Source organism: Flavobacterium aquicola (assembly GCF_003385115.1).
Classification (GTDB): Bacteria; Bacteroidota; Bacteroidia; order Flavobacteriales; family Flavobacteriaceae; genus Flavobacterium; species Flavobacterium aquicola.
Window position 1 is genome coordinate 1 of sequence record NZ_QUNI01000012.1, and the last position, 115343, is coordinate 115343.

Annotated in this window: 78 protein-coding genes (1 of these 78 running past the window's edge); 57 read left to right on the forward strand and 21 right to left on the reverse strand. The window is 35.4% G+C overall.

Features of this window, described 5'->3' with window-relative positions:
- The first annotated feature begins 334 nt into the window (after positions 1 to 334).
- The 6 genes from C8P67_RS17190 (at position 335) to C8P67_RS17215 (ending at position 6823) form a co-directional block, all read left to right on the forward strand.
- The gene (locus tag C8P67_RS17190; RefSeq protein ID WP_115814423.1) at positions 335 to 1111 is read left to right on the forward strand and encodes a tetratricopeptide repeat protein; all 777 of its coding nucleotides are present in this window, start codon (positions 335 to 337) and stop codon (positions 1109 to 1111) included.
- 69 nt (positions 1112 to 1180) lie between these two features.
- On the forward strand, positions 1181 to 1753 hold the full coding sequence (gene ribH, locus C8P67_RS17195) for a 6,7-dimethyl-8-ribityllumazine synthase (RefSeq protein WP_115814424.1): 573 nt from the start codon (positions 1181 to 1183) through the stop codon (positions 1751 to 1753).
- A gap of 355 nt (positions 1754 to 2108) precedes the next feature.
- A complete protein-coding gene (gene mutL, locus C8P67_RS17200; RefSeq protein WP_115814425.1) occupies positions 2109 to 4013 on the forward strand; it encodes a DNA mismatch repair endonuclease MutL in 1905 nt (634 codons plus the stop codon).
- Positions 4010 to 4768, forward strand: a complete 759-nt coding sequence (locus C8P67_RS17205) for a rhomboid family intramembrane serine protease (protein WP_115814426.1) — start codon at positions 4010 to 4012, stop codon at positions 4766 to 4768. Before mutL ends, C8P67_RS17205 begins: the two co-directional genes overlap by 4 nt.
- A 78-nt stretch (positions 4769 to 4846) precedes the next feature.
- A complete protein-coding gene (locus C8P67_RS17210; protein WP_115814427.1) occupies positions 4847 to 5704 on the forward strand; it encodes a rhomboid family intramembrane serine protease in 858 nt (285 codons plus the stop codon).
- 72 nt (positions 5705 to 5776) lie between these two features.
- On the forward strand, positions 5777 to 6823 hold the full coding sequence (locus tag C8P67_RS17215; protein ID WP_115814428.1) for an endonuclease/exonuclease/phosphatase family protein: 1047 nt from the start codon (positions 5777 to 5779) through the stop codon (positions 6821 to 6823).
- Positions 6824 to 6937: 114 nt separating this feature from the next.
- Here C8P67_RS17215 and C8P67_RS17220 read toward each other — a convergent pair whose 3' ends face one another.
- The 12 genes from C8P67_RS17220 to dnaA all read right to left on the reverse strand — a co-directional run bounded on the left by C8P67_RS17220 (position 6938) and on the right by dnaA (position 18258).
- On the reverse strand, positions 6938 to 7564 hold the full coding sequence (locus tag C8P67_RS17220; protein WP_115814429.1) for a WbqC family protein: 627 nt from the start codon (positions 7562 to 7564) through the stop codon (positions 6938 to 6940).
- 65 nt (positions 7565 to 7629) lie between these two features.
- Positions 7630 to 9183, reverse strand: coding sequence for a signal peptidase I (gene lepB, locus C8P67_RS17225; RefSeq protein ID WP_115814430.1), 1554 nt, complete (start codon positions 9181 to 9183; stop codon positions 7630 to 7632).
- Between the two features lie 75 nt (positions 9184 to 9258).
- Entirely contained in the window at positions 9259 to 9966 is a 708-nt protein-coding gene (dapB, locus tag C8P67_RS17230) for a 4-hydroxy-tetrahydrodipicolinate reductase (RefSeq protein WP_115814431.1), read from the reverse strand.
- Between the two features lie 49 nt (positions 9967 to 10015).
- The gene (locus C8P67_RS17235; RefSeq protein WP_115814432.1) at positions 10016 to 10576 is read right to left on the reverse strand and encodes a DUF5683 domain-containing protein; all 561 of its coding nucleotides are present in this window, start codon (positions 10574 to 10576) and stop codon (positions 10016 to 10018) included.
- Positions 10576 to 11475: a ParB/RepB/Spo0J family partition protein gene (locus C8P67_RS17240; RefSeq protein WP_115814433.1), complete on the reverse strand. Its 900-nt coding sequence runs from the start codon at positions 11473 to 11475 to the stop codon at positions 10576 to 10578. Before C8P67_RS17240 ends, C8P67_RS17235 begins: the two co-directional genes overlap by 1 nt.
- Before the next feature lie 4 nt (positions 11476 to 11479).
- The gene (locus C8P67_RS17245; protein WP_115814434.1) at positions 11480 to 12247 is read right to left on the reverse strand and encodes a ParA family protein; all 768 of its coding nucleotides are present in this window, start codon (positions 12245 to 12247) and stop codon (positions 11480 to 11482) included.
- Positions 12248 to 12483: 236 nt separating this feature from the next.
- A complete protein-coding gene (locus C8P67_RS17250) occupies positions 12484 to 13365 on the reverse strand; it encodes an SDR family oxidoreductase (protein WP_170141481.1) in 882 nt (293 codons plus the stop codon).
- Between the two features lie 116 nt (positions 13366 to 13481).
- Positions 13482 to 14606: a methionine aminotransferase gene (locus tag C8P67_RS17255; RefSeq protein WP_115814435.1), complete on the reverse strand. Its 1125-nt coding sequence runs from the start codon at positions 14604 to 14606 to the stop codon at positions 13482 to 13484.
- A gap of 44 nt (positions 14607 to 14650) precedes the next feature.
- A complete protein-coding gene (locus tag C8P67_RS17260) occupies positions 14651 to 15496 on the reverse strand; it encodes a tetratricopeptide repeat protein (RefSeq protein ID WP_115814436.1) in 846 nt (281 codons plus the stop codon).
- Positions 15497 to 15535: 39 nt separating this feature from the next.
- Positions 15536 to 16258 carry an SAM-dependent methyltransferase gene (locus C8P67_RS17265; RefSeq protein WP_115814437.1) on the reverse strand — a complete coding sequence of 241 codons (723 nt, stop codon included), beginning with the start codon at positions 16256 to 16258 and terminating at the stop codon, positions 15536 to 15538.
- Positions 16259 to 16356: 98 nt separating this feature from the next.
- Positions 16357 to 16827 (reverse strand): low molecular weight protein-tyrosine-phosphatase, encoded by a 471-nt coding sequence (locus tag C8P67_RS17270; RefSeq protein WP_115814438.1) that lies wholly within the window; start codon positions 16825 to 16827, stop codon positions 16357 to 16359.
- A gap of 3 nt (positions 16828 to 16830) precedes the next feature.
- Positions 16831 to 18258 (reverse strand): chromosomal replication initiator protein DnaA, encoded by a 1428-nt coding sequence (dnaA, locus tag C8P67_RS17275; protein ID WP_115814439.1) that lies wholly within the window; start codon positions 18256 to 18258, stop codon positions 16831 to 16833.
- A 184-nt stretch (positions 18259 to 18442) separates the two neighbouring features.
- Between dnaA and C8P67_RS17280 the strand changes: the two genes are divergently transcribed.
- Positions 18443 to 18847 (forward strand): acyl-CoA thioesterase, encoded by a 405-nt coding sequence (locus C8P67_RS17280; protein WP_115814440.1) that lies wholly within the window; start codon positions 18443 to 18445, stop codon positions 18845 to 18847.
- Between the two features lie 30 nt (positions 18848 to 18877).
- Here C8P67_RS17280 and C8P67_RS17285 read toward each other — a convergent pair whose 3' ends face one another.
- The 3 genes from C8P67_RS17285 to ribD form a co-directional block, all read right to left on the reverse strand.
- Complete coding sequence (locus tag C8P67_RS17285) at positions 18878 to 19507, reverse strand: IMPACT family protein (RefSeq protein WP_115814441.1); 630 nt, start codon at positions 19505 to 19507, stop codon at positions 18878 to 18880.
- Positions 19508 to 19667: 160 nt separating this feature from the next.
- Positions 19668 to 20270, reverse strand: coding sequence for an HAD family hydrolase (locus tag C8P67_RS17290; protein WP_115814442.1), 603 nt, complete (start codon positions 20268 to 20270; stop codon positions 19668 to 19670).
- Entirely contained in the window at positions 20263 to 21306 is a 1044-nt protein-coding gene (gene ribD, locus C8P67_RS17295) for a bifunctional diaminohydroxyphosphoribosylaminopyrimidine deaminase/5-amino-6-(5-phosphoribosylamino)uracil reductase RibD (protein WP_115814443.1), read from the reverse strand. Before ribD ends, C8P67_RS17290 begins: the two co-directional genes overlap by 8 nt.
- Positions 21307 to 21412: 106 nt before the next feature.
- On the opposite strand from ribD, the gene C8P67_RS17300 reads away from it, so the two are divergent.
- Together C8P67_RS17300 and prmC are read left to right on the forward strand one after the other, a co-directional pair.
- Positions 21413 to 21898: a GNAT family N-acetyltransferase gene (locus C8P67_RS17300; RefSeq protein WP_115814444.1), complete on the forward strand. Its 486-nt coding sequence runs from the start codon at positions 21413 to 21415 to the stop codon at positions 21896 to 21898.
- A 147-nt stretch (positions 21899 to 22045) separates the two neighbouring features.
- Positions 22046 to 22900: a peptide chain release factor N(5)-glutamine methyltransferase gene (prmC, locus tag C8P67_RS17305; protein WP_115814445.1), complete on the forward strand. Its 855-nt coding sequence runs from the start codon at positions 22046 to 22048 to the stop codon at positions 22898 to 22900.
- A gap of 79 nt (positions 22901 to 22979) precedes the next feature.
- On the opposite strand, the gene C8P67_RS17310 is transcribed toward prmC, so the two are convergent.
- Positions 22980 to 24224: an ABC transporter permease gene (locus tag C8P67_RS17310; RefSeq protein ID WP_115814446.1), complete on the reverse strand. Its 1245-nt coding sequence runs from the start codon at positions 24222 to 24224 to the stop codon at positions 22980 to 22982.
- Positions 24225 to 24547: 323 nt separating this feature from the next.
- On the opposite strand from C8P67_RS17310, the gene hisS reads away from it, so the two are divergent.
- A complete protein-coding gene (hisS, locus tag C8P67_RS17315) occupies positions 24548 to 25918 on the forward strand; it encodes a histidine--tRNA ligase (protein WP_115814447.1) in 1371 nt (456 codons plus the stop codon).
- Positions 25919 to 26028: 110 nt separating this feature from the next.
- On the opposite strand, the gene C8P67_RS17320 is transcribed toward hisS, so the two are convergent.
- Positions 26029 to 26379, reverse strand: a complete 351-nt coding sequence (locus tag C8P67_RS17320) for a hypothetical protein (RefSeq protein ID WP_115814448.1) — start codon at positions 26377 to 26379, stop codon at positions 26029 to 26031.
- Between the two features lie 584 nt (positions 26380 to 26963).
- Here C8P67_RS17320 and C8P67_RS17325 point away from each other — a divergent pair.
- The 3 genes from C8P67_RS17325 (at position 26964) to C8P67_RS17335 (ending at position 28449) form a co-directional block, all read left to right on the forward strand.
- Entirely contained in the window at positions 26964 to 27632 is a 669-nt protein-coding gene (locus C8P67_RS17325; RefSeq protein WP_115814515.1) for a suppressor of fused domain protein, read from the forward strand.
- A 229-nt stretch (positions 27633 to 27861) separates the two neighbouring features.
- Positions 27862 to 28161, forward strand: coding sequence for a type II toxin-antitoxin system RelE/ParE family toxin (locus C8P67_RS17330; protein WP_115814449.1), 300 nt, complete (start codon positions 27862 to 27864; stop codon positions 28159 to 28161).
- 3 nt (positions 28162 to 28164) lie between these two features.
- Positions 28165 to 28449: an addiction module antidote protein gene (locus C8P67_RS17335; protein WP_115814450.1), complete on the forward strand. Its 285-nt coding sequence runs from the start codon at positions 28165 to 28167 to the stop codon at positions 28447 to 28449.
- Between the two features lie 60 nt (positions 28450 to 28509).
- Here C8P67_RS17335 and C8P67_RS17340 read toward each other — a convergent pair whose 3' ends face one another.
- Positions 28510 to 29202, reverse strand: coding sequence for a carboxylesterase family protein (locus C8P67_RS17340; protein ID WP_115814451.1), 693 nt, complete (start codon positions 29200 to 29202; stop codon positions 28510 to 28512).
- A gap of 238 nt (positions 29203 to 29440) precedes the next feature.
- On the opposite strand from C8P67_RS17340, the gene C8P67_RS17345 reads away from it, so the two are divergent.
- From C8P67_RS17345 to dnaE, 4 genes are all read left to right on the forward strand, one after another.
- The gene (locus tag C8P67_RS17345; protein ID WP_115814452.1) at positions 29441 to 30556 is read left to right on the forward strand and encodes a PQQ-dependent sugar dehydrogenase; all 1116 of its coding nucleotides are present in this window, start codon (positions 29441 to 29443) and stop codon (positions 30554 to 30556) included.
- 28 nt (positions 30557 to 30584) lie between these two features.
- A complete protein-coding gene (locus tag C8P67_RS17350; protein WP_245980487.1) occupies positions 30585 to 31070 on the forward strand; it encodes a c-type cytochrome in 486 nt (161 codons plus the stop codon).
- A 437-nt stretch (positions 31071 to 31507) separates the two neighbouring features.
- Positions 31508 to 32716: a DNA polymerase IV gene (gene dinB / locus C8P67_RS17355; RefSeq protein ID WP_115814453.1), complete on the forward strand. Its 1209-nt coding sequence runs from the start codon at positions 31508 to 31510 to the stop codon at positions 32714 to 32716.
- Positions 32716 to 35772, forward strand: a complete 3057-nt coding sequence (dnaE, locus tag C8P67_RS17360; RefSeq protein ID WP_115814454.1) for a DNA polymerase III subunit alpha — start codon at positions 32716 to 32718, stop codon at positions 35770 to 35772. The genes dinB and dnaE overlap by 1 nt, the downstream gene beginning before the upstream one ends.
- Positions 35773 to 35890: 118 nt before the next feature.
- On the opposite strand, the gene C8P67_RS17365 is transcribed toward dnaE, so the two are convergent.
- The gene (locus tag C8P67_RS17365) at positions 35891 to 38125 is read right to left on the reverse strand and encodes a DUF6055 domain-containing protein (RefSeq protein ID WP_115814455.1); all 2235 of its coding nucleotides are present in this window, start codon (positions 38123 to 38125) and stop codon (positions 35891 to 35893) included.
- A 672-nt stretch (positions 38126 to 38797) separates the two neighbouring features.
- On the opposite strand from C8P67_RS17365, the gene C8P67_RS17370 reads away from it, so the two are divergent.
- The gene (locus C8P67_RS17370) at positions 38798 to 39055 is read left to right on the forward strand and encodes a hypothetical protein (protein WP_115814456.1); all 258 of its coding nucleotides are present in this window, start codon (positions 38798 to 38800) and stop codon (positions 39053 to 39055) included.
- A 166-nt stretch (positions 39056 to 39221) separates the two neighbouring features.
- Positions 39222 to 39398, forward strand: a complete 177-nt coding sequence (locus C8P67_RS17375; protein ID WP_100844370.1) for a histone H1 — start codon at positions 39222 to 39224, stop codon at positions 39396 to 39398.
- A gap of 95 nt (positions 39399 to 39493) precedes the next feature.
- On the opposite strand, the gene C8P67_RS17380 is transcribed toward C8P67_RS17375, so the two are convergent.
- Positions 39494 to 43441: a hybrid sensor histidine kinase/response regulator transcription factor gene (locus tag C8P67_RS17380; RefSeq protein WP_115814457.1), complete on the reverse strand. Its 3948-nt coding sequence runs from the start codon at positions 43439 to 43441 to the stop codon at positions 39494 to 39496.
- A 433-nt stretch (positions 43442 to 43874) separates the two neighbouring features.
- Here C8P67_RS17380 and C8P67_RS17385 point away from each other — a divergent pair, with 433 nt between their 5' ends.
- The 33 genes from C8P67_RS17385 to C8P67_RS17545 all read left to right on the forward strand — a co-directional run bounded on the left by C8P67_RS17385 (position 43875) and on the right by C8P67_RS17545 (position 106412).
- The gene (locus C8P67_RS17385) at positions 43875 to 46832 is read left to right on the forward strand and encodes a SusC/RagA family TonB-linked outer membrane protein (RefSeq protein ID WP_115814517.1); all 2958 of its coding nucleotides are present in this window, start codon (positions 43875 to 43877) and stop codon (positions 46830 to 46832) included.
- Between the two features lie 18 nt (positions 46833 to 46850).
- On the forward strand, positions 46851 to 48548 hold the full coding sequence (locus tag C8P67_RS17390; protein WP_115814458.1) for a RagB/SusD family nutrient uptake outer membrane protein: 1698 nt from the start codon (positions 46851 to 46853) through the stop codon (positions 48546 to 48548).
- 42 nt (positions 48549 to 48590) lie between these two features.
- Positions 48591 to 49037, forward strand: a complete 447-nt coding sequence (locus C8P67_RS17395) for a SusF/SusE family outer membrane protein (protein ID WP_170141482.1) — start codon at positions 48591 to 48593, stop codon at positions 49035 to 49037.
- Positions 49038 to 49313: 276 nt separating this feature from the next.
- A complete protein-coding gene (locus tag C8P67_RS17400) occupies positions 49314 to 51854 on the forward strand; it encodes a glycoside hydrolase family 31 protein (protein WP_115814460.1) in 2541 nt (846 codons plus the stop codon).
- 99 nt (positions 51855 to 51953) lie between these two features.
- Entirely contained in the window at positions 51954 to 53120 is a 1167-nt protein-coding gene (locus tag C8P67_RS17405) for a cellulase family glycosylhydrolase (RefSeq protein WP_115814461.1), read from the forward strand.
- A 268-nt stretch (positions 53121 to 53388) separates the two neighbouring features.
- On the forward strand, positions 53389 to 54438 hold the full coding sequence (locus C8P67_RS17410; protein WP_211319929.1) for a glycoside hydrolase family 43 protein: 1050 nt from the start codon (positions 53389 to 53391) through the stop codon (positions 54436 to 54438).
- Positions 54439 to 54461: 23 nt separating this feature from the next.
- Positions 54462 to 55646 carry an aldose epimerase family protein gene (locus C8P67_RS17415; RefSeq protein ID WP_115814462.1) on the forward strand — a complete coding sequence of 395 codons (1185 nt, stop codon included), beginning with the start codon at positions 54462 to 54464 and terminating at the stop codon, positions 55644 to 55646.
- Between the two features lie 152 nt (positions 55647 to 55798).
- The gene (locus C8P67_RS17420) at positions 55799 to 57964 is read left to right on the forward strand and encodes a TIM-barrel domain-containing protein (protein WP_115814463.1); all 2166 of its coding nucleotides are present in this window, start codon (positions 55799 to 55801) and stop codon (positions 57962 to 57964) included.
- A gap of 582 nt (positions 57965 to 58546) precedes the next feature.
- Entirely contained in the window at positions 58547 to 61678 is a 3132-nt protein-coding gene (locus C8P67_RS17425; RefSeq protein WP_115814464.1) for a SusC/RagA family TonB-linked outer membrane protein, read from the forward strand.
- Positions 61679 to 61689: 11 nt separating this feature from the next.
- The gene (locus C8P67_RS17430; protein WP_115814465.1) at positions 61690 to 63309 is read left to right on the forward strand and encodes a RagB/SusD family nutrient uptake outer membrane protein; all 1620 of its coding nucleotides are present in this window, start codon (positions 61690 to 61692) and stop codon (positions 63307 to 63309) included.
- A 34-nt stretch (positions 63310 to 63343) separates the two neighbouring features.
- Positions 63344 to 64471, forward strand: coding sequence for a SusE domain-containing protein (locus C8P67_RS17435; RefSeq protein ID WP_115814466.1), 1128 nt, complete (start codon positions 63344 to 63346; stop codon positions 64469 to 64471).
- Positions 64472 to 64532: 61 nt separating this feature from the next.
- The gene (locus tag C8P67_RS17440) at positions 64533 to 65711 is read left to right on the forward strand and encodes a glycoside hydrolase family 76 protein (protein ID WP_115814467.1); all 1179 of its coding nucleotides are present in this window, start codon (positions 64533 to 64535) and stop codon (positions 65709 to 65711) included.
- Positions 65712 to 65804: 93 nt separating this feature from the next.
- Complete coding sequence (locus C8P67_RS17445) at positions 65805 to 66500, forward strand: SGNH/GDSL hydrolase family protein (protein WP_115814468.1); 696 nt, start codon at positions 65805 to 65807, stop codon at positions 66498 to 66500.
- 9 nt (positions 66501 to 66509) lie between these two features.
- On the forward strand, positions 66510 to 68318 hold the full coding sequence (locus tag C8P67_RS17450; RefSeq protein WP_115814469.1) for a glycoside hydrolase family 2 protein: 1809 nt from the start codon (positions 66510 to 66512) through the stop codon (positions 68316 to 68318).
- A 3-nt stretch (positions 68319 to 68321) separates the two neighbouring features.
- Entirely contained in the window at positions 68322 to 70619 is a 2298-nt protein-coding gene (locus tag C8P67_RS17455; protein ID WP_115814470.1) for a GH92 family glycosyl hydrolase, read from the forward strand.
- A gap of 37 nt (positions 70620 to 70656) precedes the next feature.
- On the forward strand, positions 70657 to 72087 hold the full coding sequence (locus C8P67_RS17460; protein ID WP_115814471.1) for a glycoside hydrolase family 125 protein: 1431 nt from the start codon (positions 70657 to 70659) through the stop codon (positions 72085 to 72087).
- Between the two features lie 27 nt (positions 72088 to 72114).
- Positions 72115 to 74298 carry a GH92 family glycosyl hydrolase gene (locus C8P67_RS17465; protein ID WP_115814472.1) on the forward strand — a complete coding sequence of 728 codons (2184 nt, stop codon included), beginning with the start codon at positions 72115 to 72117 and terminating at the stop codon, positions 74296 to 74298.
- 296 nt (positions 74299 to 74594) lie between these two features.
- Positions 74595 to 75521: an ROK family protein gene (locus tag C8P67_RS17470; RefSeq protein ID WP_115814473.1), complete on the forward strand. Its 927-nt coding sequence runs from the start codon at positions 74595 to 74597 to the stop codon at positions 75519 to 75521.
- An 18-nt stretch (positions 75522 to 75539) separates the two neighbouring features.
- The gene (locus C8P67_RS17475) at positions 75540 to 76049 is read left to right on the forward strand and encodes a cupin domain-containing protein (protein WP_115814474.1); all 510 of its coding nucleotides are present in this window, start codon (positions 75540 to 75542) and stop codon (positions 76047 to 76049) included.
- A 167-nt stretch (positions 76050 to 76216) separates the two neighbouring features.
- The gene (locus C8P67_RS17480) at positions 76217 to 77254 is read left to right on the forward strand and encodes a LacI family DNA-binding transcriptional regulator (RefSeq protein ID WP_115814475.1); all 1038 of its coding nucleotides are present in this window, start codon (positions 76217 to 76219) and stop codon (positions 77252 to 77254) included.
- A 338-nt stretch (positions 77255 to 77592) separates the two neighbouring features.
- Positions 77593 to 79542 (forward strand): glycoside hydrolase family 97 protein, encoded by a 1950-nt coding sequence (locus C8P67_RS17485; protein ID WP_115814476.1) that lies wholly within the window; start codon positions 77593 to 77595, stop codon positions 79540 to 79542.
- Between the two features lie 56 nt (positions 79543 to 79598).
- Positions 79599 to 80924: a sugar porter family MFS transporter gene (locus tag C8P67_RS17490; RefSeq protein WP_115814477.1), complete on the forward strand. Its 1326-nt coding sequence runs from the start codon at positions 79599 to 79601 to the stop codon at positions 80922 to 80924.
- A 334-nt stretch (positions 80925 to 81258) separates the two neighbouring features.
- The gene (locus C8P67_RS17495; protein WP_115814478.1) at positions 81259 to 82308 is read left to right on the forward strand and encodes a LacI family DNA-binding transcriptional regulator; all 1050 of its coding nucleotides are present in this window, start codon (positions 81259 to 81261) and stop codon (positions 82306 to 82308) included.
- A 191-nt stretch (positions 82309 to 82499) separates the two neighbouring features.
- The gene (locus tag C8P67_RS17500) at positions 82500 to 83483 is read left to right on the forward strand and encodes a glycoside hydrolase family 43 protein (protein WP_115814479.1); all 984 of its coding nucleotides are present in this window, start codon (positions 82500 to 82502) and stop codon (positions 83481 to 83483) included.
- A 764-nt stretch (positions 83484 to 84247) separates the two neighbouring features.
- A complete protein-coding gene (locus tag C8P67_RS17505) occupies positions 84248 to 87406 on the forward strand; it encodes a SusC/RagA family TonB-linked outer membrane protein (protein WP_245980489.1) in 3159 nt (1052 codons plus the stop codon).
- A gap of 16 nt (positions 87407 to 87422) precedes the next feature.
- Positions 87423 to 89315: a RagB/SusD family nutrient uptake outer membrane protein gene (locus C8P67_RS17510; RefSeq protein WP_211319930.1), complete on the forward strand. Its 1893-nt coding sequence runs from the start codon at positions 87423 to 87425 to the stop codon at positions 89313 to 89315.
- A gap of 18 nt (positions 89316 to 89333) precedes the next feature.
- The gene (locus C8P67_RS17515) at positions 89334 to 90509 is read left to right on the forward strand and encodes a SusE domain-containing protein (RefSeq protein ID WP_115814482.1); all 1176 of its coding nucleotides are present in this window, start codon (positions 89334 to 89336) and stop codon (positions 90507 to 90509) included.
- A 336-nt stretch (positions 90510 to 90845) separates the two neighbouring features.
- Complete coding sequence (locus C8P67_RS17520) at positions 90846 to 91571, forward strand: basic secretory protein-like protein (protein WP_115814483.1); 726 nt, start codon at positions 90846 to 90848, stop codon at positions 91569 to 91571.
- A 36-nt stretch (positions 91572 to 91607) separates the two neighbouring features.
- Complete coding sequence (locus tag C8P67_RS17525; RefSeq protein ID WP_170141483.1) at positions 91608 to 93968, forward strand: glycoside hydrolase family 76 protein; 2361 nt, start codon at positions 91608 to 91610, stop codon at positions 93966 to 93968.
- A gap of 65 nt (positions 93969 to 94033) precedes the next feature.
- A complete protein-coding gene (locus tag C8P67_RS17530; RefSeq protein ID WP_147298252.1) occupies positions 94034 to 98167 on the forward strand; it encodes a TIM-barrel domain-containing protein in 4134 nt (1377 codons plus the stop codon).
- A gap of 96 nt (positions 98168 to 98263) precedes the next feature.
- Complete coding sequence (locus C8P67_RS17535; protein WP_115814486.1) at positions 98264 to 100396, forward strand: RICIN domain-containing protein; 2133 nt, start codon at positions 98264 to 98266, stop codon at positions 100394 to 100396.
- 128 nt (positions 100397 to 100524) lie between these two features.
- Positions 100525 to 103074, forward strand: coding sequence for an RICIN domain-containing protein (locus C8P67_RS17540; protein ID WP_115814487.1), 2550 nt, complete (start codon positions 100525 to 100527; stop codon positions 103072 to 103074).
- Positions 103075 to 103163: 89 nt separating this feature from the next.
- Complete coding sequence (locus C8P67_RS17545) at positions 103164 to 106412, forward strand: TIM-barrel domain-containing protein (RefSeq protein ID WP_115814488.1); 3249 nt, start codon at positions 103164 to 103166, stop codon at positions 106410 to 106412.
- Positions 106413 to 106579: 167 nt separating this feature from the next.
- Here the strand turns inward: C8P67_RS17545 and C8P67_RS17550 are convergent, their stop codons facing one another.
- Positions 106580 to 107470 (reverse strand): AraC family transcriptional regulator, encoded by an 891-nt coding sequence (locus C8P67_RS17550; RefSeq protein ID WP_115814489.1) that lies wholly within the window; start codon positions 107468 to 107470, stop codon positions 106580 to 106582.
- Between the two features lie 195 nt (positions 107471 to 107665).
- On the opposite strand from C8P67_RS17550, the gene C8P67_RS17555 reads away from it, so the two are divergent.
- The 5 genes from C8P67_RS17555 to C8P67_RS17575 form a co-directional block, all read left to right on the forward strand.
- Positions 107666 to 109408 (forward strand): class I mannose-6-phosphate isomerase, encoded by a 1743-nt coding sequence (locus tag C8P67_RS17555; protein ID WP_115814490.1) that lies wholly within the window; start codon positions 107666 to 107668, stop codon positions 109406 to 109408.
- Between the two features lie 76 nt (positions 109409 to 109484).
- Entirely contained in the window at positions 109485 to 110381 is an 897-nt protein-coding gene (locus C8P67_RS17560; protein WP_115814491.1) for an ROK family protein, read from the forward strand.
- Between the two features lie 275 nt (positions 110382 to 110656).
- Positions 110657 to 113722, forward strand: coding sequence for a SusC/RagA family TonB-linked outer membrane protein (locus C8P67_RS17565; RefSeq protein ID WP_115814492.1), 3066 nt, complete (start codon positions 110657 to 110659; stop codon positions 113720 to 113722).
- Between the two features lie 13 nt (positions 113723 to 113735).
- Positions 113736 to 115325 (forward strand): RagB/SusD family nutrient uptake outer membrane protein, encoded by a 1590-nt coding sequence (locus tag C8P67_RS17570; protein WP_211319931.1) that lies wholly within the window; start codon positions 113736 to 113738, stop codon positions 115323 to 115325.
- Between the two features lie 12 nt (positions 115326 to 115337).
- Positions 115338 to 115343, forward strand: partial view of a SusE domain-containing protein gene (locus C8P67_RS17575; protein ID WP_115814493.1) — the beginning only. 1182 nt of this gene lie beyond the right edge of the window; only the first 6 of its 1188 coding nucleotides appear in the window; it begins with the start codon at positions 115338 to 115340; the stop codon falls past the right edge of the window.

Genomic DNA, 115343 nt, shown 5'->3' on the forward strand with positions numbered 1-115343 from the left:
ATGATAATTCAAATTTCATTCTCGAATGAAAAAATGAGGGACTTTCAGTCCCTCGTAAAACAAACCTCTGCACTTTCAGTGCAGAGTGGTTTAGTTAGCACTACAAAATTTGCAATCTGTACCCTGTATTCTAAAATCTGCAGCCTGAAACCTGCAATCTGAAGTTTGAAATCGCTGGCAACACTCCCTGATTATTTGGATAATAAGCCGTGGTTTTGCAGTAATAATAAGGGATTAAAAATTTTTTTGCAATTTTTAATATAAAATCCATTTTTTTTACGTGCATTAGAATAAAAATTTTATTTTTGCCGTTCACATAAATTAAATTTTTATAATGGCTACTTACAATAAAAGAGGATATAAAGCACCAAAAGAAAAGGAAGTTAAAGACGATGCAGTTGAAAATGTAACGATTGACGAAAAAGACAGCGCTACGGCTGAGGTTTTTTCTAAATTAGATGAAACGGCTTCTAGAACAGAGGACTGGGTTGCTAAGAATCAAAAAATTATAATTGGAGTTGTTGGTGCTATTACATTAGTAACTGTTGGTTATTTTGCTTACCAAAAATTTATTGCTAACCCGAAAGAGGATGATGCGGCTAACGAAATGTTTGTAGCACAGTCTAATTTTGATAAAGCGACTAACGGTGTAGCGAGTGACTCTTTATATAAGTTATCATTGAATGGTTCTGAAGGGAAATTTGGATTTGTGAAAATCGCTGACGAATATTCTGGAACTGCTGCAGGGAATCTGGCTAACTACTATGCTGGTATTGCTTACCTGAACACTGGAAAATATGATGAAGCAATTACTTATTTAGGTAAATTCAGTTCAGAGGATATTATTTTAAGCGCTTTGGCAAAAGGAGCTATCGGGGATGCTTATTCTCAAAAAAATCAGCCAAAAGAAGCTTTGGAAAACTATGTAAAAGCATTTGAGTCAAGCAAAAATGATTTCACTACGCCTCGTTTCCTTATGAAAGCTGGTAAAGTGGCTTTGGCTCTTGGAAACAAAGAAGATGCGTTGAAATATTTTACAGATATTAAAGAAAATTATGAAAATTCTCCTGAAGCTGGTCAAGTGGAAGGTTTGATTGGTCTAGCACAGTAATATAGGAGACAGTTTTCAGAGAGCAGTACTTGCTGCAATCTAAATAGTGTAATCTGCAATCTAAAAAATATGGCTACCGAAAATAAAAATTTATCTGATTACGATAAAAACTCAATCCCAAACGCGAAAGATTTTCGCTTTGGGATTGTTGTTTCAGAATGGAATGATACCATAACCGAAGGGCTTTATAATGGCGCTGTTACGGCTTTGCTGGAGAATGAAGTGCCTCCTCATCACATTATCCGCTGGAATGTTCCAGGGAGTTTTGAGCTGATATATGGTTCTAAAAAAATGCTGCAGACTCAGAATGTTGATGCTGTAATTGCTATTGGATGTGTGATCCAAGGACAGACCAAACATTTTGATTTTGTATGCGAAGGGGTTACGCAGGGAATCAAAGATTTGAACGTTCAAACTGATATCCCAGTTATATTCTGCGTTTTGACAGATAATATAATGCAGCAGTCTATTGACAGAAGCGGTGGGATTCACGGAAATAAAGGAACTGAAGCTGCTATTGCAGCTATAAAAATGGCTTATATCCGTCAGCAGGCTTCTTTGTCACACCAAATTGATAACCAGCATTTATTGTCTTCAGGGGCTTTGCGAATTGGTAATGAACCTTTGCAGATAGAAGAATAAATAATCAATTACGAATAATCAATTAGGGATTAAGATTGGTTATCGTCAATAAAAATCACCTATACTTTTCACTGGATAGTATAGGTTTTTTTATGCTTATACGCCTGAAAGAAGAGTGGATATATTTACCCATAAATGATACTGATCCTTGGTATGAAAAATATGTTTTTTTATCAGCTTTGTATTTTATCGGGAATAATCTACTGAATCCGTGTAATCTGTGCGGTCATTTTTTATGGTTTTTTTATGGTTTTTAAACTGTCAAAACACAGTAGAAATTCCTTAAATTTGTCCTTCTTTGGTTTGGTTTTAAATCAGAAATCTAATTCGTTAATCTACAATTTAAAATTTTTCAATGTCGAGTATAATTCAATTGCTTCCTGATCATGTTGCCAACCAGATTGCTGCCGGCGAAGTAGTGCAAAGGCCTGCTTCGGTAGTGAAAGAGCTATTGGAAAACGCAGTTGATGCCAAAGCAACCGACATCAAATTGATTATTAAAGATGCGGGAAAGTCCTTGGTACAAGTCATTGATAATGGATCAGGAATGAATGTGACTGATGCCCGTTTGTGTTTTGAGCGTCACGCCACTTCCAAAATCAGGCAGGCCGAAGATTTATTTTCTCTGAATACCAAAGGGTTTCGAGGAGAAGCATTGGCCTCTATTGCGGCGATTGCGCATATGGAGATGAAGACCAAACTAGAGCAGGAAGAGCTGGGAACCCACATTGTTATTGAAGGAAGTAAGTTCATGTCGCAGGATGTGGCGGTTTTGCCAAAAGGAACTTCATTTGCTGTAAAAAATTTGTTTTTTAATATTCCGGCGCGTCGTAATTTCCTCAAATCGGATACGGTGGAATACCGTCATATTATTGATGAGTTTCAAAGAGTGGCTTTGGCTCATCCCAAAATTCATTTTACGTTTTATCATAATGGCAGCGATATGTATAATCTGCCGCCATCGAGTTTAAGACAGCGCATTGTTAATTTTTTTGGAGGGAAAACTAATGAAAAATTAGTTCCTGTTGTCGAAGATACCGAGATGATGAATATTCAGGGTTTTGTAAGCAAGCCTGAATTTGCCAAAAAGAGCAGGGGAGAGCAGTTTTTCTTTGTCAATGACCGTTTTATAAAAAGTCCGTACCTGCATCATGCGGTTATGGCTGCTTATGAAGGGATTCTGAAAGATGGTTCGCAGCCAAGTTATTATTTATATTTAACGGTGCCGCCAAATACTATTGATATCAACATACATCCTACTAAAACCGAAATCAAGTTCGATAACGAAAGTGCGATGTATGCTATTTTAAGAGCTTCTATTAAACACAGTCTGGGACAGTTTAATGTGGCTCCTGTTTTGGATTTTGAAAGGGATGCCAATCTGGATACGCCTTATCATTATAAAAATTTGGAAGGTGAAGTGCCAACGATTCAGATTGATACTAATTTTAATCCTTTTGCAGAAGAGAAACCTAGTAAGAGTTATTCTTCTTCCTCATCTTATAAAAGAGTTGAGCCAGCTGCAACTTGGGAAAGTCTGTATGTAGATGTGAAACATGATACAAGTGCTGTTTTTGGTAGAAATGAATTTGCTTCGAGTAACAACAATGATTTTTCGTTTGAAAATAATGAATTTGCTTTTGAAAATGAAGAAGTTACATCGTCTCTGTTTAATGACGAAGAGGTAGAACAGACTGTTCAGAGAACATATCAGATTCATAAAAAATATATAGTGTCGCCTATAAAGTCTGGGATGGTAATTATTGACCAAAACAGAGCACATCAGCGGGTTTTATATGAGCAGTTTTTGGTAAATATGACAGTGCAGCACGCTTCGAGCCAGCAGTTACTGTTTCCTATAAACTTGTTTTATTCGACAAGCGAAATGGAACTTATTGCCGAATTACAGCAGTCTCTAGTCAATACAGGATTTGTTTTTGAGGATTCGAACCCCGATCATATTGTGATTTCGGGTATACCGGTCAATATTACTGAGAGCGAAGTAGCTGTGGTTTTGGATCAGCTGCTGGGCGATCTGCATAACGGAATTCCAGAGAACAGTTTTAGTCAGAATGATACGATTGCCAAATCGATGGCAAAAAGTCTGGCTGTCAAAACCGGCGCTTATTTAACCGAAAAAGAACAGGAAAATTTAGTCAACGGTCTTTTTGCCTGTAAAGATCCAAATGTTTCCCCATTTCAAAAACCTACCTTCATCACCATGCGTGTGGAAGATTTAGATAAAAAATTTGCCTTATGATGAATATTACCCCTACAGTTAAGCAATTGTTAATAATAAATGTGTTGTTTTATATTGGTTCAATAATTGTTGGTGAACCAGCTTATAAAATGCTTTCTATGTATTTTTATGAAAATCCGGATTTTCATTTCTGGCAAATTTTCACACATATGTTCATGCATGCCCCACTGCCCAATATTATGCACATTGCTTTCAATATGTTTGCCCTTTATTCTTTTGGATCGGCGTTGGAGCATTATTGGGGAGGTAAAAGATTTATTTTCTTTTATATTTCTTGTGGTTTAGGTGCTGCATTATTACATACACTCGTCAATTATTATTTTTTTGAAAGTGCTATAAATACTTTGGTTGCAAATGGCTATTCAAAGTTGGAGATATTAAAAACGTTGAGCGAAGGAAAATTTGATACTAAATGGCAACAGCTATTGTCTCCTTCTAGTTTTGATGCTTTTACTGGAGCTTATTTTGGTAATGTGGTCGGTGCTTCGGGAGCTATTTATGGTTTGTTAGTGGCCTTCGCTTTTATGTTTCCTAATGCTGAACTGGCTCTGATGTTTATTCCAGTTCCAGTAAAAGCTAAATATTTTGTTCCTGGATTATTGTTGGTTGATTTATATTTGGGTGTTTCTGGGGGTTCTATTTTTGGAGGATCAAGCGGAATTGCTCATTTTGCCCATATCGGAGGTGCAATTGTAGGCTTTGCCATGATGTGGTATTGGAGAAATAATAAATTTAATCATAAACGATGGAACTAGTTAAAAAGACTATGTTCTATTAATTGAAATTAAATTACAAATTGTAAATTTCAGATAAATAATCGAAAAGAAAAACGTATGAATATTTTAGACGATTTGAAAATGCAATATAGATTAGGCGGTATCGCCATGAAAATGATCTTTTGGAATATAGGCTGTTTCTTGGTTTCCCTTTTTTTCTATCAGTTTAGCACAGGAGTTTTTGATTTTCCCAATTGGATTGCTTTGTCATCAGAACCATCGGTTTTTGTGTTAAGACCTTGGACTTTTTTATCATATGCTTTTTTTCATGATGGCTTTTTGCATTTGTTTTTTAATATGATAGTGCTGAATTTTTCCAGCTATTTATTTTTGACTTTTTTCTCTGCTAAACAGTATTTAGGAGTTTATATTTTAAGTGCCGTTTTTGCAGGAATAATTTTTACTTTGGGATTTAATCTTTTGCATTTAAGCGGTGCCATAGTTGGAGCTTCGGCAGCAATAATGGCCATTTTGGTGGCAGCAACGACATATAATCCTTTAATGGATGTAAGATTGTTATTGGTTGGGAATGTCAAATTATGGCACGTTACTGCAGTAATTATTGTTTTGGATTTAATGCAGTTTCGTTTAGGAAACTCAGGAGGACATATTTCGCATTTAGCGGGAGCTTTTTTTGGTTTTATGTATGTAAAGCTGCTGCAAAATGGAATCGATTTGAGTAGAATAGTAACTGCAGTTTTGGATTTTTTAACTAATTTGTTCAAAAAGCCTTCTACACCATTCAAAAAAGTACACAAAAACTACAAGAAACCAGTTGAAAAAACGGCTTCTAAAATAGTGGTTAAAGATAAAAAACAGCAGCAGATAGATGAGATTTTGGATAAAATCAGTCAGTCTGGATATGATAGTTTGAATCAAGAAGAAAAAGAATTTTTGTTTCAAGCAGGAAAATAGCTTATTTTTATATCACTATTGAAGTGTAAATCGAGAGCTTTTAACTTTTTAAAGCTCAAAATACATTAAAAAATGAAGAACCTTTCATGGTTTAATAAAGGAATGTTTCTTTTGAATTTAGCAGTTATAGTGCTAACATTCATTGCTTATCTGCTCCCTTTTTTGGCGCCAAAAATCTTTCCGTTTGCATCGGTTTTGACTTTGTTTATGCCCTTGTTTTTTTTAGCCAATGGATTATTCTTTCTCTATTGGGGCATGCAGTTCAAAAAGCGTATGATTTTGTCGGGCTTGGTTCTTTTGGTTGGAATTACTTTTTTTAATAAATTTTATAAATTCTCAGCAAAAGAATTTCAGGCAGGTGACAAGGATTTTACCATTATGAGTTATAACGTACGATTGTTCAATGTCTTTAAATGGCTGGATCGTGACGATATTCCGGATACAATCTTAGAATTTATCAATAACCAAAATCCTGATATTTTGTGTATTCAGGAATTTTCTAATTCTGCGGATATTGATTTAAAAGTGTACCCTTATAAATATGTTTTAATGGAAGGTGACCAGATTAAAACGGGTCAGGCAATATTTTCTAAATTTCCAATTATTGATCAGGGGCATATTGTATTTCCTCATTCAAATAATAACGTTGTTTATGCGGATATAAAAAAGGGCAAGGATATTATTAGGGTATATAACATGCATCTGCAGTCTATAAAAATATCACCGGAAGTAGGTGAGATTTCCGAAAACATTGATGTGATCAATCAGAAAAAATCGAAATACCTTTTTAATCGCATTAGTAAAGCTTTCAAGCAGCAACAAGAACAAGCTGCTATTTTTAAAGAACACGAGAAAGATTGCAGATACCCTATTATCATTTGCGGGGATATGAATAACAGTGCTTTTTCGTATGTGTATCGTAATATAAAAGGAAAATTAAAAGATAGTTTTGAAGAAGCAGGTAAAGGTTTTGGGGCTACCTATAAGTTTAAATATTATCCAGCAAGAATTGATTATATTTTTGCAGATGCAGCCATGGAGGTAAAGCAGTTCGACAGCTTTTCTGATTTTCAGAATTCAGACCATTTTCCTATTATGGCAAAACTATCTATGGAGTAGCTGTATTAGCAATTTAAAAGAAAAATCACCGCAGATTCGCTTTAGATAATTTTGATTGGCGAATGAATTTGCGGTGATTTTATAAGTGTCAATTTTGATGAGTACTCTGCGTGTCTATTGAATAAGTATTTGATTCTTCAAATACTCCATTGCAAATTTCCCTTCGTTAAATAATAAATCAAGTACGCTTAAATTATTCAAAAATCCATGCTTGTCATCAAAGACTTGGGTGTAAGGCTCGAAAACAGAATGGTCTTTTTTTCCATTTACTAAATAGCGGAAATCTATTTGTTTTGAATTATCTATTTCGTGGAAATATTCAGTAGTGTGATCAAATTCTAATTTCATTCGCAGACATTTACATACAATATCGAAAGCTTCCAAATTTAGATCCATCAGGAAATTGTGTTTCTTTTGAAAAATGGGCAGTAAATCATCCTCAAAGTATTCAAAAAAAGGAGAGCTTCTATAAGCAGCTTCAAGCGATTTGAAATGCTGTTTTTGCCAATCAAATTCCTGTTCTATCTTTATCTCTTTTGTCTTCTGATGATTATAACCATTAGAATGTTTTATGGGGATATTTAGTAATTGAATGCCATTTGGGCTGTAAATATAAGTACGGTTGCGATTGGTTTGTTTTTGAAAATTATCCTCCATTTCAAATGTAATGCCTTCAGATTGTGCTATAGCAGCAAAATGACTAATGGATGGAAAATAAGAAGGATGTATGAGAATATTCATTTTTTTTAAGGTAAGAGTTTAGAAGGTTTAGTTCTGCGAGTAAACCTTCTAAACAATGTAAACTTTTAAGCTTTTTTTGCTTTTCTTTTGTTCCAAAAATACTCGCCGGCAAAAAATAAGGCAAGAGTAATCAAGAAAAATTTAAAGTAAGATTGTGGCTGTCCTTCACCGCTAACAGTAGTGAATACCCTGTCCCAGCGAATTTTGTTTAAGCCTTTTCCATTAGTATCCCAGCTTAACCAAATAAAAATTGGTTTTCCTACTATATGATTTTCTGGAACATAACCCCAATAGCGGCTGTCTTCCGAGTTGTGGCGGTTATCACCCATCATCCAATAATAATTTTGGCTGAAAGTATAGGTGCTGGCAGCTTTTCCATTAATTATAATCTCATTTCCATTCACTTTCAGGTCATTTTTCTCGTAGTCAGTGATAATGGTTTTATAAAATGGCAATGATTCTAGAGTCAATGCAACCGTTTTTCCTTTTTGTGGAATATAAATTGGTCCAAAATTATCTTGGCTCCATGGTTTAGTATGAGGAAAAATACCGCTGTCAGCATTATTATAAATGATTCGGTTTACGGCTGTTATTCCAGGCACATTTTTTAGTCTCTCAGCCCCAGCAACAGTCAATGCACTTACAACCAATGTATCTCTGGTTTGCTGATTTAAAAAATAACCTCCGTCTGTGATATCCATGTCTCTGAACAGGTATTCAAAATCGATAGGGGTTTTACCATCCAAAATTACTTTATAAGAAAATTGTGGTTTTGCACGTTCTGGCAAAATCAATTCTTTCCCATTAATGTATACTAAGCCGTTTTTTATCGATAAGCTGTCTCCGGGAACACCAACGCAGCGTTTTACATAATTTGATTTTTTGTCTATAGGCTTGTCAACTCTAAGTCCTGATCGATCTCTAAATTTATATACAGTATCAGCTGGCCAGTTGAAAACGACAATGTCAGTTCGGCCAATAGTTTGTAAACCAGGAAGCCTAAAATAAGGCAATTGTGGCCAATTCAAATAAGATTTTTGTTTAGTTAACGGAATAGTATCGTGTACCATTGGCATTGCTACAGTAGTCATTGGGACTCTGGCACCGTAATTCATTTTGCTTACAAACAAGAAGTCTCCAACTAATAATGATTTCTCTAAAGAAGAAGTAGGAATGGTGTATGGTTGGATAAAGTAAGTGTGTACAATTGTTGCCACAATAATTGCAAAAAGCAAGGAACTAATCGTATCGGCAGCTTTATGTTCGGAATTTGCATTTCGATCAGCTATGTATGTTAAAGTTTGCGTGTAATTAAGATAAAAAATATAAAAACCTAGGGTTACAATTACAAGAAAAGTATCTAGACTTGATTTTTTACCAAAGCTTCGAAGCGTTTCTACCCAAATAACGGGAAACATAATTAAATTAATAATTGGAATAAAAAGTAAAATTGTCCACCATGTTGGGCGTCCAATTATTTTCATTAAAACAATAGCATTGTAAACTGGAATAGCAGCTTCCCGTCTTTTTCGCCCAGCACTTTCATATAGTTTCCATGTTCCTAAGAAATGAATTACCTGAACAGCTAAGAAAAATACAAACCAAAGATATAGTGTCATAATTTGAAAATTTGAGGTTAAAAATTAGAAGTTTAGATCGGGATCCAAATTCTATTTTAAATTGTATTCGAAATGTTATTTGGAATTTAAATTCAATACATCTTTCATAGTAAATACACCATGTTTTCCGGCTAACCATTCGGCAGCGATTACAGCTCCCAGCGCAAAGCCTTCACGATTGTGTGCGGTATGTTTTATTTCAATTGAATCTACTTCGGAGTTGTAAGTTACTGTGTGTGTTCCGGGAACATTTCCTGTTCGTACTGCTTCAATATGAATTTCGTTTTCTTTAGCTGTATCTAATGTCCAATTAGAGTAATTGCTATTTTTTATAACTCCTTTTGCTAAGGAAATAGCTGTTCCGCTTGGTGCATCTAGCTTTTGATCGTGGTGAATCTCTTCCATGTCAACTTTGTAATGATCAAAAGGCGCCATGATTTTGGCTAAATATTCGTTGAATTCAAAGAATAAATTAACACCTAGGCTAAAATTTGAACTGGATATAAAACCTCCGTTTTTTGCTGCGCAAAGCGCAATCATTTCATCATAATGCTCTAGCCAGCCCGTTGTACCCGAAACTACAGGGACATTAGCGTTAAAACAACTGGAAATATTACTGACCGCTGCAGTTGGAACACTAAAATCGATAGCAACATCGGCAGTCGAAAGTCCATCATAAGTACTGAATTCATCTTTCTTTAAAACAATTTCATGTCCTCTTTCTAAAGCAATTCTTTCGATTACCTGCCCCATCTTTCCGTATCCTAAAAGCGCAATTTTCATTATGTATTATTTTTTGATTTGTAAAAAAAGAGACGAATAATTTTCGAATCTAAAAACGATAATTAAGTGTTAGTCCTAGATTTGCTTTTAATGTTACAGCATCTGGAGTAATTTCGGGTCTTACTGATAGACTTTGATTAACGTTGAATTGTCTTAATGCAGCATGTACGTTGGCATCTATAATGTTAAGGACATAAAAGCCAAGTACAAAAAAACCTGATAACGAAGCATTTCTTTGGTAAAACTCTTGTGCCGAAATTAACTGAGTGTCTGTTAAATAGGCATAATTAGGATCGGGATTACCAGATAAACGGCTTTTATAAGCGTCCCGATACTCATTGTATTTTTTTTTGCTGTCAGCATAAAGGTATAAACTGGTTCCAATAGCACCATAAACTATTGGAATTTTCCAATAGGCTTTATTATATGCTTGGCCAAGTCCAGGTAATATTGCTGAATAAAAAGCTGCTTTTGCAGGCGTCAAAGGATCTATTTCTACTAATTTTAAAGTGTCTTTTGATTGTAAAACAGCATCTTTTTTTGCTTGTGCAAAAATTGCTGCGTTTCCAAAAAGAAAAAGCAATAGACCTATGAATATGATTTTATTCACTATCCTTCTATTAATTTTATAATTCTATTGAAATCTTCTTCAGAATGGAAAGGTATAGTAATTTTTCCTTTGCCATTTCCAGCCACTTTTACATCTATTTTTGTTCCAAAATATTTATTAAAAGTACTTACATCTTCATCGTTAATTTCAAAAGAAGCAGTTTTTGCAGGGATAGCAGGTTTTGGTTTTAAACTTTCGTGGTAGTTTTTTACCAAAGTTTCAGTTTCCCTAACCGAAAGATTTTGGCTTACTATTTTCTGATAAATATCAGTCTGCACATCATGATCATCAATATTGATAATTGCGCGGCCATGCCCCATACTGATAAAACCGTCACGGATACCAGTTTGAATAATCGGATCAAGTTTTAATAAACGTAAATAATTGGCAATTGTAGAGCGTTTTTTACCCACTCTTTCGCTCATTTGTTCCTGAGTTAATTGAATTTCATCAATCAAACGCTGGTAAGATAAGGCAATCTCTATTGGATCTAAGTCATGACGCTGGATGTTTTCAACCAAAGCCATTACTAGTGATTCATTATCGTTTGCGATTCGAATATAAGCAGGAACAGTTGTAAGTCCAATCAATTTAGAAGCGCGTAAACGGCGTTCTCCAGAAATTAACTGGTATTTATTAAAGTCTAATTTACGTACAGTAATAGGCTGAATCACACCTAATTCCTTTATAGAAGTGGCTAATTCGCGTAAAGATTCTTCATTAAAATTACTTCGGGGCTGAAATGGATTTATTTCTATAGCATCAATTTCAAGCTCAATAATATTCCCTACCACTTTATCTGCATTTTTATCTTCTACCGACTGAATATCGTTTTCAGGATCTTTTAATAATGCAGATAAACCTCTACCTAAGGCTTGTTTTTTTATTGCTTTTGACATACAGCTATTTACTATTTTTCTTTATAATTTCTTGTGCTAAATGAATGTAATTAACGGCTCCTTTGCTGGTCGCATCATAGTTAATAATGCTTTCGCCAAAACTTGGAGCTTCACTCAATTTTACATTTCTTTGAATCACAGTTTCAAAAACCATATCGTTAAAGTGTTTTTGAACCTCTTCAACCACTTGGTTTGATAAACGCAATCTTGAATCAAACATTGTCAGCAGTAATCCTTCAATATCTAAATCTGGGTTGTGAATTTTTTGAATACTTTTTATAGTATTCAATAATTTACCCAAACCTTCTAATGCAAAGTACTCACATTGAATTGGGATAACTACAGAATCTGCAGCTGTTAAGGCGTTCAAAGTCAAAAGACCAAGAGAAGGAGCGCAGTCAATTAATATATAATCGTATTGATCTTTCACGCTTTCCAATGCTTTTTTAAGCATGTATTCTCTGTTTTCTTTGTCGACCAATTCTATTTCAATCGCAACAAGATCGATATGTGCAGGAATTACATCAACATTTGGTGAAGAACATTTAATGACAGCTTCCAAAGGAGTATGACTGTGTTCCAGAATTTGATAGGTTCCTATTTCAACAGTTTCAACATCAATTCCTAAACCTGATGTTGCATTTGCTTGAGGATCAGCATCTATAAGTAATACTTTTTTTTCTAATACACCAAGTGAAGCAGCTAGGTTTATTGAAGTTGTAGTTTTTCCAACTCCGCCTTTCTGATTCGCAATCGCTATAATTTTACCCATTTATTTTCTAAATTTTGAACGGTAAAAATACAATTATTTATGGGTTTTGAAAATCTATTTTGTTAACAAAAACAAATAGTTTTTAGACTTCCCGATTTATCCCAACAATATTGTGTGTATTTTTCTTGATTACTCATAATAGTGCAAAAAAAGAGAACTGCATAATTAGTTCTCTTTTTGATTTATTATTGAATACTTTCAATTATCTGAATCTGAATTCTGAATTCTGAAAACAGCTAGCTCTTTTTCTTTGCTTTAATCATCATTTCCAATTGATCCCAAAGTTCTTCTGGAATAGCTTCCAATAAATTGAACTGCCCGGCACCTTTCAGCCATTCACCTCCATCAATAACTACTACTTCGCCGTTTACGTAAGCAGAAAAGTCGGAGACTAAATATGCTGCCAAATTCGCTAATTCCTGATGGTCGCCAACCCTTTTTAGTGGAACTTTTTTGGCCATATCGAACTTTTCGGAAAGATCTCCCGGCAATAATCGGTCCCAAGCGCCTTTGGTAGGAAATGGTCCTGGAGCTATTGCATTGGTACGGATACCATATTTTGCCCATTCTACAGCTAGACTTCTAGTCATGGCTAAAACTCCAGCTTTGGCAGTTGCGCTGGGAACCACGTAGGCAGAACCTGTCCAAGCGTAAGTTGTAACGATATTCAAAACAGTTGCCGAAGTTTGTTTAGTGTCAATCCAGTGTTTTCCAAAAGCAAGTGTGCAGTTTTTGGTTCCCTTCAAAACAATGTCGATTACAGTATCAAAAGCATTGGCTGATAAACGTTCTGTTGGAGAGATAAAATTACCTGCTGCATTGTTTAGCAACACGTCAACTTTGCCAAAAGCTTTCAGTACCTCTTGAAGCATATTTTCTACTTCGTCATAATGACGTACGTCACATTGAAGCGGTAAACATGTTCCATTGGTTTCTGATTCTAATTCCTGAGCTGTGTTTTTTAATTTTTCTAAATCTCTAGAAGTGATGGCAACCTTTGCACCTAATTCTAAAAAATACCTAGTCATTGCTTTTCCTAAGCCGCTTCCGCCTCCAGTAACTACTATTACTTTGCCCTGTAAAGCATCGTCTCTTAACATTTTATCAGTATAACTCATAATGTTTTATATTTTGAATTGTAAATGTAATAAAATTAAATAGTATGCACGCATAATAAAAAAAATTAAATATTTAGATGTATAGATGCTAAAATTAAAATGTCAGCAGCTGTAATTTAGACTGCGCACAATCTTTTTGCAGCTTCTTCCAATGTGAAATCATCTTTGGCAAAGCAAAAACGAATTAATTTTAAATCTTTTCCATCGGCATAAAAAGTAGATATTGGAATGGCTGCAACACCATGATCTTTGATTAATTGCTTGCAAAAATCTACATCACTTTTATCGGAAATATTGCTATATGATGCTACTTGAAAATAAGTTCCTTCACAAGGCATCAGTTCAAATCGGCTGTTTTTTAATAATGCTCTGAAATAATCTCTTTTTTGCTGATAAAACGGACTAATTTCTTCTACCGCAACCAAATCTAAATATTCGGAAACTGCCACTTGACAAATGCTGTTTACACTGAAAACCAGAAACTGATGTACCTTTTTTATTTCTTTCATCAAATGTTCGGGAGCCACTAGATAACCGATTTTCCATCCTGTAACATGAAATGATTTTCCAAATGAGGAAATTGTGATACAGCGGTCAAACAGTTTTTTCCGAGTATGTGTTGAAATGTGTTTTTGTTCGAAAGTGATATATTCATAAACTTCATCAGAAAGCAACAGCACATTTGGATGTTTTTCCAAAAGAGCTTCCAGATTTTCAAAATCGGATTTGTTTAAAATTTTCCCCGTTGGATTGTGCGGATTATTGATGATAATCATTTTTGTTTTATCCGAAAATGCATTTGCAATAGTATTCCAGTTGGGAGTATAGTCGTCGTTAAGTGATACTCGTACTGGTTTTGCATTACTCAATAAAATAGGAGCTTCATAACAATCATAGCTTGGATCCAGAATTATTACTTCATCATTGGGTTGTAATAAAGCCAGTAAAGTTGTAAATATTGCCTGAGTTGCTCCAGCAGTAACAAGTATTTCGGTTTCAAGTGTTTCGCGCTGGTAAGATGATTTTACTAATCCTGTAATTTTGGTTATTAAAGGAGGATAGCCTGACATTGGAGTATATTGATGGACATTTTCTGTGGCTAGACGAGAAATTATTTGAGTTAATCTTTCGTCAACTGGGAAGTTTGGAAATCCCTGCGAAAGATTAATTGCGTTGTATTCAGCAGCCATTTTGGACATTACCGTAAAAATGCTCGTTGTTACATTTGGGAGTTTACTCATTATAATAGAATAATTTATTCAGTATAAAATTAGTTCTTGAAAAATTAATTCATCTTTTCCAATTCGTTTTTAAATTTTTCAACATACGGCCCAAAACGTTCGTCTTTGTCAATTTGAGTAAAGATTATCCATTCGTTGAACTTTTTTAAATTATTCTGACTGTAGAAAGCGCATAAGATATTGAACGCGTTTTCAGATTCATAAGTCTTGTCAGTTATATCCTTTGCTGTTTTATAATAGGTTTTTAATGCATCAGGTAGCTGATTGTTATGTACTTGTGAATAAAGTAATTGTTTGTAAGCATAAGCGTCGTCCGGTGATTCTTTAATTGCTTCTTTTAGGATGGTAATCGCATTTTGAGGCTGATTTAAACAATTATATGAAAAAGCAATTTCAGTTTTAAGCCCTTTGTAATTTGGGTCAATGTTTTTTACTTTTTCTAAAAACGTCAATCCTTTAGCGCATTCGCTCCATGCATTATAAGTAGAACCCCATTTGAATAACCTATTGGCTTCGTTTTCGTCTTTTTGATATGCTTCGAGCCAATCGGGAGTTTTTGAAATACCAAATTCGGCAAAAAAAGATTCAGGGATAATTGCTACTAATGACTTGTTTGGCTGTAATCTAAACTTCATAGAACTTCCCTTTTCTTTTTTGCTTATAAGGAATTTTTCATTGCTGTTTATTTTGAGTGAACCGCCAAAATCGAAAAGTAAACCTTCTTTATCGTCCATGTATACAAAGCCATAGCTGTAGGAGCCTTGTGAGTCAGATGGGAATACGACCCATTTATTTTCGCAGTCAATAGGTTTTAAATTGAAATTCAATTTATCTTGAGCTGTACAGCAAATGCTTATAAAAAAACTTAGAATTAAGATGAAGATTTTCATAATATAAAAAAGTTATGGTGGTACGCTCAAAATGTTTTTTTACATTTTATGGATAATAAAAATAGTGGGACGTTTGTGTAAGTCGATCGTTTCTTTTTTCCATGCCGAAATTTTCTTTGTTTTGATGTATTCTGTCGGTAAGGTGATATCGGCAGCTATGCACAAATGAGTTTCGGGATTCAGAGTTTGGATTAAATCTTCCAGTAATTTATTGTTGCGGTACGGTGTTTCTATAAAAATCTGAGATTGATTTTTTTCGAAAGAGATACGCTCTAAACTTTTGAAACTCGCTCTTTTTTCGTCTTTTTCGATGGGCAAATAACCGTGAAAAGTAAAGCTTTGTCCGTTCATTCCTGATGCCATCATAGCCAATAAAATAGAAGAAGGGCCAACAAGTGGAATCACTTGAATTCCTTTTTCGTGCGCTAATTTTACGATTACTGCACCCGGATCGGCTACTCCGGGACAGCCGGCTTCGCTCATGAGTCCCATGTTTTTTCCTTCCAAAAGCGGTTTTATAAACTCTTGGTGTTCTTTGGTCTCAGTATGTTTGTTAAGGATAAAAAGTTTTAATTCGGATTGTTTTTTTTCCGGATTGGTGAGCTTGATAGATTTACGGGCAGTTTTATCATTTTCAACTACATAATAATCGATTAAATCGACACATCTTTTTATGGTTTGCGGTAATACATCCATAGGGTCGCAGTCGCCCATTGTAGTAGGAATTAAATACAGTTTTCCAAAAAGAGGTGCTGCTTTCATAAGGTGATTTTTTTAGGAATGAGAAGTTTTAGCCTTATAAGAATGATTTTTTGCTAGTGTACTTCGCTGGCAAAGTTATGAAAATAACAGATTTGATTTTATTCAGAATGTTTAGCAATCAGTCTTTCGGCAATTACTTCGCAGGCTTCGTCAAGCATTTTATATACTTGGTCAAAGCCATTCGCCATTCCGTAATAAGGATCAGGTACATCTACATTTTCATCAGGAAATATAGCATCCAGAATCAGCTGAACTTTCGCTTTTTGAGTTTCGTTTTGTGCCAAATGAATTACATCATTGTAATTACTGCTGTCCATTACAAAAATATAATCAAAAGTATCAAAATCAGCTCTTGAGAATTGTCTTCCTTTTTGATTGCAAATGTCTAAACCATTTTTTTTTGCGGTGGATATGGAACGTTTATCTGGTGCATGGCCAACATGCCAAGAACCTGTTCCTGCTGAGTCAACAAGGAATTTTTCAGTAGGAAGTTTGGAGGCTAATATACCTTCTGCCAAAGGAGATCGGCAGATATTGCCCAAACAAACCATTAAAATTTTAACAGGCATTGCTTATAGCGTTAATTTTGAATTGATATCTTCGACATACTTTTTGAATTGTTTGTCGGTAGCAACTAAGTTATCTACAGTTTTGCAGGCGTGCAACACAGTAGCGTGATCGCGGTCTCCTATTTGAGAGCCGATATTGGCTAATGAAGCTTTAGTGAATTTTTTAGCAAAAAACATTGCTAATTGTCTCGCTTGCACTACGTGTCTTTTTCTTGTTTTGGATTGTAAAGTTTCTAAATCCAATTGGAAATAATCGGAGACAATTTTTTGAATATAATCGATCGAAATTTCTCTCTTTACATTTTTTACAAATTTCTCTACGACGCTTTTTGCCAATTCAATAGTTACTTCTTTTTTGTTGAAAGAAGATTGTGCAATCAATGATATAATAGCGCCTTCCAGTTCACGAACATTTGATTTGATGTTTCTCGCAACATATTCTATGATTTCATCAGGCATTTCAACACCATCACGGTATAAAATATTTTTTAAGATGGAAATTCTGGTTTCGTAATCTGGCTGGTGTAACTCGGCAGATAATCCCCATTTGAAACGGGATAGTAAGCGCTGTTCAATATCCTGCATGTCCACAGGGGCCTTGTCCGAAGTTAGGATAACCTGTTTTCCGTTTTGGTGCAGATAGTTGAAAATATGAAAAAATACATCTTGTGTTCCTGATTTTCCAGAAAGAAACTGAACATCGTCAATGATTAAAACATCGATTAATTGATAAAAATGAATGAAATCATTTCTATTATTTTTCTTTACCGAATCAATATATTGCTGTGTGAAAATTTCGGCAGAAATATATAAAACGGTTTTCTCAGGAAATTTATCTTTAATTTCTACTCCAATGGCATGCGCCAAATGCGTTTTTCCTAATCCAACACCGCCAAAAATCAATAACGGGTTAAATGAAGTTCCTCCAGGTTTATTGGCAACTGCCATACCAGCAGAACGCGCTAGTCTGTTAGAGTCTCCTTCTAAGAAATTATCAAAACTATAATTCGCATTTAACTGTGACTCAATTTTTAAATTTCTTATTCCAGGGATTACAAACGGATTTTTTAATTCTGGGCTAAGGTTTTTAAAAGGTGCATCTACTTCCTGTGCTTTTACCGGCCCTCTGTTGGCACTTGGTAATTGTTCCGTAAACGGCTGTTTGTTACCATAAGTGTTTTCCATTTTAATTTTATAAAGTAACTTTGCGTTTTTTCCAAGTTCTTTGGTCAAGGCTACTTTTAATAATTTTACATAGTGTTCTTCTAACCATTCGTAGAAAAATTTACTTGGTACTTGAATATATAATGCATTATCGGTAAGTTCAACTGATTTAATTGGCTCAAACCAAGTTTTATAGGCTTGATCTTGAATGTTGTCCTTTATAAAGGACAGACAGTTTTCCCATACTGATTGTGCAGTCTTGTTCATATATCTAGTTAAATTATTATATTCTGGGTATTTATTATCTTACAAAAAGAATGCAAAAAAAATTCTTTTTTCGGGATAACAAATATGTGAACAATTATCTGTAAAAAAAAATATTTTAGGTTATAATTTTTGGAAAAATTGTTGTAAGAAGCTTTTTAAAATTTAAATTTTTAATGCAAAATTAATGAAAGATCATCAAATTCAAGTTCGTGTCCGTTACTCTGAAACGGATCAAATGGGAGTAGTTTATCACGGAAATTATATTCCTTATTTTGAGATAGGAAGGGTGGAATGGCTTAGAAATAAAGGGGTTTCATATAAAGTCATGGAAGAAAGCGGTATTGGTCTTCCTATTGTTAATATGAATATCAGTTATAAAAAATCGGCTAAATATGATGAGCTGCTTACGGTGCACACGGTTTTCAAAAGTCAGACGTCTGTGAAGATTGAATTTGATTGCGCCATTTACAATGAAGCCAGAGAGTTATTAACAACGGCTCAATTTTTATTGGTTTTTGTCTCTCTAAAAACAGGCAGACCTACTGCTCCGCCGGATTACATTTTAGAACTACTAAAAACTTTTGAATAATCATCAGTGTGGATTCATTTTGATGCGGAATTATAGTTTTTTTATATCAATTTCAAACAATGAATTAAAAGTGTCGAATACCATTTCGGCATTTTTTTTTCTGGTTTTTATTACAAATCTGCCTATCGGTAAATTAGTTTCCTCATCAATTTCCATTTCTTGATTCACAATATCCAGTTTTTTTTCTTTGATTACCCGCATCACTTTATTCATATTTTTATAATCGAATGAAATCTGAAAATGAATATCGATAGTTTTTTCGATAATTTCACAAGATTCTAATGTGATTTGTGCTGAAGTTTTATAAGCAGAAATTAATCCGCCGACTCCTAATTTTATGCCACCATAAATACGGACTACAACTACAAGAACGTTAGTAAGTCCAAAAGATTGTATCTGGCCGTAAATTGGTGTACCGGCAGTATTGCTGGGTTCTCCATCATCATTCGCTCTATACTGAATAGTTTCTGTACCTATTTGATAGGCGTAGCAATAGTGAACCGCATGCGGATGTTTCTTTTTTAAGATTTCAATGATGGGTTTAACTTCGTCTTCGGATTCTATAGGAAATGCATATCCAAAGAATTTACTGCTTTTTTCCTTAAATAAAGATTCTTCGGAGGAAAATGCAATAGTATTATAGGTGTCTTTCATGTTCAATGGCAAAAATCAATTGCAATATCAAATTTCAATATTAATTTTTAATCTATAAAAGTTTAATTTTCCGAGTTAGTTTAGGAATTTTTATTTTTTCATTGCCATTGCCATTGCCATTGCCATTGTCATTGTCATTGTCATTGCCATTGAATTTTGATATTTGCTAAAGTATTTGTTTATCAAACAAATGAACGACGTCTTCTTCTCCTACTTGTAAATTCCAAATTTGAAGACCAAGTGCTGATGCAGCATCAGTATTTTCTTTTTTGTCATCTATAAATAAGGTATGTTTGGCCTGCAGTCCGTGCTGGTCAAGTACAAAGCTGTATACATCTGGATTGGGTTTTCTCATTCCGATTTCAAAAGAAAAGTATACTTTCTCAAAACATTGATAAAAATCGCTGTAAAATGAAGCTCCGGTTTTTTGTTCGAAAGTGTCAATGTGAATCGCATCGGTATTGCTTAATAAAAATAAGCGGTACTTTTTAGATAGCATTTGAAGAAATTCTAATCTATATAAAGGGAAATCGGCTAGTATAGAATTCCATGCTGCACGAATATCTTCGATAGAGGCATCGTTGGTATGTTTTTGAATTCCAGATAAAAAATCGTCACCCGAAATTGCGCCCACTTCATATTGTAAGTTCAATTGGTTTAAATCTTCGTTCCAATGGGGTATGCCAAGATTTTTCAAACCGTCCAGTGTAGCCTGTTTATCTAAATTGATAAACACGTCTCCAAAATCAAAAATTATAGCATTAATCATGGTTTCTTAGTATTGTAAGTTCGTCCCTTTCAATTAGGTGTTTTTCTGAATTTGTTTTTGGCAGTAAAGGAGCTTGAATTCCTTTGCCTAAATTTATATTTCCTCTAAAAACTCGTGCTTCATCCCAAAGATCAGCATCGATAAAGGTCTGTAACGTTCGGAGTCCTCCTTCTATAATAACGGATTGTATGTTGTTTTTATAAAGTGAATCAGCGATTTGAGAGGCGATATTTTGTTTAAAATCTATTCTCTCAAAGGTAGTGTTTTCTTCGGGAATAGTATTTTGGGAATTAGTAAAAACTATTGTTCTTGCTTGATTATCAAAAACAGCATTTCCTTTTGGAATACGGCTGTTCTGGTCTAATACCAGCCGAACAGGATTGTTTCCGTACCAATCTCTGGCGTTCAGCTTTGGATTGTCGTCAAGAACAGTTTGTGTTCCTACTAAAATAGCCTGCTCTTCAGTACGCCATTTATGAACTAATTGTCTGGAATACGTATTGGTAATCCAAACTGGTTTTTTTTCAAGTTTTTCAAGTGGAGCAATAAAATCATCCTGACTTTGTGCCCACTTTAATATAATGTATGGTCTTTTCTTTTGATGAAAAGTAAAAAACCGTTTGTTGAGTTCATTACATTCTTCTTCTAGAATTCCAACTGTAACATGAATCCCTGCTTCGATTAATTTCTTAATACCGTTTCCAGAGACTTCACTAAAAGGATCTACGGTGCCAACGACCACATTTGGAATTTTATTTTTTATAATTAAATCACAGCAGGGAGGCGTTTTTCCAAAATGACTGCAAGGCTCCAGACTCACGTAAATAGTCGCTTTTGAAAGCAGTGATTTATCCTGCACCGAATTTACGGCATTAACCTCGGCATGAGGTTCTCCGGCTTTTTTGTGCCAGCCTTCGCCAATGATTTTGCCATCATAAACAATAACGCTTCCAACCATAGGATTGGAGTAGGTAGTTCCCAGTCCGTTTTTGGCCAAAGCTATACAACGGCTCATGTATTTTTCATGTATTTTCACTTTACAAAAGTACTAATTTTGGATTTAGGAATTTGCTTCGAAACTTAGGATGTTTACCGTTTACAATGGCTATTTTTGTGGACAGAATTAACAAAAGAGCACTTTTATGGATAATTGGATTATCAGAAAAATACAAAAAGAAGACAATGAAGCAGTTGCTCAATTAATAAGAGATGTTTTTGACGAATTGAATATTCCGAAAACTGGAACAGCTTACGAAGATCCGTATCTCGATTTGATGTTTGAAGAATACAATAAGTCAAGATCTGTTTATTATGTTGTGGAAAATGATGGGCGTATTGTCGGCTGTGCTGGTGTGGCTCCATTAGCAAATGAAGCAGAAATTTATTGCGAACTGCAAAAAATGTATTTTCTCCCAGAAACCCGCGGAAAGGGAATTGGAAGTAAAATGATGGAGCAATGTCTGCAGAGTGCCCGTGAATTTGGTTTCGAAAAATGTTATCTAGAAACAATGCCCTTTATGCATGATGCTCAAAAACTGTATAAAAAATCAGATTTTGAATATATTTGTTCACCGATGGGAAGCACAGGACATACGAGCTGTCCCGTTTGGATGCTTAAAGATTTATGAATTCAATTTTTTAAGTTAGAAAGAACAAGATACATTATAAATTAACCGCTATGACCGCAAAGAATTACGCAAAGCTTTGCGAACTTTGCGATTCCTTTGTAAACTTTGCGGTTTAAATTTTTCTCAGTCAATACATTTTTATAGTAAATGAAAATAAAAGAATACAGAAACCAATTTATTCAAGTACTTGCTCCTATTTATGATGAAGGTGAAGCGGAGAGTTTTTTCTATTTAATTTTGGAAGAAAAACAGCAGCTGAAAAGAATCGATTTGGCTCTACAGCCTGATTTGGAACTTTCACAGGAAGAAATTGCCGTTTGGAATTCGATTTTGGAACAATTAAAATTGGAGATTCCGATTCAGTACTTGTTAGGGAAAACAAGTTTTTACGGATTGGATTTTGAAGTAAATGAAAATGTTTTGATTCCAAGACCTGAGACAGAGGAATTGGTGGATTGGATTTTAGAAAGTCAAAAGTCAAAAGTCAAAAGTCAAAAGCTGAAAATTCTAGACATAGGAACAGGAAGCGGATGCATTGCTGTTTCGCTCGCTAAGAATCTTCCAAATGCTCAAGTTTTTGCTATTGATGTTTCTGAAAAAGCTTTGGCAACAGCCAGAAAAAATGCCGAAATCAATGCTGTCGAAGTAACTTTTATATCTCAAAATATTCTTGAAACTCAGGATTTAGAAAAAGAGTTTGATATTATCGTTTCGAATCCGCCGTATGTAAGGAATCTCGAGAAAGAAGAAATCAAGAAAAATGTTCTGGACAATGAACCGCATTTGGCACTTTTTGTAGAAGATAACGACGCACTGATTTTCTACAGAAAAATAGCCGAACTGGCTCAAAAAAATCTAACTATTTCAGGACAATTGTATTTTGAAATTAATCAATATTTAGGAAAAGAAATGATTGAATTATTAGAAGGAATGAATTTCAAAAATGTCCAACTTCGTAAGGATATTTACGAAAATGATAGAATGACTCGAGGTACGAAGTAAGATATTTGATATACAATATTTGATTATATTAAGTTTACAGAAATCGTATATGCAAAATCAAATATCGTATATATAAAACCTACTCATATCGCAGCGCCTCAATCGGATCCAGATTTGCAGATTTAATCGATGGATACAATCCAGATACAACGGCAACAATAAAACTGGTTACAAAAGCAGCTATGATTGCTCCCCATGGCACTACAAAAGAAAAATTCATTAAGGTCGAGATTCCAAAACCAATTAAGATTCCAAAAACAATCCCAACAAAACCGCCTATTTGACCAATCAGTAATGTTTCAATAAAAAACTGAAAGGCAATGGTCGTTTTTTTGGCTCCTAAAGCTTTTCGGACACCAATTTCTCTAGTACGCTCCGTTACCGATACGATCATGATGTTCATCAAAGCAATCGAAGATCCCAAGATGGTAATAATCCCGATAAGCCACGCTGCCATATTTAGATAGCCCGAGATACTCATTATTCTGTTAATCAAATCATCGCTGCGTACTATTCCAAAATTATTTTCTTTTACTGGACTTAATTTTCGGATTCTGCGCATTGAACTAATAGCATAATCGGTTGCTTGATTTAATAATTCCTCTTTGCCAACCATAACACTTACAGAATAATTAATGTTAGGCGCTGTAAATAAAGACCGGGCCACTTGTATAGGAATCAAAACTCTCAAATCCTGGCTGTTTCCAAATGTTGAACCCTTTTCCTTCAGCATGCCGATCACTTTAAATTTGGCTCCTCGTATAGAAATTGTTTTGCCAATAGGATTGACATCTTTCAAAATTCCTTTCGCAAAATCAGAACCTAAAACACAGACATAAGCATTGTTTGAAATATCAAAATTGGTGAAATTTCTTCCTGAACCGGTTTCTAGCCCCGAATTGCCCAGAAAATGATCGTCGACACCCAGAACACTTATTTCGGGATCAGTCTTTAGACTTTCATATCTTACTTCGGCAGTCGATGTGGCGGTAAAGGATAATGACGTTTCGGTCATTGGATAGTTGTATTTATTCCTGAAAGCCACAGCTTCGGGATAGGAAATAATAGGATTTATAATTTCGCGTTCCCCGCCGCCCCTGCTTCGGGTCGTGTTTTCGTATTGATTAATATTAAAGGTATTGGCTCCCATCGAAGCAAAGCTGGAGGATAAAGTGTTCCCGAGTGCCGCCACAATGGTCAGGATCGCAACCAGAGCCGTTATACCAATGGCAATAATAAGTACCGTGAGAGTGGTTCGTAGCAATTGAGTTCGGATGGAACCAAATGCAATTCGGATATTTTCTTTAAATAATTTTGGCATCATGGTAGTTTGACACGAAAATACAATTTTTGTTACAAAAGGGTTTGGGCAAATTTCGAAATATGACAGAGTATTTTTTTAGGAGCAGTCTCCAGCTGTCCACTATATCTGTCGTCCCGAACCCCGGGACAACAGGATGCCGTTCCCATCTGGGCTAGGGCATTCCGTCATTGAAGAAGTTCACATTAAAAGTTTAAATTTTTCAAACAGAATTATTTTAAAAGTAGGATATTTGCAGAATTATTTCAAAAAGAGGTTTACGATTTAGTTTTGTCTGAATCTGAAACCAATAATCTGAAAATCCAAAAATCTAACAATCTAAATAAATGGCTTCAAAACCAAGCATTCCAAAAGGAACCAGAGATTTTTCACCTGCTGAGGTGGCAAAAAGACAATATATTATTCAAATTATCAAAAGCAATTTCGAGAAATTTGGATTTCAGCCTATAGAAACCCCTTCATTCGAAAACTCCGAAACCTTAATGGGCAAATACGGCGAAGAAGGCGACCGATTGATTTTTAAAATATTGAATTCGGGAGATTTTTTGGCAAAAGCCAATGAAGCACATTTGGAAGCTAAAGACAGTACGAAATTAACTTCAAGTATTTCCGAAAAAGCCTTACGTTACGATTTGACCGTTCCATTTGCGCGCTATGTAGTACAGCATCAAAATGAAATCGAATTCCCTTTCAAAAGATACCAAATTCAGCCTGTCTGGCGTGCCGACCGCCCGCAGAAAGGACGTTTTAGAGAATTTTTTCAATGTGATGCCGATGTCGTGGGGTCAAAATCCTTGTGGCAGGAAGTAGAATTGGTACAATTGTATGATTCGGTTTTTACGGCATTAGGATTAGCAGGAGTAACCATAAAAATCAATAACCGAAAAATACTTTCCGGAATTGCCGAAGTCATTGGAGCATCTGATAAATTGATTGATTTTACCGTAGCTTTAGACAAACTTGACAAAATAGGCGAGGACGGCGTAAAGAAAGAAATGATCGAAAAAGGAATTTCCGAGGAAGCAATCGTCAAAGTCCAGCCTTTATTTAATTTCACAGGAACCATCTCTGAGAAAATCGAAAAGCTTTCGGTTTTATTATCTTCTTCGGCCGAAGGAATGAAAGGGGTAGAAGAACTGCGTTTCATTTGTGACAACGTTTCAAATTTAGGATTATCTACTGCCGGTTTAGACTTGGATGTCACTTTAGCAAGAGGATTAAACTATTATACAGGAGCCATTTTTGAAGTAGCCGCTCCAAAAACCGTTGCGATGGGATCCATTGGCGGCGGCGGACGTTACGATGATCTGACGGGTATTTTTGGATTAAAAAATATGAGCGGCGTGGGGATTTCTTTTGGACTCGACCGAATTTATCTGGTTATCGAAGAACTAGGCCTGTTCCCAGAAGCAGTAACTTCTACATCCAAAGCATTGTTTATTAACTACGGTGAAAAAGAAGCTTTCTATTCGATGAAAGCCATCAAAGAACTGCGCGCTTCAGGAATTAAGGTAGAATTGTATCCTGACAATACCAAAGTTGCTAAACAATTCCAGCATGCTGATAAACGATTTATTCCTTATGCCGTAATTGTAGGCGAGGAAGAAATAAATAACAATCAATTTAGCTTGAAAGACTTGGTTTCTGGAGAACAGAAAAAAGTCAGTTTAGAGGAGCTGACAGCGATTTTAAAATAACAAAAAATAAAAACCATAAAAAAGTGATTGTCGAATAGGTCATTCTATTCTTCAATCGCTTTTTTGCTGAGGTGTCTGCAGCAGTTAATTTTCTGTTGTAGTCTGAGAAATTATTTTAGCAGATCCTTGTATATTTTATTCTCCAGTTTTAGTGCATTTACTTCTTCCTGCAGTGCTTTCAATTCTGTTTCGAGAGCAGTTTCTCTGGGAGTTGTATAAGCAATTGGTAAGTGCGAAGCCAGATCGGCAAGGAGATTGCGGTTTACAGCCACCGAGATTTTCCACAGAATACCAAATTGAAGCGATTCCTGCGCCATGTATTTAGTAGCGGTACTATCTGCAATGTTCAATTGTCGGGCTACTTCGGCTCTGTTGACACCTTTGGCAGCAAAATACTTTCTTAAAAACTGACCAATGTGCGGATAAGGAACTGCCCCTTGGGTTTGATATTTTTGTGCCATTGTTTATATAATGTTTTGTGATGGTTTCAAATGTAGCAATAAAAATAATGATTCATAAGATTTTACTTGTTTTTTAATAAGTAAGCCAAGCCAGACTTCTACTACAGCAAAAATAAAAGCAGGGAATAACAGCTTTATAATAAGCCAGCGTAGCTTTATACTAAGTGAACTTAGTCTAATGATAAGAAAACGTAGTCTAATACTAAGTCGACGTAGCTTTATGCTAAGTTATCGTAGTCTTGTGCTAAGTAAACGTAGCTTAATACTAAGTAAACGTAGTCTTTCGCTAAGTTAACTTAGCTTAATGGTAAGAAGACGTAGCCTTATGATAAGCAGACTTAGTATAAGTGAAAGCATGGCTTTCCAGGATAGCAAATGGTGTAACTTTCATTTTTATATGCACGATTATTTTTAGAAGTAGTTCGAAAAAAATGTAAGAGAATAAAAAAAGGTTTGTAAGTTTGGTGGTAATAGAAAAAACAAAATAAACTTTCGCATATTTGATTAATGTTGTGGCTGTGTCATTAATAGCGGATATTTGAGAGTTGGCAGAAATAAAACCAAAAATAACTAAAAAGAGAAATATGAGTTTTTTTAAAAAATTATTCGGTGGAAGAAATAAAGAAGTTGAATTGTCGACAAGAGAATTTACCGAAGAGGAATATAATATCGATTACGAATTAAAAGAACAAGGACTAGAAAGTGTATTAGGTAAAATGCACGGAATCGTTGGACACGCAATAATACCATTTTCAATTGGAGGAGCTGTTGATATGTATTATTTCAAAAATCATATTAAAGGAACTGGATTTGCAACAATGGAGTTGTTAAATCCTGATGGATTTGGACCAAAACCTAACAGAATTGGAACTTATGAATTAGTTGGTTTTACAAAATTAGCTTATAACGATAGCGAAGAAAACGAAACTGAATTTAATACAATCGAAAGACGCTTTTGTGGAATATTTACGACTATTGGAAATTATGCTTCACAAGCAATTTTAAATCCGAATGAAACAATTGAAGTTCCAAATGGAACCGATGAAAATAATTGTCTGATTTTAGACAACTACAGACCTGACAACAAAGAATTCAAAATCGGGGAAAGAAACCATCATTTATTGTTATGTTTAGAGGTTTTCAGAAGCGAAATGGAATTTGCTAGAAAAAATGGAAGTGGAAAATTAATCAATTTACTAAAAGAAAAAGGATTTTATCCCTATAGTGATTTAGATAGAAACTCCGTTGTCTAATTGGCATCACATAACAGTTACTACAACGGATTTGGGCAATTGGCTTAATGTAAATATGGTTTTGTATTTGAAAGATTTGACAAATCCGAAGAATGGAATTAATTTAGTTCCAAACCCGCTGAATTACTAGAATGTTGTGCGTCATTTTGCCCAAACAGAACGTTTAACTGAATTTGCAGTATTAAATTATTTTATATAATTTTGTATCCAAACGAATACACTTTAAAGAATGTACTTTATTGAAAAAACGACGGAATTTGATAGGTGGTTCAAGAAACTGAATGATTTTAGAGCAAAAGCAAAAATTTTGTTCCGACTTCAAAAACTAGAAAAGGACGAACACTTTGGAGATTGCGAACCTGTTGGAGATGGGATTAGAGAACTGAAAATCAACTACGCAAAAGGTTATAGAGTTTATTTCAAAGAAATTGATGGGAAAGTTATTATTCTACTTATTGGAGGAGATAAATCTACTCAACAAAAAGACATCGAAAAAGCAAAAGAAATTTGGAAAAAATTAAAAAAATAGAAAATGGAAACATCAAAATTTGATATTGCAGATTATTTAGACTCCAACGAAATGATTGCTGAATATCTAAATACAGTTTTGGAAGAAGGTAATGATGCAGAAATTGTTACTGCAATCGGACATATTGCAAAAGCAATTGGTATGACCAAAATTGCAGAAGAAACTGGAATGAGCAGACCAAGTTTGTACAAAGCATTGTCTGAAGGAGCCAAACCACAATTTTCAACAATAATGAAAGTTTTGAAAGCAGTTGGAGGACAGATACATATAAACCCAATAACTACATAAAAACGAACGCACAACCGCTACAACGGATTTGGCCAATTGGCTTAATAGAAAGTTGTTTTCTTATGGAAGAAATTTACAATGATCCAGCATCCAGGTATAGATTTTATCTTCTCTGAAATATCTTTCGACACTGCCATGATTGCCGCCTTTCACGACTGTAAAAGTAAGGTTGGCATCGGGATTGCAGGTTTGAATGGCTTTGACCATCTTTTTGGATTGAGAAATCGGGACAATGTAATCCCTGTTTCCGTGAATAACCCACAGCGGAATTTTGCTTAAGTTGTAAGCATCTTTTGGATTTCCGCCTCCGCAGATGGCTACTGCGGCGGTTATTTTATCGGGATATTTGCCCGCAAAATCAAAGGTTCCGTAGCCTCCCAGACTCATCCCGCAAACATAAACCCTTGACAAATCGGTATTGTAATTGTTTTGAACATATTCCAGTAGCTGCAGCAGCTTGTCCGGATCCCAAGCACCGTGGGCTATCTGCGGAGCAATGACAATGGCAGGGATTTCTTTTCCTTTTTCGATCGCCCGTATAACACCGTATCGTTTCACCCGATTCAAATCAGTTCCTGAAAGGCTTTTTCCGTGCAAAAATAAGATGATTGGAGCTTTGTTATCCAGAACTTCCTGTTTGGGTAAATTAATCCAGAATGGATAATCGGTTTGGTCAGTTATGGCTTTTAATTGTGCTTTGGCTGTAGTAATAGTGCAAAGAATAATCAGGTAAAATAGTATAGGGGAACGCATTGTTGTTTTGTAATTATTTTGAAATGGGACCGCAAATTAACTTTTTAAAATTAAGTACGACCATTTTTTTAGATTTTAATGAATAAAAAAGATCTGTAATTCTAAATGTTTTGCAGCCGGATGATTATTTTTTGTAAAAATTAAGAGCTCTTTTTATTATATTATTCGGGTGTTAAGGCGAATTAATTTTGAAAAACTATCCATTAAAAACTATTTTATTATTTTTAATAAAAAAAAGATGGATAGAATCACACTTTTGATCTGTGCGTTTATTTGTATGAACAGTCACGGACAGCAGGTAAAGCCGAATGATATTCCTCTTCAGGAAGAAGTAAAAAAATATACTTTTGAAACTGTCGCTGATGGTATTAATAATCCTTGGGGAATGGCTTTTTTACCAGATGGCACAATGCTGGTTACAGAAAAAAGCGGTGTTGTATATCATATTAAAAACGGTGTAAAAACCGAAGTCAAAAATGTTCCTGCAGTTTACAGCCGAGGACAAGGAGGACTGCTCGACATCGTACTGCATCCTGATTATGCGAATAACGGCTGGATTTATATCACGTATTCTAATAAAGAAGGCGAGGGAAGCAATACTAAACTTATTCGTGCAAAACTCGAAAACGAGAGCCTGACGCAGATAGAATCGCTATATAAATGTGGACCAAATACCGCCAAAAGTCATCACTTTGGTTCGAGAATCGTTTTTGATAACGAGGGTTATTTATATTTTTCGGCTGGTGAAAGGGGAGAACATTTTGTAAATCCGCAGGATATTACCCGTGATAATGGAAAAATTTACCGACTGAATGATGATGGCAGTATTCCAAATGACAATCCTTTTGTGGGACAGCCCAAAGCTAAGGAAGCGATTTACTCCTATGGTCACCGCAATCCACAGGGATTGGTAAAACATCCCGTGACTGGTGTTATCTGGGAGCACGAACATGGTCCGCAGGGCGGTGATGAAATTAATGTCATCAAGAAAGGGGCAAATTATGGCTGGCCCGTTGTGACTTACGGTATCGATTATGATAATTCGATTATCAGTAAGGAAAAACAAAAAGAAGGCATCGAAGACCCGATATATTATTGGCTTCCATCCATTGCACCCAGCGGAATGACTTTTGTTACCGGCGATAAATACCCTGACTGGAAGGGAGCACTTCTTGTAGGATCGTTGAAATTTCAGTATTTAGAAATACTTAAATTAGATGGATACAAAGTTATCAGCAGACAAAAAGCGGCGGTCAATATTGGCAGAATACGGAATGTGGCGCAAGGTCCAGACGGTTACATTTACATAGGAGCAGAGGGAAAAGGAATCTTAAAAATTATACCAAATCCGTAAGACATAAAGTTTAAAACTTGTGTTTTGAATGATAAAACGAATTAAAATAGATGCAGTGATGAATAAAATAGATAATAGTAAAACAGCTCTTTTGGTACTGGCTGGGCTGTGTTTTTTAAATATGGCAGCTTTCGTTCCCAGTATAGATGCCAAATATATTTCTATAACAGGACAGCAGACATCTTTGCAGGAAAGCATGGCTAGAGGAAAAGAGATTTATGCTGAATTTTGTATCCAATGCCATTTGTCTTCAGGAAAAGGTAATGGCAGTAGTGTACCGCCGCTTGATGATTCTGATTGGCTGAAAAAGAAGAAAACCGAGAGTATTCATGCAGTGAAGTACGGGCAGACAGGAGAGATCACCGTTAATTTAAAAAAGTACAACGGTACCATGCCCCCGATGGGTTTGAGTAATGAAGAAGTCGCCGATGTGATGAATTATATACAGAATTCGTGGAGCAACAAACAAAGCAAAAGAATTACCCCAGAAGAAGCAGCATTAGTAAAACCTTAATTGAAGTAAGCAGATTATCCTCGGCATATTCTGAATGTGTTATTTCGTAATTTATTCCAATAAAAATGCCCTTAAACTATTGATGTTTAAGGGTGTTTTTTTTAAGCTGAAGATGACAAGATTCCTGTGTTTTTTACGGATGATTTAGATTTTTCTCCATTATCCTATTTGATTTTTGGAATACTCCAAAGACACAAAAATCGAAGAAATTGTTCTATTTGATAAAAAAACAAGAACGTCTCTGATGTATTAAATAGATAATTATTTCATTAAATCTTTTGCAGAAAATATATCCAGCGCATATTTCTAGACGTGCAATATTGTCGGAATTCTGCGGCATACGTTAAAGGGATTATAAGTCACCAAAAACAAAATTAAAACAGTGATTAATCGTCCTAATTTTGTAAAATATATTTCAATGTAAATTTCAAAATACTATGACACGTGCCATTGTACATATGGATTTGGATACTTTTTTTGTCTCCTGTGCCAGACTGCAAAACCCTCAATTGAATGGTATTCCTTTAATTGTTGGCGGTGGCGAAAGAGGCGTTGTCGCTTCGTGTTCTTATGAAGCAAGATATTTTGGAGTGCGTTCTGCGATGCCTATACGAATGGCATTGCAGCTTTGTCCACAGGCAAAAATCATCAAAGGGGATATGGAATTATTTTCTAATAAATCCTATGAAGTTACCCAGATTATTGAAGAGAATACTCCTATTGTGGAGAAAGCAAGTATTGATGAGTTTTATCTGGATATTTCAGGAATGGATAAATTCTATGGCTGTTACAAATGGACCAATGAACTCTCGCAGACCATTACAAAGGAAACAGGATTGCCTATAAGTTTTGCTTTATCGGTCAATAAAACAGTTTCTAAAATTGCAACAGGCGAAGGGAAGCCAAAAGGAAATCTGGAGATTCCTCAAAATAAGGTGCAGTCTTTTCTAAATCCTCTTTCTATCCGTAAAATTCCAATGGTTGGTGAAGTGACATTCAATCTGCTGTCAAGACTGGGCATCCGAAACATAGAAAAATTATCAGAAACCCCTGCAGAAGTATTACAAAGCCTGATAGGCAAAAATGGGCTGGAACTTTGGAAAAAAGCCAATGGCATTGATAATTCCCCCGTTGAACCTTATACCGAAAGAAAATCACTTTCAACGGAACATACTTATCTTCAGGATACGATCGACATACAAAAAGTGAGAGAACTGATTTTGGGAATGATCGAAAAATTGGCCTATCAGGCACGGTGTGAAGAGTGGCTTGTTTCCACTATATCAGTCAAAATACGATATGCCAATTTTGATACAGAAAATCTGCAGCGAAAGATAACATATACTTCCTGCGATCATGTTTTAGGAAAGATGGCATTGGAATTATTTGGTAAACTTTACAACCGCAGAATGCGTATTCGATTGGTAGGCATAACCTTTAGCGGATTAGTCCGAGGAACTTATCAGATAGATATGTTTGAGGATACTGAGGAAATGCTGGCATTATATCAAGCGATGGATAAAATAAAGAACCGTTTTGGTTATGATGCAGTGACACGCGGCGGAAGCAGAAACCTTAAATCAAAAACAGCCAATATAATTTCAAATCCGAGAGCACAAATAATTACTCCTAAAGATCCTGAATAATGTACCTTAATTGCCATTCCTTTCATTCGCTGCGTTACGGAACTATTCCATTACATGAACTGGTGAAGCAGGCGGGTTCCTATAATGTTACAGCCATGGCTTTGACTGATATTAATACAGTAACCGGAATTTATGATTTTATAAAAGAGTGTAATGCTTCCCAGATAAAACCTTTGATAGGAATCGATTTTCGCAATAACTGCAGACAATTATATGTGGGTTTGGCAAAAAACAGCGATGGAATAGGGGAGATGAACAGGCTGTTAACCAAACATAATTTCGAAAACAGTCAGCTTCCGGATTGTGCACCCCGTTTTCAAAATGTCTTTGTCATTTATCCATTAGATAACGTTCCCGATGAATTGCAGGAGAATGAATTTATTGGTATTACTGCCGATCAGCTTCCCAAGCTATACAGTCCTGCATGGAAAAGCAGGATGGATAAAATGGTGGTACTGCAAAGTGTTACGTATAGAACAAAATGCGAATTTAATCTGCATAAAATTTTAAGGGCAATCGATCTCAATATTATTGGAAGCAAATTAACAAAAGCGGATTACTGTAAAATTTCTGATGTAATGATACCTCTAGAAGACTTAACGGCTAAATTCGACAGCTATCCAATTATTATTAAAAACACAATAAAAATCATATCAGAATGTAATTTTCAATACGATTTCAATATCAAAAGAAATAAAAAGCATTACAAAGCAAACAAACAGGAGGATATTGAACTGTTAACTACACTAGCTTACAAAGGTATGATCCGCAGGTACGGTAATAGCAACGAGGAAGCATTAAAAAGAGTCGAAAAAGAATTAAAGGTAATTGATGAACTGGAATTCAGCGGTTATTTTCTCATCACCTGGGATATTGTGCAACACAGCATCAGTCAGGGATTTATGCATATCGGACGAGGAAGTGGCGCTAACAGCATCATTGCGTATTGTCTTGACATTACGGACATTTGTCCGTTAGAACTTGATTTGTATTTTGAACGTTTTTTAAACCTCAACCGAAAAACACCGCCCGATTTTGACATTGACTGGTCCTGGCGTGAACGTGACACCATTTTGGATTACATTTTTAAGAAATATGGACGTGATCACGTTGCTTTTTGCGGGACCAATGTAGAATTCAAATACCGTTCTATTTTTCGTGAAGTTGGAAAAGTCTTTGGTTTACCAAAGGAAGAATTGGATCAGTTAGCCAAAAAACCAATAGAGCAGCATCATAAAAATGAGGTGGTTAGAATGGTACAGAAATTTGGCAAAATGCTCGAAAAATATCCCAATCAGCGCAGTATGCATTCCTGTGGCATTATTATTTCTGAAGACCCCATAACTAATTTTACAGCTTTAGAAATGCCTCCAAAGGGTTTTCCAATTGTCCAGTTTGATATGCATACAGCCGAAGACATTGGTTTTGATAAATTCGATATTTTAAGCCAGCGTGGCATTGGTCATATCGATGATGCCGTAAAACTGATTAAAAAAAACCAGAATATAGATGTCAATATTCGGGATACTTCCATTTCTAAAGATGAAATAAAATGCAATGAATTTTTAAGAAAAGGAAATACCATTGGATGTTTTTATATTGAAAGTCCTGCTATGCGCGGTTTGTTAAGAAGACTTAATTGTGATAATTACAAAGTGCTCGTGGCTGCTTCCTCGATCATACGTCCAGGAGTGGCACAATCTGGAATGATGAAAGAATATATTTTCCGGCACAATCATCCCGACCGTTTCGAATATTTTCATGATGTATTCAAGGAACAATTAGGTGAAACTTACGGTATCATGGTGTATCAGGAGGATGTCATAAAAATTGCCTTGCACTATGGCGGACTTCCTGCTGCTGATGGTGATATCCTTCGCCGGGCCATGAGCGGTAAAGGACGTTCCAAAGAAGCTCTGCAAAAAGTAAAAGACAACTTTTTTAGCTCCTGTGCCCAAAAAGGACATTCATTGCCGTTGAGTCAGGAAATTTACCGTCAGATTGAATCCTTTGCAGGCTATTCGTTCTGCAAAGCACATTCGGCATCTTATGCTGTAGAAAGTTACCAGAGTCTGTATCTGAAAACTTATTTTCCTATTGAATTTATGACAGCTGTGATCAATAATTTTGGAGGCTTTTACCGTACAGAAGTTTACATACATGAGGCAAGAATGTCCGGAGCGAAAATACATAATCCATGTGTTAATAAAAGTGATGAGCAGACCAATGTATTTGGCAGGAATATTTATCTGGGGTTGCAGCATTTAAAAAGTCTGGAATCAAAAACAGCTGCATTTATAATAAGCGAAAGAAATGAGAATGGTCCTTATCAGTCGCTGGAGGATTTTATCAACCGTATCACTATTGGAATTGAAGGAATACAAATACTGATTTTTATAGGAGCCTTTCGTTTTACAGGAAAAACAAAAAATCAATTATTGATACTTGCACGATTAATTTTAATCAATTTCAAGCCAGAGAACCGTAATCTCATGCTGCTCAGCGAACCGGTCAAGGAATATGAATTGCCCGTACTGGATCGCTCGCCTTTTGAAGACGCTTTTGATGAGATTGAACTGCTTGATTTTCCAGTTTCGGTTACGCCGTTTAATTTATTGCAGACTACTTTTCGTGGCGATGTAATGGCAAAGGATTTGACCCAGCATCACAAAAAAACAGTTCGCATGCTTGCCTATTTAATTTCAAGGAAGCATGTTCCCACAAAACGTGGCGACATGTATTTTGGTACTTGGATAGATGCAGAAGGTCAGTTTTTTGATACGGCACATTTTGCCGACAGCCTGAGTAAATACCCTTTTCTGGGTGGTGGCTGTTATCTTTTGCTTGGTCAAGTTGAGGTAGATTATCATTTTCCCACAGTTACCATATCCAAAATGGCTAAAATGCCTTTTATTCCAGACCCCCGTTACGCAGCTACTGATGAAAAAAGATTCCATACACAACAGCAGATCCGTGAAGATGTGAGTATGACTCATAGAGATCCTTATCCGCAGGAACATGAATACAATATGCCCCGGCATAAAATGTCTCCCTGAGAAGCTTTTCAATTTAATAGAAGCACAGTATATTGATTTTCTTCAACTGAATAAAAAAGCCTGATTCTGAAAAAAATCAGGCTTACTAGGACGCATTAAATCTGAGCTAAAAATCTCTTTATTCCTTAATAAAAGATTTAGTTACTAAATCATTTTCTGTTTGAATACGTAAAAAATATACGCCTGGAGCCAAATGACTGCAATTATATGCAACATTAACTCTTCCGCTTTCATAAGTGTCATCTGTAATGTCATTTAATTTATGTCCATTTAAATCAAACAATGAAATATTGACTTTTCCCTGTTCTGTCTGCATAAATGAAACTGTCAAACTTCCGCCTGTTGGATTTGGAAAAATATTTAAACTGACATCTGAAGATTCAACACTTACTTTATTTACAGCAAGTTTTGAAGTGTCACAAGTTGGCGTTACACTAAAAGCCATCGCTGCAGCCGAAAAATTTGTAAAAGAGGGATTAATATCAACATTAGAAACATCGCTGGCACCTTTCCCGTCACAATCACTTCTGCCATTTGTCCAGTATGGGAATTGAAGATATACACCCGGTGTAGAACAGCTTCCAATTTCTGCATCACCGCCTACAACAACTGAGCTTCCAAAATTTCCAGCAAACAGCATAGCATTTCCTTTAATATTGGCCGTATTTGCCACTGAGCCGCCTTCCATCCAGGCATTTCCTTCTACTATAGCACTGTTTGATATAGCGGCGTTATATACACATGCATTACCTCGTATAATAGCGCTTCCGTTAATAGTTCCCCCGTCTACCATTGCATATCCGTCTATTCGGGCATTTCCTGAAATATTTCCAGCTCGTACAATTGCGTACGGCCCCACATATACTGTTGATGCTACAGTTGCAGTATTGGATACCCAGCCACCTCCGTTTGTATGCAGGTGTCCGTTAATTTTAAGAAATTTTCTAAAATCAGCTGCAGCCTGAAACCCTTCAGGATTCGCATTTGCAATTTTTATTTCATAAGGATATCTTCTTTGTTTAGGATATCCTATGTCTGTATTATAATTTACATGCACTTTTGGAGCTGAAAATACCACCAGAAATATATTTGCTTCTGTTGCAGTATTCAAAATAAATGATGCTTCTCCATCCGTTTTATACATTGGACTATAACGGGAAATAGTGCCATCTGTTTTTGTAGTAACAAAACCATATCTCCATCCGGCTTGAGTTGGATTGACTTCCGCATGTCCTTTAAATTTAATGGTTACTTTCTTTTGAGTACCTGAACAAGTTGGGTATAACGGAATAACATTCATCCCGTAGTCCTGCGGCGCCCAATCAGTATTAGTATAATATTGATCTGTAGTTCCTGTAACTTTTGTAAGAAGTGTATATTGTCTGCTTGTATATCGTGGCATATAATCCTGAATTGATTTATATACTTCTCTGATTTTTTTTCCAAAATTGCTGGTGGTATTTATTTGAGAGTTCCATTGAATTGGGTAATCAAACGCGGGCTGTCTCTGCGCATAACCCCACAAATAATCATTCAATTGATCTTGTGTAAAACCTTTGAGTCTTTTGATTGTTTCAAGCGGATGTTCCTGATTTTTCGATTCGGCCCACATTCTTCGTGTAAAATCAAATCCATCTTTTTCCTGTACATAATACATCAAATGAAAATTAGTATAATGATGACGGCTTGATGACCACATAAAGTTTCGGGTCTGTATCCATCGGGTCAAAGTACCATCAATTTCAGCCCATTGTGGATAAGCCTGAGAGCGCATAAAATTAGCGTGCCCTTCAAAGAAAGGACTTGCCCACTCATAACCTGAAAAAGCATTTCCGGCTCCAGGATTTTCCTGAATATGCATCATCATCTGCAATGTATGAGCAAACTCATGAGATAGCGCACCGCCATCTCTTGTTGCTTCAGGATGTACAAACATTGCACCAATAGTATTACTAAATGAGCTGGCTTGGGCAAATGCCTGCAAACGTTCATCTGTAGAGTTCCAAGTATTCATCATCATGATAATGATTTTGTACTTTCCTAAATTTTTTGTCGATGCATTACTAACAAATTTTAAATCAGTTATGTAACGTTTAAAACTGGTCTCAAGAGTGTCAGCAACTGATTTTGGAGTAAAACGCAATGTTGGGTCTGAGTATGTTGCTGGATTGGTACCAACCTTATCTCCCCAATACAGCACAAAATTGGTAGATTCATATCTTCTGGAGCTCGATGTTTTATTATAGAACTCATTATTGGGGTCGCTCCATTCTGTAGGAGTAAAAAGGGTTTTCTGCCCTATTGCAGTATAACTGCAAAGAAAAAGGACAGCTTGAAGTAAAAGTGTTTTCATATAATCAATATTAATCAAGGTTAGAAATCGATTTTAGATATATATTACTGGTGTTTTTTCAAAAAGACATACAAACAAAACTTTACTGCACAGCATCTCGAATGCATTGGACTTTGAATTATCAATTAAAAAGGTCTTTTGTTTACTAAGATAAATATGTATGTGTTTATTATTCAGATAATTAATAATTATGCTTTTTAAGTTTTTTATTTACATTTGTAAATTTAAAAGCATTTACCAAATGAATAGAAGTGTATTTTATCCTAACCAAATACTATATTATCATATTTTAAGTATTTTATTACTATTTAAATAAAAAATGGAAATAAAATATTAAAAACTTGAATATAAATTACACTATATAATGTATGTATTGGTAATATCGTTTTTTAGATTTGCGTGAACCCAGAATTCGACCGTCATGTACGCTGGTGGGAGAAAACAAGTGATCACGCCCCTGTATGGATTGGAATTGATTTCGATACTTTATAATTGCAGTATTTTTTTTTGATAATGCTGTCTAAAAATTTCTAAGCCCTCCCTTGGTAAGAAGATATAAAGCTATGGATACAGATAGTTTTTATTTTATTTCTGAAGAGTAAAAAAATATAAAATACTAATGATAACTGCTGTTAAATTAGCATTTTTGCAGAATAATTAATTTAGAGCAATATGGATATAGTCAAATTTAAAATCACATCAAAAACGATAAAAATAGAAGTACGCAATTCTAATAACTACGTTTTTAATTTTAATACTGCCTTAGATATTGAAAAAGAGGATAAAGATGTTTTATTAAGACTATACAATGCATTAGATATTCTTTTTAAAAAGGAAAATACAAGCGAAATTAAAAACTATATTTCGCCTAATCAGACAAATATACTCGATCAGATTTCTGCCATCGATAATTTAGAAAAGGAGAAATAAACAAATTCTGTGCTGTAGTTTTAAAAATCAAATAGGGATTACATTAGAAACTATCGGTGCTGATTGTGCGTAAATTATAATGAACAGGATGAGTTTTAGTAATAAGTTATTTGCTTATGTGTATTATTCTTCTATTTTTGTATCTAAGAATTTAAATAAAATCATCATGAAAGACTTAGTTGCAAAAATTAATGCAGAAATTGAAACGTTTAAAACTGAATCAGAATCACTTGTAGAAAAAGGTGTGAAAGCAGCAGGAGCAAGAGCCCGAAAATCAAGTTTAGAAATAGAGAAACTTTTAAAAGAATTTAGAAAAGTTTCAGTAGAAGAATCTAAAAAATAATTTATTTCAAAAAAGCCCTTATGATTTTCATAAGGGCTTTTTTTATAGAGGGAATAGTTTTTCATTAAAACTTCTATTGTAAATGACGGTTGCTGCTAATTCCCATTATTAATAAACTCTGAAGGCGACATTGCAAAACTTTTCTGGAAATTCCTGCTGAAACTTGACTGTGATTTATAACCCACAATTTCCGAAATTTCATAAACTTTATATTTGCCTGAAAGCAGTAATTCGGCAGCTTTTTTCAAACGTGCATTATTAATTAGTTCATTCGGACTAAGATTAGAAATATCTTTTATTTTACGATATAAAGTAGAACGGCTCATGTGTAAAATATCTGCCAGTGATTCGACACTTAGATTTGTATCGGTCATATTTTGATCTATTATTTCATCTAGTTTTTTAATGAAATCTTCATCGGTTTTATTATATGCAATAGTTTTTAAATGTGATAAAGGTGAACTGGCATAATACTCCATTACATGGCGTCTATTGGATAATAAATTATCTATTTGAGCCAAAATAAAGTCCATCGAAAAGGGCTTGGAAATATAAGCATCAGCACCAGATTCCAATCCTTGAATTCGGGATTGTATAGCGCTCAGGGCTGTTAGTAAAATTACCGGAATATGACTCGATTCAATATTGGATTTTATACGGTCACACAATTCGATACCGTCCATGATTGGCATTGTAATATCACTAATAACAATATGTATACTTTGGTTGTGAATTACTTTTAAGGCCTCTTCACCATTGGCGGCTTTAAAAACTTTGTACTCTCTGCCAAGTTCCTTGCTCATAAAATTTAGCAACTCCAAATTATCCTCAACAACAAGGATTTGAGTTTTAATTTCTTTAGTTGTAATCTCATTTTCAAATTCTTCGATGCTGTCTTTTACCTCGGTTTCCGCAGTATCTTTATATAGATGGAATTCACTTTGCTGACGTAGAGGTAATTGTAAAACAAAAGTATTCATATTGTCGTCCAGGAACCGCAATTTTAAAGTTCCATTATGCAATTCTGTCAAGGAATGAGCGAGTGATAAACCAATTCCCGTACCTGTTTGATTTTCGGCACCTAATACTCTAAAGAAAGGTTCGAAAATTTTGCTTTTAAGACCTTTTGGAATTAAATTCCCGTCATTTTTTACTATGAATTCCAATGAGCTTTCGTCTCTAAACAAAGTAATAATCACTTCTTTTTTGGCATATTTTAAAGCGTTACTGATTAAATTGGTTAGAATTTTTCTGATGGCCTCTTCATCAACAAAAGCATAAATATCTTTTTCACCTAATTCTAGTTCCAAGTGAATATTTTTTTCGTTGATTAAAGGAGTAAATTGGGATTGTAACTGTCTTACCAGCACGGATATATTTGTTTCCACAAAAGTAAGCTTCAAACCTTCCATTTCGGCTTTTCTAAAATCGAGCAGTTCATTAACCAAATTCAATAAACGAGAGGTGTTTTTCTCCATTATTGATAAATTCTGCGGAATTTCAGGAGATTCATAAGTTCGTTTTAGCAAACTTTCCAAAGGACTTTTTATTAACGTCAGCGGAGTCCGGATTTCATGTGCCACATTTGTAAAAAATTCAATTTTTGCGTTATAAATTTCCTTCTCTTTTTCGTTATTTAGATTTGCTATTTTTTGGTTGTTTTCCTTAAGATTCATGTTATGATACCTGCGTAAAAGTAAATAAAGACATCCTGCAATTATTAAAAAATAGCAGAAAAACGCATAACTGCTTGCCCAAAAAGGAGGCCAGACTACAATTTCAATAACCGCTTCTTTGCTCCAGATTCCGTTAGTACTTAACGATTTTACTCTAAATTTATAGTCACCGGATGGGAGCTCTGTAAAAAACACTTTGTTATTCTTATTCAAGTAAACCCAATCGTCGTTAATACCATCCAATTTATACCAGTATTCTGTAAGCTCTGGAGCTGTGTAGCTTAATGAAGCAAAATCAATATTAAAATTAGACTGATTATTTTTTAAAGTAATTTTTTTGATGTACGAAATAGATTCGTCCAGCGGAGAATCTTCTGCATTTACTATTACATCTTGATTATTTATCTGAAGACCTGTAATAAATATTGGAGCATTGTATTTATTTGTATTGAAATTTTTAGGATTAAAACTAATCATACCGTTAAGATTACCAAAATACATATCTCCATTGGAATCCTTAAATGCTGAATTATAATTAAACTGGTCACTCAGCAGTCCGTTTGCGGTGGTAAAAGTTTTTACTGACTTTGTTTTATGATTAAATTTGACTAATCCTTTTGAAGTAGTAATAAATAAATCCTGTTTTGGATCCTGCAGAATAGAATAAATTACATTGCTTGGAAATCCATCCTTAGTAGTGTATTTTTTAAATTCTTTTTTTTGTGTATCAAATAGGTTCAAACCATTTTCGGTCGCTATCCACAGATTATTCTGCTGATCTTGAAAAATAGAATTTATAAAGTCATTACTAATACTTTTATCATTTTTAAAATCATGCCTGTAAACTATTTTTTCTTTAGTTTTTGGGTTGTAGTAAAATAATCCGTCGCGATATGATCCTGCCCACAAATTTCCATCCCTATCTTTAAACATGCAGGTATAATGGGTAATTTGTGAAAAATCGTCACAAATTTTAAAATCATCGTTTTTTTCATCATACAGATAGATTCCAAGTGAGGTTACAACGTATAGTTCTTTTGCAGGAGTTTCATAAAAAGTAACAATAAAATCACTTCTTAAGTCACTTGTGGCCTGGTTATAGTGTTTTACAACTTTTCCGGAATTAGCATCCAAAATGTCCAATCCATGCTCAAAAGTTCCTATCCATACTTTATTTCCTCTTGGAAGAACGGCGTGAATATTATAAAAAGAAAGTCCTGATTTCGTTCCATTGGGCTGAAAATTTGTAAATTTCTTTGTCTGCAGATTGAATTTATTAATTCCGGCATCTTCGGTGCCGATCCAAAGATTTCCTTGACTGTCTTTGTGAATTTCACGTACAGCACTTCCAACGATTGCATTTTCGCTTTTTCGGGGAAAGTATTTTTTAAACTGATCGTATTGTTTTTGATGGTAATTTACGCCGCCAAAATAAGTACCGATCCAGACACCGTTTTCTTTATCAATAGTAATACAATAAGCGGCATTATCTGAGATTGCATAAGGATCACTCGGACTTTTGCGTAAATTTTTAATTGTTTTATCTTTTAAATTATATATGTAGACACCAGACTCGCTGGCAATCCATAAGTCATTTCTATTCTTCTTAAATTGTCGGACAAAAATTGGTCTATCGGCACCATTAATAAAAGGAGCTGTTTTTTTACTGGAAATATCATACTTGTAAACACCATGGTCTCGGGTGCCTATTAAAATTGAATTCGTATCTAATGCGTAAATGGCTGAAATTGAAAATGTACTATTAGGCAGCTGCACATTAATTTTATCAAAGCTTTGTGTTGCTTCAGAATAACGATACAGATCATCATAGGATGACACCCAGATTACACCATTTTTATCACAGGCAATAGAAGTGGCATAAAAGGAATCTCTGTCAAACATCGTTGTTTCTTTTGTTTCAACATTATATTTAACCATTGTTCCTATAGAAATAAACCATAGATTGCCTTTCAGATCATTATCGATATCATTGATACGATTATTAATCGCCTCGTTTAAAAAAGTAAATTTTTCCAGCTTTTTGTCATAGGAATACAGCCCCTTATCTGTTCCTACCCAGATATAATTTTTGTATTCGTGCAGTGATTGAATGTAGCTTATTCCTAAAGATGTTTTAGGATCTGATCCGCTGCGAAATGTTTTGAAATGATATCCATCAAAACGATTCAAGCCGTCTTTGGTGCCAAACCATAAAAAACCATCTTTGTCTTGAATTGATGCCAAAACAGAATTGTTTGACATCCCATTTTCTACCTTATAATGTTTAAAATAATATTCCTGACTATAAGTAGCAGCGGATAAAAACAAAAGACAAACGAATGTTCCTATTTTTAAAATATTTTGCATTTTAATGTTTTTATTAATTTTTTATAAAAATACTTCTCTAATCGTGTCATAGGCATTCATTTTGGTTCATATCACATTTCTGCAGGGTTTTTACAGGTGATTTGAATCATTTAAACACAATTGTGAAACAAAATGGGATTAAAATTACGTTGTCAATATCCTATTTTGGTCAAAAATTAAATTGATATTTTTTGGGCATATAAATTATAGTATTAATAAAAAATAGCCAAAATATTTCAATAGGCTTTAAAATAAACGTCTAAAGGCCGATTGCAATATTACTTATATTTTGACGAATACAAAATGAAATCCCTAAAGTTATTTTTTTATGATAAATGCTATCAATAGTAATTATTTCGGGATAAAATATAGAGTAATTAAAATTGACACAATACACCATAATTATTACACTTTAACCAAAAAAAAATTATTTATGAAAATCACTTTAACCAAAGGCGGAGTTTTTGAAACGGTATGTCTTTTTTTAATTTTACTGCTGTCGAGTGCAAATCTGGCAGCACAGCAAATTAAAACATACACAGGTATTGTAACAGATTCAAAACTGGTTCCTGTACCAGGTGCTAATCTAGTTATAAAGGGAACTAGTAATAATGCGATTACAGATTTCGATGGAAAATTCAGTATTAAGGCTAATGTGGGAGAGACGCTGAGCTGTAATTTTATTGGTTTCGGAAACAAAGAAATTAAATTATCAAGCAATACATCACTGACTATAGTGCTGCAGGAAGATATTTCTACATTAAATGAAGTTGTGGTAATAGGTTACGGAACCTTAGATAAAAGAGAGGTAACTAGTGCAGTTACTCACATTTCTGGTGAAGATTTAATAGAAAATGGCCCGACAAATGCAATAGAATCACTTACGGGCAAAGTCGCTGGTTTATCGATTACTAATACAGGAGGAACAGATCCTAATGCAGGCCCTTCAATTCAGCTTCGAGGTGTAACTTCCCGAGCAGCTGGAACAGGACCTCTAATTGTCGTTGATGGTGTTATTGGCGGAAATCTTTATAATATCAATAGAAATGATATCAAATCATTTGACGTACTAAAAGATGGTTCTGCATCGGCAATGTATGGGACACAGGGAAGCAATGGCGTAATAATAATCACCACAAAAACTGGTAAAAAAGGAGTTGCCCAAGCAAATTATAATGCGTACACGTCTTTCAGTGTACCAACAAATCAGTTAAAATCGCTGTCAGCTGAACAATTTATCGAAAATGGAAGAGGTATTGATTATGGAGCAAAAACCGATTGGCAGAAAGAAGTATTGAGAGATGTTGGTATTGTTAAAAATCATTCTCTGTCTCTAAGCGGGGGAAGTGATTTTATGACTTATAGAGCTTCATTAGACTTTAGAGATGCTGAAGGTTTAGATATTAGATCTGCTAGAAAGGAGTATGGCGGAAGAATTGCTCTGACTCATACTGGAAAAAATGATAAGTATTCTGTGACTGTAAATTTTGCGCCTCGTTTTATAAAACGTGATAACGCTGATACTAATGCTATTACTAAAGCACTGCTTCTAAATCCAACTTATCCCGTTTATGACGCAAGTACTCCAGGAGGTTATACAGATATACCGCCAGGAAGCGAAGGGAACTTTAACCCTGTAGAGTTATTGAAATTAGACCTTAGCGGATCTGAAGAAAAGTACTTGGAGATGAATAGTACATTCAAACTTAATTTATCTGATAAATTGAGTACACAAGTAACAATAGCACAAAATACTACAGATGATTTTAGTTATTATTTCCGTCCCTCTATATCAAATTTAGCAATACGAAGTGGTTATAAAGGAGAAGCTAACAGAGCTTATAATGTCAATACACAGCAAAATGCTGACTGGCTGGTAAATTATAATAATAAGTTTGGCAGACATTCTGTCAAAGTAGTAGGAGGATATACGTATCAATACAACGTTAAGTCTGGATTGTCTGCAGATAACAAAGATTTTACTTCGGATGCATTAACTTATAACAATCTTGGGGATGGAACTTTTCAGTCGGAGGAAGAAGGCAGAACAGGTTTTGGTTCAAATAAGCAGGACTCAAGATTAATTGCTTTTTTCGGAAGAGCAAATTATTCTTTTGACGACAAATACCTTTTATCTGCAAGTTTGCGTCATGAAGGGTCTTCAAAATTTGGAGAAAATAATAAATGGGGAAATTTTCCAGGTTTATCTGTTGGATGGCGTTTAAATAAAGAATCGTTTCTTAAAGATGTTTCATGGATAGACGATTTAAAATTAAGAGCAGATTATGGTGAAACAGGTAATCAGGCTTTTGATAATTACAAATCGCTGGCTATATATGGCGGTTTTGGACAATATTTGTATGATGGTAAATACTACACAGTATGGGGACCAGGAAATAATCCAAATGCTAACTTGAAATGGGAAGTAAGTAAAAATATTAATGTTGGTCTTGATTTTGGTTTTTATGATAATCGAATAACAGGAAGTTTAAATTATTATAATAGAAAACAGGAAGATATACTTGGAGATTACAGATCACCAGTACCGCCAAATGTATTCTCAACTACGTTCGTTAACGTTGGATCGATGCGAAATGAAGGTTTTGAACTTGATTTAAGTTATGATGTAATACGTAATAATAATCTTAATTACAACGTAACATTTGTTGGTTCAAGCAATAATAATAAATTCCTGTCTTTTTCTAATGAACTTTTCGAAGGTCAGTCTTATTCTGATTTAGTGTATTTACCTTCACCAGGAACTCCAGGTCCTGCTCAAAGATTGCAGGAAGGCAGAAGAATCGGTGAATTCTATATGTGGAAATTTGCTGGTGTAGACCAATTTGGTAATATGTTAGTTCTGGATAAGGATAACAAAGTTATTCATCAAAATGAGGCTACAGAAGACGATAAACGCTTTGTAGGCAATGGAGCACCAAAATACTTTGCAAGTTTAAATCAAAAAGTAACATACAAAAACTGGGACTTAACAGTTTTCCTTAGAGGAGCTTTCGAATACGATATTTTCAACATTCACGATTTTTATTATGGTCTTGATTCTTCTCCAGAGAATGAAAATGTCCTGGCATCAGCATATGGTAAAAATAAGCTGATAAAAGGAGATAAAGTTCTAACTGATTACTTCTTAGAAAAGGGTGACTATGTAAAACTAGATGTTGTAACCATTGGTTACACGCTAAAAACTAAGTCTGGTTACTTTGATTCTTTACGACTTTTTGCTACAGGAAATAACCTGGCTACGTTTACCAGTTTTTCAGGCGGGGATCCCACAATATACCCAGTAAATGGATTAACTCCCGGGATAAACGGTTCAAAATCATACTACCCATCAGCGACAACCTATTTACTAGGTATTAACTTAAACTTTTAATTTTAAAAATCCATCACTATGAAAGTTATAAAAAAATTAAAGCTGTATGTGCCTGGTGTATTCTTATTAGGCTTTACACTCTTCAGTTGTACTAATTTGGATGAGGTGCCTTATGATAAAATTGTTTCTGAAAACTTCTACCAAACCAAAGAAGATATTATACGTTCCTTTTTGAGAACTTACGAACATGGCTATTGGAGTATTCAGAGTTCAGTTTATCAGATGCAGGAATTATCTGCAGACCAATTAATGACTCCCAATAGAGAAGGTCATTGGGCAGATGGCGGGACTTATTTAAGAATGCACAAGCATACATGGACACCAACTGAAGGGTTTTTGAATGAGGGATGGGAAGCATTATTTGTGGGTATTGGTCTAGCCAATAATTCCATAGAAGATTTTGAAACACTCGACCCGGCACGCTTTGGACTTACCGCTAGTGAATTAAACCTTTTTATTGCAGAGCTTAGAGTTATGAGGGCTTGGTATTATATCAAGGCTTTAGATTTATATGGTAATGTACCCATAGTAACTAAATTTAAAGGAGCACCAATCAATCCTCCACAGTCCAGTCCTGCAGAAGTTTTTGCTTTTATAGAAAAAGAACTTTTAGAAGCAATGCCTAATTTAGGTGTAAAAGGGAACCCTTCTATAACTGTAAATAGATGGACAAAAGCTGGAGCTGCGGCATTATTATGCCGTCTTTATCTTAATGGAGAAACATATACAGGTAATAAATATTATGATAAATGTGCTGCCATTGGTAACGATATTATTAACGGCAAATATGCATCTTATGCAATAGAAGGCAGATGGGATGCGCCATTCGATTGGAATAACGACTTAAGCAGTGAAACTTTATTTGCTTTTCCAAGCTCATTTGGAAGAACACACTGGCATTATGAAGGTGGCATGTACTGGTGGACAATGCCTTATAATGCTCCTCAATATTTAGAATTTGATGATAAAGGCACTGCAAATCCAAGATTTTCCATGCAGCCAGGGCGTGATGTAGATAATAATTTATACAACTTCCCATCTGGGTTAGGTCAGCCCTTTGTTAAGTTTCAAAATTATGCAGATGATGTACGTTTAGGTTTATATAAAAACCTTGGAGATAACAAAAGAAAAGGTATGTTCTTGTATGGATATCTTGATTATGGAGATGGCAAAAGAGTTCAGTCTGATAAAGGTAAAGATCTTTACATCCGTGATGCAGTTGGCTGGTTTGGTACATTAGGGCCAGGGCAGTATCCGGCAGATAAAGAGTCTAGTATGCTTCATGCTGACCAAAATTCTGGTGTATACTACTTGAAGTATCCTTTTTATAAAACAACTGATGATCATAAAATGGAATCTGATTATGCTGAAATACGTTTAGCAGAAATTTACTATAGTGTGGCCGAATGTAAATTTAGAGCTGGAGATATTAGCGGTGCAGAACAGCTTATTAATACTGTCAGAAAAAGATATTATCCATCAGGATCTCCTAGTCTTTATAATGGTGAATTAACTGAGAAAGAACTGCTGGATGAATGGGGAAGAGAGTTCCTTGGTGAAGGAAGAAGAAGAACAGATCTTATCAGGTTTAACAAATTTACAACTGGTGTTTGGTGGGATAAGGAAGCCGACGGATCAGACCATACCAAATTGTACCCTATTGGTTCCCAAATATTAAATGCATCGCCGCAATTGAAACAAAACCCAGGTTATTAATCAAATAATATGCACGGTTTAATTAATAGTAAAGAAAATAAGATGAAAAAATTTAAATATACAATTATAGTATTATTGATAGGGATAGTATTCTCCTCATGCCAGGAAGAGACGAAAGACATAGAGATATACAATCTTCCGGTTTACAAACATTTATACTTAGTAGGTGATGCCACGCCGGCAGGATGGGATATTAACAATCCCGTGCCTATGATTGTAAATCCGGATAACGAGTTTGAATTTACGTGGGAAGGGGCATTAACACCTGGTCAGTTTAAGATTCCTGTTAGCATTGGCAATTGGAGTGCCGACTTTTTTATGCCTGTTGCAGATGGTGAAAAAGATTTATCCAAAACCACTTGTAAATTAATAAAAGGAGGAAATCCAGATCAAAAATGGGTTATTACTGATGATACAAAAGGAAATTATAAACTAACTGTAAATATTGAAAATTTAGAGAGCCCAACAATCAAATTTGAATTAAAGTAGATCCTGTTAATCTATTTTTAAAAGTTTTGAAATTTATAAATAAAGGATTTTTAAGGGTTAAAAGCACAGTTTTTTAACCCTTAAAGATCAATACAATGCCCATAAGAAATGATAATATTGAATTTAATCTGTTTTGAGTTACTATTTTTTATGTGTGAAGAGTATGTTTTTAGAAATAATATGAAAAAAGTAAAAGGGAATTTTTAATAGAATTTTAGAAAGCAATAAAATCACCTTTGAAATATTACACATTAAATTTTATTAAATCAATTGAATATGAACACCAGAATTTTAAAAATTATATATATAATTTTTTCTGTTATTTTTTCTTCAGCAAGTTTTGCTCAGGCAGTACAGCCCAATATCGTTTATAGTGATAACAATGTACGTTTTACAGTAATCACTGATGGAGCAATACGTATGGAATACCAGCCTTCGGGTAATTTTGTAGATAATCCTTCGTTTCTTGCTTCCGAAAGAAAATATCCAGCGGTCAAATACAAACTGAAAAAAGGAAATTGGATTGAAATTGAAACTTCAAAAATGAAGTTGAAATACAAAAAAAACAGCGGTGAATTTACTGCAAAGAATATTCAGATTACGGATGTAAAAGGGACTAAACCTTTTCAATGGGTTCCAGGAACTAAACAGCAGCATAATCTTGGAGGAACGCTGCGAACCTTGGACGAGATGGATGGAGATACTCAAAGAGGAAGCGTTGCAGAAGCTAAAAGCGGTGAAAAACGTAAATTAGAAGACGGACTTCTTTCAAAGGACGGATGGTCTTTTATTGATGATTCTAATAATTTTCTTTTTGATGACAGTAATTGGGCTTGGGTGACACAAAGAAAAAATAAAGAAGGCCAAGATTGGTATTTTATGGCTTATGGAGAAGATTACAAAACGGCTCTAAAAGATTTTACAATCTTCGCAGGAAAAATGCCTTTGCCTCCCCGTTATGCCTTTGGGAATTGGTGGTCTAGATATTGGTCTTATTCTGATGGGGAATTTCGATCATTGATAGATAATTTTCACAAGTATGGAATTCCATTGGATGTTTTAGTTGTGGATATGGATTGGCATTATACTGATGAGGGAAGAGGTGGCTGGACCGGCTGGACTTGGAATAAAAATTTATTTCCTGATCCGCCCAAATTTTTAGAATACCTGCATGAAAATAATTTGAAAGTAACCCTGAACCTGCATCCTGCTGATGGAGTTTCTTCTTATGAGGAGGGTTTCAGTGGCATGAGGAAAGATTTAGAATTAAATCCTTCGACCACCAAAAATATTCCGTGGATAGGTTCAGATAAAAAATTCATGACTGCTTTTTTTGAGAATATACTCCGCCCGATGGAAAAACAAGGAGTGGATTTCTGGTGGCTGGATTGGCAGCAGCACCCATTCGATAAAAATGTAGATAAGTTAAGTAATACATGGTGGATTAATTATTTATTCTTCAGCGATAAAGAACGCAATAGTACGGCAAGACCAATGCTTTATCATCGCTGGGGCGGACTGGGAAATCACCGTTATCAGATTGGTTTTTCGGGAGATACTCACATGACTTGGAAATCTTTAGACTATCAGCCATTTTTTAACTCTCAAGCTTCAAATGTTTTATACGGATATTGGAGTCATGATATTGGCGGGCACACTGGCGGGCATTTTGAAACAGAAATGTATCTGCGCTGGCTGCAGTTTGGCGCATTAAGTCCTATTATGCGTACCCATACAGGCAAAAGTGCTGATAAGAACAAAGAGCCTTGGGTTTTTAATCAGGAAGTATTTACCATAATCAAGAATACGATTAAACAGCGCTATGAGATGGCTCCTTACATTTATACAATGGCACGTAATGCTTATGACAAAGGCATCAGCTTATGTTATCCTTTATACTACGATTATCCTCAAAGCAAAGAAGCATACGATTTCAAAAATGAATACATGTTTGGAAAAGATATTTTAGTTGCGCCTGTTACTAAACAATCTGAAAATGGTTTTGCCGAAATAGATGTGTGGCTTCCTGAGGGAGACTGGTATGACTGGCATACTGGAACCCTCTTAAAAGGAGGGAAAGTGATAAAAAGAAATTTTGCACTTGATGAATTTGGGATGTATGTTAAAGCGGGGGCAATACTTCCTCTGTACTCAGATACTGTAATGAATCTTAATGGTAATAATGAAGATTATATTGTTACAGTTTTCCCAGGAAGAGAAGGTTCATCCTCTATTTATGAAGATAACGGAAATGATAAAAGCTATGAAAAAGATTTTGCCGTAACCGAATTAAAGTCTCTTCGAAAAGGAAATGAACTTCAAATCAGCATTGATGCCAGAAAAGGAAAATACCAGGACATGCCTGATTCAAGAGGTTACAGTATAAAATTAATGTCTTCTGTAATGCCGGAATCAGTAACTCTAAATGGAAAATCATTATCCTTTAAATATCTGGAAGATGAATTTGCAGTTTTGGCACAGCTTGGAAAACTTTCCTGTAATGAAGCTAAAAATATTGTCGTAACATATCCTGCTGGGGCTGCAGACTTAACAAATGGTATTGCAGGTAAGAGCAGAAGAATAGCCAAAGCAATAGAACAATTGAAGTATAAAGATCCAGGAATTGTGCTGATTGATGAATTAGGTAAAATGGGAAGCATTAATGAAGCTATACTATATTATCCTAAGAATGTCAATGAATTGGTTAACGAGTTTAATAAAAACTATAATGAGCTTCCGGAAATTTTGAAAAAACAAAAGCTTGACAGCGAAAAAGTACAATGGTTCCTAAAAGTTATCGGTTACGAAAAATATTAATTAATAAAAGAGATAATTCAAAAAACGATCTGTATTAAATACAATAACTGCGGGAATTAGCATTGATTCCTGCGGTTTAACCCTCAAATATATTTTATAATGAAAAATAAATTAATAGCTGTTGCTTTATTTTCTATGCTGACAATTAGCTGCAACAAAAGCAAAAATGAACTGAAAACGGAGCAAACCCCAACAGAAGCTGCTACTGCCGAAAGAACAATCTGGACCAAAGAGCAGGCTAACGCATGGTATGCAGAACAGCCATGGTTAGTTGGAGCCAATTTCACACCTGGTAATGCCATTAACCAATTAGAAATGTGGCAGGCAGATACTTTTGATCCGAAAAAAATCGATCAGGAATTAGGCTGGGCAGAAAGCATAGGAATGAACGTAATGCGCGTGTACCTTCATGATTTACTGCATAAAGATGATGCCGAAGGGTTTTATAAAAGAATGGATGAATATTTGACCATTGCAGATAAACACCATATTAAAACATTATTCGTTTTATTCGATTCTTGTTGGGATCCGTTTCCTGCAGCTGGAAAACAAAGAGCTCCTCAGCCATTTGTTCACAATTCGGGCTGGGTTCAGTCACCGGGACAAAAAGCACTTTTGGACCAAACACAGACGCCGCGTTTAGAAAAATACATTAAAGAAACGGTAGCTCACTTTAAAAATGACAATAGGATTTTAGGCTGGGATGTTTGGAATGAGCCAGACAACATGAACAGTCCTGCTTATGTAAAAGTGGAAACTAAAGATAAAGAAGAACTAGTTTACAAGCTCTTAGAAAAAGCTTTCGAATGGGCTCGCTCAAGCAATCCTTCACAGCCTTTAACATCAGGAGTCTGGGCGGGTGACTGGTCTGAAAAAGGAATGAAAGCTATTTTTAGATTACAGCTGGAACAATCAGATGTTATTTCTTTTCACTGTTATGATAAGCCTGCTGATTTTACCAACCGAATAAATGAATTAAAACGTTACGGGAAACCATTATTATGCACAGAATACATGGCCAGGCCGAACGGCAGCACTTTTGAAGGGTTTTTACCAATTGCCAAAGAAAACAAAATTGCTATGATCAATTGGGGATTAGTAGACGGGAAAACTCAAACAAAATTCCCTTGGGACAGCTGGACAAAAAAATATACTTCTGCACCGCCTGTATGGTTTCATGAAGTATTTAATTCAGATGGGACTCCTTATAAAAAAGCAGAAACTGATTTTATAAAAAAAATCACATCTGAAGTAAATACTAAATAATGGCGAAATAATAATGCAATAAAAACTGATTTTTTTCATAATAACTGTGGTTAGTTATTCATGTGTTGGCCAAATTATCGGGATGTTCTGTCCCGGTAATTTGATTTTTAATTATCTGCAAAGCATTAAAAAATAAAACAAAATAATCTTTTTACTTTTTTAAAGTCAGTGCTTTAAAGGACGGATTAAGAAGAAATGACTAATTAGATTATGGAATGAATATGTCCGCAAATTGACTGCAAAAAATAAAAATAAATATTTAAATATAATGAAGAATAATTCCATACTGAAACAAACACTATTACTGATTCTATTTTGTATCGGAAGCAATACAATATCGGCACAGCAGACATTTACTAATCCTATTCTGGATTATGGTGCCGACCCTTACAGCACTTACCATAATGGATATTATTATTATACCCATACTATGCAGGACAAGCTGGTTCTCTGGAAAACTAAAAATTTGGCAGATTTAAAAAATGCTGAAAAGAAAATCATTTGGACCGCTCCAATGAATACCGATTATTCTGCTGATATCTGGGCACCCGAATTTCATTTTATAAATGGTAAATGGTATGCATACTTTGCGGCAGACAATGGATCGAATAACACACACAGAATGTATGTTTTAGAAAATAATTCTGAAAATCCAATGGAAGGCGAATGGATTTTTAAAGGGAAAATTGCCTCACAAACAGATAAATGGGCAATTGATGGTAATGTTTTTTTGTATAAAAAACAATTGTATATGATTTGGTCCGGTTGGGAAGGCGATACTAATGGACAGCAGGATATTTATATTGCCAAAATGAAAAGCCCTACTCAGATTGACGGAGACAGAGTTAGGATTTCAAAACCAACAAATCCTTGGGAACTGCATGGCGCATTGCACGATGATATAAATCCAGCGCAGGTAAATGTAAATGAAGGACCGCAATTTCTGTCGCATAAAAACAAAGCGTTTATTGTTTTTTCGGCAAGTGGCTGCTGGACGGATAATTACAGCTTAGGATTACTCACATTTATAGGAAAAGATAATTTATTGGATCCTTTGGCTTGGGTAAAATCTGATGCGCCAATTTTGCAGCAATCAGATAAAACAAAAGTGTATGCTCCTGGACATAATTCATTTTTTAAATCGCCAAACGGAAAAGAAGATTGGATTTTATACCACGCAAATTCAAATCCTGGAGATGGATGCGGAGTAAAAAGATCACCTAGAATGCAGCAGATAAAATGGGATAAAAAAGGAAACCCGGTTATTGGCGATGCAATATCCGAAGGAATTCCTGTAGCTATTCCTGCTATCAAATAATTGAAATTTTAAACATATAAAAAATGAAAAACGCACAATTAGCGGCCATTCTTTTTTTTGGATTGCTGCTTCAGACTTCCTGTCAGAAAAAAGAACAGGCTGGTACTCAAGAATCAAATAAATCGCTAAGCGAAAATATAAATAAACAAACAATAGTTCTTGATTCAAGTAATTTTGCAGAAGAAATTGAAGGAAAAAAAGTAAATCTCTATTGGATAAAGAATGCAGCTATTCAGGCTGCTTTTACCAATTACGGGGGGCGTTTGGTTAGTTTATTGGTTAAAAATAAAGACGGCGAATTTATAGATGTGGTGGTGGGTTTTAAAAGTATTAAAGACTATCAAAGCTCAACTGAACCTTATTTTGGAGCAACTATCGGGCGTGTGGGTAATCGAATTGCTAAAGGAAAATTTACTTTAAAAGGGAAAGAGTATAGTGTTCCGGTTAATAACGGAGAAAATGCTTTGCATGGGGGAACAAAAGGATATCAAGCTGTTGTTTGGGATGCTGAAAAAATAAATGATCAAACATTAGTCTTTACTTATACTTCTCCAGATGGCGAAATGGGATTTCCTGGAAACTTGAAAGTAAAAGTTACTTATAGCGTAACGGCGGATAATGAAGTAAGAATGGAATATGAAGCCACAACTGATAAAACAACAGTTGTAAATTTAACCAATCATGCTTTCTTTAATTTAAATGGAGAAGGAAATGGAAGTATCTTAAATCATATTGTACAATTCAATGCTAAGGAATATACGCCTGTTGATAAAGGTTTAATTCCAACTGGAAAAATTGAAACTGTTATTGGCACACCATTCGATTTTACATCTCCTCATACCATCGGCGAACGAATTAATTCAAATAATGTTCAATTGGAGAATGGAGGCGGATACGATCACAATTTTGTATTAAAGCACTCTAAAGGAAATAGTATGATTAATGCAGGGTCAATAACTGGTGATTTATCAGGTGTTGTAATGGAGGTTTTTACAGAAGAACCAGGTTTTCAGTTTTACAGTGGCAATTTTATGCAGGGAAAAAACACGTTTAAATCGGGTGCAAAAGACAGTTACAGAACAGCCTTTGCCCTAGAAACGCAGCATTTTCCTGATGCACCAAATCAGCCTGATTTTCCATCAATAACATTAGAGCCAAAATCAGTTTATCACACTGTTTCTATTTATAAATTTTCGAACAAGCACTGATTTTTTTCATGAGCATTTTTTTATCTAAAGGTAAATTAATGCTCATTGATTTATAAATTTTTATAGAATCAAACGGATTATATTTAATTTACTAAATCGTTTTAGTGTATTATTTACATTCGTAAAAGTTTAATAACATTTAAGTTTCCATCATGAATCTAAAAAACATATTTTCGATCTTTTTTATTTCAGTATGTATTACTGGATCTGCAGCTCAGGAAATTCCATTGCTCAAAACGTCATTGGTGGGCAATAGAATAGTAGAATTTGTACCTAAAGGGTTTGATAAAAATAAAACCCCATCATTAATACTAGTCTCTCCCCCAAACTCTAAAGGTAAGATACCATCTGATTGGACTTTGACTCCCAAGTTTACATTAAAAAACAATAATGCAGGTGCTGTTTTAAATTTGGAAGGAAATATAAGCTTATATGGAGGAGGAGAAGTTACAGGTCCTCTTTTACGTAACGGTAAGTCTATAAAATTATGGAATACAGATACTGGTGCATACAGTGTAGAAGGCGGAAAAAGACTGTACCAGACACATCCATGGGTTATGGGTGTTCGTCCCGATGGTTCTGCTTTTGGAATTATCTTCGACAGTACTTGGAAGGCTGAATTGATTACAAACTCTAACCAGATTATTTATAATTCTGAAGGCAGTCTGTTCAAAGTTTATATCATTGATAGAAAATCGCCTCAGGAAGTAATAAAAGGTCTTTCAGAATTAACAGGCACTATCAAGCTGCCTCCCCGCTGGGCATTAGGATATCACCAATGCCGATTTTCTTATGACAGTGAAAAACGAGTTATGGAAATCGCTGATACTTTTAGAGAAAAGAAAATTCCTTGTGACGTTATCTGGATGGATATCGACTATATGCAGGGATACCGAGTATTTACATTTGACAGTATCCGATTTAAAAATCCTAAAGTCTTAAACGACAATTTGCATAAAAAAGGATTTAAGGCTGTTTATATGATTGATCCAGGTGTAAAAGTAGATAAACAATATTCGGTTTATAACACAGGAACAAAAAATGATGTTTGGGTTAAGAAAAACAATGGAGAAGAGTATCACGGCAAAGTATGGCCGGGTGATTGCGCTTTTCCAGACTTTACCAATCCTTCAGCAAGAAAGTGGTGGGGCGGACTGTATAAAGATTTTTTAAGTACAGGAATAGATGGTGTGTGGAATGACATGAATGAGCCTGCCGTTAATGATAATGATTTTCCAGAAGATAAACGCCTTGGTACAATGCCATACGATACACCTCATAAAGGAGGCGGTAATTTGCCACAAGGTTCTCACTTATTATATCATAATGCATATGGCAGATTGATGGTTGAAGCATCATTCGAAGGTATATTGAAAGCCAATCCTGCTAAGCGTCCGTTTCTTTTGACGCGTTCTAATTTATTGGGAGGACAGCGTTATGCGGCGACTTGGACAGGTGATAATTACGCCAGTGTGGAACATATGAAATTATCTGTGCCGATGTCTCTTACATTAGGATTGTCAGGCCAGCCTTTTAATGGACCTGATATTGGAGGTTTTCTTGGAGATACAAATGGCGATTTATGGGCAAACTGGCTTGGTTTTGGAGCATTTATGCCTTTTGCACGCGGACATGCATGTGCTGGGACAAATAATAAAGAGCCATGGGCTTATGGAGAAGAGATCGAAAAAACATCGCGTATTGCTTTAGAAAGACGCTATCGTTTGCTGCCTTATTTATACACCCTGTTTTATGAGTCTTCAAAAAATGGTATGCCGGTAATGAGTCCAGTATTTTTTGCGGACACTAAAGACCCGTTACTAAGAGCTGAAGATCAGGTTTTTTTGTTAGGAGAAAACCTTTTAGTAGTACCTGCATTTGCTAAAGAGCCTGCACTTCCAGCGGGTATTTGGGAAGAGCTAAACCTTATAGAAGGTGAAAAAACGGATAAGTATCAGGCAAAATTAAGTATCAAGGGCGGAAGTATTATCCCCGCTGGTAAAGTTATTCAGAATGCTGGAGAAAATTCCTTTGATCCATTGAGTCTTTTTGTTTGTCTAGATGCAGATGGTATTGCGAATGGAAAATTATATATTGATTCTGGGGATGGATTCGGATTCGAGAAAGGGGATTACGCTATGTTAACATTTAATGCTGTAAAAAATAATGATACTGTTGTAATAAAAGTTTCAAATGCAGAAGGTAAAAGAAATATCAATGAAGAAGTAAAAAAAATAAATGTGACTGTATTACTTAACGGTAAAACGTATACAGGTTCTGGTACGCTTACTGATGGAATTACGATTGCTTTAAAATAGCTTTTCATAGTTGGTTTTTGGATAGGTCTTTAAGTCAAAGATCCAAAAATAAGCTGCCCGATAACTTGAACAAGCCAGAAAGACTAACGTTCTTATGACGCTGTTAGTCTTTCTTTGGTTTTTGGTGTGTTTGAGTAATAAAAATAAGCCAGTCAAGTTACGTGATTTTTTGCTAAAAATCACAATATCATTATCATATAGTTTATTAATGCATCAGCTTCTCTAATTTCTATTTTGACCAAAAGTTTAATTTGTTTCAAAAATTAAAGATTAGAATAAGATTGCAATTTTTGATAATGACAAATATTTTATTTCTTAATAAAAAAAAAAGAAGTTTTCCTATAAGTATATCATTTTTGCCTCTTTCTCAAAAGTACTGATGATTGAATAATTACTTTCATTTTGCGTTTTTTTTATCAATTTATTATTAAATTAATGTTAAAAAAGTTTTTATGTATAAATTTCTATAAAAATTTTCAAGATATATAATTTTATTTTTTTTTACTAAAACGTTTTAGTATGTTTGTACTGTCGACTAACATAATTTCAATTAATAATAAACCAAAATGAAAAAAACCCAAAATGAAAACAAAAATTAACTTAAAAATTGTGCCTCCTCGGAGAAGTAGAATAAAATCGTTAGGCCATAATTTTAATAATACTGGGCTAATTATTTTATTGTTGCTGTTTTTTAGTATTAGCAGTAGTATTGCACAAAACAATCCCAGTTCTGCTCAAAAGACTACTATAAAAGGAAAAGTGATCGATAAAACAGGGCTTTCTGTTCCAGGAGTTACTGTTTCTGAAAAAGGGACGACTAATGCTGTTCAAACAGACTTCGACGGAAATTTTTCTTTATCTGTAGTTAGTTCTCAATCAGTAATTGTTTACTCTTTTGTTGGAATGCAAACGATTGAGAAGAGAGCCAGCGATGGTTTGAATCCAACTATTGTAATGAAAGATTTAGCCACAGACTTGAACGAGATTGTTGTTATAGGATACGGAACTCAGAAAAAAGCAAAACTTATTAGTGCTGTAGATAAAATTGGCAGCGGTGCCTTCAAGGACAGGCCTAGCGTTAATGCAACTGCGGCTCTCCAGGGAAAAGCTCCTAGTTTAACTATTCAGCAGACTAATTCTGAGCCGGGTGCTGGTGTTAATATTAACATCAGAGGGGTAAGTACTTTAGGTAATAGTAACCCGCTGATAGTTATCGATGGTATAACAGGCGGAGATATTAATGCACTTAATCCAGCTGATATTGAGAGTGTGTCTGTATTGAAAGATGCTGGTAGTGCGGCTATCTACGGTTCAAGAGCAAGTAGTGGTGTAATTCTTATTACCACCAAAAAAGGTAACAAGTCATCCCCTATGACTTTACAGTTTAGCAGTCTTATAGGATATAATACTCCTAAATTTTTCACTAAGCCAGTGCATGGCTATGAGAATGCAATGCTCAGAAACGAAGCAGCCTACAACTCAGGAGAAACTAGCGCCGTATTTACTGCTGCGCAGATTGCCGAAATGAAGGAAAAAGGCGACACAAAATGGTTCGCTAAAGAAATAGTAAAACCTGCTCTTCAGCAAAATTATAATTTATCTGCTACTGGCGGAAATGAAAATTCTACGTATCTGGTATCTTTAGGATACTTGAATAATGAGAGTGTTTTTGTTGGTCCAGAGAAAGGAATGGAGCGATTCAATTACAGAATTAATCTTACCAATGAATTTGGTAATTTCAAGCTGACTTCTATACTAGCTTATTCTAAGCAAAAAATTAGAGATCATGCAGGCAGTACAGGTACATTGATGGTTGATGCCTTCAGGGTGCCATTATATTATGAGCAAAAAGATGAAAACGGTAATTATCTTACTAATGATATTCTTCAGGAATTCAACTCTTTGGGTATCTTAGAGCAGGGTGGTTTCAGAAAATATGATAATGATGATATTTTCGGATCGTTAAATGCTGAATTGAAACTTACCAATTATTTAAAGCTAAGAGGAGTTGTTGGTGGACGTGTATGGTCTAATACCATGTACAAAAGAGTTAAAGCTGTACATTATTTCCCTAAAGGAGTTTCTGGTGCAGATGCCAATACAGAAGATGAAGATAAAAAAATTGTTGAGCTGAATTCGCAGTTAATGCTGGAGTTTAATAAATCGTTTGGCAATCATAATGTAAGTGCTATGATTGGAGGGACAGGTGAAAATTTCAAAGAAAGGGGAGTAGGTGTCTACAAAAAATTTACGGATCCAGATCTGGGAACACCAATCACCGAGACTATAATAGATCCTAAAACCTATAATTCTAACGAGAAATCGGGTGAGAACAGCCTTAACTCATTAATCGGGCGTGCTTCTTATGATTATGACAGTAAATATTTTACGGAATTTGCTTTCAGATATGATGGGTCATCAAAATTCGCCGAAGAGAATCGATGGGGTTTCTTCCCTTCAGTTGCAGTAGGTTATGCCCTTACTAAAGAAAACTTTATGGAAGGATATAGGAATTCTGTTGGAAATCTTAAATTTAAGGCATCCTATGGTATTGTTGGAAACCAGAATGTGGGTAACTATCAGTATCAAACTACATATGGTGCTTCTCCAGGTGTTTATGGATTTGATAATTCAGTTGTCAGCGGTACAGATTTCAGCTTCGCAAACCCAGATATTCAATGGGAAAATGCCGCTACTTTTAACGCAGGAATTGAAGCAGATTTCTTTAATGGTGCATTAGGATTATCGTTTGAGTTCTTTGATAAAGTAACATCAGATATTCTAATTCCGCCGCAGGTACCAGGTGTGTTTGGCGCTAGTCTTCCTGTTTTCAATGCTGGTAAAATGGAAAATAAAGGCTGGGAACTTACTGCTACTTACAGACATGCTGGAAAATTATTTAACCACAATCTTTCAGTAAATATAGGAGATTCTAAAAACAAAGTGCTTGACTACAATAATGGTCAGGAAGAACTTCTGGGAGTTGAGGAATTACAAGTACTGCGTCGTGAAGGATTACCTTATAACTCTTATGTTGGTTTCAAGACAGACGGATATTTCCAGAATTATGAAGAGATTCAAGGTGCAGCAGTGCCAGTTGGACTAACTGTTCAGCCAGGAGATAACCGCTATGTTGACCTTAATAAAGATGGGAAGATTGATAATAATGACAAATTTGTTTTTGGCAACCCTTTCCCAAGATACACTTTTGGTGTAACTTATGATATTGCATACAAAGGATTTGATGTCAATATATTTATCCAAGGGGTAGGCAAGAGAACAATGATGATAAGAGGTGAACTCGTTGAGCCTTTTCATTACAACTATGGTATGACAATGTACACACACCAATTGGATTATTGGACGCCACAAAACCCAGACGCTGCATATCCGCGTTTGGCTAATAACGGGACACAGTCAAACGCCAATAACTTTAGAAGAGGATCAGATATGTATTTATATGACGGCGCTTATGCAAGGCTTAAAAATTTACAGATTGGATACTCGCTTCCTCAAAACGCAATAAAAGAGATTGGACTTAAAAGCTTTAGAATGTTTGTTTCTGGGCAAAACCTGCTGACGTTATCTAAAGTTAAATTTGTTGATCCAGAACTTTCTGAGTTTAATAATAGCTTGGTGCCTTCAGGCGGAAATAGTGGTAGAGCCTATCCTACACCAGTTTATTATGGACTTGGTTTAGATGTCACCTTTTAAAAAAATCGATCATGAAAAATATATTTGTACAAAAATTAAAGCTAATCCCCATCTTTCTCATGCTAGTTACAGTAAGCTGTGAGAATCTGGATTTGGCTCCAGAAAACAAGTTTACCGATTCGAATTATTGGACAAGCGTAGATAAAGCACAAATTATGCTTAATAAGGCTTATTCGCAGATGCAGACCAGCAATTACTTTTTTTATAATGAAGCTTTGTCTGATAACGCATATAATGGGAGGGGAGATAATGCAGGTGCTGCATCACTAGCAGCAGGTACACATGACGCATCATTGGGCAGGCTGAAAGATGAGTGGAAAAATAGGTATACGGGAATAAAATCTTGCAATTTACTGCTTGAAAATATTGACCGTATACCAAGTGCAGATCCAAAAATCATTGCAAGAATTAAAGCAGAAGCACGTTTTATAAGAGCATTTCAGCACTTTCAGCTTACAACATGGTTTGGAGATATTCCACTTGTTTCAAAAGATCCTTCGTTAGCAGAAGCTTTAACCATAAGCCGTACTTCGCATGCCGAAGTGGTTGAATTCATTCTCAATGAGCTTAATGGTATTGTGGCTGATTTGCCTAAAACCTATCCTGCTGGAGAAAAAGGAAAAATTACCTCAGCTGCCGCTATGGCTTTAAAAGCGAGAGTGCTATTATATGAAAGCCGCTGGGCCGAAGTGGTTACAACAACTGATGCAATAATAGCAGGAACTTATGGTCCATATAGTCTATTTCCATCTTATGAAGGTGTTTTTCTTCCTGAAAATGAATATAACAGCGAAGATATCTTGAGCCTGCAGTATGTCCCTCAATTTAAAATGTGGGGTGAGTTCTTTGATATTGCTCCAATATCTGCTGGTGCCAGATTAAATGCTTTGGCTCCAACACAGGAACTGGTAGACAGCTACTTGATGCTTAACGGAAAAAAAATAAATGAAACCGGCTCTGGCTATGACGAAAGCAAACCCTATACAAATAGGGATCCAAGGCTTACGGGTACTGTAGTTTACGATCAATATTTATGGAAAAATGAAGATGGAACTACACGTACTATTTCTATTAAACCAGATCCAAACAACACCTCTGCTGATCAATATGTGTCGGGGTCTTCAGCTACGTCTACAGGTTACTATACTCGTAAATATTTTGATCCTCAGCATACAACATCATTACAGTCAGGGTTAAATCTTATTCTTTTTCGTTACGCTGATATCCTTTTGATGAACGCAGAAGCTAAAAATGAAGTAAGTAAGCTAGATGCAAATAGATGGAATACTACCATAGGCGCTTTAAGAAAGCGTGCCGGATTTGTAGATCCTGCGGCTGTAAACTATGATAGTTCATTGTCTCAGGCTGGACTTCGTGAAGTGATAAGAAATGAGCGCCGTACAGAATTAGGCATGGAAGGTTTAAGAATATTTGATATCAGAAGATGGAAAATAGCCGAAGATGTATTGAACGGATGGACTCATGGTGCAAAATTTGGTGTTTCGTCAATTGACAATGGTTATTTAAGAGTAAACTTGAGATCATTTGACCCAGAAAAGCACTATCTATGGCCAGTACCAGCAGATGAGCGTTTGATTAATCCAAATCTTTCTCAAAATCCAGGATGGTAATCGTATTAGAACATAAATTTTAAAAAACAAAAAGATGAAAAATATATATATAAAATTATTCCTGTTTATGTTTTCAGTATTGGCAGTTGGATGCCAGGATGATGACACAATGAGCCATACAAATGTAAGTGCTGTAAATGCATTATATGCTCCTGCAAATGATAAATTTTTTAACCTTGCTATTCCTGGCGGTTCTGCCGTTTTTGAATGGGAAGGAGCTAAAGCTGAAGATAACGGTGCGGTGCTTTATGACGTACTTTTTGATGTTGAAAATGGAGATTTTTCTAAACCAGTGTTTACAATCCCATCTGATGGAAAAGGTTTTCAGCCAGCTTTAAATTTAACTTTTACACAGCTTAATAAGATAGCCGAAATGGCTGGAATTGAGACAGAAGCCATTGGAAAGTTAAAATGGACAGTGTATTCTACTAAAGGATTAAATGTTGTGAAATCTGCAGTTTCTGGAGTAATTCAGGTACAAAGAGCAGGAGGTTTCCCTACGCCAGATCAATTGTTTGTTACAGGTACAGGTTCTGAAGGCGGTGATGCTGTAGCAGATGCTGTTCCTTTCAAAAAAACAGGGGCTTCTACTTATGAAATTTATACCAAGCTTAAAGCAGGTCAATACAAATTCATTACAAGAAAAAATGGCACTCCAGAAACTTATTATATTGATAATGGCAAGTTAAAAGAAGATGGGGCTACTACTTTTGCTGGAACTGATAAGGTATACAGAATAAGAATTGACTTTAGCGATGGTTCTGCTAAAATGACTGAGATCAAAAAAATTGAATTGTGGTTTCCGCCTCTTGGACAATATCTTTTTGAATACACTTATGCAGGAAAAGGAATCTGGAAAGCAGATAACAAGCTTATTGTATTCAAGCAAGAATCATGGGGTAGAGATGAACGTTACAAATTCAAATTTACTGTAGACAACGCTGGAACAGGAGCTGAAGAATGGTTTGGAAGCGTAAACGGAGACAATAGCAGACCAGACGCTAACACGTCTCCAGCATACTGGTATATGGTTCCTGTAACTAACGATTTCTGGGCAAACAGCTTTAAGTTTGATGGCGCCGTTGATAACAAGAATGTAAATGCTGTAGTTGATTTCAGTGCAACTGCTACCGCTTACACTCATAGTTTTACAGTACTTTAGATAAATACGGCTTCTCTTTAGTTAATATAAATTAAAGAGAAGCTTTAAAAACACACACAATATGAAAAGATTTATTTCGATACGCCAAAGTGTAATTATGGCAATGGTTGTTGGGCTGGGCATAACGGCTGTTTCATGTGATGATGATCCAGTTCCCTTAATAGATCCTTCGACTGGAGGGGGAACAAAATTTGAATATACATGGGCAAAAACTGCGGATTCTTTACAAACTGCTACCTATAATGGATATTTGGGTTCAAACGGAACATTTGTCCAGGATAATGCAGGCAACAGCAATTTTAATTATTGGCCAAACGCCCACATGCTTGACGTGCTGGTAGATGGTTATTTGCGAACTCATGACGATAATTATTTGTCAAAAATGAAAGCATTGCTTCAGGGTATTAAAGTGAAGAACGGAAATACGTATAACAACGTTTTTAATGACGATATGATTTGGTTAGCCAATTCTAGCCTTAGGGCGTTTGTAGCGACCAATGATCAGGAATACAAAGATGTTGCCGATTACCTTTGGGGAAGAATAAAATTAAGCTGGAGTGATGACGTTTTTGGCGGAGGTATAACTTGGAAACAGGATACTCCTAAGCAAAAGAATGCAGTGTCAAATGCTCCTGCAGCGATAGTTGCCTTACGTCTTTATGAAATCAGTCACAATGCTGATGATCTAGAGTGGGCAAAAAAAATTTATGCTTGGCAGAAAAGTAACTTAGTTGATCCTGCTACAGGGCTGGTATGGGATAATATTTCCGAAACTAGCGGTGTAGTTACAACAAACAAAGACTGGGTGTTTACTTATAATATGGGAACATGGATAGGAGCAGGATTAAGGCTGTATCAAATTACGGCAGATCAGTCTTATTTAAATGATGCTTTAAAATCAGCCAAAACTTCTCTGACAAGCCCAAAACTAGTATCTGAAGGTCTGCTGAAAGATGAAGGCCAGGGTGATGGAGGATTATTCAAAGGTATTTTTGTACGCTATTTTACAGAACTTATAGAAGAGTCTACTATAAACTCTACAGATCATGAAAGTTTTGTGAAATTTCTTGAGTTTAATGCACAGACATTTTATAATGATGGTATAAAAAGACCTGTAATGTTTTGTGGGCCTAAATGGAATGCCCTTCCTACAGGAGCTACCGATCTTACAACACAGTTAAGCGGTGTTATGCTGATAGAAGCAGCTGCAAAACTTAATAAAGAGGATTTATTAGATTAATTAGTGGTTTGATTAGTTTAATGCCTGCAGGCAGAAATGCCTGCAGGTTTTATACAATTAATTATATGCTGTCATAAATTTTAAAAAATTAGAATGAAAAATAAAGCATTGACTTTTTATTTGGTTATAACACTTTTTGTAATGAATTGTTCTAATGCTCAGGATTGGGCCAATTTAAAACGATATGAAAAAGAAAATGCTGTATTAGCCGCTCCGATGGCTTCTGAAAAAAGAATTGTTTTTATGGGCAATTCTATAACAGAAGGCTGGCTGCGGACACATCCTTCATTTTTTGCGGGAAAACCTTATATAGATCGAGGTATAAGCGGACAGACAACACCGCAAATGTTATTGCGATTTAGACAGGATGTTGTAAATTGTAAGGCATCAGTAGTTGTTATACTAGCTGGTTTAAACGACATTGCTCAAAATACTGGGCCGATGACTCTTGAAGAAACTGCTGGAAATATTTTTTCAATGGCCGAACTGGCAAAAGCCAATGGCATTGACGTAATAATTTGTTCAGTACTTCCAGCATCAGATTTTCCATGGAGACCTGGAATGGAACCAGGACGGAAAGTTGTTGCGCTTAATGCTTTACTGAAAAAATATGCTAAAGAGCACACTATTCCATTTGTAGATTATTATACACCAATGGTAAATGATTCGCTGGGACTAAAAAAAGAATTGGGTGATGACGGAGTTCATCCTAATGAAGCGGGATATAAGATTATGGAACCTATCGTTGAAAAAGCAATAGCAGACCTTTTGAAAAAATCTAAAAAATAGAACATCATAATGAAGAACAAATTTACAATCTTACTTTTTGCATTAGCTAGTTTATCAGCCGCCGCCCAATGGAAACCTCAGGGTGACAAAATAAAAACAAAATGGGCAGATCAGGTGGATCCTAATCACACTCTTCCTGAATATCCCAGACCAATAATGGAAAGGAGCCAATGGAAAAATCTAAATGGCTTATGGAATTATGCAATACTGCCGGCAGGACAAACAGCGCCAAAAGCGTATGATGGAAAAATCCTCGTACCTTTTGCTGTTGAATCAAGCCTTTCCGGAGTAATGAAATCTGTAGGTGCCGAGAAAGAACTTTGGTATGAAACTGCTTTTTCAGTTAATTCTGATTGGAAAAACAAAGATATTCTTTTGCATTTTGGTGCAGTAGATTGGAAAACAGAAGTCTGGATTAATGACATCAAAATTGGAACTCACACTGGAGGTTATGTGCCATTCAGTTTTAATATAACTCCGTTCTTAAACGGAAAATCTCAAAAACTAGTCGTAAAAGTCTGGGATCCTTCAAGCGAAGGAACGCAGCCACGCGGGAAACAGGTCAAAAATCCTGAATCAATATGGTATACGCCAGTGACTGGAATCTGGCAGACAGTATGGTTGGAACCAGTTAATAAAAAGTACATAAAAAATGTTAGAAGCACTCCCGATATTGATCACAATACAATCAGTATTTTAAGTGAAATAGAAGGTGCTTCAGCGGGTGATATTATTGAAGTTTCAGTATTTGATGGAGCAAATAGTGTAGCATCTGGAAGAGCTGCCACAGGTCAGGCATTAGATATTGTAATTAATAATCCAAAGTTATGGTCGCCAGATTCACCTTTCTTATATGATACAAAAATTAAGGTGATTAGTAATGGAAAAGTTGTCGATGAAGTGAAAAGCTATTTTGCTATGCGAAAAATTTCTTCTAAAAGGGATGCTGATGGTATAGTAAGAATGCAGCTTAATAATAAGGATGTTTTTCAATTCGGACCTCTTGATCAAGGATGGTGGCCTGACGGTTTATATACTGCGCCAACAGATGAAGCGTTGAAATATGATCTTGTAAAGACTAAAGAATTAGGTTTTAACATGATTCGCAAACATGTTAAGGTCGAACCTGCCCGCTGGTATACACATTGTGATAAAATGGGTTTCTTAGTTTGGCAGGATATGCCAAGTGGCGATGAAGGTCCGATATGGCAAATGCACAAATATTTTGATGGCAATGAATTAAAAAGAACTGCACAGTCCGAAGCGACTTACAGAAAAGAGTGGAAAGAAATAATGGACGAATTATATTCTTATCCAAGTATTGTAGTCTGGGTGCCTTTTAACGAAGCATGGGGGCAGTTCAAAACTGTGGAAATTACAGAGTGGACCAAAAATTATGATTCAAGCAGGCTGGTAAATTCTTCAAGCGGAGGAAACCATTTTCAAACGGGAGATATTCTTGATATTCACCATTATCCGGGACCTGATTTAAAATTATATGATGCAAGAAGAGTAACTGTACTTGGAGAATATGGAGGTATTGGGTTTCCTGTAGAAGGGCATTTATGGCAGACGGATAAAAACTGGGGCTATACTCAGTTTAAAAATATAGGTAAAACTACTGCAAAATATAAAGAGTATGCTGATCAGCTTATTAAGCTGGCAAAAGTTGGATTCTCTGCGGCTGTCTACACACAGACTACTGATGTGGAGGGCGAGGTAAATGGTTTCATGACCTATGATCGTAAGATAGATAAAATGAATTTTTCTGAGGTAAATCAGATTAATAAAGAAGTAATAAACGCTATTAATAAATAATTTATGCTGGTTAATAAATTAAAATTTGGTTTTTGGTTAGTAACACTATTCGCCGTTAATTCGAGTAGTGGTCAGATTGTTCCCGTTAGTGATAGCAAAAGCCCTGTGGAATGGGTGAATCCGCTAGTGGGAACAGATTCTGATTATGATGTTTCTAATGGAAACACTTATCCGGCAATTGCCATGCCTTGGGGAATGAATTTCTGGACGCCACAAACTGGCAGTATGGGAGATGGATGGGCATATACCTATAGGGTTTCACAAATAAAAGGCTTCAAGCAGACACATCAGCCTTCGCCCTGGATGAATGATTATGGACAATTTTCTATTATGCCAGTAACAGGTAAACTTAAGTTTACTGAAAAAGAAAGACAAAGCTGGTTCTCTCATAAAACAGAAATTGTAACTCCTTATTATTATAGTGTTTATCTAGCAGATCATGATGTAACTACTGAGATTACACCCACTGAAAGAGCGGCAAGATTCAGGTTTACATTTCCTAAAACTGATTCTTATATAGTTGTAGATGCTTTTGATAAAGGTTCTTATATTAAAATTATTCCGCAGGAAAAAAAGATCATTGGTTACACTACCAAAAACAGTGGGGGTGTACCTAAAAACTTTAAAAATTATTTTGTAATTATTTTTGATAAAGAGTTCACTGTTACCAACACTTTTAATGGGAATAAATTAGGCAGTGCTCTTGAAATGACAGCCGATCATTCAGGTGCTGTGATTGGATTTAAGACTAAAGACGGTGAAAAAGTAAATGCAGTGGTGGCTTCTTCATTTATTAGTTTTGAGCAGGCCGAAATCAATCTTAAAGAAATTGGCACTAACGATTTTGATCAGCTGAAAGCAAAAGGAAAATCCATTTGGAATGAAAATTTAAGCAGAATACAACCAGAAGGCGGTACAGCAGTCCAGACAACTACATTCTATTCATGTTTATACCGCTCGCTTCTTTTTCCTAGAAAGTTTTACGAATATGATGCTTCTGGAAAAGCAGTTCATTACAGTCCTTATAACGGACAAGTAGTATCTGGATATATGTATACAGATACTGGCTTTTGGGATACATTCCGCTCACTTTTTCCATTTCTTAATTTAATGTATCCTAAAACAAATGCTGAAGTACAAGAAGGCCTTAGTAATGCTTATAAAGAAAGCGGATGGTTGCCAGAGTGGGCAAGTCCGGGTTTAAGGGATATTATGGTTGGTAATAATTCGGCTTCAATTGTGGCAGATGCTTACCTGAAGATTGGAGATCAAAGTAATTATGATATCAAAAATCTATATGAAGCTGTATTACATGGTGCTAACAATGCAGGACCAATGAAAGCAGTTGGCCGTGCAGGAGTTGAGCAATATAATAAATTAGGTTATGTGCCTTATGATGTTGTAAACGAAAGTGCTGCCCGTACGCTGGAATACGCTTATGATGATTTCACGATTTATCAATTGGCGAAAGCTTTAAAGCGTCCTAAAAGTGAAATTGAGCTTTACAAAAAACGCAGCCAAAACTATAAAAACCTGTTTGATCCAGCACATAATTTAATGCGCGGAAAAATGACAAATGGAAAATTTATGGAGCCTTTTGATCCAATCCGCTGGGGAGAAGGTTTTACCGAGGGGAACAGCTGGCATTACAGCTGGTCCGTTTTTCATGATGTGCAGGGACTTATTGACTTGATGGGAGGTAAAGAAGTTTTTACCAAACAATTGGACAGTGTATTTGCAATGCCTCCAGTTTTTAATAATAGTTTTAATGGCGGTTTCATTCATGAAATGAGAGAAATGCAGGTTGCCAATATGGGGCAGTACGCTCATGGAAACCAGCCGATCCAGCACATGATTTATCTTTATAATCATGGATCCCAGCCTTGGAAAGCACAATATTGGGTAAGGGAAACAATGAATAAACTATACAACCCAAATCCGGACGGCTATTGTGGTGATGAGGACAATGGACAAACATCTGCATGGTATGTATTTTCGGCAATGGGATTCTATCCAGTAACTCCGGCATCAGATCAATATGTTATAGGTGCACCATTATTTAAAAAGATTACACTAAATCTTGAAAACGGAAAGCAGGTTGTAATTAACTCACCAAACAACAGCGAAAGTAACCGATATATAAAAGCAATGCAGTTTAACGGTAAAGACTATACAAAGAACTACCTGAGTTTTACAGAGCTTATGAAAGGAGCTGTTATAGATGTAGACATGAGCGATACACCTAACAAAGAAAGAGGAACGAAGAAAGAAGATCTTCCATACTCTTTAACAAATGAATAATTAAAAAGATTAGCCTTAAAATTTAAAATATACAGTTATGCAAAGAAGAAAATTTATCCAGAACACTGCATTATTCAGTAGTTTAGCTTTTATAGATCCTTCGGAGATATTCGCAGGGAACACTATAGCAGCAGATTTTCCAATAGTAAGGGTTGCCAAAGGGAAAAGAAATTTTGAAAGTGATCTTATTGAAAAAGCAATTGCCGAGTTTCAGAAGAATGTAAAAGATAAAGAATTGGGATGGCTTTTTAATAACTGTTTTCCAAATACCCTTGATACAACAGTAACTTACACACAGAAAAATGGCAGACCAGATACGTATGTAATCACAGGAGATATTGATGCTATGTGGTTAAGAGACAGTTCTGCTCAGGTATGGCCGTATATGGCTTTTGTTGGCAAGGATACAAAACTAAAAAACCTTATAGCAGGTGTTATCAACAGGCAGACAGATTATATACTCAAAGATCCTTATGCTAATGCCTTTTATAATGATCCAAATAAGAAAGGAGAATGGACAAGTGATCATACCGATATGAAACCTGGTGTTCATGAAAGAAAGTATGAAATTGATTCTCTTTGTTATCCAATAAGATTGGCCTATAACTATTGGAAAAATACAGGAGATACAGCTCCATTTGATGATAATTGGGTAAAAGCTATTCAAACAACACTTAAAACATTCAGAGATCAGCAACAAAAAGATGGGCATAATCCATATACTTTTCAGAGAAATACGCAGTTTGCAACCGATACAAGACCTCTCAAAGGCGCGGGCTACCCTGTTAAGCCAGTAGGATTGGTTTGTTCGGCATTCAGACCAAGTGATGATGCTACAGTTTTCTCATTTCTTATTCCAGCTAACTTTTTTTTAGTAGTGAGCATGAAACAGGCTGCAGAGATGCTGGAAACAATTAAAAAGGATACCGTCGCCGCAAATGAACTTAGAGCTTTAGCTGCTGAGGTTGAAAAAGCAATTCAAGAGTACGCTGTTGTTAAGCATCCTAAATACGGTGATATCTATGCTTTTGAAGTAGATGGTTTTGGAGGTCATCTTTTAATGGATGATTCCAATGTGCCAAGTTTGCTGGCGTTGCCTTACTTAGATGCAGTAAATGTTAATGATGCAGTTTATCAAAACACTAGAAAATTTGTTCTTTCAGAGGATAATCCATTCTTTTTTAAAGGAAAAGTTGCGGAAGGAATTGGAGGCCCGCACGTAGGAACGGATATGATATGGCCAATGTCTCTTGTTATGAGAGCCTACACAACATCTGACCCTAACGAAATTAAAGATTGTATCAAAATGTTAAAAGCTTCTCATGGAGGCAAAGGTTTTATGCATGAATCATTTCATAAAGATGATGCCAAAAACTATACAAGAGATTGGTTTGCTTGGACAAATACGCTTTTTGGTGAGTTGCTTTGGGATACATACCAAAAAAATCCAAAGCTTCTTGAACTATAATAAACAGGTAATGAATTTATTTATATCATGATAAAATTTAGAAAGAATATTGCAATCGCAGTTCTTTCCGTGTCACTTTTTGGCTTTAACGCTAAGGCACAGGAAAGCGGTGGCGGACCTGCAAAAGGAAAATATACAGCTTTGGTTAATCCGTTTATTGGTACAGCACCGTTGCTCGATACTAAAATAATCGGTTATACTCCGCCGGCAGATATGCGTGTTTGGGCTGGTTTGGTTTTTCCTGGTTCATCGGTGCCAAATGCGATGGTGCAGCTAAGTCCAATGACAAAATACAGATCGGGTGCTGGGTATGAATATGAAGACACATCTATTTTAGGATTTACCCATACTAATAAAGGGCATTGGAATCTTTGCCATATTCCATTGTTACCAGTTCCTGACGGCGCTTCATTTCCGTATAAATCTACATTTAGCCATAATCAGGAAAAAGGAAGTCCAGCTTATTATGAAGTATATTTGAAAGAATATGATGTTCAGGTTAAACTGACATCGACACTTCGCTGCGGAATACATGAATATGCTTTTAAAAATAATAAAGGAAGAAAAGTACTTTTTGATTTAGGCCGTGCCAATAATCGTGTGGACGACTGGCAGATTAAACAGGAAAGTTCAAATGTTTTAACTGGTTTTCAAAGAACAGGGGGCGAAAAAATATTTTTTTATGCCACTCTGAGTAGTACAATAGACAAGCTGGATGTTAAGGAAATGTCCAAGAATAATGGTTATGCATTGGTATACATTAAAGACGGAGATACGAAACCGGTTACCGTTAAGATAGCATTATCTTTTGTTAGTGTTGAGAATGCAAAAGAAAACTTGAAGGCTGAGGTCGGTGATAAAAGCTTCAGCAGGATTTTTGAAGAAGGAAGCACTACATGGGAAAATTTGTTATCTAAAATTCAGGTTAAAGGCGGCAACAAACAGCAGGATGTTATGTTTTACAGTATGCTTTATCGATCTTTCTTATGGCCTGCTCTAAGAAGCGATGTAAATGGCCAGTTTATTGATGAAGCGGGTAAGGTGAGAAAAGAAGACTACCGCTACTATACATTACCATCATTATGGGATGATTATAGAAACAAACTTGTTTTATTAAGCATAGTTTCACCAGATGTTACAGCTGATGTAATTAGCTCCATTATAAACGAAGGAGAAATTAAAGGTTTTATACCTACATTCTTTCATGGGGATCATGCTGCTTCATTTATTGCAGGATCTTACATGAGAGGAATTCGAAACTATGATGTTAAGACAGCATATAAATTATTACTTAATAACGCTTATAAAGAGGGAGGAACAAGACCTCATATCGCCGAATATATTGCAAAAGGATATGTTCCTGAACAAGATATAAAAGACCCAAAAATTGAAACTAAAGCAAATGCAGGAGTTACCAAGACGTTGGAGTATGCTTATGACGACCATGCTTTGGCATTATTAGCTAAAGAAATGAACGATACGGAGCATTACAATGATTTGGTAAAACGTTCAAAAAACTATGCGAATGTATTTGATAAATCTACAGCTTTTATGAGAGGAAAGCTTGAAGATGGAAAATGGGTAACGCCATTTAACCCCGAATTTCCGTACTATGAATATATGTACCGTGAGGCAAATGCCTGGCAATTGTCGTTTTTTGCACCTCATGATATGAAAGGACTGGTTGAATTATATGGCGGGGCTGAACCATTTGAAGCTAAACTGGATGAATTTTTTACAAAACCATGGAATCCCACTTATATTGCCTGGAATATCTCGGGTTTTATAGGTCAGTACTGTCATGGTAACCAGCCAGATCATGAAGCACCATTCTCTTATTATTTTATAAATAAACCTGAAAAATCACAGCAGAGAATTGATGAAATTCTTGATACTATGTATGGCATTGGACCCGAAAAATTAGCAATGTCCGGAATGGATGATGCAGGAGAGATGTCTTCTTGGTATGTGTTCGGCGCTTTGGGGCTTTACCCATTATCACCTGCTGATCCAGAGTATATAGTAACCGTTCCTATTTTCAGCGAAGTAAATTGGACTATGCCATCAGGAAAAAAACTGACGATAGCAAACCCGAATGCAGGAAGAAATTTGAAGGGAATTAAAGTTAACGGTAATGAAAGTAAAGGTTATTTTATTTCGCACGACCTTTTCAAAAATGGAGGTAGGATAGAAGTTGAAACTAGTAAGTAATGTTTATTTCGTAAGTGCTGAATTAATAAAGCGCGCAAAAAGGAATAGATCATAACAAAATAAAAGAAGTTTAAAAACTAAAAATTGATTCATAATGCCTGCATTAAATACTTTTAATATACTGACAAGCATAGGAATTGATTGGGTTTGCTAAACTAGCCTAAAGCCTTCTTGCGAATTTTAGATGATGATGCTGCAATGTCTTCATGTTTTGTTTTGGAGGCTTTTAGGATTTTTTCTGCTTGAGCAGAAAAGCAAATATTGTAAATTATTAAACAAAAATTAAAACAATTAGAATGGCATTAGTAATAGGTGTTGATGTAGGAGGCAGTCACGTTAGCAGTGCTGCAATAGATAGCGAAAATTTTAAAATAGTACCTAATACTTATTTTAGCGGAATTGTAGATAATAAAGCTTCAAAAGAAGTTATTTTTTCAAAATGGGCCGAAGTTATAAATAAAACAATTGAAAAATGCAGTCATAATGATACGATAGAAATAGCTTTTTCAATGCCGGGACCTTTTCAGTATGAGACCGGCCGGGCAATGTTTGAAGGGAATAATAAGTTCGAGGCACTCTATAATGTTGTAATTCCAGATGAATTCTCAAAGTATGTCTCGTCAAAAAATATAACTTTTCGTTTTTTAAATGATGCATCTTCATTTGGTATAGGAAGTATACTGATGAATGGGTTGGATAAAAAAGCGCAGAAAGTAGTAGCAGTAACTTTAGGAACCGGTTTTGGTGCTTCTTTTTTGGATAATGTATTGCCCTTAATTAAGGGTGACAATATTCCCGAAAATGGATGCCTATGGGATAAAACTTTTCAAGGAACAATAGCTGATGAATATTTTTCTACAAGATGGTTTATAAAAAAATATGAAGAATACAGTGGTACCCAAATTACAGATGGGGTAAAAGAAGTATCTGCTAAAAATGATGAATTTTCGGAAAAAGTTTTTGAAGAATTTGCAATTAACTTCAGCGGTTTTCTGCTTCCTTTTTTGAATGATTTTGAAGCGGATACATTAGTTTTAGGGGGGAATATTGCTAAATGTCATACTCAGTTTCTGCCGAGAGTACAGCAGATTTGGAAAGATAATGGAAGAAAAATAGAGATGATAATTTTAGAAAATACAGAGGAATCGAGCATAATCGGAGCAAGTTATATGTTTAATGATTCATTTTGGGATAAAATAAAAGAATCGCTGCCTAATTTTTAATAAAACAGAATAATTATAATGGATAATAACAATACTATACAGAAAGAAACAATTTTTAAAGAAATCGCACTGTGGCTGCAAACTCAAAATTATGGTGTAACCCAGCAGGATACTGCAAGACCATGGGGAGGTTTTTTTGTAATAGATGAATCGCAGGCCAGCAGGTTTGCCCAACAGTTTTTTCCTCATCTTAAAATGTCAGATATTCAGATTACAAATAAATTAAGTCCAAAAATTTTGATCGTGGCTCCAGAAAAAAGACTTTCATGGCAATATCATTTTAGAAGAGCCGAAATATGGAAAGTACTGGAAGGTCCTGTAGGAGTGAAAATTAGTGATAATGATACCGAAGGGGAACTAAGAGAACTGTCAAAAGATAGTTTTATACAGATGAATAAAGGAGAACGCCATCGTTTAATCGGTTTGGATTCATGGGGAATTGTTGCTGAGATTTGGCAGCATACTGATCCTGATAATCCATCAGATGAGGAGGATATAGTGAGACTTCAGGACGATTTTGGAAGGTAAATATTTTTTAAAAATCAATAAAATGTTTAGTATTAACCTTTGGTAATTTTTTTTGGCAAAGGTTAATACTTACTGCTTTTCAGCAAAATAAGTTGCGTATTTTTGATACTTTTGTTGGCGTAATTATGAACAAATTATTTACAGCATTTTAATACTATCTAAACCAAATGAAAAAGAAAACTGTTTCAATAAAAAATATCGCTGAAGATTTAAATATTTCAGTGACAACTGTTTCATTTGTTTTAAATGGTAAAGCAAAAGAGAAACATATTTCAAAAATTCTTACTCAAAAAGTTTTAGATTATGCCAAAAAAGTAAATTATAAACCGAATCAGATAGCGCAAAGTCTGCGAACAGGAAAATCAAAAATATTAGTTTTCATGGTCGAAGATATTTCTAATTACTTTTTTTCCAAATTGGCTAGAATTATTGAAGACATTGCGTATGATAAAGGATATAAAGTTATTTTTTGCAGTAATGAAAATCAAGATACAAAATCACTTGAATTAATTGATTTATTCAAAAACAGACAAGTGGACGGTTTTATAATTGTCCCTTCTCCAGGGATCAAAAGCATGATTGCTGAGCTAATTGAGGAAAACCATCCTGTGATTCTTTTGGATAGGTATTTTTCTGATTTAGAATGTAATAGTGTTGTTATAGACAATCAGGAAGCAACTTTTGACGCGACCAAACATTTGATTGCAAATAAATATTTAAATATCGCTTTTATAACCACTGACTCAGATCAAATGCAGATGCAGAATCGTTTATTTGGTTATGAAAGTGCAATTTTAGAAAGCAATTTAAAATCACATGTTCTTAAAATTCCATACAGAGAGGCTAATGATGGAAAATCTAAAGACTTTATAAAAAAATTTATTGATGAGTCTAAAGAGTTAGATGCTGTCTTTTTTGCAACAAATTATCTTACTCAGGCAGGATTAGAAGCTTTTAAAGAAAATAACCCTGAATTTATTCATAGTTTAGGCATTATTACCTTTGATGATAATGAACTTTTTAAAATCTACAGCCCAACAATTACAGCGGTTTCCCAGCCTTTGGAAGCAATTGGTAATAAATTAATGGAGCTGATGCTCAGGCTGCTAAAACAAAAAGATGTAAAAGAAATATCGGAGAAGATTGTACTTAATGCTGAATTAAAAGTGCGTGAGTCTTCTACGAAACGTTCTGTTAAGTCTTGATTATAATTGCTCTTTTTTAAGCTGTGTTTTTTAAAAAATAGAATCAGGTTTAGCTCTCGTAAAAAGGTAATTTTTTTTCTTTTGTATTAATTGTCTGCGTTTTATATTTAAGATAAAAATCACGTTACTGCAAATTGATTGCAAAATATGTTTCATTCTTTAGGATTTTGTTTTAATTCTCAAAATTCATCTTATTAATAAATACTTTAACTGAAAATTTAATAAAAATAGTTGTAAATGTATAATTATGCTTTGTTTGCTAAATCGTTTTAGTAGATTTGTAATAATCATTAAATAAAGCGTAAATTTTATAGCTAATTGCTTTAACACCAATTTATATGAAACAAATTATTTACTTATTTCTTTTCTTTTGCTCTTCGATCACTTTTGCCCAAAAAGAAATTCTCTCTTCTCCAGATGGGCATTTAAAAATTCAGATTAATTTGAAAGAGAGTATTACCTATTCGGTACTTTTAGATAATGAAGCAATTTTCGAAAATAACAGTCTAAATTTAAGACTGAAAGATCAGGTTTTGGGAAAACAGTCCAAACTTATTGGCAAAAAGACCGAAACTGTAAACAGACAGGATAAAGTAGTGATTCCGCTAAAATTCAGTACGGTTACTAATCAATACAACGCTTTAAAGTTAAATTTAAAGGGAAATTATAGTGTGGAGTTTAGAGCATACAACAATGGTATTGCTTATCGTTTTATTACTGATTTAAAACAAACAGATATTGAAGTTTATGATGAGGAATTTACAGTAAATACTCCCGTTAATTATACGGCACATCTGCAGCAGACGGGATCTTTCAAGACTTCATATGAAGATGTGTATTCTAAACTGAATACCAAAGATTTTAATTCTGAAACTAGAATGGCTGCTTTGCCGGTATTGCTCAGCACGCCTCAAGATTATAAAATATTAATTTCCGAATCCAATCTTACGGATTATCCGGCAATGTTTTTAAAAGGCATAGCTCCAAATAAAATAAAAGGTGTTTTTCCAAAAGTTCCATTAACCTTTGAAGATGAGGGTGATCGAAGTGTGAAGATTACTTCACAGGCTGATTATATAGCAAAGACAATTGGCAAAAGAAGTTTTCCATGGCGCTATTTTGTGATTACTAAGAAAGATACGCAGCTTTTAGAAAATACCATGACTTATAATTTGGCAGAAACCAGCAAAATAAAAGATCCTTCATGGATAAAACCTGGACAGGTAAGCTGGGAATGGTGGAATGATGCGTCTCCGTATCATGTTGATTTCGTCTCGGGCTACAATGAAGCAACGTATAAATACTATATTGATTTTGCTTCGAATTTTGGCATCCCTTATATTATTATGGACGAAGGCTGGGCAAAATCAACGACCGATCCTTTTACTCCAAATCCTGATATTAACCTTTTTGAACTTATTGAATATGGTAAAAAAAAGAACGTCAAAATAGTTCTTTGGCTGACTTGGCTAACGGTTGAGCATCATTTTGATCTATTTAAGACTTTTAGCGACTGGGGAATTGCAGGAGTAAAGATCGATTTTATGGACCGCAGCGATCAGTGGATGGTGAATTATTACGAAAGGGTTATAAAAGAAGCAGCGAAGAACAAATTGTTTGTTGATTTTCATGGATCATTTAAGCCGGCAGGTTTAGAATATGCTTACCCAAACTTACTGTCATATGAAGGAGTGAGAGGACTGGAACAAATGGGAGGCGCCACAGTTGATAACAGTTTGTACCTTCCGTTTATCAGAAATGCAGTAGGACCAATGGACTTTACGCCAGGAGCCATGATAAATATGCAGCCAGAAGTATATCGCAGCGAAAGGCCAAATTCTGCAGGTATGGGAACCAGAACATTTCAGATGGCACTATATGTTGTATTTGAAAGCGGTTTGCAGATGCTTGCAGATAATCCAACCAATTATTATCAAAACAAAGAATGTACAGAATTTATTACTCAAGTACCTACTACTTGGGACGAAACTATTGCTCTTGAAGCCAAAGCTGGAGAATATGCCTTAGTTGCTAAGCGAAAAGGAGATCAGTGGTACATAGGAGGCATAACAAATGGGAGTCAGGAAACAAGGGATTTTAAAATTAAACTTGATTTTTTAGATAGCAGTAAAGAGTATGATATGATTTCTTTTGAAGATGGAGTTAATGCAGGAAGACAAGCAATGGATTATAAAAAACAGCAGCAAACAGTAAACAAAGAACAAATAATTTCTATTAAAATGGTTAAAAATGGCGGATGGACTGCTAGGATGACAGTTAAAAAATAATAGAATAGTAAGTGTAAAAAATCTAAAAAAAATAATTAACCAATTAACTAACCAAAATGAAAAATAAAAAATTATTATACTGGTCTATTGTAGTAGCATTGGCTGGTTTTTTATTCGGTTTTGATACTGTAGTAATTTCGGGAGCAGACAAACAGCTGCAGCAATTATGGGGAACCTCTGATTTGGCTCACGGATTAGTAGTGATGTCTTCAGCATTATGGGGAACAGTAGTCGGGGCAATTTCGGGAGCCGTTCCTACTAATTTTTTGGGGAGAAGAAAAACACTTATATTAATTGGTATTTTATTTTTTCTTTCGGCGATTGGGACCGCTTTGTCAAATGATTCTGTTGTTTTCTCTATTTCCCGATTTATGGGAGGCTTAGGAATAGGGATTTCTACAATAGCTGCACCGACTTATGTTTCCGAAATTGCCCCGGCAAAAGACAGAGGTAAATTGGTTGCATTGTATCAGTTTAATATTGTCTTTGGTATAGTAATAGCTTATTTATCCAATTATTTATTAAAGGATATGGGCGAGAATTCCTGGAGATGGATGTTAGGCGTTCAAGTATTTCCAGCTCTAATTTATACTTTGCTGGTTTTTGGAATTCCAGAAAGTCCGCGCTGGATTTTTGAATATAAAAAAGATCGAAACAAAGCGATTTCAATTTTAAAACAGGTTAATACCGATGAAGATGTTATCTTAGAAATTACTGCAATAGAAAATGAAAGCAGGCAAGAGCTGCTTAATGAATCTATTTTTATGAAAAAATACAGAAAACCGTTAATGCTTGCATTTTTTGTAGCATTATTTAACCAGTTTTCAGGAATTAATGCTTTTTTATATTATGCGCCCCGCATTTTTGAATTGGCTGGACTTGAAAAATCAGCATCCTTTTTTAGTAGTATAGGAATAGGTGTGGTAAATTTAATTTTTACTGTAATAGGCATTTCATTAATTGACAAATACGGCAGAAAAACCCTGATGTATTTAGGTTCTTTTGGTTATATTATTTCATTAGGTTTAGTAACCCTGGCTTTTTATAATGAATGGAAGGGTATTGTAGTGCCTATATTTTTCTTTTTATTTATAGCTTCTCATGCTGTTGGGCAGGGATCTGTTATATGGGTATTTATTTCCGAATTATTTCCAAACAAACTTAGAGCTGCAGGAACTGCTTTTGGAACATCTGTGCACTGGGTTTTGGCAGCTTTGATCCCTTCTTTTATACCATTTTTATTTAAGGAAATTGGTGCTGCAACAGTATTTGCTGTTTTTAGTATTATGATGATTTTTCAGTTGTTTTGGGTTTTCTTCAAAATGCCGGAAACTAAAGGAAAGACTTTAGAGGAATTATCAGTCAGCCTGCAGACAGATTAAGCTTAAAATATTTATAAGATTATGGACATATAGTAGCCAATTTTCCTGTATTTAATGGAGTTCTATTAAAACAACGATGTTATAGATACCTTGCTTTTGGAAGTGTTTTGTGTTCTAAATATCTTATGATGAAGATGATATAATTTGCTGGTTATATGATTTTGTATGATAATAATTTATTTATAATGTTAAAATACTATTGCCTATTGAGTTTATACTATTAATGTAGTATGTACACTTTTGTTATTTTTATCCCGTTATTTGTTCAATGTTTTGATGGATTATCGGCTGGCATTGAACTTATAATTTTATAAATATTTTATAAGCAGTACGGATGAAAAAAAAGGCGGTATCTATAAAAACAATTGCAGCAAATCTTAACATTTCAGTCACAACAGTTTCTTTTGTTTTAAATGGCAAGGCTAAAGAGAAACATATTTCTAAATTGCTGACACAAAAGGTGTTGGATTATGCCAAAGAAGTGAATTACAGACCAAATCAAATTGCCCAAAGCCTTAGAACTGGTAAATCAAATTTATTAGTTTTTATGGTCGAAGATATTTCGAACAGCTTCTTCTCCAAATTAGCTCGTATAATCGAAGATATAGCATACGAGGAAGGTTATAAAGTTATTTTTTGCAGTAATGAAAACGATGATGAAAAATCAAATGATCTAATAAGTCTTTTTAAATTCAGGCAGGCCGATGGATTTATAATTGTTCCGTCACCGGGAATAAAAAGTACAATTCAAGAATTAATAGACGAAAATATTCCTGTTGTTTTATTAGATAGATATTTTCCTGATCTGGACTGTAACAGTGTTGTTATTGACAATAACGAAGCTACTTTTAAAGCAACGAGTCATTTAATTCAAAACGGCTTTAAAAATATTGGTTTTATTACAACCGATTCAGATCAGACACAAATGCAGGATCGTTTATTGGGTTATGAAAAAGCGATAGAAGAAAGCAGCTTGAATAGACATGTTTTAAAAATTCCTTATAATGAAACAAGCAACGGGAAATCTAAGTCGGCCATAAAAAGTTTTATAGATGAGCATAAAAAGTTGGATGCCGTTTTTTTTGCAACCAACTATCTTACCAGATCCGGTCTAGAAGTTTTAAAAGAAGATGCGCCTCATTTAATTCATGAATTTGGCATTATTACTTTTGATGACAATGAACTTTTCAAAATCTATAACCCTACAATTACGGCTGTTTCTCAGCCTTTGACTGAAATTAGCACTGAGCTGATGAAACTTTTATTACCACTTTTAAAACATGAGGTGGTTAAAGAGGAAAGAGTTAAAAATGTTTTAGTTCAAGCCGAATTAATAATCAGAGAATCATCGGGAGCAAAAAAACTAGTAAAATCTCAATTTTAAAAAGTTTCAAAAATTGGTTTTTATAATTAAGATATAATTCAAATTACTAAATTTTAAATTACTTATGTAGAAGTAATTTGACATTGTTTTGATTGGATGTCAATTGCTTAAATTTATTTTTAACGAATAAATTTTGTATAAGCTAAATCGATTTAGTATGTTTGTTTTGCATTAAATCTAATCTAAAAACCATGAAACAAATTTTATTCTGTCTCCTTCTTATTTGTTACTCAAAAACAATTGCCCAAACATTAGTTTCTGATAAAGCAAAAAATAATAACCCAGTATTTAAAGGCTGGTACGCTGATCCTGAGGGAATTATTTTTGATAAAACCTATTGGATTTACCCCACTTTTTCCGCTCCTTATGAAAAGCAGTTTTTTCTGGATGCTTTTTCTTCTAAAGATTTAACACATTGGACAAAACATTCTAGAATTTTAGACACAAGTGCTGTAAAATGGGCAAAAAAAGCCATTTGGGCACCTTCGATTATAAAACATAAGAACAAATATTTTTTGTTTTTTGGAGCAAATGATATTCAGAGTGATAATGAAATAGGAGGGATTGGTATTGCTGCAGCATCAAAACCAGAGGGGCCTTACAAGGATTATCTGGGAAAACCATTAGTTGATAAATTTTATAATGGTGCGCAGCCAATTGACCAGTTCGTATTTAAAGATAAAGATGGGCAGTGTTATTTAATTTATGGAGGATGGAGACATTGTAATATTGGAAAATTAAAGGCTGATTTTACTGGCTTTGTTCCTTTTGAAGATAAAACTGTTTTCAAAGAAATTACGCCTGAAAATTATGTTGAAGGCCCTTTTATGTTTATCAGAAATAATAAATATTACTTCATGTGGTCCGAAGGAGGCTGGACAGGTCCTGATTATTGTGTAGCTTACGCTATTGCAGATTCTCCGATGGGACCATTCAAAAGAATTGGAAAAATACTGGAACAAGACCCAAAAATTGCAACTGGCGCTGGTCATCATTCAGTTATAAAAGCACCCGATTCAGATAAGTATTTTATCGTTTATCATCGAAGACCGCTTACCGAAACCGATGGGAATTCTAGGGAAACATGCATAGAAGAAATGCATTTTGATGAAAATGGATTTATAAAACCTGTTGTTATAACGAACGAAGGAGTAAAACCGCATGTAATTAAATAATTTAAAATAGGTTTAAAAAGAATGCTTAAAAATTGGTGTATTTTTAAGCATTCTTTTTTTAATTTATTTTAGGGTTTTGCCTGTGAAAGATAAATTATATTTTAAATCAAAAGCACTTCCTCTATCTTTTTTAAGTACTGCTTACTTATATAAAAAATCATTATAGTATCGATGTTTAGTTCTACAAATAATTTCTTCTAATTATTTAGCTGCCGCAATTCTTATCAGTTTATAACAAAACCATTTGTAGTTTGAAATGATTAGAAAACTCTATCATGTGGCAAAACTGTATTTCATTTCATAGTTTTTAAAATAATGCTCTTGACGTAAAAAAGCTTTCGTTAATAATGAATGATAACCTGTTTCTAGATGTTATCGTTTTGTTAATTTTTCTGTTAAAAATATTGTTTCCATTTGTTCCATAAGTATTTATTTTGGTTCATCTCATGGTATACCAGCGTTTTCGGAGGCTGTATGAACGATTTGAACATAATTATGAAACAAAATGGGACTAAAATTATGTTATCAATATCCTAATTTGGTCAAAAATTAAAATGATATTTTTTGTGGATATAAATTATGGTATTAATAAAAAACTTCCCTAATATTTTAGCATATCTTAAAAATTAATAAAAATCTAACCTTATTTAATGATGCAATATTACTTACATTTTGAAAATGCAGATTGAATCCTTAAAGTCTAAAATTTTAATTTAAAACCTAATCTAATTAAAAACCAAAACAAAATCAAACTCAAAATGAAAATGAAAACGACTTTGAAAATGTCATCAACTCATCTGAGCTTATTTACCTGGAGTAAATTAAAGTTTAGCATGTCTGGATTGATTTGCTTATTTTTTTTCCTGCTCTGTGCGGGAAATATTTATGCGCAAACCGGTAATCAAAAAAATCCTGTAAAAATAACAGGAAAGGTTACGGATGCAAAAGGAATTACATTGCCTAGTGCTACTGTGCAGGAAAAAGGAACAAAAAACTCAGTAACAACTGATTTTGATGGAAGTTACACAATTAATGTATCTTCTTCCCAAGCGGTACTTGTATTTACTTATATCGGAATGAAAGCTACAGAAAGACCTTTAAATAATGCTACTAATATTAATGTGTCAATGGCAGAAGAGACGAATGATCTTCAGACCGTTGTAGTAGTAGGTTACGGTACCATGAAAAAAGCATCTGTTGTTGGAGCAATCAGTACAGTGAAGCCTTCATTATTACAGGTAGGAACAGCTCGTACACTGGGCAACAACTTGGCAGGTCAGGTTACTGGTATTATGGCGGTTCAGCGAACAGGTGAACCAGGATTTGATCAATCAGATATAAAAATTCGTGGAATCTCTACTTTCGCGGGAGGGCAAAATCCGCTTGTATTAGTAGATGGAATTGAACGAAACCTAAATGACCTTGACCCTTCAGAAATTGACTCTTTTTCAGTTTTAAAAGATGCGGCAGCTGGTGCTGTGTATGGTGTTAGAGGGGCAAATGGTGTTATCTTGATCAATACTAAAAGAGGTTTTGTTGGAACTCCAAAAATACAGGTAAGAACGGAATATTCTATTCAGGAACCTACTAAACTGCCAAGATTCATCGGTGCTGCGCCTTACATGAGTTTACTGAATGAATTAGCTGTGGACGCTGGTAAAGTACAGCCATATTCAGCAGACCGTATTTCAAAAACAGCTAATGGATATGATCATGATTTATATCCCGATGTAAATTGGGTCGATGCAATTACCAAAGATTATGCTTACACCTCAAGAACCAATTTGAATATTGCAGGAGGGTCTGATATTTTGAGATACGCATTGACAGCTTCCTATTACAGCGAGAACGGTATATTATCTGCAGATAAAAGTTTATCATATGATACAGAAACGCGATTGAATAGAGCAAATATCCGTTCAAATGTTGATGTTAACTTGTCCAAAACAACTTTGTTCAGATTAAATATTGGAGGTTTTCTTCAGAGACTTAGCAAAGGAAACAGCAGCACTAATGATTTGTTCAATACTGCATTCGAAACAACTCCTTTTGCTCATCCGGCAATTTATTCAGACGGGGCTATTCCTAAAGTTATAAATCGTCCTAACCCATGGGCGATGAATACGCAGCAAGGGTTTAATAAACACACTGGCAGCAAAATTGAAAGCTTGGCATCGTTAGAGCAGGATTTAAAAGGTATTACTCCAGGATTGAAAGCGAAATTTACGTATGCGTTTGATTCTTTTTCTGAAAACAAAGTGGAACGCGGTAAAGCACCTAACTATTATAATGTGGCTACCGAAAGAGATCTTGATGGAAGTCTAATTCATGAGCTTCAGAGTTATGGTCAGGACTATCTTGGGTACAATAAAGATTATGAGCATGATTATTTTGGAAATAAACGTGTTTATCTGGAAGCAAGTACAACATATAGCCGATCTTTTGGAAAACATGATGTGACAGGTATGCTCTTGTATAATCAAGACAGTTATGATGATGGAACTCCTCCGCAGCCATATAAACATCAGGGATTGGCAGGAAGGGCTTCGTATACTTTTGACCGAAAATATGTTGGAGAGTTTAATTTTGGATACAATGGATCAGAGAATTTTGCAAAAGGACAGCGTTATGGATTTTTCCCATCTGTGTCTATGGGCTGGATTGTGAGTGAAGAAAAATTTATGGAGCCTATGACAAACGTATTTAATAAAATCAAGCTTCGCGGATCTTATGGTATGGCAGGAAATGATAACATTGGAGGAAATAGACGATTTGCTTATCAGACTACAATCAGTGATAAAAATAATTCAGATTACCATTGGGGTGCAGGACAAGGGGTAAAATTTGAAGGTATTGAGGAAGGCGAAATTGGAGTAACTAATTTGACATGGGAAAAAGTTGCAAAAACAGATATTGGTTTAGAATTAGGAATATTAAATACAATTGATTTGACAGTAGATGTATTTCAGGACAAAAGAAAAGACATCCTAATTCGACGTGAAATTATTCCTTCCCAGGCAGGAATTTTAAATACCCCGTATGCCAATATGGGAAAAATGGAAAATAAAGGATTTGAAGTCTCATTAAATTTTAATAAGCAGATAACTACTGATTTTTCTATGAGCTGGCGTGCCAATTTTACTTTTGTTGAAAATAAAGTGACTGAAAAGGATGAAGCTGATGCTTTAAAAGGTACTTACCGTTCTGCTACAGGTATTCAGCATAATACTTTAAAGGGTTATATTGCAACAGGATTATATACTAATGAAGATTTTGCTGTTATTAATGAGGATCCAAAAATAGATAATGTGTTAGTCCCAGGCTTGCCAAAACCTACATTTGGTAAAGTACGTCCAGGCGATATTAAATATGAAGATAGAAATAATGATGGAAAAATAGATGGTTTAGACCAAGGTTTTATAGGAGGTACTACTGATCCGCAAATTGTGTATGGTTTCGGTAACACTTCCAAATACAAGCAATTCGATTTCAGCTTTTTCTTTCAAGGGATCGCAAAATCAGAACGAATCATAGGAGGAAGCACATTTATACCAGGAAGCGGTGAAGGTACTTTAGGAAATGTATATGACAACTACCAAGACCGCTGGACCGAAGAAAACCCTGATCAAAATGCATTCTATCCAAGATTGAGCTATGGGCCTAATATTAATAATGCTCTTCCATCAACCTGGTGGAAAAAAGATATGAGTTTTGGCCGCTTAAAATCTATGGAATTTGGATACTCATTGAAGAAAAACACTGCCGAAAGAATGAGATTACAAGGATTAAGAGTATATGTGAGCGGGAATAACTTATGGTATATTTCGAATTTTAAACTTTGGGATCCTGAGTTAGATACATCAAATGGTTTGAAATATCCATCAACAAGATCTATTCTTTTTGGATTAGATATCAGTCTATAATTTTAAAATAATGAAAATGAAAAATTTATATATCAGATTAATATTCCTTTTTGCAGGATTATTTTTATCGTCTTCCTGTTCCGAATACCTTGATAAGGAAGATGATGTGGAGCTTACTGTGAATGCTGTTTTTGAAAATAAAACAAAAACTGAAAATTGGCTGGCCAGCTGTTACTCCAGGATTCCAGACCCTACTTGGGGATATGCCCGCAGTATAGGAACGGAAATTTTAGCTGACGATATGACCCCATCAGAGAGATGGCGTCAATACGACTGGCAGGTTATTCCATTTGCGCTAGGTGATTGGGCGGTGAGTTCGCAATGGGGGCCAGGATATTGGAATCAGCTTCCTCAAAGAATCAGAGAGTGCAATATCTTAATAAAAAATGTAAAGCCTATTCCTTCTCAGAATTTAACTGAAATCGACGTAAAAGAAATGATTGCTGAGTGCCGTTTTCTAAAAGCATACTATTATTCACTGTTGATAAATACATACGGGCCAGTTCCTTTTAATCCAGATGAAATTACTCCGGTAGATTTCGATCTTTCTGATCTGCAGGTTGGTCAGACTCCTTATGATGAAATTGTAAGCTGGATAGATAATGAATTGAAAGAGGCCGAAAAAGTTTTGCCACCATCTTATGAAGGTAAAAAATACGGACGTGCAACATCGATTATGTGTAAAGCCGTTAGAGCCAGAATGCTGCTTTTTGCAGCAAGCCCGCTTGTAAATGGCAATCCAGATTATGCTAACCATCTTTCTAAAGATGGAAAACCATTATTTAATTCTTCTTATGATGCTAATAAATGGAAAATTGCAGCAGCTGCCAGCAAAGATTTGATTATAAGTGCAGCAGCTGCTGGCCATAAATTGCATGTAGAGTTTAATACTGCTGGAAAAATTGATCCATTTTTATCTTGTCAAAGATTACACCTTGTAGAAGGCACTGGGTTGGAAAATAAAGAAGTACTGTTTCCTCGCGTGAATGTAGAATCCAAAGAGTATGACAGGCACTCAGCCCCTACAGGAAGCAAAGGCAGTGGAGGATATGGCGTAACACAATCTCTGGTTGATGCTTTTTTTACAGCAAATGGTCTGCCTATCACCGATCCAGCTTCTGGATATATCGAAAATGGTTTTTCAGGTGAAGATGGATACTGGACTTATGGTACAACAAAATGGAACGAATCAAAAAAAGCAGGTTTTGTTACTGTTGCAGGCACATACAATATGTACTGCAATCGAGAACCAAGATTTTATCTGGCAGTTAACTTTGACAGAGCATGGTATACTGATGGTGCAAATGCAGGGAAAGATCAAGGCAGAAAACTTGAGTTTTTTAACGGCGGAAGAGATAATAATCATACGCACGATGCACCTCAAAATGGTTATCTGGTAAGAAAAAGAACTGATCCTTCAAGAGATCCTCTTCGTGAGTATTTTGCACCACGCCACGGAATTTTATATAGATTAGGTGAAGCATACTTAAACTATGCAGAAGCACTTAATGAGTCTGATCCAGGTAATGCAGAGATCTTACTGTATGTTAATAAAATTAGAGAGAGAGCTGGTGTAAGAACCTATACAACTGGTGCGACTGATGCTCAAAATATACATGTCGATGGTGACCAGGCCAGCATTAGAAAAATAATCAGAATGGAGCGCAGAGTAGAACTTTGTACAGAAGGAATCCGTTATGATGATTTAAGAAGATGGAAATTAGCAGAAACTGTATTGAATGGGCCTGCTTATGGAATGAACTTTAACGGAAAAACTGAAGCTGAATTCTATAAAAGAACAGTATATCAGACAAGAGTGTATAGAAAAGCATTTTACTGGTTTCCAATATACTTGGACGAAATCGAAAAGAATCCAAATTTAGTGCAGTCACCTTTCTGGGCTAATTAATTAAAAAACGAAAGCAAAATGAAAAATATAAAAAATATTATCTCATTTATAATAATGAGTATAGTTCTTTTTTCTTGTGAAGATAAGGGACTTGATAATCAGGATTGGCTTCAGGAACCAAATTTTGCTAATCCTTTAACATTAACACTTTCAAGTAAAGAGCTTGTGCTGGTCAAAGAAAATGAAGCGCAGAATGCAATAACTTTTACTTGGACACAAGGAAACGATAGAGGAGCTGGAACTAGCCTGAAATATTTCTTCCGCATAGATATATTAGGTAATAATTTTAGTAAAGATGAGTTCGAGGAAGATAAAAAGACTGTTTACACCGAAGAAATACCAGCAGGAGTGCTTACCAGAACCTATACTGTCAAACAGTTAAATTCGATATTATTGAAACACTTTAAACGCCCGGGAGGTACTGTAACTAATCTTGAAGTACAAATAATTGCACAGGTAAATGGTGGTGCAGAGTTTCAGCTGCCAGAAGTATCTACATCAAGTTTTGCAGTTACAAATTATAGTCCGGGACCATTGCCTCTTTTTATGGTTGGAGATGCAATAAGTGGCAGCTGGGATTACAGCACAGGTAAAAGTTTACCTGAAATAACAGAAAGAACGACATACAATTTTATTGGAGATTTTTCAGTAGGGTCATTCAAGGTTATTGAAGAACCAGGTCATGAATTGCCTACTTACGATCCGGTTTATACTGTGGGTAAGGAAAATACTATTGTTTATAATGAAACTGAAGAAAGAACAACTGCTAATGTTTTCAAAGTAACTCAGGCAGGTCGTCATTACTTTAATATGGATATTGAGGCAGGAACCTATGAATTTTATTATAAACCCTACGATAAACTTACTTTAGTGGGAGAATCAATAGATGGTCAAAGGTGGAATAAAGATAATAATCCTAGACCAATGAATTGGGATAGTAAGACCCCTGAAGTATTCACTACTAAAGTAAATCTTGGACTTGGTGAAATGAAAATTTTTGTAAATACTCCTGATTGGAATTCATGTTTAAGACCTTTAGTGGCTAATACTCCAATCAATGGAAATAATAGCGACGCAACTGGATTTAAACATGCATTAGGTGGTCCGGATGATAAATGGGTTATTGCAACTGCTGGTGATTATGATGTCACCATCAATACAGTGAAAATGACTATTGTGTTTAAAAAATTGTAGTGATAGAACGAATTAAAAATATTTTATCAGTAATTAAATACTAATTATGGAGTCAAAACTTTTAAATCAAGATTGTATTAAAAAGTTTTGGCTTCATTTTTTATAAAATAAATCTGCTTATGGAGATAAAAATACTTTACATGTTAAAATAATTTATCAAGTCACAGCAAAACTATAAGTAACAGCGTCCTATCGCAGTTCGTTTAAAAAGTGTTTTTTCAAATAGACTCCTTTCGTCCATTTGTAATCTAAACCGCTGTACTAGTATCATCAAGGATCAGAATTAGAAAACCCGGCTGAATATTTTTTCAAAAACAAAAGCATAAAAACTGCTATATGAATTTCAAAATCAAGAAAACAGGCTTTTTTTTAACCCTTCTATTACCGCTTATTTCTTTCTCGCAGCAAGAAATTAGCTCTGTAAATAATGACATTTTTAAAGATAGTATAATCATTAAAAATGGCTTTCGGCTTACGTTAAAAAATAATGATCCAAAGCTCAGTCAGGAATTCAAAAAAAACATAGCAGAACGCTTTTTTCTTGTCTATCCTAAAATGCTGAATCATTTTAACCCAAAAGCAACAAAGACCGTTACAATCATTTTTAGTAATGAAGATACTGATCACCCTGCACATGCAGTGAATAATGAAATTACTGTTTTTACAAAATTTTTCACGAATAATGGAAGAGAAAAAGATATTGATGTCATTGTTCATGAAGGTTTCCATTTAGTTCAGGCCTATAGATACAATGAAAATACTCCAGGATGGCTTGTAGAAGGAATAGCAGATTATGTAAGAGAAATTTATGGAGTCAGTAATGAATCCAGTGGTTGGGTTTTACCAAAAACACTAGATGATAAAGGAAATAAATACAAAGCATCTTATAGAACTGCCGCACGTTTTTTGCTTTGGATAGATTTAAAAGTTAAAAAAGGCATAGTCGAAACATTAGATGACAAATGCAGAACGGGCAATTACACCGATGCTGTTTGGGAAATAGAAACCAGTAAAACAGTTGATGAGCTTTGGGATGATTACACCAAAAATTACAGTTTATAAAAACTTAAAATAAAGGCAACTTTAATTACCATGTCAATGATTTTAATAAAAATATTGATGGAAAATATTTTGAAAGGTAGAAATACATGTTTCTTAGTATTGGTGCTGTGTGTTTCAAATTTATTTTCGCAGACAGCAGATCAGCGTGCCGAGAATGTACAGGACGCTGCCAATGCAATTTTCATGTCCTCTGATAAAAGTTATTATAAACATAACAGTGCATCGGATAATGATCCTTATGGATATGGTTACTGGACGCAGGCACACACTCTTGAAACATTGGCAGATGCCTACCAAAGAACTCGCAGTGCCGTTTACAAAGACCGGATGAAAAACATTATTGCTGGAATACGAAAATACAATCTGTATGAACAGGGAACATACCGCAATGATTATTATGATGACTTAGAATGGCTTTGTTTAGCGAGTTTTAATTGCTATAATGCTACCAAAGATCAAGAGTTTCTTGATGCAGTTCATCAAATATGGGGCGAAATAAAAACTGGATATGCAAATGGAGCAATAGCTTGGAAAAAAGGATGTTCGACTGCTTGTAATAATTCCATTTCGAATGGACCAGCCATTGTTATAGCTGTGAAACTGTATCAATTGGAAGGCGACAACGCTAATCTGCAGATGGCAAAAGACATTCATGCATGGATGAAGACCAATGTATTTAACGCTCAAGGCGGTATCTGGGACAGTCCTTCTAATTTTGACCAAGGCTGGCAGTTCTCTTATAATTCTGGAATGTTTATAGCAGCTTGTCTTGAGCTCAGCATTGTCACTGGTGAACAATCCTATATAGATGATGGTATCAAGGCCTCCGACTTTATGATGAATTATAGAAAATATAATGGAGGCGCATTTTACTTAAATGAAACAGGACAGGGAGATGGCGGTTTATTCAAAGGGATTTTTGCCAAATGGTTTATAGAGTTTGTACGGATAGGGAATATTCCCCAAGCCAGAAAAGAACATTATTTGCAGATAATTAATTATACTGCAGACTATGTATGGAGCCATGCAGTAGATAAATCTAATTTTTTAACCAATTATAATTGGAAAAAACTGCCAGCAGAATCAATTGATTTATCTACGCACACGAGCGGTCTTCATTTATTTGAATCGGCAGCTAGCTTAAATAAAGTACACGTTTATCAAGATCTGAATTATGCTGGATTTTATTCACAGCTTTCACCAGGTGATTATACATCGGCACAGCTTCTCTCAAGAGGCGTTCCTGATAACTTCATTACTTCTTTGACCATTCCTCTTGGTTATGAAGTTACCGTTTATGAAAATGATAATTTTACAGGAGAATCTCAAATATTTACTACAAACACAGCTTCACTTGCCGATTGGAGTGATAAAATTTCCTCTATCAAAATCATTGATAGAAATCCTCCCGTTACAAATCCCATCGCTATTGACAGTTCAGTTATGAATGTTTTTCAAGGTGCAGACTTTACCGGTTATAATGTTGCGCTTGATATTGGAGATTATACATTGGCACAGCTTCAATCCAAGGGAATATTGGACAATGACATCAGTTCTTTTAAACTTTCAAAAGGTTTTAAAGTTACGCTGTACGAAGGGGATAATTTTACTGGAGAGTCAAAAGACTTTACTTCAGATAATGTATTGACAGCAGATTGGAACAATAAAGCAACGTCTCTCCGTATTCGCGCCAATGGAGACGTGAATTTAGGCGGTGTAATTTATAATTTACAAAACCGCAACAGCAATTTGAATATGGATGTTTGGGGCTCTAGCCTTTCAAATGGAGGAATTGTGGCTCAGGCTGTTGCCACAGCTGAGGGTAATCAAAAATTTGCATTCACTCATTTAGGGGATGGTCTGTATAAAATCACTGCAGAGCATAGCGGTCAGTCACTTAATATTGATGACTATAGCTCAGACAACGGTACTGCTGTAAATCAATATCCTTACAATGCGGCTCCAAACCAGCAGTTTGTACTGGTTTCTACAGGAGATGGTTATTATAAAATTATACCTAGAATCAGCGGTAAGCTAGTTGAAGTCTCTGATTTTAGCAGTGCGGATGGTGCAAAAGTACAGCAATGGGAAGATGTTAACAGCCAGGCGAGCGGACAATGGAAATTAATAAAAGTGGGCTCATTGGGAGTGGAAACACAAAATAAAATACCATCTGCTGTCTATCTATATCCGAATCCTGCTGAAAACACTCTTTTTTTTAACACAGATATAAAAGGATCAAACGTGAGTGTTTTTTCTTCGGCGGGAAGTTTGGTTTTAAAGCAAAATATAGAAGACAGCAATACTGTTGATATTTCCAGATTACAGGCAGGAACGTATTTTATTACAGTAAATAAGGAAGGAAAAAAAGTCACAAAGAAATTTTTTAAAAAATAGTAAAGAAAAATATTCTGAGAGGCTCTATAAATTTTTAATACGAAAAAATAAAAACTAAAATAATTGTGAAAAAAGAATTTAAATTACTCATTATGGTATCTATGCTGGTATTGAATGCATTCATATCCAAGGGTCAAACCTCAAGTATGATTGGAGACAATATCGCGGCTTTTTATCCAAAAAGCTTTGATCCTGTACAAACTTTACCGTCTTTGATTTTTACAAATGATTTTACCGAGAAAGGAAGCGTTGCTGCTTCATGGACAGTAAAACCCATTTTTAGTATAGAAAATGGTAAAAACGTAGTGAAAATCCCTTATACAGGGAATGTGGATTTTTATGGTAATGGAGAGGTTTCAGGACCGTTAAAACGAAATGATACTAAAGTAACTTTATGGAATAGCGAGGCACCAAATTACTGGATTGATAATGGTACCCGTCTATATCAGTCGCATCCATGGATTATGGGTGTCCGTTCTAATGGTACAGCTTTTGGAATCATTGCTGATCATACCTGGAAACAATCCTTTGTGATATCAAATCCAATAACTATAACTTCTGAAGGTCCTGGATTCAGAGTAATAGTCATTGAAAGAAATAATCCCCAAGATTTATTGAAAACTCTTGCCGATTTAACAGGCAAAATAGAACTCCCTGCTTTATGGACACTAGGCTATCAGCAAAGCAGGTTTACCTATACTCCAGATTCAAAAGTAAAGAGTATTGCTGATGAATTGAGGAACCGAAAAATTCCGTGCGATGTACTTTGGATGGACATCGACTACATGGACAAGTTTAAGATATTTACTTTTGATTCGGGTACATTTAGTAATCCTAAAGGGCTGAATGATTATTTACATGCTAAAAATTTCAAAGCTGTTTACATGATTGACCCTGGAGTAAAAAAAGAAACAGGTTATTTTGTGTATGATCAGGGGAAAGCTGGTAATCATTGGGTACAAAAATCGGATGGTACGGAATTTAATGGCCAGGTCTGGCCGGGTGATGTTGCCTTTCCAGATTTTACCAGACCAGAAACTAACAAATGGTGGAGCGGACTGTATAAAGATTTCATGGCAAAAGGCATAGACGGAATTTGGAATGACATGAATGAGCCTTCTGTGTTCGAAACTCCAAATAAAACAATGCCTGAAGACAATTTGCACCGTGGTGGCGGAGATATGCCTCCGGGAAGTCACTTAAGATATCACAATGTCTACGGTTATATGATGGTCAAAGCAAGCCGTGAAGGAATTATTGCTGCTAATCCGGATAAGCGTCCATTTGTTTTGTCGCGCTCCAATTTTTTGGGAGGTCAAAGATATGCAGCTACATGGACAGGAGACAACTCATCTACATGGGCACATTTGAAGCTTTCAATCCCAATGTCGATCACATTAGGTCTTTCAGGTCAGCCTATTTCGGGGGCTGATATCGGGGGCTTCAACAACGATTGCACGGCTGACTTATTGGGGCATTGGATGGCTCTTGGGGCTTATTATCCTTTCTCAAGAAATCATGCTGCAAACAATTCTGTTAATCAGGAGCCTTGGGTTTTTGGTTCGAAAATTGAAAATGTTTCCCGCACTGCGGTTAATCGCAGATATCGTCTTCTTCCTTATATGTACACATTATTAAGAGAAGCTTCAGAAACAGGAATGCCTTTGATGAGACCCGTGTTCTTCGTCGATAATACAGATTTAAGTCTACGAAGCGAACAGCAGGCCTTTATGGTTGGGAAAGATTTGCTGGTAGTTCCTAGATGGGCAGTAAATCCATCGTTGCCAAAAGGCAATTGGAATAAAGTAACGCTCGAAGCTACCGAAGATGATAAATATCAGGCTCTTTTATATGTAAGACCAGGTTCAGTAGTTCCAATTACCGAAGTTGTTCAAAGTACAGCAGATTATAAAAGCGACAACATTACCTATTTGATAAATCCATTAGAAGACGGAACTGCTTCCGGCGAAATTTATCATGACGACGGAGATGGATTTGGATACAAAACAAATGATTATGCCGTTCACGGAATCAATGTGTCAAAACACAATGCTGATTCATTAAAAGTAGTAATCAGTCAGACAGGCGGCAGCAAAACCAGTAATCGTATAAGTAGAACAGGATATATAACTGATAATGGAATCGTATATTCAGGCTGGTCAACGAGTACAGTTCGTTATATTCCGCTTATACCGGATAATAATCAGAACATTGATTTAAGTTCGGTAAATACAATGTTTTTGAAGGGAAGTTTTAATGAAAATTTAACTCCAATGATAAATATTGGTGAAAAGAAATGGAAGTTCGATTCATTAAATCTAAAAGCTGGCCAGACCTATACATTGAAATTTATTCAGAGTAAAAGCGCAAATGGACTGGAATGGGGAGGAGCTTCGGGGGCAATAGGAAAAGCTGTTGAAACTGCTGATAGTAATGCCAGAATTTCATTTACAGTTAGTACTGATGGCGCATATAGTGTAACATTTGATGAATCTACATTAAACTATACTGTTCAAAAAACACCCGCAATTAATTCACTGTCTATTGTAGGTGATGCTACAGATCTCATGAATTTTGATATGCTGGGAATGGCAATGAATCAATCGCTTGAAGATTTGAACGTTTTTACATGGACTGGTCATTTATTTCCAAGTAACGGTAAAACCGAAGGGAAATTTAAATTCCACAGCGGTACAGGAGGGCAATGCGAAGATGTATGGATTTATGCACTCTCAGCAGATCAGTCTTTGACATCAACATCAATGGTTATCGCAAATGGCTGTTCTTATCCAGATAATAAATGGAAAGTGAAAGCTGGCGAAAATGGGACATACAAAATAACAGTCAACGTAAATACGAAAGTAGTTAAGATAGAAAAACTTAATGACTTTGCCACTTTATCCATAACAGGAGATGCTACCTCTATAGGCTGGGATCCCAAAGGACTGCCAATGGATCATGATTTGGATCAGCCAAATATTTTTACTTGGACAGGAAAATTAACTGCAAGTGACGGTACTTCGCAGGGAAGATTTAAATTTCATTCCGGTTCTAATAATTGGTGCGATGATACATGGATGTATGCTTCAGTTGCAGACCAGTCTTTGTCTGCAAATACCTATCAGATATTTCCAGGATGTACCGGTCCTGATAATAAATGGAAAGTAAAAGAAGGAGAAACAGGTACTTATAAGATTACTATTGATGTTGCTGCCAAGACAATCAATATTAAAAGAATAATTACATCTATGGCAATAGTTGGCGATGCAGCTTCAATCGGATGGGATCCAAAAGGACTTCCTATGCAGCAATCCGGAGATAATTTAAATGTCTTTACATGGACTGGAAAATTAGCGGCAGCTAATGGCAGTACCGAAGGGAAACTAAAATTTCATTCAGGTTCAAATGGTCTCTGTGATGATATTTGGTTATATGCAGCTACAGATAATCAATCCATATCTCATACTGATTTTACTATAGCAGAGGGGTGCTCTTCTGCTGACAATAAATGGAAATTACAGGCTGGAGAAACTGGAACTTATAAGGTAACTGTTGATGTTGAAACTAAAAAAGTAAGTTTTCAAAAAGTAGTACTGGAGTCGCTGTCAATTGCCGGTGATGCTACTTCTGCAGGTAATGATGCTAAAGGGTTATTGATGGAACAGTCTGCAGATGACTTAGATGTTTTTAAATGGATAGGAAATTTAGCTGCAGCAAATGGCAGTACCGAAGGGAAATTCAAATTTCATTCAGGCAGCGGTCTTTGCGAGGATGAATGGCTATACGCATCTTCAGAAGATCAAAGTCTTTCAGATACTGCATTCACAAAAACTGATGGATGTGCAGTTCCTGGTCTTTCGTGGAAAGTGCCGGTAGGAGAAACAGGGACTTATAAAGTAACTGTTAACTTAAAGACTAATAAAATAAGCATACAAAATATTTCTAAAAATCTTGGACTGCCTAGTGCTGTAAAGGAACAAAGTTATATTTATCCAAATCCGGTAGGGAACACACTTTTCTTCAGCACGGAGATGGCAGGAGTAAATATTAGTATTTTTTCTCCAACCGGAAGTTTAGTATTAAAACAAAAAGCTGACAGCAATAACAGTGTTGATGTTTCTAAACTAAAAACAGGAACATATTTTCTCATTATAAATAAGGACGGGAATAAAATTTCAAAAAAATTCATAAAGAAATAGACTCTGCCAACAGGAATTTATTTTATAGTTTTTGAAAAGTATGGAACAAAAAATGCAAAGCGATTTATTAAAAAATAAAATCAAACACTGGAAATTATGATACAAATTAAAATGAATAAGTACGATCTCCTTGATAAATTGAGATTTCGTCTTACAGTACTTTTAGTATTTTTAAGTTTAACTGCTTCTGTCCAAGCACAGCTAAGTGGTAATCCTTTGTTCACAGGAGCTGATCCCGAGATTCATTACTTTAACAATAAGTATTATATCTACACTACGGCGACTTATGGCACACAGTTTCATGCCTATTCCTCAAACGATCTGACTAACTGGATTGACGAAGGTCTTATTTTTGATCTTTATCCGGACAGCCCTTGGTCACAAAATAATGGCTGGGCGCCAGCAGTCGTTTTCCGCAACAATAAATATTATTTTTATTATACTGCCGAGACTAAAATAGGCGTGGCGGTTGGGAATACGCCTATTGGTCCTTTTACAGATATTGGAGCACCGCTTATAGGAACAGATCCTTATACTGATGATATTATCGATGCCGATGTTTTTGTTGATGATGATGGACAGGCCTATATTTATTATGGAGGATCAGGCAAAAGCAGAATGGTGGTTCGTAAATTAAATGCCGATATGGTTTCGCTGGCAACAGGGCCTACAGATATAACTCCTGTAAATTATACTGAAGGACCTTATATGGTAAAGCGCAAAGGTATTTATTACATGATGTATTCTAATGGATCCTGGTTTAATGATACTTACAATGTGCAGTATTCAACATCAAGCTCACCCATGGGACCTTGGACTTATAGAGGGAAGATATTAAGTTCCAACATTGAGGATAAAGGTCCGGGGCATCATGGAGTTTTAAAAATAGGAAACTGTGATGAGTATTATATTATTTACCATCGTTATGAAAATAGTGCTTCTGGGGACAGAAAAATTGCTATTGACAGAATGTATTTCAATTCGTCAGATTTGATTGATCCTGTTAATATGACTAATTATGGTGTTGCGCCTAGAGTATTAGATCAATCCTGTCCTACACAAAATATTGTTTCAGGAGGAATTTATAAGTTAACGCACAAAGGAACTAATCAATGTCTGGATGTTTTTAATAACAGCAGCCAGTCGGGAGCAAACGTACAGCAAAGTACAGACAACGGCAGTGATGCCCAAAGATGGTATATTACAAAAGAAGCCGATGGTTTCTATAAATTAACACACAAAGGAACAGCACAGGTTTTAGATGTTGATAATAATAGCAGTCAGGCTGGTGCCAATGTACAGCAATGGACCGATCTTGGTACCGATGCACAGCGCTGGAAAATTGAAATGATGTCTGATGGTTACTGCAAATTAACCCACAAAGGAACTACTCAATGTCTGGATGTAGATAACAATAGTAATCAATCAGGGGCGAATGTGCAGCAATGGGGAGATAATCTTGCTGCCAATAATGATGCGCAGCGATGGAAACTTGATCTCATAGAAGTTCCGATTGTTTCCGGAGGGATTTATCAGCTGACTCATAAAGGTACTAACCAAAGACTGGATGTGAGCGGAGGCAGTACGCAGCAAGGTGCTAATGTGCAGCAGCACAACCCTAATGAGACTGATGCACAGCGCTGGGTTATCACAAAAGAATCTGACGGTTTTTATAAATTAACTCATAGAGGAACTAATCAGGTTTTGGACGTTGATAACAATAGCAGTCAGGCTGGAGCAAATGTACAGCAGTGGACAGATCTTGGCACCAATGCACAGCGCTGGAAAATTGAATTGATGCCTGACGGTTATTTTAAGCTAACCCATAAAAACACTTCTTTATGTCTAGATGTTGTAAATAATCTTGCAGAACCAGGAACGAATGTACACCAATATACAGATAATGGTAACGACGCACAGCGCTGGAAACTCGATCTGGTAAAACCTATAGCAAATACTGCCAAAATAGCTAAATCACAATTAAAAACTGATGATGAAGCGGGGCCAATAGCTTTAAATGTTTATCCAAATCCGGTAAAGAATACACTTTTTTTTACTGCAGAAATGACTGGAACTCATGTTAGTATTTTGTCTTCAGCAGGAAACTTAGTTTCACAGCAAAAAGTAACGAATAACAGTGTAGATGTTTCAGGTTTAGCGTCAGGAATTTATTTTGTGGTCTTTGATAAAGATGGAATAAAAAGCACAAAAAGATTTATTAAAAAATAACACCAAACAAAATTCTGCAGTTTTCTAAACTAAGAATTAATTTAATTAATTGACATCTCTAAAAACGGATTGTTATTACAGTTTAAAAAGAAACAGTAAGTTTTTAGAGAGTTTTAAAAATAGTAATTATGATGCGAATTATAAAAAGCAGTTATAATCTAATTAACCAAACAAGATTTCGTCTTACGGTATTTTTAATGTTTATAAGTTCAGCTGCTTCGGTGCAGGCACAAACCAGTGGTAATCCTTTATTTTCGGGTGCGGACCCCGAAATTCATTATTTTGAAAATAAATATTATATCTATACTACTGCCACTTACGGCACGCAGTTTCATGCTTACTCCTCAATTGATTTAACCAACTGGAAGGACGAAGGTGTTATCATGGATCTTTATCCGGATAGTCCCTGGGCACAAAATAATGGCTGGGCACCAGCAGTTGTTTTCCACAATAACAAATACTATTTCTATTATACGGCCGAAGCCAAAATAGGCGTTGCAGTGGGTGATACGCCCATTGGACCTTTTAAAGATACAAATGCTGCGCCGCTTATCGCAACAGACCCAAAGATGACTGATATTATTGATGCCATGGTGTTTACAGATGACGATGGTCAAAGCTATATTTATTATGGAGGCTCAGGTCAAAGCAAATTATCGGTGCGTAAATTAGGAGCCGATATGGTTTCAGTTTCTGCACCTACAGACATAACGCCTCAAAATTATACTGAAGGGCCATTTATGGTAAAGCGGAAAGGTATTTATTATATGATGTATTCTAATGGCTTTTGGGGCAATGACAGTTATAATGTGCAATATTCTACTTCCACAACTCCAGTGGGGCCTTGGACATATAGAGGAAGTGTGCTTAGTTCTAATTCAGAAGATAAAGGACCTGGACATCATTCTGTTATAAAAATGGGTGACTGCGACGAATACTATATTGTATATCATCGTTATGAAAACGGATCAAGCGGAGATCGAAAAATTGCCATTGATCATATGTATTTTAATGCAAATGATTTAATCGAACCCGTAAATATGACTAATTATGGGGTAAAACCAAGAATACCCGATAATACATGTTCATCACTGCCTGTCTCTCCAATTGTTTCGGGAGGTATTTATAAGCTATCACACAAAGGGACTAATCAGTATCTGGAAGCAGCAGGCAATAGCAGTCAGCCGGGTGCCAATGTTCAGCAGAATAATGACAGTGGCAGCGATTCACAGCGCTGGGTTATTACTCTTGAATCTGATGGTTTTCATAAACTGACACACAAAAACACCAATCAATGTTTAGAGGCAGAAAACGGCAGTAATCAGCCTGACGCAAATGTACAGCAGGGAACTGATAGTGGTGCCGACAGTCAGCATTGGAATTTAGAAGCTATGACAGATGGTTATTTTAAGATAACGCATAAAGGAACCAATCAATGTTTAGATGTAGATCAAAATAGTAATGCTCCCCTTGCCAATGTGAAACAATACACAGATAACGGAAGCGACGGACAGCGCTGGAAATTGGAATTAGTTGAAATTCCAGTTGTTTCCGGAGGTTTATATAAGCTGACGCATAAAGGAACTAATCAGGTCTTAAGTGTAGATAAAGACAGTACTACGCCGGGAGCCAATGTACATCAGTGGACTGACAGCGGTAATGTTGATGCGCAGCGCTGGTATGTTACACTGGAAAGTGATGGGTTTTATCAGTTAAAGCACAAGGGAACAAATCAGGTTTTAGATGTTGATAATAATAGCGGTAATGATGGTGCCAATGTGCATCAGTGGGATGATACTGATAATGATGCCCAGCGCTGGAAATTGGATTTGATGCCTGACGGTTATTTTAAATTAACACATAAAGGAACGACTAAATGTCTCGATGTTAACAATAACCTTGCGGAGCCAGGGACAAATGTGCAGCAGTGGAATGACATTGATAATAATCCTGCCCAGCGCTGGAAAATGGATTTGATGCCAGATGTGAATCCAGTAATTGGCACCGGAAATGGTCTGTCAGGAAATTATTTCAACGGAATGAATTTTAATACACCTGCATTAAGCAGAGTGGATGCTGCCATTAATTTTGACTGGGGATTTACTTCTCCGGGAGCAGGCGTAGATCAAGATCAGTTCACAGTACGCTGGACAGGTCGAGTACAGCCAAAATATACTGGTGAGTATACTTTTTATGTGACTAGCAACAACGGAAGAAGACTCTGGGTCAACAACCAGTTAATTATTGATAAATGGATTGATGATACAGCCGAAAACAGAGGTAAAATTTTCCTTGTAGCAGGTGAAAAATATGATATTAAATTAGAATATTTTGAAAACAGCAGTGCAGCTTCCTGCAAATTAGAATGGTCAAATTTTTTACAGGGCAGAGAAGTTATAGGCAAATCGCAGTTTTATGACAGCACTTTGGGTATTCACGATTTGCAGCAAAACCATCAGATTGTAATAACAAATCCTGTAGATCAGGTATTGCATATTACTTCGGATATTAATCTATCAAACGCTGATATAAAAATATTTGATATTCAAGGTAGACTGTTAAGTAATCCTAAAAAGTTCTACAATGATCTGTATGTCGGTAATTTAACTAAGGGTGTCTATATCCTGCAGGTTCAAATGAACGGCGATAAATATGTAAAGAAATTTATTAAAAAATAAACCCAGAATAAAAAATATATGCTTAAAATAAATTATTGATTTGGATAATAATTTTAAGTTTTTATTGAAGATTAATTTTAAATGAGAATATGAAAACAAAACAATTTTTACTTACAATTTTTAGCTTTGCTTCGGCAGCGTTAATGGCACAGGAATTTAAACCCGAAGCAAATCCAGCGGCGACGGTAGTGTCAGGAAACGCAAGATTTACGGTGCTTTCGCCTCGGGTAATACGTATGGAATGGAGTGCAGATGCCAAGTTTACAGACAATGCTTCTTTAACTTTTGTTAATAGAAACCTTCCAGTGCCGGCTTTTACGAAAAAAGAGACTAATGGTGTTCTCCAAATAACTACAGATGCTGTAAAGCTAAAATATAAAATAGGTTCAGGTAAGTTTACCCAAAATAATTTGAGTGTGGATTTTATTGTTAATGGTAAAAATACAACTTGGAAAGTGGGAATGCAGAATACTAGAAATCTATTGGGAACAACCAGAACTCTAGATGGAGTTGATGGAGCTGCCAAGGAACTGGAGCAAGGCATAATTTCACGTGACGGATGGTATTTGATAGACGACAGTGAACGCCCGCTTTTTGACAATTCCGAATGGGCGTGGGTAATGGCAAGACCAGGAGATAAACCTCAGGATTTATATCTTTTTGCTTATGATTCCAATTATAAAATTGCTCTGAAAGACTACACGGATATTGCAGGTAAAATTGCTATGCCTCCGCGATTTTCCTTTGGTGCATGGTGGTCGCGCTATAGAGAATATACCGATACTGAATTTCGTGAACTTGTTGGCGAATTCAAGACACATGATGTACCTCTTGATGTATTTGTGATTGATATTGACTGGCACGTAAAATCATTGCCTGAATTTTTCAAAAATGGACAAAGGCAAAGAGATCAAGCGGGCGAAGATGCCGGATGGACTGGGTTTACATGGAATAAGGATTTCTTTCCTTCTCCAGAAAAGTTTTTAAAATGGACAAATGAGCAGCATCTCAAAACTTGTTTAAACCTGCATCCGGCTTCAGGTATACAGCCATTTGAGGAAGTATACCCCGAAATGGCCAAAGCTATGGGTATTGATCCGGCTACAAAAAAGTTTGTGCCTTTTGATATTACAGATAAAAAATTTGCAACCAATTATATGAATCTCGTGCTGCATCCGATTGAAAAAGCTGGTGTAGATTTTTGGTGGCTTGACTGGCAGCAATGGGGAAACACTAATATTCCAGGAGTTAACCCTACTTTCTATTTAAACTACGTGCACTATAGCGACATGGAACGCCAAGACAAAGTACGTCCGCTTATATTTCACCGTTGGGGAGGATTAGGAAATCACAGGTATCAAATCGGATTTTCTGGAGATACGCATGTAACTTGGAAATCATTGGATTATCAGCCTTATTTTACATCCACTGCGGCCAATGTTGGATTTGGATACTGGAGTCATGATATTGGAGGACATCAAGGGGATGCCGGTTCTCCTGAACTTTATACAAGATGGATTCAATGGGGCATTTTTAGTCCAATATTTAGAACCCACGCTACTTCAGAACCACAGCATGAGCGCCGTATATGGGCTTATCCGCTTGAAAATTTCCAAATTATGCGGGATGCTTATTTATTGAGATATTCTTTAGTGCCGTACCTATATAATGAAGCTCGTAATACTTATGAGACTGGTGTTTCTACTGTGCATCCAATGTATTATGATTATCCAAAAGACGAAAATGCATATTCTATGCCTAACCAATATATGTTTGGCCGTGATATGATAGCACATCCTATTACTAAACCTATCGATAATGGAAGTATATTTCTTTCGCACGAAACATGGCTTCCTGAGGGTAAATGGTATGAATGCAGTACAGGAAGTATTCTGGAAGGAAACAAAAAAGTTACAATGCCTTTCACTTTAGGAGATATTCCTGTTTTTGTAAAAGAAGGAGCTATTATCCCTATGCAGTCAAAAGTTGAAAGAACAGATGAATCACCGCTTAACCCGCTTATTCTTTCATTTTATCCTGGTGAAAAAGGAGCTTTGAAACTATATGAAGATGAGGGTAACAATAATAATTTCAAGAAAGGTGCCTTTACATACACACCTGTTACTTCGGAGCGTTCAGGTAATGCAATGAATATTACTATAGCAGCAGCAGAAGGTTCATTCCCTGGAATGCTGTCTTCAAGAGGTTATGAGCTCCGTTTTCCCTGCTCTTTCCCTCCAATAAGTGTAACTGTCAACGGACAGAATATTCCATTCAGTGATGTTGCCAAAGCTGGCAGCTGGATTTATTCTGGAAACGATTTTGAAACGACTGTTTATGTACCAGAATCTGCAACGAATAAAGCTGTTTCTGTTCAAATCCAATTTCCTGATTATGATCAGCAGCTTCTTTCAGGTAAAAAAGGACAGCTTAAATACATCAAAAAATTCGAAACATTTCGTGTGACAAATAACTGGAATAACGGATTGTATAACGCTTCAGGAATTATTTCACTTTCGCAATTGGGTCAGAATCTGGATTATAATCTTAAAGATATAAAAGCTGAGGTTGATAAATTTGATGATCGCTGGAACAATGCTCTTTTGGTCATTCAATCTGCTAGTGAAACAAATAAAGTGTACAGACCTTATTACGAATTACTTAAAAAGTATGGAAATATTGCCGAAAGACCAGAATTTAAAAACACGGCAAGCGCACTAGAATCAGGAACAAAGGCTAAAGTTGAATTTATTACAAAAGGAACTGATAAAATTTATTACACAACAGATGGATCTGTTCCAACACGCAATTCACAGCTTTACACAAAAGCAGTAGAAACTGCAGTTCCAGTACGTGTAAACGCTATTGCTTGTCCCGAAGGAAATGGAGTTTGCAGTTCTGCCGTATCAAAAATATTTTATGATAAAAACAAAGGATTAAGTTATAGTCTGTACAAAGGAACTTGGAATAAAATACCAGATTTTAATAAACTTACTCCAGTTGACAAAGGCTATGTTCCTGATTTTGATTTGAGCAAAATTAAACATGATGCTACTAGTTATGGTGTTGAGTATAATGGTTCTGTAAACATTCCTGCTGATGGAAAATATACTTTCTATATAGGTTCTGATGATGGAAGTAAACTCTACATCAATAACGAACTGATAATTGATAATGATGGATTACACGGTTTTAACGAAAAAAGTGCAGAAATAACAGTAAAGAAAGGGCAGCTGCCAATTCGTGTAGAATATTTTCAAGAAAACTATGGAGACGGACTTTCAGTCGAGTTTTCATCTGATAAAATTGCTAAAACCAGTCTTTTTCCATCTTTTTAAAGTAAATGAATTAGCCGTCCGTCAATAAGTAAGATTTTAATATTAAATCGTTTACGGAGCTAGGCTAAAGCAAACCGATCAAGTGTGTTTACCACATTTGGTCGGTTTCTTTATTTTATATTGTTTTAAAACCAGCAAACAGACAATAGATTTGATGAGGTATATGATTAAACATTTCGTTCCTGTTCTTTATATTTTGAAGGAGATATGCCCATGACTTTTCCAAAAATCCTGCTAAAATAAGCGGCGTCTTTAAATCCAAGTTTTGGATAGATATCGCTGATTTTTAAGTTTGATAATTCGAGATATTGACAAGCCTTTTCTATTTTTAAATTTATAAAATATTTAATGGGTGATTGTTTAGTTTCCTCTTGAAACAATGCAGAAAAGTGTGAAGGAGAGTAGTTAAAATGTTTTGCAAATTGATCTAAAGTCAGATTGTGCTCTACATTTTCACGCATATAATAAATGACTTTTTGACTAAACTGATTTTCAATTCCATCACGATTACGAATCTGACGGAACTGGCTGTCATATTTAAAGGATGCTAGGAAATGAAAAAGACAAAGCGAAGCATAATTATAATGATTACTATGAAAACTCAGTTCTAGGTTTTCATATATTTCTTCAAACATATCTATACGGTCCTGTAACCTGGAATCGACTTCAGGTAAGATTTGATAAGGGATAATCGGTAAACTTAAAAAGGAAGACGCCAGTTTTCCTTTGAAATGTATCCAGTATATTGTCCATGGATTTGCTCTGTCAGCACCATAGCTATACGGTGTGTTTGGCGGTAAAATCAAATAATGATTTTCTTTAATAGCGTAAGTATTTCCTCCTACTTTATACCATCCTTCGCCCGAAGTACAGTAAATTAAAATATAATAATCAACACCGGTGTCTTTCTTTATAAAGTGATATTTCACCGCAGGAAACAAGCCTATTTTTGTAGCGTATAGGCTCATTGTTAATGGGTTGTGTTCATTGTTGTCAATAACTTCCGGACTGATAACAACTAATCTTTGTCCTTTAAATCCTTCTTTTTGCTGCAGCATAATATAAGTAGTTTTATTTCGTAAGATAGTACAAGTAAATCACAACAAAGTTATATTTTTTTCACTTCAATCAACAATATATTTGTACCGATCACATGAATCGCTTATTGTTTTTATTAGCCAAAAAGATATAGGTATTCGAGAGCTTTTAAGTTTGATGTGATAAAATTTTAGAATTAATCATCATTTTATATTATGAGTACTTATAACAAAACACCTTTTTTTTCAATTGCAGGCAAAGCTTTTACTGGTTGGGATTCTATTATTGAAGAATTGAATTTAAAAATTAATAATTCCAATGCTAATCGCCGGATTTTAGTAGTTGAATGTTATCAGGGAGTTAATCACGATGAATTGATAAGCAGTTTTAGCCGTCTTAATGCTAGTGTTTTTATTAATTCTGAGGAAGCATTTTATTCAGAAGAAAAGATAAGTGAACTGACTTATCCAGATGTTACTGATGATGCTATTTTTGGTTTTATTACAAGGCTTAACTATATCGATTTCTTAAATTCTGAAAAAGTAGAAAAACTTCGTGCAAAAATTAAAAACGCTGCAGGGCTTGTAGTTGTTTACGGTCATGCGGCATCTTTAATTGCTGAAGATTATGACTGCTTGGTTTATGCCGATATGGCTCGTTGGGAAATTCAGCTTCGCCAGCGCAGTCATGAAATTAATAATATCGGTTTGAAAAATACAGTCGAAGAGCCAGGTATTCAATACAAAAGAAGTTTTTTTGTCGACTGGCGGGTTTGTGACAGATTGAAACAACAATTATTTGAAAAGGCAGATTATTGGCTGGATACTAATAAAAAGAATGAACCAAAAATGGTAGCGGCTCAAACGCTTCTGGACGGATTAACCGCAGTTTCAAAAAGTCCTTTCCGTGTTGTTCCCTATTTTGATCCTGGACCTTGGGGAGGACAATGGATGAAGGAAGTCATTGGATTGGATAAATCAAAATCAAATTACGCCTGGTCTTTTGACGGTGTACCCGAAGAAAACAGTCTGCTGTTAGAGCTGGATGGCGAAATTATTGAAATTCCGAGTATCAATTTAGTCTTTTATAAAAGTACCGAATTGTTAGGTGCTCCGGTAGAGTCAAGATTCGGAAAAGAGTTTCCTATACGATTTGATTTTCTTGATACAATGGATGGAGGAAATCTAAGTTTACAAGTCCATCCTACTACACAATATATACGCGAAAAATTCGGGATGAATTACACACAGGATGAAAGTTACTATATGCTGGATGCAAAACCTGATGCAACCGTATTCTTAGGATTAAAAACAGGATGCAACAGTGAAGAGATGCTGTCGGGATTAAAAAAATCTCAGGAAACTGGAAGTTCCTTTGATGCAGAAAAATACGTTAATGTATTTCCTGCGAAAAAACATGATCATTTCCTGATTCCGAATGGAACAATTCACTGTTCCGGAACAAATGGAATGGTACTAGAAATTAGTGCAACTCCATATATTTTCACTTTCAAGCTTTATGACTGGGGCCGAATGGGGCTGAATGGTAAACCCAGAGCAATCAATATAGCTCATGGAGAACAAGTCATTAACTGGAGTACAGATACAGAATATTGCATTGAGAATTTAGTTGATCAGGTAAAACAAGTTGGTGAAGGAGACGGATGGCGTGAAGAAAGAACAGGTTTACATAAAACCCAATTTATAGAAACACGACGCCACTGGTTTACAAAAAAGGTTTTACATCAAACAGGAGACAGTGTGAATGTATTAAATCTAGTAGAAGGTGAAGAAGCAATTGTTGAAAGTCCAGCCAATATCTTCAAGCCATTTGTGGTTCATTATGCAGAAACATTTATTGTACCAGCTGCTGTTGGAGAATATTCTATTAGGCCATTTGGTGCGAGTAAAGGGAAAGAATGTGCTACGATAAAAGCATACGTAAGGCATAAGGCATAATGCAAAGTCAAAATTTTAATTCTTGACTTTTTGTGGCAGGGTAACAAGTAAATCTATAATAATACAAAAAAATAAAATGAAAGATTCATATAACATAGGGGTTGATGTTGGAGGTTCACATATTTCTTGTGCCTATGTCCATAAATCGACAGGCAAAATAGTTGAAGGAAGTTTTGCTGAACGCAAGATAGATTCGAATGGTAATATTCAGGAATTTATGCAATCGCTGCGCTTATTATTTGGACAATTATTTTCAGTAGCAAGCCCTGATTCTTTTTCAGGTGTTGGTATTGCTATGCCGGGCCCTTTTGATTATGAAAATGGAATTTCAAAAATTAGAGGAGTCCAAAAATTTGAAGCTCTATATGACATTAATCTTAAGCAGGTATTCAAAGAAGTAATTGGCAAGGAAGATATCTCCGTATGTTTTACAAATGATGCAAGCTGTTATGCGTTAGGCGAATATTATGCAGGTGCTGCTCAAAACAGTAAGAGAACAATTGTCGTGACATTGGGTACGGGATTCGGAAGTACTTTTCTTATTAATGGAATTACTCAATCGATTGCGGGAAATGGAGTGCCTCCAGAAGGATATTTATATAATGTCCCTTTTAAGGAAAGTATTGCGGATGATTATTTTTCAACAAGATGGTTTGTAAATACCTGCAAAGAAAGATATGATCTTGACGTTTCAGGAGCCAGAGAAACTGCTGAATTGGCTAAGAAAAACGATTCAAAAGCATTAGCAGTTTTTGAAGAATTTGCCGAAAATCTGACAGAAATGATTTTTCCTTGGATTGACCAATTTAAACCAGACACTTTTGTAATTGGAGGAAGTATTGCTAAAGCATTTCCTTTCTTTTTGGAAAATCTGAATAATAAGTTAGTGAAGAAAGGGGTAAAGAATCTTAAAACAACAACATGTGAATTGTGGGATGGAGCCCCAATTGTAGGTGCCGCGATGACTATGTAAAAATAAACAGAATGACCAAGAGCCGATAAACTCATAGTTTTTATTGGTTCACTAAAAAAAGCTATTTCAAAGATCTTTTGTATGACTAAGCCGGAATGAGAAAATACATTGAGTTTTTTTTATAGTTAAAAGCAGTTTGATTTTTAAATTCTGAATATTCAGTATAGAAACTCTGTAAGTCTTTAGAATAAATCAAAATCAAGCGGAATGAAATAAACCAAAATCAAGATTATTCTATTAAACTAAAAATGAAATGAAAAAACAATATTAAATCTATGAAAAATAAAAAACCAATCAGCAGTAAGTTTTGGATAGGAATATCCTTAAAATCAAGACTCATACTATCATTTTTTTTGGTGGCTAATTTTGCTGTGTTACATGCTCAAAATACAATTTCGGGCAAAGTTAGAGACAGTAAAACTACCGAAAACATAATTGGAGCAACAGTAAGTATCAAGGGTACTACCGAAGGAACAATTACAGATCTTAATGGAACTTATACTATAAAAGCACCGGCAAATGCTGTGTTAGTTGTTTCATACATTGGTTATGAGAATAACGAAAAAGCAGTAAACGGAGCACAGACACTAAACTTTTTGCTAAAAGAAGAACAGAATAATTTAAAAGAAGTAGTGGTGGTTGGTTACGGTGTTCAGAAAAAAGCAAATCTTACTTCGTCGATTAGCACGGTAAGTAAAGAAGTTTTTGAAAACAAACCCGTAACCAATGCTGCACAAGCATTACAAGGCACAACGCCAGGACTAGTAATTCAGCAAGGGTCAAATGAGCCTGGCCAAGGAACAAATATAAATATTCGAGGGATTGGCACATTCCAATCTGGAACATATCCTTTGATATTAATTGACGGATTAGTAGGAAGCATTAATGATATCAACCCAAATGATATTGAAAATGTATCAGTACTTAAAGATGCTTCATCTACCGCAGTCTATGGATCGAGAGCTGCCAATGGCGTTATTTTGATTACTACCAAAATGGGAAAAAAAGGTAAAACCAGAGTGGCATACGACTACATGTTTGGATTCCAAGCGCCAACAAATATGCCAAAATATGCTCAAGCTTGGGAATATGCCGAACTTAGAAATGAAGCATTGATTAATTCTGGACTGCCTGCAAAATATGCTCCTGATCAAATAAATGAATTTAGAAAAATGGGCAAGGGAACCATCTGGCTGGATGAACTTTACAGAGAAAATGCACCGCAATCCAGTCATAATCTTTCTGTTGAAGGCGGATCTGAAACAACTACGTATCATATTTCCGTTGGTCATTTAGATCAAAGAAGCTTATTTGAGGGTAATGACGAATATGGATTAAAAAGAAACAATGCTAGATTAAGCATCAATTCAAAATTGTCAGATAAATTTACAGTAACTGCATCTGGTGCCTATAATGGCACTACAACAAATGAACATGCTTACTGGACTGAATGGCTTATAGAACAAGCAACCAGGATACCTGTTATTTATCCTGTAAAAGATGAAAATGGAAATTATACGCTTCCAAGCGGAAGTAATTCAAATGCATTGGCCAGATTAAGTGAAGGTGGTATGAGAACTTTTAAAAGTGATGGTCTAATGGGAAGCATTAGTGCTGAATGGAGTATTATTAAAGACTTAAAACTTAAAGGTTTCTTTGGTGCTAATTTATCAGATAACAATAGTCATGAATTTAGAAAATCAATCGATTATGCTCCGTATAAAGGAGGGGGAGATAATGAAAGTTCAGTAAAGGATGCATACGATAGAACAGTACTGCTCAATTCTACTCTTACTTTAAATTACAATAAAAAAATAGGAGAAAATCATAGTTTCTCCGGATTACTTGGACTTTCAGATGAAAGTAGTGAAAGAAGATGGTTTCAAGCAAGAAAAATTGGAATACCGGGCAACGAGTTTGGTGTTTTAGGAAATGGAGAAATCACAGATGAAGCCAATACTTACGGCAGTGGTGAAGAATGGGGAATTCATTCTTTTTTTGGAAGGGTAAATTATGCTTATAAAGAAAAATATCTTTTAGAAGGAAATGTTAGAATGGACGGTTCTTCGCGTTTTGCTTCAGAGAATCGCTGGGGTACTTTCCCATCATTTTCAGGGGGATGGCGTATTTCGAAGGAAGAATTTATGGAGCCTTTAAAAGATTATGTCAGCAATCTGAAGTTACGTGCTTCATGGGGACAGGTAGGAAATCAGGACATTGGGTTATATAAATATCTGCGCACTGTAAATATTGCCACGCAGGCATATTCTTTCAATGATAATGTAGCAAATGGAGCTTATTTTAGTGAAGCAAACCAAGATATTAGCTGGGAAACCAGTGAGATGATTGATTTTGGTATTGATGCTGGTTTTTTTAATAATAAACTATCATTTACACTTGATCTATACAGTAAAGACACCAAAAATATTCTGGTAAACAGTCTTCCTGTTCCAGGTATTTATGGAAGCGGGTCTCCTACTCAAAATATGGGAGCCATAAACAACAAAGGCTGGGAGTTTTCGGTTAATTACTCGTTTAAAACAGGGAAAGTTAATCACTCATTGACGGCAAATTTATCTGATAATGTAAATGAAGTAACAGATGACGGAGGCAGATCCTTGATTTCTGGTTATGATGTGGTTACCATGTTAAAAAAAGGACAGCCTATTAATTCCTATTATGCTTTGAAAAGCGACGGTTATTTTCAAAATGCTCAAGAAGTGGCAAACGGACCTAAGCAGACCTTCAATGCTGCCGGAGCAAAACCTGGAGATATTCGTTATGTTGACAGAAATGGTGATGGCGTGATTAATGAAGCAGAAGATAGATTTATTTTAGGAAATCCATTTCCTAGATATAATTATGGATTAACATATGCTGCGAATTGGAATGGTCTTGATTTGAGCATTTTCATTCAAGGTGTTGGTAAACGAAGCATGTGGATACGCGGAGAGGCAGTTGAAGCATTCCATAATAATAACGAAGGTCCGGTAATGGATTATCATATTGACAGATGGACGCCTGCAAATCCTGATGCGTCATATCCTCGTTTAACAATCGGATCAGAATCGGCTAATAATGCCGCAAAATCTGATTTTTGGATAGAAGATGCTTCTTATCTGCGTTTGAAAAACGTACAATTGGGTTATACTATACCTTCAAGATTTACGCAACAAATAGGGATTACTAAATTCAGAACCTATATAACAGGACAAAATCTATTTACGTTAACTAAACTAAAAGCAGGATATGATCCCGAAATAAATTCTGGCGCTGCTACAAGCGGGCGTGTTTATCCAGTGACGAGAGTTTTAGCTATAGGCCTTAATGTTAACTTCTAAAAATAATTTAGACATGAAAACAAAATATATATTAGTAGTATTTATAATGACAATCTTCTGGGGATGTGATAGTCTGGATACTCCATTAGTTGACAAAGAGTCAGATCTTTCTTTTTGGGATAAACCTGAAGATGCACTACATGCATTGAACAGCTGTTATCCTGATCTCTATGGTGCAGAGCAGTTTATTTTTACCGAATCACTTTCTGATAACTCTTATACAAAAAGTAACAATGGTTCTTTAGTTCGTGATGTGGCCAATGGAAGTTACACAATATCTGCCTCACTGATGAGTGATGTATGGAATGCAAGATATGCAGGTATAAAACGATGCAATATTTTATTGGACAACATTGGCAAAGTTCCTGATATAAATGCCGATTTAAAAAACAGATATATTGCCGAAGCAAAAGCAATTCGTGCCTTTCACTATTTTATTTTGATGAACAATTTTGGAGATGTGCCTTTGGTAACCCGCGAAATAAGCATTGAAGAAGCAAGAACTATTCCCAGAACTCCAAAAGCTCAAGTATTGCAGTTTATTTTAGATGAATTAGATTTTGCAAAAATACTTCCAAATTCATATCAGGATACTGATAAAGGACGTTTTACAAAAGGTGCCGCAATGGCTTTAAAAGCAAGAGTTTTGCTTTGTGAAAACCGCTGGCAGGAAGTTGCAGATATTTGCGATGCAATCATAAACAAAAAGGAAGCTGGTAATTTAGATTTGTTTGGCGGGACATATGCCGATTTATTCAAACCTGAGAATAAAGACAACATAGAAGTGCTGCTAAATGTCGAATTCATGGCAGTTAACAGAGAACAAGGAAATCAGTATTTTTTAATCCCGCCTTCATTGGGAGGTTATGCAGCAATTTCACCAAGCCAGGAATTAGTAGACAGTTATTTGCTTTTAAATGGTAATACAATAGCAGATCCAAGTTATAACGAATTAGCTCCATACGCTAACAGAGATCCCCGTTTGGATGCAACCATAATCCGACATGGGTCAAAACTTGAAAACCCAAATGGAAGCTTTACTACAATAAATACTAATCTGGGAACAGGAGATGATGCTATAAATGCTTCGTCAAATTGTACTCCAACCGGTTACTATGTTTCTAAGTTTTATGATAAAACGGCTAGAAACATGACTAATTCAGGTTCAAATCTTATTCTTATCCGTTATGCTGATGTATTGCTAATGTACGCTGAAGCTAAATCTAAACTGAATGCTTTTGGTCAAAACGAATGGGACCAGACAATCAAAAAATTACGTTTAAGAGCTGGATTCACAAATGTAAACGCATTAAACTATCCAGGAGTTTCAGGAACAGAAATGGACGAAATTATTCGCCGTGAGCGCCGTTCAGAATTAGCAATGGAAGGTTTAAGACTAATGGATTTGAGACGCTGGAAAACTGCTGAGGATGTTCTAAACGGCTGGTTGCATGGTATAAAAACAAATGAAGCTCCATCAGTAGATAATGGTTATATCCGTGTAGATAAAAGAGTGTTTGATAAGAGTAAACATTATTTGTGGCCTGTGCCTCAATCTGAAAGAGATTTAAATAGCAGTTTAACCCAAAATCCAAATTGGTAAATATCTAACATTATGAAA

Coding starts and splice junctions, on each gene's coding strand:
- C8P67_RS17485 (WP_115814476.1), top strand. CDS start 77,593: ATGAAACAAATTATTTACTTATTTCTTTTCTTTTGCTCTTCGATCACT.
- C8P67_RS17390 (WP_115814458.1), top strand. CDS start 46,851: ATGAAAGTTATAAAAAAATTAAAGCTGTATGTGCCTGGTGTATTCTTA.
- ribH (WP_115814424.1), top strand. CDS start 1,181: ATGGCTACCGAAAATAAAAATTTATCTGATTACGATAAAAACTCAATC.
- C8P67_RS17410 (WP_211319929.1), top strand. CDS start 53,389: ATGAAGAATAATTCCATACTGAAACAAACACTATTACTGATTCTATTT.
- C8P67_RS17270 (WP_115814438.1), bottom strand. CDS start 16,827: ATGCCTGTTAAAATTTTAATGGTTTGTTTGGGCAATATCTGCCGATCT.
- C8P67_RS17345 (WP_115814452.1), top strand. CDS start 29,441: ATGGATAGAATCACACTTTTGATCTGTGCGTTTATTTGTATGAACAGT.
- C8P67_RS17280 (WP_115814440.1), top strand. CDS start 18,443: ATGAAAGATCATCAAATTCAAGTTCGTGTCCGTTACTCTGAAACGGAT.
- C8P67_RS17520 (WP_115814483.1), top strand. CDS start 90,846: ATGAATTTCAAAATCAAGAAAACAGGCTTTTTTTTAACCCTTCTATTA.
- C8P67_RS17300 (WP_115814444.1), top strand. CDS start 21,413: ATGGATAATTGGATTATCAGAAAAATACAAAAAGAAGACAATGAAGCA.
- mutL (WP_115814425.1), top strand. CDS start 2,109: ATGTCGAGTATAATTCAATTGCTTCCTGATCATGTTGCCAACCAGATT.
- C8P67_RS17455 (WP_115814470.1), top strand. CDS start 68,322: ATGCTGGTTAATAAATTAAAATTTGGTTTTTGGTTAGTAACACTATTC.
- prmC (WP_115814445.1), top strand. CDS start 22,046: ATGAAAATAAAAGAATACAGAAACCAATTTATTCAAGTACTTGCTCCT.
- C8P67_RS17240 (WP_115814433.1), bottom strand. CDS start 11,475: ATGTCAAAAGCAATAAAAAAACAAGCCTTAGGTAGAGGTTTATCTGCA.
- hisS (WP_115814447.1), top strand. CDS start 24,548: ATGGCTTCAAAACCAAGCATTCCAAAAGGAACCAGAGATTTTTCACCT.
- dnaA (WP_115814439.1), bottom strand. CDS start 18,258: ATGAACAAGACTGCACAATCAGTATGGGAAAACTGTCTGTCCTTTATA.
- C8P67_RS17385 (WP_115814517.1), top strand. CDS start 43,875: ATGAAAATCACTTTAACCAAAGGCGGAGTTTTTGAAACGGTATGTCTT.
- dnaE (WP_115814454.1), top strand. CDS start 32,716: ATGTACCTTAATTGCCATTCCTTTCATTCGCTGCGTTACGGAACTATT.
- C8P67_RS17425 (WP_115814464.1), top strand. CDS start 58,547: ATGAAAACAAAAATTAACTTAAAAATTGTGCCTCCTCGGAGAAGTAGA.
- C8P67_RS17255 (WP_115814435.1), bottom strand. CDS start 14,606: ATGAGTAAACTCCCAAATGTAACAACGAGCATTTTTACGGTAATGTCC.
- C8P67_RS17430 (WP_115814465.1), top strand. CDS start 61,690: ATGAAAAATATATTTGTACAAAAATTAAAGCTAATCCCCATCTTTCTC.
- C8P67_RS17415 (WP_115814462.1), top strand. CDS start 54,462: ATGAAAAACGCACAATTAGCGGCCATTCTTTTTTTTGGATTGCTGCTT.
- C8P67_RS17495 (WP_115814478.1), top strand. CDS start 81,259: ATGAAAAAAAAGGCGGTATCTATAAAAACAATTGCAGCAAATCTTAAC.
- C8P67_RS17190 (WP_115814423.1), top strand. CDS start 335: ATGGCTACTTACAATAAAAGAGGATATAAAGCACCAAAAGAAAAGGAA.
- dapB (WP_115814431.1), bottom strand. CDS start 9,966: ATGAAAATTGCGCTTTTAGGATACGGAAAGATGGGGCAGGTAATCGAA.
- C8P67_RS17320 (WP_115814448.1), bottom strand. CDS start 26,379: ATGGCACAAAAATATCAAACCCAAGGGGCAGTTCCTTATCCGCACATT.
- C8P67_RS17340 (WP_115814451.1), bottom strand. CDS start 29,202: ATGCGTTCCCCTATACTATTTTACCTGATTATTCTTTGCACTATTACT.
- C8P67_RS17470 (WP_115814473.1), top strand. CDS start 74,595: ATGGCATTAGTAATAGGTGTTGATGTAGGAGGCAGTCACGTTAGCAGT.
- C8P67_RS17325 (WP_115814515.1), top strand. CDS start 26,964: ATGAGTTTTTTTAAAAAATTATTCGGTGGAAGAAATAAAGAAGTTGAA.
- dinB (WP_115814453.1), top strand. CDS start 31,508: ATGACACGTGCCATTGTACATATGGATTTGGATACTTTTTTTGTCTCC.
- C8P67_RS17555 (WP_115814490.1), top strand. CDS start 107,666: ATGAGTACTTATAACAAAACACCTTTTTTTTCAATTGCAGGCAAAGCT.
- C8P67_RS17440 (WP_115814467.1), top strand. CDS start 64,533: ATGAAAAGATTTATTTCGATACGCCAAAGTGTAATTATGGCAATGGTT.
- C8P67_RS17350 (WP_245980487.1), top strand. CDS start 30,585: ATGATAAAACGAATTAAAATAGATGCAGTGATGAATAAAATAGATAAT.
- C8P67_RS17205 (WP_115814426.1), top strand. CDS start 4,010: ATGATGAATATTACCCCTACAGTTAAGCAATTGTTAATAATAAATGTG.
- C8P67_RS17480 (WP_115814475.1), top strand. CDS start 76,217: ATGAAAAAGAAAACTGTTTCAATAAAAAATATCGCTGAAGATTTAAAT.
- C8P67_RS17465 (WP_115814472.1), top strand. CDS start 72,115: ATGATAAAATTTAGAAAGAATATTGCAATCGCAGTTCTTTCCGTGTCA.
- C8P67_RS17510 (WP_211319930.1), top strand. CDS start 87,423: ATGAAAAATTTATATATCAGATTAATATTCCTTTTTGCAGGATTATTT.
- C8P67_RS17405 (WP_115814461.1), top strand. CDS start 51,954: ATGAAAAATAAATTAATAGCTGTTGCTTTATTTTCTATGCTGACAATT.
- C8P67_RS17330 (WP_115814449.1), top strand. CDS start 27,862: ATGTACTTTATTGAAAAAACGACGGAATTTGATAGGTGGTTCAAGAAA.
- C8P67_RS17420 (WP_115814463.1), top strand. CDS start 55,799: ATGAATCTAAAAAACATATTTTCGATCTTTTTTATTTCAGTATGTATT.
- C8P67_RS17525 (WP_170141483.1), top strand. CDS start 91,608: ATGATTTTAATAAAAATATTGATGGAAAATATTTTGAAAGGTAGAAAT.
- C8P67_RS17500 (WP_115814479.1), top strand. CDS start 82,500: ATGAAACAAATTTTATTCTGTCTCCTTCTTATTTGTTACTCAAAAACA.
- C8P67_RS17400 (WP_115814460.1), top strand. CDS start 49,314: ATGAACACCAGAATTTTAAAAATTATATATATAATTTTTTCTGTTATT.
- C8P67_RS17490 (WP_115814477.1), top strand. CDS start 79,599: ATGAAAAATAAAAAATTATTATACTGGTCTATTGTAGTAGCATTGGCT.
- C8P67_RS17380 (WP_115814457.1), bottom strand. CDS start 43,441: ATGCAAAATATTTTAAAAATAGGAACATTCGTTTGTCTTTTGTTTTTA.
- C8P67_RS17265 (WP_115814437.1), bottom strand. CDS start 16,258: ATGAAAGCAGCACCTCTTTTTGGAAAACTGTATTTAATTCCTACTACA.
- C8P67_RS17365 (WP_115814455.1), bottom strand. CDS start 38,125: ATGAAAACACTTTTACTTCAAGCTGTCCTTTTTCTTTGCAGTTATACT.
- C8P67_RS17535 (WP_115814486.1), top strand. CDS start 98,264: ATGATACAAATTAAAATGAATAAGTACGATCTCCTTGATAAATTGAGA.
- C8P67_RS17560 (WP_115814491.1), top strand. CDS start 109,485: ATGAAAGATTCATATAACATAGGGGTTGATGTTGGAGGTTCACATATT.
- C8P67_RS17210 (WP_115814427.1), top strand. CDS start 4,847: ATGAATATTTTAGACGATTTGAAAATGCAATATAGATTAGGCGGTATC.
- C8P67_RS17370 (WP_115814456.1), top strand. CDS start 38,798: ATGGATATAGTCAAATTTAAAATCACATCAAAAACGATAAAAATAGAA.
- C8P67_RS17475 (WP_115814474.1), top strand. CDS start 75,540: ATGGATAATAACAATACTATACAGAAAGAAACAATTTTTAAAGAAATC.
- C8P67_RS17445 (WP_115814468.1), top strand. CDS start 65,805: ATGAAAAATAAAGCATTGACTTTTTATTTGGTTATAACACTTTTTGTA.
- C8P67_RS17460 (WP_115814471.1), top strand. CDS start 70,657: ATGCAAAGAAGAAAATTTATCCAGAACACTGCATTATTCAGTAGTTTA.
- C8P67_RS17435 (WP_115814466.1), top strand. CDS start 63,344: ATGAAAAATATATATATAAAATTATTCCTGTTTATGTTTTCAGTATTG.
- C8P67_RS17375 (WP_100844370.1), top strand. CDS start 39,222: ATGAAAGACTTAGTTGCAAAAATTAATGCAGAAATTGAAACGTTTAAA.
- C8P67_RS17310 (WP_115814446.1), bottom strand. CDS start 24,224: ATGATGCCAAAATTATTTAAAGAAAATATCCGAATTGCATTTGGTTCC.
- C8P67_RS17245 (WP_115814434.1), bottom strand. CDS start 12,247: ATGGGTAAAATTATAGCGATTGCGAATCAGAAAGGCGGAGTTGGAAAA.
- C8P67_RS17220 (WP_115814429.1), bottom strand. CDS start 7,564: ATGAATATTCTCATACATCCTTCTTATTTTCCATCCATTAGTCATTTT.
- C8P67_RS17540 (WP_115814487.1), top strand. CDS start 100,525: ATGATGCGAATTATAAAAAGCAGTTATAATCTAATTAACCAAACAAGA.
- C8P67_RS17565 (WP_115814492.1), top strand. CDS start 110,657: ATGAAAAATAAAAAACCAATCAGCAGTAAGTTTTGGATAGGAATATCC.
- C8P67_RS17570 (WP_211319931.1), top strand. CDS start 113,736: ATGAAAACAAAATATATATTAGTAGTATTTATAATGACAATCTTCTGG.
- C8P67_RS17515 (WP_115814482.1), top strand. CDS start 89,334: ATGAAAAATATAAAAAATATTATCTCATTTATAATAATGAGTATAGTT.
- lepB (WP_115814430.1), bottom strand. CDS start 9,183: ATGACACTATATCTTTGGTTTGTATTTTTCTTAGCTGTTCAGGTAATT.
- C8P67_RS17550 (WP_115814489.1), bottom strand. CDS start 107,470: ATGCTGCAGCAAAAAGAAGGATTTAAAGGACAAAGATTAGTTGTTATC.
- C8P67_RS17290 (WP_115814442.1), bottom strand. CDS start 20,270: ATGATTAATGCTATAATTTTTGATTTTGGAGACGTGTTTATCAATTTA.
- C8P67_RS17260 (WP_115814436.1), bottom strand. CDS start 15,496: ATGAAAATCTTCATCTTAATTCTAAGTTTTTTTATAAGCATTTGCTGT.
- C8P67_RS17545 (WP_115814488.1), top strand. CDS start 103,164: ATGAAAACAAAACAATTTTTACTTACAATTTTTAGCTTTGCTTCGGCA.
- C8P67_RS17450 (WP_115814469.1), top strand. CDS start 66,510: ATGAAGAACAAATTTACAATCTTACTTTTTGCATTAGCTAGTTTATCA.
- C8P67_RS17335 (WP_115814450.1), top strand. CDS start 28,165: ATGGAAACATCAAAATTTGATATTGCAGATTATTTAGACTCCAACGAA.
- C8P67_RS17250 (WP_170141481.1), bottom strand. CDS start 13,365: ATGAGTTATACTGATAAAATGTTAAGAGACGATGCTTTACAGGGCAAA.
- C8P67_RS17395 (WP_170141482.1), top strand. CDS start 48,591: ATGAAAAAATTTAAATATACAATTATAGTATTATTGATAGGGATAGTA.
- C8P67_RS17215 (WP_115814428.1), top strand. CDS start 5,777: ATGAAGAACCTTTCATGGTTTAATAAAGGAATGTTTCTTTTGAATTTA.
- C8P67_RS17505 (WP_245980489.1), top strand. CDS start 84,248: ATGAAAACGACTTTGAAAATGTCATCAACTCATCTGAGCTTATTTACC.